This is a genomic window from Sphaerothrix gracilis Ecp01, assembly GCF_030405905.1.
GTDB lineage: Bacteria > Cyanobacteriota > Cyanobacteriia > Phormidesmidales > Phormidesmidaceae > Sphaerothrix > Sphaerothrix gracilis.
On record NZ_JASATW010000007.1, the window covers coordinates 1 to 114399 of the forward strand.

Annotated in this window: 102 protein-coding genes, 2 tRNA genes and 3 pseudogenes (1 of these 107 only partly in view); 59 read left to right on the plus strand and 48 right to left on the minus strand. The window is 53.7% G+C overall.

Annotation, left to right across the window (positions count from 1 at the left end; all coding sequences use genetic code 11):
• Positions 1-1403 (plus strand): COR domain-containing protein (locus QJQ48_RS09105; RefSeq protein ID WP_346290913.1); only part of this gene is annotated, 1403 nt, incomplete at its 5' end.
• 151 nt (positions 1404-1554) lie between these two features.
• On the opposite strand, the gene QJQ48_RS09110 is transcribed toward QJQ48_RS09105, so the two are convergent.
• From QJQ48_RS09110 to QJQ48_RS09125, 4 genes are all read right to left on the minus strand, one after another.
• Entirely contained in the window at positions 1555-2805 is a 1251-nt protein-coding gene (locus QJQ48_RS09110) for a class I SAM-dependent methyltransferase (protein WP_346290914.1), read from the minus strand.
• Positions 2806-2885: 80 nt separating this feature from the next.
• Positions 2886-3740, minus strand: coding sequence for a formyltetrahydrofolate deformylase (gene purU / locus QJQ48_RS09115; protein ID WP_346290915.1), 855 nt, complete (start codon positions 3738-3740; stop codon positions 2886-2888).
• 78 nt (positions 3741-3818) lie between these two features.
• Complete coding sequence (locus QJQ48_RS09120) at positions 3819-4901, minus strand: hypothetical protein (protein WP_346290916.1); 1083 nt, start codon at positions 4899-4901, stop codon at positions 3819-3821.
• Between the two features lie 198 nt (positions 4902-5099).
• Complete coding sequence (locus QJQ48_RS09125; RefSeq protein WP_346290917.1) at positions 5100-6017, minus strand: LysR family transcriptional regulator; 918 nt, start codon at positions 6015-6017, stop codon at positions 5100-5102.
• Positions 6018-6159: 142 nt separating this feature from the next.
• Between QJQ48_RS09125 and QJQ48_RS09130 the strand changes: the two genes are divergently transcribed.
• The 3 genes from QJQ48_RS09130 to QJQ48_RS09140 are packed head-to-tail and all read left to right on the plus strand — an operon-like array spanning position 6160 to position 8142.
• Entirely contained in the window at positions 6160-6864 is a 705-nt protein-coding gene (locus QJQ48_RS09130) for a pirin family protein (RefSeq protein WP_346290918.1), read from the plus strand.
• A 41-nt stretch (positions 6865-6905) separates the two neighbouring features.
• Complete coding sequence (locus tag QJQ48_RS09135; RefSeq protein ID WP_346290919.1) at positions 6906-7499, plus strand: NAD(P)H-dependent oxidoreductase; 594 nt, start codon at positions 6906-6908, stop codon at positions 7497-7499.
• Between the two features lies 1 nt (position 7500).
• Positions 7501-8142: an antibiotic biosynthesis monooxygenase family protein gene (locus tag QJQ48_RS09140; protein ID WP_346290920.1), complete on the plus strand. Its 642-nt coding sequence runs from the start codon at positions 7501-7503 to the stop codon at positions 8140-8142.
• A gap of 18 nt (positions 8143-8160) precedes the next feature.
• On the opposite strand, the gene recJ is transcribed toward QJQ48_RS09140, so the two are convergent.
• Positions 8161-11241 carry a single-stranded-DNA-specific exonuclease RecJ gene (gene recJ / locus QJQ48_RS09145; protein WP_346291129.1) on the minus strand — a complete coding sequence of 1027 codons (3081 nt, stop codon included), beginning with the start codon at positions 11239-11241 and terminating at the stop codon, positions 8161-8163.
• A gap of 168 nt (positions 11242-11409) precedes the next feature.
• Complete coding sequence (locus tag QJQ48_RS09150; protein WP_346290921.1) at positions 11410-11829, minus strand: hypothetical protein; 420 nt, start codon at positions 11827-11829, stop codon at positions 11410-11412.
• A 682-nt stretch (positions 11830-12511) separates the two neighbouring features.
• On the opposite strand from QJQ48_RS09150, the gene QJQ48_RS09155 reads away from it, so the two are divergent.
• Entirely contained in the window at positions 12512-12784 is a 273-nt protein-coding gene (locus QJQ48_RS09155) for a DUF2281 domain-containing protein (RefSeq protein ID WP_346290922.1), read from the plus strand.
• 429 nt (positions 12785-13213) lie between these two features.
• Here QJQ48_RS09155 and QJQ48_RS09160 read toward each other — a convergent pair whose 3' ends face one another.
• The 5 genes and pseudogenes from QJQ48_RS09160 to tsaA form a co-directional block, all read right to left on the minus strand.
• Positions 13214-14887 (minus strand): caspase, EACC1-associated type, encoded by a 1674-nt coding sequence (locus QJQ48_RS09160; protein WP_346290923.1) that lies wholly within the window; start codon positions 14885-14887, stop codon positions 13214-13216.
• Positions 14887-15288 (minus strand): hypothetical protein, encoded by a 402-nt coding sequence (locus tag QJQ48_RS09165; protein ID WP_346290924.1) that lies wholly within the window; start codon positions 15286-15288, stop codon positions 14887-14889. The genes QJQ48_RS09160 and QJQ48_RS09165 overlap by 1 nt, the downstream gene beginning before the upstream one ends.
• A gap of 270 nt (positions 15289-15558) precedes the next feature.
• Positions 15559-15735 (minus strand): annotated as a pseudogene (locus tag QJQ48_RS09170) (PIN domain-containing protein); the annotation flags it as partial.
• Positions 15732-15977 (minus strand): UPF0175 family protein, encoded by a 246-nt coding sequence (locus QJQ48_RS09175; RefSeq protein ID WP_346290925.1) that lies wholly within the window; start codon positions 15975-15977, stop codon positions 15732-15734. The gene QJQ48_RS09175 and the pseudogene QJQ48_RS09170, both read right to left, overlap by 4 nt.
• Positions 15978-16036: 59 nt before the next feature.
• Positions 16037-16609 (minus strand): tRNA (N6-threonylcarbamoyladenosine(37)-N6)-methyltransferase TrmO, encoded by a 573-nt coding sequence (gene tsaA / locus QJQ48_RS09180; protein ID WP_346290926.1) that lies wholly within the window; start codon positions 16607-16609, stop codon positions 16037-16039.
• Between the two features lie 140 nt (positions 16610-16749).
• Here tsaA and QJQ48_RS09185 point away from each other — a divergent pair, with 140 nt between their 5' ends.
• Entirely contained in the window at positions 16750-17715 is a 966-nt protein-coding gene (locus QJQ48_RS09185; protein ID WP_346290927.1) for an aldo/keto reductase, read from the plus strand.
• A 63-nt stretch (positions 17716-17778) separates the two neighbouring features.
• Here the strand turns inward: QJQ48_RS09185 and QJQ48_RS09190 are convergent, their stop codons facing one another.
• Entirely contained in the window at positions 17779-18879 is a 1101-nt protein-coding gene (locus QJQ48_RS09190) for a VWD domain-containing protein (RefSeq protein ID WP_346290928.1), read from the minus strand.
• Between the two features lie 463 nt (positions 18880-19342).
• On the opposite strand from QJQ48_RS09190, the gene QJQ48_RS09195 reads away from it, so the two are divergent.
• Positions 19343-19630: a hypothetical protein gene (locus QJQ48_RS09195; protein ID WP_346290929.1), complete on the plus strand. Its 288-nt coding sequence runs from the start codon at positions 19343-19345 to the stop codon at positions 19628-19630.
• A gap of 180 nt (positions 19631-19810) precedes the next feature.
• On the opposite strand, the gene QJQ48_RS09200 is transcribed toward QJQ48_RS09195, so the two are convergent.
• A complete protein-coding gene (locus QJQ48_RS09200) occupies positions 19811-20062 on the minus strand; it encodes a hypothetical protein (RefSeq protein ID WP_346290930.1) in 252 nt (83 codons plus the stop codon).
• A 189-nt stretch (positions 20063-20251) separates the two neighbouring features.
• On the opposite strand from QJQ48_RS09200, the gene QJQ48_RS09205 reads away from it, so the two are divergent.
• From QJQ48_RS09205 to QJQ48_RS09215, 3 genes are all read left to right on the plus strand, one after another.
• Positions 20252-20626, plus strand: coding sequence for a hypothetical protein (locus QJQ48_RS09205; RefSeq protein ID WP_346290931.1), 375 nt, complete (start codon positions 20252-20254; stop codon positions 20624-20626).
• Positions 20627-20692: 66 nt separating this feature from the next.
• Positions 20693-20845: a hypothetical protein gene (locus tag QJQ48_RS09210; RefSeq protein WP_346290932.1), complete on the plus strand. Its 153-nt coding sequence runs from the start codon at positions 20693-20695 to the stop codon at positions 20843-20845.
• Between the two features lie 71 nt (positions 20846-20916).
• A complete protein-coding gene (locus QJQ48_RS09215; protein ID WP_346290933.1) occupies positions 20917-21342 on the plus strand; it encodes a VOC family protein in 426 nt (141 codons plus the stop codon).
• A 13-nt stretch (positions 21343-21355) separates the two neighbouring features.
• On the opposite strand, the gene QJQ48_RS09220 is transcribed toward QJQ48_RS09215, so the two are convergent.
• The gene (locus QJQ48_RS09220; RefSeq protein ID WP_346290934.1) at positions 21356-22087 is read right to left on the minus strand and encodes a class I SAM-dependent methyltransferase; all 732 of its coding nucleotides are present in this window, start codon (positions 22085-22087) and stop codon (positions 21356-21358) included.
• Positions 22088-22256: 169 nt separating this feature from the next.
• Here QJQ48_RS09220 and QJQ48_RS09225 point away from each other — a divergent pair, with 169 nt between their 5' ends.
• Together QJQ48_RS09225 and QJQ48_RS09230 are read left to right on the plus strand one after the other, a co-directional pair.
• Positions 22257-22424 carry a hypothetical protein gene (locus QJQ48_RS09225; protein ID WP_346290935.1) on the plus strand — a complete coding sequence of 56 codons (168 nt, stop codon included), beginning with the start codon at positions 22257-22259 and terminating at the stop codon, positions 22422-22424.
• Positions 22425-22548: 124 nt separating this feature from the next.
• On the plus strand, positions 22549-23601 hold the full coding sequence (locus tag QJQ48_RS09230) for a P63C domain-containing protein (RefSeq protein ID WP_346290936.1): 1053 nt from the start codon (positions 22549-22551) through the stop codon (positions 23599-23601).
• 299 nt (positions 23602-23900) lie between these two features.
• Here the strand turns inward: QJQ48_RS09230 and cax are convergent, their stop codons facing one another.
• Positions 23901-25010, minus strand: a complete 1110-nt coding sequence (cax, locus tag QJQ48_RS09235) for a calcium/proton exchanger (RefSeq protein ID WP_346290937.1) — start codon at positions 25008-25010, stop codon at positions 23901-23903.
• Between the two features lie 94 nt (positions 25011-25104).
• Here cax and QJQ48_RS09240 point away from each other — a divergent pair, with 94 nt between their 5' ends.
• From QJQ48_RS09240 to QJQ48_RS09255, 4 genes are all read left to right on the plus strand, one after another.
• Positions 25105-26100, plus strand: coding sequence for an endonuclease/exonuclease/phosphatase family protein (locus tag QJQ48_RS09240; protein WP_346290938.1), 996 nt, complete (start codon positions 25105-25107; stop codon positions 26098-26100).
• A 154-nt stretch (positions 26101-26254) separates the two neighbouring features.
• Positions 26255-27349, plus strand: coding sequence for an AAA family ATPase (locus tag QJQ48_RS09245; protein ID WP_346290939.1), 1095 nt, complete (start codon positions 26255-26257; stop codon positions 27347-27349).
• Entirely contained in the window at positions 27350-28039 is a 690-nt protein-coding gene (locus QJQ48_RS09250; RefSeq protein WP_346290940.1) for a DUF4276 family protein, read from the plus strand.
• A gap of 122 nt (positions 28040-28161) precedes the next feature.
• On the plus strand, positions 28162-30318 hold the full coding sequence (locus QJQ48_RS09255; RefSeq protein ID WP_346290941.1) for a hypothetical protein: 2157 nt from the start codon (positions 28162-28164) through the stop codon (positions 30316-30318).
• A gap of 18 nt (positions 30319-30336) precedes the next feature.
• On the opposite strand, the gene rph is transcribed toward QJQ48_RS09255, so the two are convergent.
• Positions 30337-31056 carry a ribonuclease PH gene (gene rph, locus QJQ48_RS09260; RefSeq protein WP_346290942.1) on the minus strand — a complete coding sequence of 240 codons (720 nt, stop codon included), beginning with the start codon at positions 31054-31056 and terminating at the stop codon, positions 30337-30339.
• A gap of 194 nt (positions 31057-31250) precedes the next feature.
• Between rph and QJQ48_RS09265 the strand changes: the two genes are divergently transcribed.
• The 4 genes and pseudogenes from QJQ48_RS09265 to QJQ48_RS09280 all read left to right on the plus strand — a co-directional run bounded on the left by QJQ48_RS09265 (position 31251) and on the right by QJQ48_RS09280 (position 36021).
• On the plus strand, positions 31251-31796 hold the full coding sequence (locus QJQ48_RS09265; protein ID WP_346290943.1) for a P-loop NTPase family protein: 546 nt from the start codon (positions 31251-31253) through the stop codon (positions 31794-31796).
• Between the two features lie 136 nt (positions 31797-31932).
• Positions 31933-35223, plus strand: coding sequence for a ribonucleoside-triphosphate reductase, adenosylcobalamin-dependent (gene nrdJ, locus QJQ48_RS09270; RefSeq protein ID WP_346290944.1), 3291 nt, complete (start codon positions 31933-31935; stop codon positions 35221-35223).
• A 235-nt stretch (positions 35224-35458) separates the two neighbouring features.
• Positions 35459-35753: pseudogene (locus tag QJQ48_RS09275) on the plus strand (BrnT family toxin).
• Positions 35743-36021, plus strand: a complete 279-nt coding sequence (locus QJQ48_RS09280; protein WP_346290945.1) for a hypothetical protein — start codon at positions 35743-35745, stop codon at positions 36019-36021. The pseudogene QJQ48_RS09275 and the gene QJQ48_RS09280 overlap by 11 nt, the downstream one beginning before the upstream one ends.
• 134 nt (positions 36022-36155) lie before the next feature.
• Here QJQ48_RS09280 and QJQ48_RS09285 read toward each other — a convergent pair whose 3' ends face one another.
• The 3 genes from QJQ48_RS09285 to QJQ48_RS09295 all read right to left on the minus strand — a co-directional run bounded on the left by QJQ48_RS09285 (position 36156) and on the right by QJQ48_RS09295 (position 39125).
• Positions 36156-37565, minus strand: coding sequence for an aromatic ring-hydroxylating dioxygenase subunit alpha (locus tag QJQ48_RS09285; RefSeq protein ID WP_346290946.1), 1410 nt, complete (start codon positions 37563-37565; stop codon positions 36156-36158).
• 136 nt (positions 37566-37701) lie between these two features.
• Positions 37702-38151 carry a nucleoside deaminase gene (locus tag QJQ48_RS09290; RefSeq protein ID WP_346290947.1) on the minus strand — a complete coding sequence of 150 codons (450 nt, stop codon included), beginning with the start codon at positions 38149-38151 and terminating at the stop codon, positions 37702-37704.
• A gap of 47 nt (positions 38152-38198) precedes the next feature.
• Complete coding sequence (locus QJQ48_RS09295) at positions 38199-39125, minus strand: FTR1 family iron permease (RefSeq protein WP_346290948.1); 927 nt, start codon at positions 39123-39125, stop codon at positions 38199-38201.
• A gap of 208 nt (positions 39126-39333) precedes the next feature.
• Here QJQ48_RS09295 and glgP point away from each other — a divergent pair, with 208 nt between their 5' ends.
• Positions 39334-41979, plus strand: coding sequence for an alpha-glucan family phosphorylase (glgP, locus tag QJQ48_RS09300; RefSeq protein ID WP_346290949.1), 2646 nt, complete (start codon positions 39334-39336; stop codon positions 41977-41979).
• A gap of 80 nt (positions 41980-42059) precedes the next feature.
• Here glgP and QJQ48_RS09305 read toward each other — a convergent pair.
• A tRNA-His gene (locus tag QJQ48_RS09305) sits at positions 42060-42132 on the minus strand.
• A 162-nt stretch (positions 42133-42294) separates the two neighbouring features.
• Here QJQ48_RS09305 and QJQ48_RS09310 point away from each other — a divergent pair.
• The 5 genes from QJQ48_RS09310 (at position 42295) to QJQ48_RS09330 (ending at position 46480) form a co-directional block, all read left to right on the plus strand.
• Positions 42295-42690, plus strand: coding sequence for a DUF4359 domain-containing protein (locus QJQ48_RS09310; RefSeq protein ID WP_346290950.1), 396 nt, complete (start codon positions 42295-42297; stop codon positions 42688-42690).
• A gap of 139 nt (positions 42691-42829) precedes the next feature.
• Positions 42830-43726 carry a sirohydrochlorin chelatase gene (locus QJQ48_RS09315; RefSeq protein WP_346290951.1) on the plus strand — a complete coding sequence of 299 codons (897 nt, stop codon included), beginning with the start codon at positions 42830-42832 and terminating at the stop codon, positions 43724-43726.
• 58 nt (positions 43727-43784) lie between these two features.
• Positions 43785-44558: a uroporphyrinogen-III C-methyltransferase gene (cobA, locus tag QJQ48_RS09320; protein WP_346290952.1), complete on the plus strand. Its 774-nt coding sequence runs from the start codon at positions 43785-43787 to the stop codon at positions 44556-44558.
• Between the two features lie 24 nt (positions 44559-44582).
• On the plus strand, positions 44583-45524 hold the full coding sequence (locus QJQ48_RS09325) for an RluA family pseudouridine synthase (protein WP_346291130.1): 942 nt from the start codon (positions 44583-44585) through the stop codon (positions 45522-45524).
• 50 nt (positions 45525-45574) lie between these two features.
• Positions 45575-46480 carry a Uma2 family endonuclease gene (locus tag QJQ48_RS09330; RefSeq protein WP_346290953.1) on the plus strand — a complete coding sequence of 302 codons (906 nt, stop codon included), beginning with the start codon at positions 45575-45577 and terminating at the stop codon, positions 46478-46480.
• A gap of 118 nt (positions 46481-46598) precedes the next feature.
• Here QJQ48_RS09330 and QJQ48_RS09335 read toward each other — a convergent pair whose 3' ends face one another.
• From QJQ48_RS09335 to pdhA, 5 genes are all read right to left on the minus strand, one after another.
• Positions 46599-46988 (minus strand): hypothetical protein, encoded by a 390-nt coding sequence (locus QJQ48_RS09335; protein WP_346290954.1) that lies wholly within the window; start codon positions 46986-46988, stop codon positions 46599-46601.
• Between the two features lie 6 nt (positions 46989-46994).
• Positions 46995-47966: a protein translocase subunit SecF gene (gene secF / locus QJQ48_RS09340; RefSeq protein WP_346290955.1), complete on the minus strand. Its 972-nt coding sequence runs from the start codon at positions 47964-47966 to the stop codon at positions 46995-46997.
• Entirely contained in the window at positions 47963-49378 is a 1416-nt protein-coding gene (gene secD, locus QJQ48_RS09345) for a protein translocase subunit SecD (RefSeq protein WP_346290956.1), read from the minus strand. The genes secF and secD overlap by 4 nt, the downstream gene beginning before the upstream one ends.
• A gap of 2 nt (positions 49379-49380) precedes the next feature.
• Entirely contained in the window at positions 49381-50364 is a 984-nt protein-coding gene (locus tag QJQ48_RS09350; RefSeq protein ID WP_346290957.1) for an alpha-ketoacid dehydrogenase subunit beta, read from the minus strand.
• 155 nt (positions 50365-50519) lie between these two features.
• Positions 50520-51548: a pyruvate dehydrogenase (acetyl-transferring) E1 component subunit alpha gene (gene pdhA, locus QJQ48_RS09355; protein WP_346290958.1), complete on the minus strand. Its 1029-nt coding sequence runs from the start codon at positions 51546-51548 to the stop codon at positions 50520-50522.
• A 578-nt stretch (positions 51549-52126) separates the two neighbouring features.
• Between pdhA and QJQ48_RS09360 the strand changes: the two genes are divergently transcribed.
• Both QJQ48_RS09360 and QJQ48_RS09365 read left to right on the plus strand, forming a co-directional pair.
• Positions 52127-54388, plus strand: coding sequence for an IMS domain-containing protein (locus QJQ48_RS09360; RefSeq protein ID WP_346290959.1), 2262 nt, complete (start codon positions 52127-52129; stop codon positions 54386-54388).
• A gap of 117 nt (positions 54389-54505) precedes the next feature.
• Positions 54506-55204 (plus strand): annotated as a pseudogene (locus tag QJQ48_RS09365) (amino acid ABC transporter permease); the annotation flags it as partial.
• A gap of 228 nt (positions 55205-55432) precedes the next feature.
• Here the strand turns inward: QJQ48_RS09365 and QJQ48_RS09370 are convergent.
• A complete protein-coding gene (locus QJQ48_RS09370; protein ID WP_346290960.1) occupies positions 55433-55675 on the minus strand; it encodes a hypothetical protein in 243 nt (80 codons plus the stop codon).
• A 136-nt stretch (positions 55676-55811) separates the two neighbouring features.
• Positions 55812-56744, minus strand: a complete 933-nt coding sequence (locus QJQ48_RS09375; protein WP_428843036.1) for a formylglycine-generating enzyme family protein — start codon at positions 56742-56744, stop codon at positions 55812-55814.
• A gap of 250 nt (positions 56745-56994) precedes the next feature.
• Between QJQ48_RS09375 and QJQ48_RS09380 the strand changes: the two genes are divergently transcribed.
• Complete coding sequence (locus tag QJQ48_RS09380) at positions 56995-57600, plus strand: cysteine dioxygenase family protein (RefSeq protein ID WP_346290961.1); 606 nt, start codon at positions 56995-56997, stop codon at positions 57598-57600.
• Between the two features lie 156 nt (positions 57601-57756).
• On the opposite strand, the gene QJQ48_RS09385 is transcribed toward QJQ48_RS09380, so the two are convergent.
• The 4 genes from QJQ48_RS09385 to QJQ48_RS09400 form a co-directional block, all read right to left on the minus strand.
• Positions 57757-57951, minus strand: a complete 195-nt coding sequence (locus tag QJQ48_RS09385) for a CsbD family protein (protein WP_346290962.1) — start codon at positions 57949-57951, stop codon at positions 57757-57759.
• A 141-nt stretch (positions 57952-58092) separates the two neighbouring features.
• Entirely contained in the window at positions 58093-59436 is a 1344-nt protein-coding gene (locus QJQ48_RS09390) for a helix-hairpin-helix domain-containing protein (RefSeq protein ID WP_346290963.1), read from the minus strand.
• A gap of 18 nt (positions 59437-59454) precedes the next feature.
• Positions 59455-60129: a hypothetical protein gene (locus tag QJQ48_RS09395; RefSeq protein WP_346290964.1), complete on the minus strand. Its 675-nt coding sequence runs from the start codon at positions 60127-60129 to the stop codon at positions 59455-59457.
• 22 nt (positions 60130-60151) lie between these two features.
• Positions 60152-62737 (minus strand): DNA polymerase III subunit alpha, encoded by a 2586-nt coding sequence (locus QJQ48_RS09400; RefSeq protein ID WP_346290965.1) that lies wholly within the window; start codon positions 62735-62737, stop codon positions 60152-60154.
• A gap of 413 nt (positions 62738-63150) precedes the next feature.
• Between QJQ48_RS09400 and QJQ48_RS09405 the strand changes: the two genes are divergently transcribed.
• The 3 genes from QJQ48_RS09405 (at position 63151) to QJQ48_RS09415 (ending at position 65930) form a co-directional block, all read left to right on the plus strand.
• Complete coding sequence (locus QJQ48_RS09405; RefSeq protein ID WP_346290966.1) at positions 63151-64569, plus strand: hypothetical protein; 1419 nt, start codon at positions 63151-63153, stop codon at positions 64567-64569.
• Positions 64570-64969: 400 nt separating this feature from the next.
• Positions 64970-65467 (plus strand): hypothetical protein, encoded by a 498-nt coding sequence (locus tag QJQ48_RS09410; protein WP_346290967.1) that lies wholly within the window; start codon positions 64970-64972, stop codon positions 65465-65467.
• Positions 65468-65645: 178 nt separating this feature from the next.
• The gene (locus QJQ48_RS09415) at positions 65646-65930 is read left to right on the plus strand and encodes a hypothetical protein (RefSeq protein WP_346290968.1); all 285 of its coding nucleotides are present in this window, start codon (positions 65646-65648) and stop codon (positions 65928-65930) included.
• A gap of 140 nt (positions 65931-66070) precedes the next feature.
• On the opposite strand, the gene QJQ48_RS09420 is transcribed toward QJQ48_RS09415, so the two are convergent.
• Entirely contained in the window at positions 66071-67720 is a 1650-nt protein-coding gene (locus tag QJQ48_RS09420; protein WP_346290969.1) for an alpha-amylase family glycosyl hydrolase, read from the minus strand.
• A 387-nt stretch (positions 67721-68107) separates the two neighbouring features.
• Here QJQ48_RS09420 and QJQ48_RS09425 point away from each other — a divergent pair, with 387 nt between their 5' ends.
• From QJQ48_RS09425 to QJQ48_RS09445, 5 genes are all read left to right on the plus strand, one after another.
• The gene (locus QJQ48_RS09425; protein WP_346290970.1) at positions 68108-69748 is read left to right on the plus strand and encodes a mechanosensitive ion channel family protein; all 1641 of its coding nucleotides are present in this window, start codon (positions 68108-68110) and stop codon (positions 69746-69748) included.
• A gap of 70 nt (positions 69749-69818) precedes the next feature.
• On the plus strand, positions 69819-70568 hold the full coding sequence (locus tag QJQ48_RS09430) for a DUF1449 domain-containing protein (RefSeq protein ID WP_346290971.1): 750 nt from the start codon (positions 69819-69821) through the stop codon (positions 70566-70568).
• Positions 70569-70604: 36 nt separating this feature from the next.
• Positions 70605-72554, plus strand: a complete 1950-nt coding sequence (locus QJQ48_RS09435) for an SPFH domain-containing protein (RefSeq protein ID WP_428843037.1) — start codon at positions 70605-70607, stop codon at positions 72552-72554.
• A gap of 145 nt (positions 72555-72699) precedes the next feature.
• Positions 72700-73044 carry a DUF4870 domain-containing protein gene (locus QJQ48_RS09440; RefSeq protein WP_346290972.1) on the plus strand — a complete coding sequence of 115 codons (345 nt, stop codon included), beginning with the start codon at positions 72700-72702 and terminating at the stop codon, positions 73042-73044.
• A 219-nt stretch (positions 73045-73263) separates the two neighbouring features.
• Positions 73264-75603: a tetratricopeptide repeat protein gene (locus QJQ48_RS09445; RefSeq protein ID WP_346290973.1), complete on the plus strand. Its 2340-nt coding sequence runs from the start codon at positions 73264-73266 to the stop codon at positions 75601-75603.
• Between the two features lie 19 nt (positions 75604-75622).
• On the opposite strand, the gene QJQ48_RS09450 is transcribed toward QJQ48_RS09445, so the two are convergent.
• Positions 75623-76369, minus strand: a complete 747-nt coding sequence (locus tag QJQ48_RS09450; protein ID WP_346290974.1) for an LmeA family phospholipid-binding protein — start codon at positions 76367-76369, stop codon at positions 75623-75625.
• 254 nt (positions 76370-76623) lie between these two features.
• Here QJQ48_RS09450 and QJQ48_RS09455 point away from each other — a divergent pair, with 254 nt between their 5' ends.
• Positions 76624-76995: a hypothetical protein gene (locus QJQ48_RS09455; protein WP_346290975.1), complete on the plus strand. Its 372-nt coding sequence runs from the start codon at positions 76624-76626 to the stop codon at positions 76993-76995.
• Between the two features lie 82 nt (positions 76996-77077).
• On the opposite strand, the gene QJQ48_RS09460 is transcribed toward QJQ48_RS09455, so the two are convergent.
• The 3 genes from QJQ48_RS09460 to QJQ48_RS09470 are packed head-to-tail and all read right to left on the minus strand — an operon-like array spanning position 77078 to position 80293.
• Positions 77078-78040: an alpha-L-glutamate ligase-like protein gene (locus tag QJQ48_RS09460; RefSeq protein WP_346290976.1), complete on the minus strand. Its 963-nt coding sequence runs from the start codon at positions 78038-78040 to the stop codon at positions 77078-77080.
• A 7-nt stretch (positions 78041-78047) separates the two neighbouring features.
• On the minus strand, positions 78048-79691 hold the full coding sequence (locus tag QJQ48_RS09465) for a UUP1 family membrane protein (protein ID WP_346290977.1): 1644 nt from the start codon (positions 79689-79691) through the stop codon (positions 78048-78050).
• Positions 79688-80293: an ATP-dependent zinc protease family protein gene (locus tag QJQ48_RS09470; RefSeq protein ID WP_346290978.1), complete on the minus strand. Its 606-nt coding sequence runs from the start codon at positions 80291-80293 to the stop codon at positions 79688-79690. The genes QJQ48_RS09465 and QJQ48_RS09470 overlap by 4 nt, the downstream gene beginning before the upstream one ends.
• A gap of 514 nt (positions 80294-80807) precedes the next feature.
• On the opposite strand from QJQ48_RS09470, the gene QJQ48_RS09475 reads away from it, so the two are divergent.
• Positions 80808-82142 (plus strand): amylo-alpha-1,6-glucosidase, encoded by a 1335-nt coding sequence (locus QJQ48_RS09475; RefSeq protein WP_346290979.1) that lies wholly within the window; start codon positions 80808-80810, stop codon positions 82140-82142.
• On the opposite strand, the gene QJQ48_RS09480 is transcribed toward QJQ48_RS09475, so the two are convergent.
• Positions 82118-83431, minus strand: a complete 1314-nt coding sequence (locus tag QJQ48_RS09480; protein WP_346290980.1) for an extracellular solute-binding protein — start codon at positions 83429-83431, stop codon at positions 82118-82120. The genes QJQ48_RS09475 and QJQ48_RS09480 overlap by 25 nt on opposite strands.
• Positions 83432-83556: 125 nt before the next feature.
• On the opposite strand from QJQ48_RS09480, the gene QJQ48_RS09485 reads away from it, so the two are divergent.
• Entirely contained in the window at positions 83557-84456 is a 900-nt protein-coding gene (locus QJQ48_RS09485) for an ABC transporter permease (RefSeq protein WP_346291133.1), read from the plus strand.
• Between the two features lie 84 nt (positions 84457-84540).
• Positions 84541-85815 (plus strand): alkaline phosphatase family protein, encoded by a 1275-nt coding sequence (locus tag QJQ48_RS09490; RefSeq protein WP_346290981.1) that lies wholly within the window; start codon positions 84541-84543, stop codon positions 85813-85815.
• Positions 85816-85819: 4 nt separating this feature from the next.
• Here the strand turns inward: QJQ48_RS09490 and gghA are convergent, their stop codons facing one another.
• From gghA to psbX, 3 genes are all read right to left on the minus strand, one after another.
• Positions 85820-88330 (minus strand): glucosylglycerol hydrolase, encoded by a 2511-nt coding sequence (gene gghA, locus QJQ48_RS09495; protein ID WP_346290982.1) that lies wholly within the window; start codon positions 88328-88330, stop codon positions 85820-85822.
• 289 nt (positions 88331-88619) lie between these two features.
• A complete protein-coding gene (locus tag QJQ48_RS09500; RefSeq protein WP_346290983.1) occupies positions 88620-89384 on the minus strand; it encodes a Ycf66 family protein in 765 nt (254 codons plus the stop codon).
• A 147-nt stretch (positions 89385-89531) separates the two neighbouring features.
• A complete protein-coding gene (gene psbX / locus QJQ48_RS09505) occupies positions 89532-89651 on the minus strand; it encodes a photosystem II reaction center protein PsbX (RefSeq protein WP_346290984.1) in 120 nt (39 codons plus the stop codon).
• A 250-nt stretch (positions 89652-89901) separates the two neighbouring features.
• Here psbX and QJQ48_RS09510 point away from each other — a divergent pair, with 250 nt between their 5' ends.
• Entirely contained in the window at positions 89902-90192 is a 291-nt protein-coding gene (locus QJQ48_RS09510) for a YggT family protein (RefSeq protein ID WP_346290985.1), read from the plus strand.
• Positions 90193-90211: 19 nt separating this feature from the next.
• Here QJQ48_RS09510 and accC read toward each other — a convergent pair whose 3' ends face one another.
• Positions 90212-91561: an acetyl-CoA carboxylase biotin carboxylase subunit gene (gene accC, locus QJQ48_RS09515; RefSeq protein ID WP_346290986.1), complete on the minus strand. Its 1350-nt coding sequence runs from the start codon at positions 91559-91561 to the stop codon at positions 90212-90214.
• Positions 91562-91790: 229 nt separating this feature from the next.
• Here accC and QJQ48_RS09520 point away from each other — a divergent pair.
• A tRNA-Leu gene (locus tag QJQ48_RS09520) sits at positions 91791-91872 on the plus strand.
• Positions 91873-92067: 195 nt separating this feature from the next.
• Positions 92068-92685 carry a chorismate lyase gene (locus tag QJQ48_RS09525; RefSeq protein ID WP_346290987.1) on the plus strand — a complete coding sequence of 206 codons (618 nt, stop codon included), beginning with the start codon at positions 92068-92070 and terminating at the stop codon, positions 92683-92685.
• Positions 92686-92713: 28 nt separating this feature from the next.
• Here QJQ48_RS09525 and QJQ48_RS09530 read toward each other — a convergent pair whose 3' ends face one another.
• A complete protein-coding gene (locus QJQ48_RS09530) occupies positions 92714-93760 on the minus strand; it encodes a c-type heme family protein (protein ID WP_346290988.1) in 1047 nt (348 codons plus the stop codon).
• 156 nt (positions 93761-93916) lie between these two features.
• Between QJQ48_RS09530 and QJQ48_RS09535 the strand changes: the two genes are divergently transcribed.
• From QJQ48_RS09535 to QJQ48_RS09545, 3 genes are read left to right on the plus strand one after another with little or no spacing between them, the layout of a single operon-like run.
• On the plus strand, positions 93917-94351 hold the full coding sequence (locus QJQ48_RS09535; RefSeq protein ID WP_346290989.1) for an RrF2 family transcriptional regulator: 435 nt from the start codon (positions 93917-93919) through the stop codon (positions 94349-94351).
• A gap of 5 nt (positions 94352-94356) precedes the next feature.
• Entirely contained in the window at positions 94357-95319 is a 963-nt protein-coding gene (cysK, locus tag QJQ48_RS09540) for a cysteine synthase A (protein ID WP_346290990.1), read from the plus strand.
• The gene (locus tag QJQ48_RS09545; RefSeq protein WP_346290991.1) at positions 95319-96032 is read left to right on the plus strand and encodes a J domain-containing protein; all 714 of its coding nucleotides are present in this window, start codon (positions 95319-95321) and stop codon (positions 96030-96032) included. Before cysK ends, QJQ48_RS09545 begins: the two co-directional genes overlap by 1 nt.
• A gap of 73 nt (positions 96033-96105) precedes the next feature.
• On the opposite strand, the gene QJQ48_RS09550 is transcribed toward QJQ48_RS09545, so the two are convergent.
• A complete protein-coding gene (locus QJQ48_RS09550) occupies positions 96106-97911 on the minus strand; it encodes an ArnT family glycosyltransferase (RefSeq protein ID WP_346290992.1) in 1806 nt (601 codons plus the stop codon).
• 104 nt (positions 97912-98015) lie between these two features.
• On the opposite strand from QJQ48_RS09550, the gene der reads away from it, so the two are divergent.
• From der to QJQ48_RS09595, 9 genes are all read left to right on the plus strand, one after another.
• Positions 98016-99377, plus strand: a complete 1362-nt coding sequence (gene der, locus QJQ48_RS09555) for a ribosome biogenesis GTPase Der (RefSeq protein ID WP_346290993.1) — start codon at positions 98016-98018, stop codon at positions 99375-99377.
• Positions 99378-99380: 3 nt separating this feature from the next.
• Positions 99381-100298 carry an energy-coupling factor transporter transmembrane component T family protein gene (locus QJQ48_RS09560; RefSeq protein ID WP_346290994.1) on the plus strand — a complete coding sequence of 306 codons (918 nt, stop codon included), beginning with the start codon at positions 99381-99383 and terminating at the stop codon, positions 100296-100298.
• Positions 100295-101722 (plus strand): anthranilate synthase component I, encoded by a 1428-nt coding sequence (locus QJQ48_RS09565; protein ID WP_346290995.1) that lies wholly within the window; start codon positions 100295-100297, stop codon positions 101720-101722. The genes QJQ48_RS09560 and QJQ48_RS09565 overlap by 4 nt, the downstream gene beginning before the upstream one ends.
• 245 nt (positions 101723-101967) lie before the next feature.
• A complete protein-coding gene (pipX, locus tag QJQ48_RS09570) occupies positions 101968-102240 on the plus strand; it encodes a transcriptional coactivator PipX (protein WP_346290996.1) in 273 nt (90 codons plus the stop codon).
• Positions 102237-102926: a YggS family pyridoxal phosphate-dependent enzyme gene (locus tag QJQ48_RS09575; RefSeq protein WP_346290997.1), complete on the plus strand. Its 690-nt coding sequence runs from the start codon at positions 102237-102239 to the stop codon at positions 102924-102926. The genes pipX and QJQ48_RS09575 overlap by 4 nt, the downstream gene beginning before the upstream one ends.
• Before the next feature lie 373 nt (positions 102927-103299).
• Entirely contained in the window at positions 103300-103932 is a 633-nt protein-coding gene (locus QJQ48_RS09580) for a cell division protein SepF (RefSeq protein ID WP_346290998.1), read from the plus strand.
• A gap of 131 nt (positions 103933-104063) precedes the next feature.
• Positions 104064-104834, plus strand: a complete 771-nt coding sequence (gene proC, locus QJQ48_RS09585; protein WP_428843039.1) for a pyrroline-5-carboxylate reductase — start codon at positions 104064-104066, stop codon at positions 104832-104834.
• 7 nt (positions 104835-104841) lie between these two features.
• Positions 104842-105144, plus strand: coding sequence for a GlsB/YeaQ/YmgE family stress response membrane protein (locus tag QJQ48_RS09590; protein ID WP_346291000.1), 303 nt, complete (start codon positions 104842-104844; stop codon positions 105142-105144).
• Between the two features lie 166 nt (positions 105145-105310).
• Positions 105311-106456 carry a peptidoglycan-binding protein gene (locus QJQ48_RS09595; RefSeq protein ID WP_346291001.1) on the plus strand — a complete coding sequence of 382 codons (1146 nt, stop codon included), beginning with the start codon at positions 105311-105313 and terminating at the stop codon, positions 106454-106456.
• Here the strand turns inward: QJQ48_RS09595 and QJQ48_RS09600 are convergent.
• Complete coding sequence (locus QJQ48_RS09600) at positions 106453-107328, minus strand: MBL fold metallo-hydrolase (protein WP_346291002.1); 876 nt, start codon at positions 107326-107328, stop codon at positions 106453-106455. The two genes, QJQ48_RS09595 and QJQ48_RS09600, sit on opposite strands and share 4 nt — an antisense overlap.
• A 141-nt stretch (positions 107329-107469) precedes the next feature.
• On the opposite strand from QJQ48_RS09600, the gene QJQ48_RS09605 reads away from it, so the two are divergent.
• Entirely contained in the window at positions 107470-107919 is a 450-nt protein-coding gene (locus QJQ48_RS09605; RefSeq protein ID WP_346291003.1) for a tellurite resistance TerB family protein, read from the plus strand.
• Here QJQ48_RS09605 and rsmG read toward each other — a convergent pair.
• Both rsmG and QJQ48_RS09615 read right to left on the minus strand, forming a co-directional pair.
• Positions 107916-108680 carry a 16S rRNA (guanine(527)-N(7))-methyltransferase RsmG gene (gene rsmG, locus QJQ48_RS09610; RefSeq protein WP_346291004.1) on the minus strand — a complete coding sequence of 255 codons (765 nt, stop codon included), beginning with the start codon at positions 108678-108680 and terminating at the stop codon, positions 107916-107918. The two genes, QJQ48_RS09605 and rsmG, sit on opposite strands and share 4 nt — an antisense overlap.
• Positions 108681-108684: 4 nt before the next feature.
• Entirely contained in the window at positions 108685-109353 is a 669-nt protein-coding gene (locus tag QJQ48_RS09615) for an ABC transporter ATP-binding protein (RefSeq protein WP_346291005.1), read from the minus strand.
• Positions 109354-109499: 146 nt separating this feature from the next.
• Here QJQ48_RS09615 and QJQ48_RS09620 point away from each other — a divergent pair, with 146 nt between their 5' ends.
• Positions 109500-110741, plus strand: a complete 1242-nt coding sequence (locus QJQ48_RS09620; RefSeq protein WP_346291006.1) for a lipid-A-disaccharide synthase-related protein — start codon at positions 109500-109502, stop codon at positions 110739-110741.
• Positions 110738-112465 carry an ABC transporter ATP-binding protein gene (locus QJQ48_RS09625; protein ID WP_346291007.1) on the plus strand — a complete coding sequence of 576 codons (1728 nt, stop codon included), beginning with the start codon at positions 110738-110740 and terminating at the stop codon, positions 112463-112465. The genes QJQ48_RS09620 and QJQ48_RS09625 overlap by 4 nt, the downstream gene beginning before the upstream one ends.
• Before the next feature lie 2 nt (positions 112466-112467).
• Here QJQ48_RS09625 and QJQ48_RS09630 read toward each other — a convergent pair whose 3' ends face one another.
• Positions 112468-113577, minus strand: a complete 1110-nt coding sequence (locus tag QJQ48_RS09630; protein ID WP_346291134.1) for an aromatic ring-hydroxylating dioxygenase subunit alpha — start codon at positions 113575-113577, stop codon at positions 112468-112470.
• Positions 113578-113596: 19 nt separating this feature from the next.
• Positions 113597-114399 carry the 3' end of an FAD-dependent oxidoreductase gene (locus tag QJQ48_RS09635; RefSeq protein WP_346291008.1) on the minus strand. Its footprint extends 1153 nt past the window's final position, so the window shows 803 of its 1956 coding nt (coding positions 1154-1956); its start codon lies beyond the right edge, outside the window — the gene reads right to left on this strand; it ends in the stop codon at positions 113597-113599.

Genomic DNA, 114399 nt, shown 5'->3' on the forward strand with positions numbered 1-114399 from the left:
AGGCTCAAAACATCACCGATCGTCAAGACATCGACACTCTACTCGGCTACTTCCACGATTTGGGCGTTGTTCTCCACTTTGCCGACAATCCCCTCCTGCGCGATCGGGTGATTCTGAAGCCAGCCTGGGCCACCAACGCTGTCTACCGCATTTTCGACGACGACAGCATCAAAGCCAAAGCGGGCCGCTTCAGCCGTCAGGACTGCGCCGACATCTGGAACGATCCGCGCTATCACCACATGCACGATGTCCTAATCGAGCTGATGAAAAACTTTCGGCTGGTGTATGAAATTGGCAACACCGGCGAACTGGTCGCCCCCCAACTGCTACCCTTCAACACCCCCACCTACGACTGGGACGAAAGCCAAAATAGCCACATGCAGCTCCGCTACGACGCCTTTATGCCCAAGGGCATTTTCTGGCAGTTTGCCGTTACCCTGTATCGCTACATTTATAATCACGACTGGGTCTGGCGCAGCGGCATGGTGATCCGCCGGGGCCATACCTGGGCCGAAGTCAAAGAAGATTTAGATCAGCGCCTCATTTCTCTACGGTTTTCTGGGCCGAGCATTCCTGAGTTTCGGGCCGTCATCATTGATCAGCTAGACCAAATTAGCCAGTCTTACCATCAACTGCACTACGACAAAATGATTCCCTGTCAGTGCCATCAGTGTCAAAACAGCAACCCGCCCCACTTCTTCAAATACTCCCGCCTCAAGCAGCGCCAAGAAACGGGGAAAAAGTCCACCATCGAGTGCGAAATCAGCGAAGCAGATGTTCCTCTCCGCCTGTTGCTCGAAGGTTTTGCAGTCCGCGACATTGTTGAAAGACTGCCCGACCAAAAAGGTGACGAACCCGCTCCACCACCGCTGTCCGAACCAGACAACCCCGCCGCTCCCAAACCTCAACCCAAAATGAGAACTATCCAGATCTTTCTAGCGTCCTCCTCCGAGCTGAAAGCCGATCGCGAGCAGTTTGAGATTTTCATCAGCCGCAAGAACAAAGAATACATCAAAGACGGCCTCTTTCTAGAGCTGGTGATTTGGGAAGATTTCCTCAATGCTATGTCCAAGACGCGATCGCAGGACGAATACAACAAAGCGATCGCCAGCTGTGACGTGTTTGTACTCCTTGCCTACACAAAAGTTGGTCAGTATACCGAAGAAGAATTTCTCATCGCGTTGGAAACCTTTAAGGACAGCGATAAGCCCTTAATTTTTACCTACTTCAAAGATGCTGCCATCAACATGAGCAGCATCACACCTGAAATTATGACCCTGCTCAACTTCAAACAGACGCTCTCTGATATGGGCCATTTCTATCAAGACTATAAGGATGCCAGCGACCTCAAGCACCAGTTTGGCGAGCAACTGATCAAGCTGCTCCCCCGACTAACCGATTGATTGCCTTTGTTCATGCACTTACTGAGTAAGTAGGCAGCCATAATTTCATGTAGGCATGCGTTAGCGTCAGCGTAACGCATCGAAGCCTTACAGAACGGTGCGTTACGGCTTTGCCTAACAGCACCCTACGGCGTTGTTTACTTATGGCCATCTACTTGCTCACAGGCTGCAACGAACTTAGAGAGAAATTGAGCGCTTTGGGTAAACGCCACTGCTTATCTTTATAGAAAAGGAGTTGATATACGTGCAGGCTACCATCTCTAAAAGCCGCTTCAAACGACTGCAGGTAGAGATACCACATGCGCAAAAAGCGCTCGTCATAGGCAGGAGATAGAGCCGCGACGCGATCGCGGTTTTGGCTAAAGTTTTCGGCCCATTTTTTCAGCGTCTCGGCATAGTGGGGTTTCAGGTTCTCGCAGTGGGCCACCGATAGCTTCGCCGCTAGCATCTCCTGGGTTAGCTCATGCAGCTGCGGCGCGTAGCCGCCGGGGAAAATGTACTTATCTACCCAGGGGCCAATCCGCTCTGAACTTTCCGTCCCGATCGTGTGCAGCAGGCCTGTGCCGTGGGGCTTGAGCAGCTTTTTCGCCTGCTGCATAAAGGTGGCAAAACTGCCTTTACCCACATGCTCAAACATGCCAATACTGACAAATTTATCGTGCGGCTCTGCAAACTCGCGGTAGTCAGCGACGGCAATTTTAAGGCGATCACTCAGCCCTTTCGCCTCAATCCGCTCACGGGCTAGCTTAGCCTGCTCCTGGCTCAGCGTGAGTCCGGTACCGCTGATGCCGTAATGCTCCGCCGCGTACAGCAGCATACCGCCCCAACCGCAGCCAATATCTACCAGAGACTCTCCCGGCTGCAGCCCCAGCTTGCGGCAGATCAGCTCATATTTTTGCAACTGCATCTGTTCTAGCGAATCATCAGAACGAAGCTGATAACCACAGGAGTAGGTCAGCGTCGGATCTAAGAAACATTGGTAAAAGTCATTGCCCAGATCGTAGTGATGCTGCACGTTTTTGCGACTGTTTTGAATAGACGTGGGCAGCGTCAGCAAGCGCTGGGTAATCACCTTGAAAATCAGCGGCAGCGTTACATGCTGACTGGCTTTGGAATACACCCGGTTGCGATAGAGCAGGCTAATAAATTCAGCCACCCGATTATTTTCCTCATCCCACCAGCCGTCCATATAGGCTTCGCAAAAGCCCAGCGCTCCAAAGCTAATGAGGCGATCGTAGGTGCGGCGATCGCGAATAATCAGGTGCAGCGATTCGGCGGCAGCTTCGCCAAATTGAAAACTTTGACCTGCGGGATTAGTAACGGTCAGATGCCCTTGCTCAATCTGGCTTAAAAGCTGATATAAATAGCGTTCGCCGCTGGGTAAGTGGTTGAGAGACTGCATAGAAGTTTAGCTAGAGAGTTTGTGTAAATGCTCTTAGCTTAAGCCAAGAGGGTGAATCTGAAACTCCTATGCTTTGCGGCTCAGGCAAAGACCACGGTGCGATTGCCATAGACCAAGATTCGGTTTTGCAGGTGCAGGCGCACTGCCCGCGCCAGCACCATCCGCTCTAAATCCTTCCCTTTGCGGATCAGATCGCTAACTTCGTCGCGGTGACTAATATGCACCACGTCCTGCTCAATGATCGGGCCGGCGTCCAAATCGGAGGTGACATAGTGCGCTGTGGCACCAATAATTTTGACGCCGCGCTCGTAGGCGCGGTGATAAGGATTAGCGCCGACAAAAGCAGGCAAGAAGGAGTGATGGATATTGATGACGCTGGGAAACTGCTGAATAAATGCGGGGCTGAGGATCTGCATATACTTAGCCAGCACGACCAAATCAATGTCGTATTTTTGCAATAGCGCTAGCTGGGCAGCTTCTTGGGCCTGCTTAGTCTCTTGGGTGATGGGCAGGTAATGATAGTCAATGCCAAACTGTTCGGCGATCGCCCTCAGGTCTGGATGATTGCTAACAATTAGCGCAATTTCACCCAAAAATTCTCCAGCCTGTTGCCGCCAAAGTAGATCCAGCAGGCAGTGGTTTTGACGACTGACCCAAACGGCGATACGCGGTACCGCGTCTGAGAAGCGCAGCTCCCAGCTTGCCTTCAGCGGCTGGGCGATCGCGTTAAAAGCTGGCCCAATCAGATCGCGTGGCAGATTAAATCCCTCTAGCTGCCACTCAATCCGCGAAAGAAACAGTCCGGCAGCTTCGTCTCGATGCTGATCGGCATGGACGATATTGCCGCCGTTGGCGTAAATGAAGTTGGCAATTTTAGCCACCAGTCCTTGCTGATCCGGACAAGAAATCAGCAGCGTAGCAGTCGGAGAACCCATAAAGCTAATAAAAAGGGAAAAGCCTTTGATACTATCGCTTATAACAAGCAGCTTGCAAGCCGATTTGAAGATAAGCCCCTACTCGTAGATGCTACTGAGTCCAAACCCACCCAGAACTATTGCTACTATCAAGATTGTGAGAATCAAAGTCAGATTAGGATTGGAACTTGATTTTTGGGCTAACTGTTTACCTTTTGGCAGTAAACGATCTTTTTCCTGCTTCAGAGGAACCTCTTCTTCCTTTTGAGACTCCTGTAACTTTAAAGCTTCTTCCTCTTTTGATTTTTCTCTAACTCTTTCAGCTTCTGCATTTAGTGCGAATAAAATTTCATCAAACTTTTCTTTAAGTAGCTGCTGATCGACATCAATAATTCTGTCATCTCTTAGCTTTGTGCTGATCTGGCCTATAACTTTGAAAGTCTGCGGCTTTTTCCAATCAAGTTCTTGGCCTTTGTATTCAGAAGCTACTTCAAGCACTACTTTTTCAATCTTTTCTCTCTGTTCTTTGTCTTGTTTTTCTGCTGCTAGATCCCATGTATTCTGCTGCTCTAACGCTTCTTCATCGGTATAAGATTTAATCTTTGAAATTTCTTTTATAAAGGCAAGTGCTAGCTCGTCATGTCCGGAGATCTTACCTTTATCTTCGCCGATTGGCTTTCCGGTATCAATGTCATAAAATCGACGTCCAAATTTGCCCGGATTGTGATTGGTCACATGAAACTCGGACACCCATCGGTTGCTGACAAATTTAAATCCGTGCGGCTCAACAAAGTTCTTATCATCAGGAAAAATAGTAACGTGGAAATTAGGATCGCCTTGATGCCACTGGCCTGCGTTACCGCTTCCTAGTCCTTTGAGATCGCTACGCAGATATTTAGGCTGCAGAATATTGTCTTCACAAGTTTGAAGGGCTATAGGAGCCTGCGGTTGACTGGTTTCGTCTTGAGGAAAGACGGAAATTTTATTGGGATCAAATTGGCTGTGCCGAGTTGCTGCTGGCTTTGCTTGCCTCGTGGTCGTCTGAGAAGAAAATGGTCTAGATATTGAAGGGTCTACGGCTGCCTTACTCGAAGCCAAAGATTTTTGCTGAAGCTGATGCGATGCAGGTTGATAGATAGACGCTTGATTTCGCTGGTGAGACTTGATCTGGTCAGTAGCCATAAGCAACCTTGTGAAACAGAGTTAGCGAATCCCTCTGTCTAATCTAGCCTGAACTAAAGTATTTTTAATAGCCTTCAAGTTTCTTTCCTATTGCAACTGCTTTAGTTGAATCAGTTCTCTATAAGCACAAGAGTAAATCTTTTTTCAACTGATAAGTCAGAGAGTTGTCTGGTGTCAAACTCTTAGGCTGACTGTCTTTTACGATAGCGTAGCGTCATCCCAGTAAGGGCGATCGCCCAGCCGCGCTTTAAGAAACTCGGTTAAAAGCTGCACTTTAGTCGAAAGGTGGCGGTTTACCGGATATAGCACGTAGGCTGCAATTTCACGGGGAGAATAGTCAGTGAGTATCTGATGCAGCCTACCCTGCTGGAGGTCGCCGCCGACAATAAAGGTGGGCAGCAGCGCAATGCCCAGTCCCCTCAAAGCGGCTGCTCGCAAAACTTCGCCGTTGTTAGAACACAGGACGCCCTTGACGGTAACGGTGTGAGTTTCAGCGTCACGGGTGAGCGTCCACTGATTGCTGGTGGCAAAGTGGCCGTAGTGCAGACAAGAGTGATTTTTCAAATCGGCAGGCGTTTGGGGAATACCGTGCTGAGTGAGATAGCTGGGGGCGGCGCAGACAGCGCGGCGGGCCACTACTAGCTTATGCACAATTAGGCTAGCAGATTCGGGCGGCTGGGCAATACGCAGGGTAACGTCGAAGCCTTCTTCGACTGGGTCAATGAAGCGATCGCTCAGGGTCAGCTCAATATGGAGATCAGGGTATTGCTGCAAAAAATCTGTCAGGGCCGGGGCGAGGTGCAGCGTGCCAAAGGACATGGGCGCGTTGATGCGCAAGCGGCCTTTGGGTTCCTGCTGCATTTGCGAAACGGCCAGTTCTGCCTCTTTGAGATCGGCGAGGATGGCGATGCAGCGATCGTAAAAAGCCAGTCCCGTGGCGGTGGGGGTGACTTTGCGGGTGGTGCGGTGTAAGAGCTGTGCTTTGAGATTGTCTTCCAGGTTCATCACCAGCTTGTTAACTGCCGATCGCGATAGCCCGATCTCCCTTGCTGCCGCGGCGAAACCGCCGGCTTCTACCACCTGCACAAAAGCTCTAAGGCTTTCAAACTTGTCCATATACTTTAGCTGTCAGCGCCAACTGTAGCAAAATGAGCGACAATCTGTTTATTAGATTGCTTATTGTTATTTTATTTGATTCAATTCATAATGAAATTGTCTTCGATGGGCACTCCACATTACTTAACCCGGAGGTAAGACAATGATTAAAATTCGTCCCGCAGGCGATCGCGGCGCGGCTAACTTTGGCTGGCTCGACACCCGGCATACGTTTTCCTTTGCCAACTACTACGATCCGGCTCACATGGGCTTTGCGGCCCTGCGCGTCATCAACGAAGATAAGGTAGAACCCCGGCGCGGCTTTGGCACACACGGCCACCGCGATATGGAAATTGTGACTTACGTGTTAGAGGGTGCGCTGGAACACAAGGACAACATTGGCAATGGTTCTATAATCCGTCCCGGCGACGTGCAGCGGATGTCAGCGGGGACAGGAATTATGCACAGCGAGTTTAACCACTCCGACAGCGATCCGGTGCATCTGCTGCAAATCTGGATGCTGCCTGAGCAAAATGGCATCGACCCCAGCTATGAGCAAATTCACTTCGAGCCGGAAGAGATGCAGGGGCGGCTGCGACTAGTGGGTTCCCGCGATGGCCGTGATGGCTCGGTCACGATTCATCAGGACGTCAACCTCTATGCGGCTAAGCTGCAAGAAGCTGAAGCGGTAAACTACAGCTTCACGGGCGATCGCGCCGCTTGGCTACACGTCGCGCGGGGGGCAGTCAACCTCAACGGTTACGATCTGATGGCGGGAGATGGCGCAGCGATCGCTGATGTTGAAACGCTAACCATTCAAGGTCAGTCTGACGATGCCGAAGTGCTGCTATTTGACATGGCGGCCTAGTGTTTCTACGTTGACGTTACTAAGGTTGTTGAGGAACCACGATGAGTAAGCTATTTGTGATTTATCACAGTGGGTACGGTCACACCCAGCGGCAGGCGGAGGCTGTCTATGAGGGGGCGGCAGGGGTCGCCGGAATTGAGGCGGAAATTGTTACGGCTGAGGAGGCGATCGCCCGTTTGGACGATTTTGACGAAGCAGACGCGATGATTTTTGGCAGTCCGACTTACATGGGTAGCATGTCTGCCGATATGAAGCAGTTTTTGGAAGTAGCGGCGAAAAAGTGGTTTTCGCTGGCCTGGAAAGATAAGATTGCGGGCGCTTTCACCAATTCCAGCTCTTTTTCGGGCGACAAGCTAAATACCCTGGTAGGGCTGATGATCAATGCTATGCAACACGGCATGATCTATGTCGGAACGGCCATGATGCCTGCGGCATCCGATCCAGACTCGATGAACAGCGTCGAAGGACCGGGGCCGGAGGTGATGAACCGAGTGGGGTCTTTTGCTGGGGCAATGGCAACCAGCTTTCAGGTTGATCCGCCGGGAGCGCCTCCCCAGGGCGATCTAGATATGGCGAAGGCATACGGTCAGCGGGTAGCGGAAATTACGCTGCAGTTTGTGCGAGGACGCCAGTAAGATGCCAACTCTTTCTCTAGATAATCAGGCGATCGCCGTCATTTCTCTTTACCCGGTTTTAGCGGCGCAGCAGTCGCTGGTAATCGACACCCTGCGCGAGGCGGTGAGCGATTATCAGCAGGCGCCTGGCTATGTTTCAACCAGCTTGCATAAAAGCCTCGATGGGGTGAAGGTGGCCGAGTATGCCCAGTGGCAGTCTCAGGCGGATTTTGAGCACTTTATGCTGAGCGGAGCCGGACAAATGCTGACAGGCAAGCTGGCAGCAGTCTCAGAACCGGATCAGCATGTCTACGAAATTGTGGTGTCTGAGTCTAGAGTCGGCCCTCCAGCTATACGGGCCGGGGAATATATTGTTCACTTTGCCGAATTCCGCATGGTGCCAGACAACCAGCCCCGCATGGTGGCGCTAGCCAAAGAGCATGTTGGCCCAGCCATGCAGTTTGACGGCCTGATTTCAGCCAATTTTCACCGCAGCTTAGACGGTCTACGGGTGATTAATTACGGTCAGTGGCGCGATCGCGACACCATTGAAGAACTGCGTAAGCAGCCGGGCTTCAGTTCAGAACAGCCTTACTGGGAAGGGTTGGCGGAAAACCAGTATCACCTCTACGAAGTGGTTTTCACCGATCCGGCAGAATCGTGAGGTTGTGAGTTGAGGCAATCAGGCCGCGTAAATGAGCTGAAACAGTCCTGGCTTGTCTTCTGCGCCGAGTACCAAACCCTGCAGTAGGTCGTAGTGCCACTGATGCAGGTAGCTTTCAGCATGGGCCGCTAGGTTGCGCAGCTTGGCAACCTGATCGATGTGGGCGGCGGCAGCGGCGGGCTGCTCCTGTAGCCATTCACTCATGGGGTGATCCCACTGGTTCAGAAACTGCTGCAGGCGATCGCGATCGGTACCGCTCATGGGAGAACTGGCCGTACCTTTGCCATATAAAGCGGCTTCAGACACCTGGGACGAACTTTTGAGAGCTGCACTTTTGAGCGATCGCCACTGATCTGCCAGCAGCGAGGGCAGCGTCCCTAAGGTATGTTTCTTTTGCGGCCTCAACAGTAAACCGCCAATTTCTGGCCCACCTTCCGTCAGCAAAAACTCGTACAAATCGCTAAAAAAGGGCTGAATCACCTCTCGCTCTACGGCAAAGCTGAGCCGCAGTCCCGCTTCAGAATAGTCGGCTGGGCCTGTGGCGCTTTTTTCAGCGTGTAAGAGAGCTTGATGCTTATAGGCTACATAGAGATCTTTTTGACTCTTAGGCTGCAGGCAAAACCAAACCGTATCCCCCACAGCAGAGCGCACTTCCTGCCGCAGCGCTTTGGGATCCAGCGGCATCGACCCCTGACCAAGCTGAGACTGCAGCTTAGCAATGTGAGCCTCTTGGTCTTGAATGGCGGCTTCCTGCTGCTGTAGTTCTCCCTGCAGGGACTGAAACTGTTGCTGCTGTTCGGTGGAGAGCTGGCTAATCTTCTCTTCTAGCAAAGAGATCTGAGAGGTCAGCGTTTCAATCTGGCTGTTTTTATCCGTGAGCAGTTCATCCTTTTCCAGCAGGAGCTGAGTCTTTTGCTTCACTTCCAGGGCACTGAGTCCGGCCCGTACCAGATTAAAGTAGTGAGGCTCAGATAAATCGACGGGCTGCGGTGGCTGACTGGGCGCTGCTAAAAAGCCCTGTCTTTCAGGGAGCTGCACAATCAGTAAGTGACCATCGGGGTTGTGAATAGTCAGTTCCCGCGATCGCCCGGAGGTGATAATGCGGCTGGTGTAGCGGCGCTTGCTGTAGTAAAACTCGGCGGTGGTTTGGGCAGGGGCAGGAGATGGGGGAGGTGAGGGGGATGAGGCAGATGAGGGAGATGGGGCAGGTGAGGGGGATGAGGGAGAGAAGTGGGAGAGCTGACTGTGAGCAGGGGCAAGTGGGGTAGAAGGCTGGCTGTCGTCAGCCTCAAGCGGTAATGACCCGCCGTCGATCGGAGATGGTACGGGGGGAACGGGCAGCTTTTGGCGGTTGGGCAGGCGGACGCCGATAAGTTCAAGTTCAACGGTGCGATCGCCTTTCCATTCGTTCAGCTTGAGCTTGTAAGCAATGTCGAGGCGGTTGGGCAAGGGTAGGTAGTCGCCCCAGCGCCAAGCGATCGCCTTGATGGTGGCAGCCAGTGAGCCGCCGCCGTGAGCTTCTTGCCCAACGGTGAGCTTTAGGTGGGCGCGGCTGCGACCTACGGTTTGCTGCTCTAGCACCCGTACATTGGGTGTCCAAAACACGGGGTCAGGGTTTTGAATGCCGCAGGGATGGATCTGGTCGATTTGCTGGTAGAGAGCAAGGGTGACTTGAGCCAGATTGGCCTGAACGTCTGCAACCACTAACGGTTTTAGGTGTTCAATCTCAAGCTGCTGGCAGGCAAAGTTGCTGAGGCGCGACCTGACCTGACGTAAGTTCTTGGTCGGAAAAGAGAAGCCGCCAGCCGCCTTATGACCACCGTATTTGTGCATTAGGTCGTGGCAGCTCTGCAGGGCTTCAAAGACGTTGAATTCTGGAATGCCACGGGCCGAACCGCGAATTTCTTTTTGCGCTTCGTCTTCATAGGTGCAGATAAAAACCGGGACGCCGTAGCGCTCCACCAGCCGCGAGGCGACAATGCCAATGACGCCGTGATGCCATTCCGGCTGCACGATTACCAGCACCCGCTCTTCCTGCAAATTCAGCTTGCCTTCGGCCTGCTGCGCCTCACACCAGGCGATCGCTTGTTCTTCAATTAGCTCACAAAGGCGCTGCCGTAGCTGGTTGGCCTCTTCGCACTGCATGGCCCGCTGCAGGGCAATGCCGACATCGTCAGTGGTGAGCATATCAATAACGATTTGCGGATCGGCAATTCGCCCCACCGCATTAATCCGGGGTCCCAGCCGAAAACCAATCGCCTCTGGCTTCAGCCCCCCTTTTTGGTCACCTAGTCCCGCCACCTGAATTAGCGCTTGAATGCCAGGAATGCGCGATCGCGGCAGCAGCTTTAGCCCTCGCCGCACCCAGCGCCGGTTTACTCCCGTCAGCGGCGCTAGGTCGGCAATCGTCCCTAGGGTGAACAGCTCCAGCAGGGGCACTGTCAGATCCTGGGTTTTACCTAAGCACTGGGCTAGACAAATCGCCAAGATGTAGGCCACGCCTACGCCCGCCACACCCCAGTAGGGAGAGGTTTGCGGCAGCAGTTTAGGGTTCAAGATGGCGTTGGCGCAGGGCAGCTCCGGCGGCAGGTCGTGGTGATCGGTGATGATGACGGCTATGCCCAGTTCGCGGGCGCGGGCAACCGGGGCGTGAGCGGCAATACCGTTATCCACCGTCAAAATTAGCCCGACCCCTTCAGCGTGAAAGTCTTCCACAATGCGGGTATTGATGCCATAGCCTTCCTGCATCCGACTGGGAATGGCATAGTTGGCATTGGCACCCAAAAAACGCAGTGCCCGCATCAGCAGGGCGGTACTGGTCATACCGTCGGCATCATAGTCACCGCAGATGGCAATCTTTTGGTGCTGCTGAATTGCGGTGACTAGCAGTTCCAGACTGAGGGGCAGATCGGTAAATTCCTCAATCGGATCGGGCAGGTTCTGCAGCTCTGGGTTGATGAATTCGGCAGCGGCCTCTGCGGTATCAATCCCCCGGTTGAGCAATACCTGGGTCAATAGCGGCGAAAGCTGAGTGGCGCGGGCTAGAGACTGAGCGGCCTCAGGCTGCGGTGGCAAGATCTGCCAGCGCTGCTGGGGCATCTGAGATGACTGGACAGCAGGCGATCGCTCCGCCGCAGGTAGCGACTCGGCGGCGACCTGATTTTCAGTTTCTCCAGCAGAGAGATCCAAAATAAAACTTGTGGTTACTAGATCGCTTGAACTACATCATAGGGCGGATTGCCAAAATCGAGAAGCGGCTGCGGTGCCTTAGTAAATCATCACTCTGCCGTCGTTGAACACGTACACGGAGCGATCGCTGGGTTCAAACGGAAAGGGAAAAATCTCAATCCTTAAAGTGTTGCGCTCCGGGCGAGAAAGAGACGTGCGCAGTGGCTGATCGTTGCTGTTCCAAAAAACAACGGACACATTGTTAAGAGTGCCGTCCTTAAAATCGAAGTCAACTGACTGAGTTGGACGTAGCCGATAGGGTGAAACTCTGACCACCTGCTCAATTTCAACTAGAGCGGGTGAGCGATTGATCACCTGTACCTTAATTGGCTCGCCTACCGGAAACTGAATCTGATCGGAGCGGCAGTTTTCCGTACAGTTCTGAGCGATCGCAGGCCGATACCCCGCAGCCAGCCACAGCACCGAGGCCGTTAGCGCCGCAGAAAACACCTTATACATAGCGCCTCCGCGTGATTTTCTAGCATTTTTGGAGGGAGCGAAAACCCTCAGTCCACAACACTCCAACCTCAGCCTATCCGTCAACACTAAGCTGACAGACAAATTGGTTGATAGCTGCTATAGCGTAGCGGTTTAAGTGCCTGTTAGCAACGCGAATTTATACCCAAGCTGACCTAAAAATTGTCAAAAAAAACTGCCCTGATCAAATCGAGGACAGAGAGAGGAGAGACTGAAATGATGCAGGTGAAGCCCAATCGCTTTACCTATGTAAATAAATGTAACAGTAATCTTAAAAAACGTCAAATGAGCTTGACACGGCTCTTGGCATCAGCTCATCCTCGGCTTTCAGCAGACCATTAGCCTGCTGGCCTTTCTTGACTGCTTGAAGGCGATCGCGCTGCAAGCCTGTTTGGGTGGAGTCGATTAGTATTGACGTATGGTGTGTTACGTACAGCCCAGCGCATCACCTGTAAAAGCTTTGATGTGTCGCTTTGCGTAATGCACCCTATGCAATTCACTGTAGAAATTCTTTCTTATCCTCTTGAAGGCGATCGCTTTGATTCCGTTAGCCTATAGGTTGGATAGAGCGCCAGCGGAACCTAACGCAGACACTTGTCGCTGCCGAGTGAAAATTCTTAGTAAAATTCAGCACACGAACCGATAAAAAATTGGATGAACTTTCATGATGACGACTGAAGAATTACTGATTAAACAATGGCGTAATTTACCTTTAGATAAACAGCAGGAAGTCTTGGATTTTGTTGAATTTCTCTGCCAGCGTCAGCCTGCCGCTGAATCAGTATCTTCTGAAGTCTCTCCAGTATCTTTGGGCGATCGCCTCAAACAGCTACGGCAACACGTTGTAGATTCTGGTGTCCCTTTACTAAATGAAGCAGAACTTGAAGCTGAAGTTGCTGATCGACGCGGTGGGATTGAGTGCCTGTCGGTTGAGTAGATCGCCAGCGAAACCCAACGCGGAAACTTATCAGGTATTGCTGATTTTGGGTATGAATTAAGGCGTGAGCAAGATGCTCACACTATCCCACCTGGTGGTAAAGACGAGAAGTGTGAGCGTCTCGCTCACGACCGTCAAACACCCAATTTATCTCTAGATTCAGCAACGTCACCAATCACGGCTGGGCGAAAATTACGCAAGGCGGGCATTGCTCGCCCTACCCCTATGGGAAGACTGGCAGCTACCCGCAAGCGAAATTCAGGATGTTGCCAAAAGATTTGTGTTGGCGAATTGTTTTAATCCAGACGTGGCCGTTACGCAATTTGCAGACACAACGTAATGCTCGGTGCCAGGTAACAGATTCTCGAAATGCTTAATTTTCTGTATTGAGAAGCTCTGAAACAAAACTTTCAGATCGGTCTGAAGTAATTATTTGCTGGAGTTTACAAGTCTCGATGCGAGAAGAGAGAAAGACCAAAAACTCATGAAACACACAAATGAACCAAACCAAACCTCAAAACCCAAAACGGGTAAATGACCCTCTTTAGCTGAGGTATTAAAAGTAACGTTGGAGTAAGAAACATGCAAGCGGTTCATTCTCCAGCCGACGCGATCGCAAAACTCTTTCCAAATTTTATCATCTGGATATTCGCCGTCTAGATTGCCTCCGCAATCCACATAGATTTTCTTCTGGACGCTGAAGCCAAACTTTCCCTTGCTATAGTGCGTCCACAGGCAATCGATCGTCTTAAGGTCTTGACAGGGAAACGCTAACAAATCGTCCTTCTCAACATCCAACCACCCATCCTTGCCCATCGCCTTGAGCATCTGGTCTGCCGCTTCCTGGTCTGCCGCTTTCCAGTCCTGAGCCTTCAGCAGATCACGTAGTTTGCTGTAGTCAATGTCCTTTTCTGACTTCAGCGAAATTTCTTCAGGTGCCTGCGATGACGTTTCAGTTACCTGTTTTGCTGCAGGTTCCGCCTGTTTAAGTGCTTGAGCAACGTCTGGTTCTTGTTTTTTAGAGTCTGATGTGAGGTGAATCTGATAAATCTTCAGTACCGGCGCAATATCCTCATCCCGCAGCTTCAGCACCCGCTGAAAATATTGCAAATCATCCACGCTGCTCTCGCTGAGCTGCGGATCATATTCCAGCGTTTCCTTCACCGCTTGCTCAAACTCGTCTAGCTTTTCCCAGAAGATGTCATAGGGCTGCAAGACCTCCTGAATGATTTTCTCGGCTTCTTGAGCCGATAAGCCTAACTCGTGCGAACGAAACCGAAAGGCTCGCTCGTCAATTGGCGAAAACCTACCCCGCTTCAGCTTCGCTCGCTCGTTCACCGCCTTACGAAAAACCAGCTTCGGATCGCCCTGAGGCGCACGAGCCAGCAAAATCTTATAGCCCTCCCGCACCGCGTAGATTTCTGGCTGCATTGTCGGGGCGGCTTCCTGCAACTTTTCTCGCGCATACTCATGCAGCTCATCCACCGTCACCTGCCCGTCCTCATTGCGATCCGCCGCCCCCGTTTTCAGCCCCTCTACCAGGTAGTGCGTGTAAATGCTCGCCCCCTCTTTCTCATAGGACACCTGCGTCGCCGTTGAAGAGGTCAGCACCGCCCGCCCCTCAGCTCCAAGCTGCGCCTTGACATCGATCTCCTCATCCGACTTGGCCCGCATGTCATTGGCAAACGCGCCGCTAAAGCAGCAGTCCAGAATTAGCACCTGCCGCTTAGAACGGCTCTGGCTCATATAGTGCTGCAGCGCCACTGAGCTAACGGCGGTACTGGTGAGAATGCGACCTTGAGCGTTTTTCTCCGTGATGCAGTTGGCAAAATAGAGCAGGCCGCTCTCATCGCGCACCCCATGCCCGGAAAAGTAGAGCAAAATCAGGTCATCGCGGCTGCGGTTCTCGCTGAACAGTCCCTCAATCGCCCGCTCCATCTGGGTACGATTGGGATTTGACAACAGCTCCACCGCGTCAAAGCCGCCAATGTCAGGACTTTCCAATACCCGCTGCATCGCCTGAATGTCTGCCTGCGTGCCGGGTAAGTTCGTCAATCCCTCTCCGTATTCACTCACCCCAATCAGCAGCGCAATCTTCGCCATCAGTCCTTGCGGGTCTCGCTTTTTACCACTCTAACCGTCAGGTGCGAAATAGTCTCTAGGGCCTGAAGCTGCTGCTCTAGCTGCTCCGGTGTGCGATACTCCAGCCTCACATCGCCATACTCAAGACTCAGCGTCGCCCCTGCAATCCGATTTCGCAGCCATGTCAGCACCGCCAGGATATTTTTTAGATTCACCTCGGCCTTGAGAATGCCCAGGTCGAATCCGGCGTTGCCTGACTTAGCCCCTTCCGGCACCTCCGCTGCGCGGGCTAGTCCCGCTTCTTCCACCAGTCCATCTTCTAGATCCGCCGCCAACCGCCTGGAATAGGCTTCCAATTCTTCCGGCTCCAAGTCAAGCTCAGCCTCGTTCAGGTCGATAAAGAGATTAACGGTGTTAGCCATCGTCCGTAGCGCTTGAAGCAAAAGTTACTCAAATTCTATCTCTAGATAAAAGTTGCATAACGGTAGATGCAGGCCCGGTAGGGTGCTGTTAGCGAAGCGTAACGCACCGGATACAAGAGTTTCAGCCCTTTAAAGATTTGCACTGTTTTAGACGTGTCAGTCTAGTAGGGGGCTGTGTAGCCCGAAGGACATCAAAGAAAAGACGGAGCCGTAACGCACCGTTCTGCAAGGCTTTGATGCGTTACGCTAGCGCTAACGCATCCTACACAACTGAATCCAAGCTAAAGTTTGAACTTCAACTGCACCAGGAACTTCTTTCCCGGCAGCTACCATTTCGGCATAGACTGCAACAGGAATAATGATGGTTTTGTAAAGCTGCCTAAGTAAGTCTAACTGATTGATAGCTGCAAGATTGGTAATAGGCGAGGTATCGCTGATAACAATCACAACAGATCCATTGACTGTAGCGTTCTGATATCCGACTCAAAATCATCAACACCGTAGTTGAGACACAATCCTCTTTTTGCCAGTTCATGCTGAAACTCAAGCACCGTTAACCCAGTCCAAGTACGAACCTTGCCACTGCTAATTTTTTCTTGTCCATACAGCATAATGGCAATTTCAAGCTTGAGTTCATCCTCGGTCATTTTAGCGGCCTGGAGGATATCATCTGGGACTACAACACTCATGGGCTTCACCGCAGGATAGGAACTGTTCTATTTCAAGAATAGGCGATGCTGGAAAAACTTCAGCTCACCCCCGGATGGCCCTCCGAGCCAAACACATCCACCTCATGTACCTGCACCTGCTCCATCTCGCTCACATAGCCGCAGTGGGCCTCTGGAAAGGCATCGCAGTAAGCCACATAGGGCTTGATATCCAGCACCGGTGTCTGATCCAGCAGGTCAATGCCTTCGACAGACAGCATTAAACCGTCTACTTTTAACAGCTTGGGTGCGCTCAGGCCAATCGGATTCGGGCGATGGGGGGCGCGGGTGGCTAGGGTGCCCCGCCGGACACGGGGGCCACGGGGCGGCATGACGGTGGGGTTCCAGTGGTGGTTGAGGTGCAGCCAGGAAATCACCCAGATGCGCTCGAATCCGGCCAGATCGTTGAGGGCGATCGCGGGCAGGACATCGGCAAATAGCTCAATTTGGGCGATCGCGGGCTGATAGTCCCCTGGGGCTGACTGCAACGCTGCCTGTCGGGGGGTGCCGTGGCGCTCGGTGTAGGGAGAATGCACCACCCCGATAGGACGCAGCGTGATTTGATCGGGAAACGACACCGACTGGATATAGTCTTTGGGCGGTAGCTTGGGCATGAGGTTGCAGTGGACGGGGCTTTATTACTGAGATTTTAAGCTGGCACACAGCCCCGCATTTGAGGGCATGGCGGGTCATGACTGCCGCAAACAGCAAGTGCGCTAGGTTAAAGCTAGCAGCACTTAGCGGGGACAGACTTATGCAGCAGCGAACTTTGGGCAACTCGGATGTCCAGATTACACCGATCATTATGGGTACCTGGCAGGCCGGGAAAAAAGGCTGGGTGGGGGTGGAAGATCAGGCGGTGATTGACGCCATGAAGGCGGCTTTGGAGGCAGGCGTTACCACATTTGATACGGCTGAGGTCTATGGCGATGGCTACTCGGAGCAGCTTGTGGGTCAGGCGCTAGCTGGCCAGCGCGATCGCGTGGTGATTGCTACTAAGGTATTTGCTAATCACCTCAAGTTTGATCAGGTAATTGAGGCTTGCGAGCGATCGCTGCAAAATCTGCAAACCGACTATATCGATCTTTACCAGATTCACTGGCCTGCCGGGGCGTTTAATAGCGAAGTGGTGCCTGTAGCTGAAACCTTGCGGGCGATGAATCAGCTCAAAGAGCAGGGCAAAATCCGGGCGATTGGCGTCTCTAACTTTTCTAGAGAGCAGCTAGCCGAGGCGATGGAATACGCTCAGATTGATAGCCTGCAGCCCCCTTATTCTCTGTTTTGGCGGCAGGTAGAGCAGGATGCCATGCCTCTGTGCATTGAGCAGAATATTTCCATCATTGCCTATTCGGCCCTGGCTCAGGGGTTGCTGACGGGTAAGTTTGGCCCGGACCATACCTTTGAAGAAGGAGATATTCGGGCTAAGAATAAGCTGTTTCAGCCACCGCTTTACCAAAAGGCGCAGCAGGCGTTAGATCAGCTCCGCCCGATCGCCGAGAAATACGAAACCAGCTTGGGTAATTTAGCGATCGCCTGGCTAATTGCCCAGCCCCACTCTAACGCCATTGTGGGGGCACGCAATGCACAGCAGGCGGTGGAGAATGCCAAGGCGGGTAGCTTAGCGATCGCCCAGGCAGATTTAAAGCAAATGGATCAAATTAGTCGCTTAGTCACCGATCACTTGGACGCAGATCCGGTGATGTGGCAGTTTGCGGCATAGAGTGGGCTGCTGCCTGCTGAACGAAAAGTGTAGGGCGGGCAGCAGCCCACCCTACAGGGGAATTTAGAACGGGAAGCGCGGAATTGGCAGGGCGTCGCGGATTTCGTCGATGGCCCGATCGCGCAGCTCTTGCACTACGGCGTTGCCGATCGCATTCAGCGCCGCATTGGCAAAGCTGTTGTTGCCTGTTGCTGCCACGTCGAAGACGCAGCCGTCTAGCAGTGCCTCGTCTACGCCTGCATCGCGGCAGGTATTGAGGGCTGACTCAATTCGGGCAGGGGCAACGCCGGTGAGGCTGAAAAACTGACTGGGAAAGCTGCGATCGCTAAAACTGACCGTAGACTCACCAGGGGCATAGTCAAACAGGGATTCGGTCTGGGTGATGCGCCAGCTATCGCCAAAGCGACGGTAGAGATCGCTGAAGTAGGCGTCTTCGACCTGCCGCACCGGAATGACAGCAGGCAGAACGCTGTCTAGGGCACGGGTGGCGACGCTATAGGTGGAGCGACCGGGCAGGACGCTGCCGTCGCGGCTCATCAGGTCGTCGTTGGCGTTGCCGTTGTAGTTGCCCAATAGGCCAATCATCGTATTGCGCCGATCGCGGCTGATAGTCGGCATGATGTTCATGAAGCGATCGCCGCCGATATTAATAAAGTGCACGAGCACCTGATCGCCGCTGGGCCAAATCACCGCATAGTCTGAACGGCCCACTTCCTGCACTTCGCCGCCGTTGGGTAGGGCTTCTGCATCCCGAATGCGAGTGCGATCGCCGTCAATCCAAACGGTTTCCCGATCGCCTTCTGGGTCTTCTACATAGATGGCAACCCGGTGGCCGCAGACGTTCATCGCCACGGCGGTATTGAGCGACAGGTTGTTGCGATCGCCGACGCGCCCCTGACGGGCCTGCACTTCAAAGCTGCCATCGCGGGATTTGCTGAGGATATATTCGCCGATGGTTTGAAAGCTGTAGTGGAAGCCGTCATAGGTTTGGATGTGGGGGTCGCCGTAGCTGCGGCCCTGCACAGGGTTCTCTAGCGGGTCAGCAGCAGCGCAGAAAGCCCCGGTGGTGTTTTGGGCGGGAGCGGGGGTGATGGCAAAGGCCAGGGTGGTGAAGAGTCCGGCCAAGAATAGCCCCAACCCGCGAACGATTTTCATCTGTGGCATAAAGACATGCACTCTCACGCGAACTTCTCTAGCAGTTTCACCCGCGATCGCCCAAATTCCGCGAATTTTGCATTTTTTTCGGGCGATCGCGGAACTGTGTAAAGCTTTTGGCTAGATCGATCGCTACAGGGAACAACTGTTACGTCCTACATAAACTGTTGTTAAACAGCGATCGATATATGTCCATCAACCCCCCGCGCTTTCTAGTTTCTGCTTGCTTGTCGGGGCCAGATACGGTAGATTCTTGACTTATAGCTGTGTGTGCGCAGCTTGACGTTCACCCAAAAATTTGGTCGAACGGTGCCGGAAGTTGTAACCAGCAACATTCCGACACCTGACCCCTTCGACAGGTCCAAGCTGTCTCGGAGGCTGACGCTATTATTGCGCAGGCCGTCCCGAACTGCTATGTCTTGGGTCGGCCTTATTTTTGGGCTTCCTTACCCCATTCAGGAGGAATCCCAAAATGCTGTTTTATATCCCCCCGAATCTCCCGGATTTGACTAATCTGGGAGACACAGAACCCGTACGCCTCAATATTCCCCGCGCCCAACCGGAGCGGGAGCGCCTGCGCCATTTGATCATGGGGTCGGCAGACGGAGTGCGATCGGCCATTAATACGCTGCATCTGCTGCACTATGCGGATCAGGGCCAGTGGAGTCCAATCTTGACAATTCCAGCCTCTGGTATTCTGCTGACGCCAGAGCAGGGAGAAGTGTTCAGCTATCTGCTGCGCTATCGATCGCTGAGCTAGGTTGAGACTTCTAGGGACTGTTTTTTGCTTTAAAGGCGAAGTCATTTCGTTAACACCGGGCAAAAACGGTCCCTACATGGCCTAAACCATACCCAGAGCTGCTTCAAAAGCCTGCAGCAGTGATTCCTCCGTTTCCTGCGGCCAGCGTACCTTCATATCCTGTATGAACAACAATCGTCCTTACAAAATGGCTGAAAGCTGCTCAATTAGATCATCTAGCCGTTCTTCGCAAAACTGCTCCGCCGCTTCCAGCGCCATGCCTCGCTCCCGTACATACGTCTCGAAGGCGTTGTAAATCATGGCGATCGCCGTTTCTTTCTCCTCCGGTCCCAGCGCCCAGCGCAGTTCAAGGCAGCCGCGAATCATCAGATTGACCAAGTGGTTTTCCCGGTGCAGATCGGCTATGAGCTGGTCAGCGAGATTAAAGGACATAGGCAGACAAGTGGGGGGTTGGCCTAGTGTGATCATAACCTGGGTTGTTTGTTCGTATTGGCTGAGACAGAGGAGCTAAGTCAGCCCTGGGAGTGAAGCCAGTTGGAGGGCCGAGCGCCTACGGTAAAAGTCAGAATTGTGACAAATGAGCCGCAATTTTTGATGATTTTTGAGTTGAAGTTGAAGCATATGTTGAGTATTTTGTCGGGTCTGAGTTTTTGGCGGCGGACCGCTCTGCTGGGGCTGCTAGCAGTAGCGCTGTGGTTCGGAACGGCGGTCTATGCGCCTGTGACCTGGGCCGCCGATACGCCTGAAGCCGAAGCGTATGAAAATGGGCCAGTGCGTCCTTCTTACAATCCCCTGAGTAATGAAAATTTTCAGGGCGGCGTCGATGCTGAAACCGCTGCCAAAGCTACTGCTGATGGGCCTGACTCGCAGGCCGGTAAAGGACTGGTTGATAGCGTTAAAGACTTCTTCAGCGACCAGCCCCAGTCTGATGCCCTGACCGACAAGCAAGTAGAAGAGAATCCCACTCTGAAGCGCTACAATACAGGGCCGCAGTAAGCCTGTAGTTAAAAGATTTCAGGGCGATCGCTCTAGAAGGTGGCCCGTTTATGCAAGGATTGTGGCATGTCCAACTTTGACTGGTTTCGCAAACCGATTGTGCGCGGGCTGCTGTTGGTGCTGCTGCCGCTCATTGCAGGCGGCCTCTTCCTCGTGACTACGCGCCTAGCCACCACGCGATCGCCCACATCTCCGACTAGCCCAGAGGCTCAAAACTGAAAATTCAGCTTAAGTTCTGTACATCCTTTCTATCTATTTTGAGCCCCGGCCCCGCTTGCAATCTTCAATCCATGAGCCTGCGTCCCTTTCATTTAGCTTTTCCCGTCCACGACTTAGCCACTACCCAGCACTTTTATCAAACGGTGCTGGGCTGTGCCCTCGGACGGCGCACCGACACCTGGATCGACTTTGACTTTTTCGGCCATCAGCTCACCGCTCATCTAGAACCAGCAGCGACTACAGCAGTCAACACCAATACCGTCGATAATCACGCTGTTCCTATTCGTCACTGGGGCGTAATTCTGGCAATGGCGGACTGGCAGGCATTGGCCGATCGCTTACAGCACCACGGGGTTAAATTTGTGATTGAGCCGTATATTCGCTTTCAGGGGGAAGTGGGCGAGCAGGCCACCATGTTTTTTCTCGATCCCAGCGGCAACGCACTGGAATTCAAAGCCTTTCAGCAGGATGCCAGCATTTTTGCTACAGGCGATTAGCTATTCAGCTTGTTCAAGCCCCTTTGTCAGTCAAGCGCCACAAGCCTAGGGATAGATTGTTTTTTGCCACTGTTTGAATACGACTGTCTAGCCCAAAATAGAGCCAGCCTAGGGCATTATCGACTCGCTTCAACTGCGGTTTATTTAGATAGGTATAGAGCGGATAGATATCGATCAGTTCAAACCCTTTTGGGGTTAAAAATTGCTGATAGCTTGCTAGACAACGAGCCTGAACATGACTAGCAATTTGGCGATCGCTATCTGCCCCAAACCAGTCTGTAAATAGCAGCAAACCGCCTGGTTTAAGACTGCTAGTAATATTTATAAAAGCTTGCTCAAAGCGCTGGGGTTCAACAATGTGATAAATCACATCCCACATATTGACAATGTCAAAGGTTCTATCTGCCAGCACATAGTCTGCTGCAGTAATGTCCTGAGTATAAAATTCGCCAGAATAGGCTTGCTGCAGCCGTTCTACGCTGATAGAAGTGATGTCTATGCCGCAAACATTAGCGCCCCGCCGTAAATACCAGTCAACAAAAAAGCCTGTCCCACAGCCAATATCTAAAACAGACTGACCGCTCAGATCTACCTGTGCCAAACAAGCTGCAATACAGCGTTGCTTTCTTTGGTATAGCCAGTAGTTATAGGCTTCGCTAAAGCCAATATGGCCCACACTCTGCAGCGAAAAGCGATCGCTCAGGCGCTGCTCCCAAAACTGTTTTGGTTGATAAACCTTACGCATGCTGTTGGCGGATAACTTATCCTTTTTATGACCGAGCCAGCGGTCTTGGCGTTAGGATCTCCCCTGTCCCCCTTGATAAGGTATTAATATACTTGACGCATCAGCGGTTAACGCCTGAACAGATGGGAGCTTTGGCGCTGCAGTAGTTGTAAAAGCAACGGTGAGCGCTATGGCAGATCCGAAGAAACAAGATAAACCTAAGGATATCGAAGCTACAGAGTCTTGGGACGACTTTAGGAAGTTTGCATCGAACTTGATGCAGGCAACGCCGGATGACCTGAAAGATGCTGAGGGCAGGCAAGAACTCAAAGATAAGTACAAACAAACCAAAGCCTAAAAGCTCTATAGGAAAGGGATTTTGGTTGGTAGCAAGCATCATAAGCAATGCTTGCTATTTTTTATGCTTGCGCATTTATTTTTTAAAGGCTATCCTTGCTGCAATAGTAAGCATAGGCAAGCATATGAAGGATTCGCAGCCAAAAGATGGGGAAAGTTCAAGCGCCTCTAGAGGCGGTAAAGCTAGAGCCAAGAATCTTTCTGCCGCTCGGCGAAAAGAAATAGCAAGAAAAGCTGCTATGGCTAGGTGGGACAACGATGGCCAATCAGCAAAAAAGCTAAGTAGGGCTACTCATCAAGGAAACCTTCAAATCGGCGATCTCAACCTTCGTTGCTTCGTTCTTGAAAATGGCAAAAGAGTAATATCTGGCCGGACTATGACCACTGCCATCGGGATGAAAGGTCGTGGTCAAGGGACGGCTAGAATCACTACCCATAAAACGCTGAATCCTTTTATTGACAGTGATTTAACCCTGGCCATCCAAAACCCTATTTCTTTCATTGGTGCGGGGTCAATTAAAACTAATCCGACATCTGGATATGAAGCCTCTACCTTAGTGGAAATCTGCGAGGCAATACTAAATGCCAGGGATGCTGGTGTTCTCAAGACTGAGCAAGAAGTGAGATACGCGCATCATTGCGACATTCTAATGCGCGGCTTTGCCCGTGTTGGACTCATTGCCTTAATTGATGAGGTGACTGGTTATCAGGCTGAAAGAGCCAGGAATGCCCTACATCAAATCCTTGAGAATTACATTGCTAAAGAACTACTGCCTTGGAGCAAGCGTTTTCCGGATGAGTTTTATCAAGAGATTTTTAGGCTGCGGGGATGGCAGTACGACCCAATGAGCGTTAAACGCCCTGTTCTTGTAGGCAAATTGACCGAAAAAATTGTTTACGAAAGACTTCCGTATGGGGTGCTTGAAGAACTAAAGGCCAAAAACCCGTCCGTTAAAGGGAAACGTCGGCACAAGCACCATCAATTTTTGACGAGTGACATTGGCCATCCTCATTTAGATAAGCATTTGGCATCAGTTACCGCTTTGATGAGAGTGTCAACAACATGGAAAGGCTTTGAGAAATTGCTGAGCAAAGCTTTCCCTATACCTGGGAAGCCAAATCAGCCTGGAATACCAGGCATGGAAACTTATCTTGAAGATGCTGAAGATAGCGAATAAAGTTTTGCCTCTAGCGATCGCTGCCACAATTGGGGCAAGTCTGCTTACCATCAGGTCAACGAACCGAGGTGAAAAATTCAAAGGCGCGATCGGCATCGGAGAAATATAGAACAGCCTCTTGAAGTGTCTTTGGAGTATTCATTCAAAAATCCTTGAAACGCTTTCCCCGTGAATGTTTCAGCTATATTCGATGTGGTTTTGATGCGTCAAGTATATTAATGCCCTTGATAAGGGGGGTGGCGACAGCCGGGGGTCTCGCGAGCAGTTAGAACCTCGTCAAGTGCGTAAGTCCTGAGTTTTTAACCAATGCCCGTCACTACCGGGTGAAAATAAAACGCCAAGCTCAACACCGCATAGGCTGCTAGCAGCAATGTCCCTTCCAGCCAGTTCGATCGCCCATCAGAGCTAATTGAGTTAGCAATCAAGACCGCTACCGCCACCGCCACCAGCTCAAAGGGATTGAAGCTGAGGTTCATCGGCTGGCCCATGAAGTATCCGGCAATGACCAGCACCGGCGCTACAAACAGAGCAATTTGCAAACTAGAGCCAACCGCCACCGAAACTGACAAATCCATCTTGTCTTTCATCGCCACCGTCACAGCCGTCGCGTGTTCCGCCGCGTTGCCAATCACCGGCAGCAAAATCACCCCGGTAAACAGCTTAGTCAGGCCCAACTGCTCCGTCGCCACTTCCAGCGCATCCACCAGCAGCTCAGACTCCAGCGCCACTAGCAGCGTCGCCCCCAGCAATACGGTTACCCACAGCTTTAGATTGGGTCTGTGCTCATGATGCGAATTGTCTTCGGCGTTTTCAGATTTTTCAGCCGCTTCCATCCCCACATCGAATAGGTAAGCATGGGTTTTCATGGAAAACAGCAGCGTCAACCCATACACCACAATCAAGACGACGGCCACCGTCAGAGATAGGGTCTGCTCCACTGAAAAGTCGATGCCCTCAGAGGTATAATCCACTGCGGTAGGCAGCAGCAGGGCAATTACCGCCAGATTCATCGAAGACGCATTCACCCGCGCCACGACGGGCTGAAACTCCTGCTCTTTGCGGTTGATGCCCCCCAGCAGCATGGACAGGCCCATCACCAGCAGCAGGTTGCCGATAATAGAGCCGGTAATGCTGGCCTTGACTACATTCACCAGCCCTTCATTCAGGGCAATTAGGGCAATAATTAGCTCAGTAGCGTTGCCAAAGGTGGCATTCATCAAACCGCCCAAAGACGGCCCCGCGACTACTGCAATTTCTTCGGTGGCCGCCCCCATCCAGCCTGCCAGCGGCACAATCGCCATCGCTGCCGTAATGAAAACCGCCAGTTCGCCCCATTCCAACAGGTGAGCTGCTATCGAAATCGGCACAAAAACTAAAAGCCCGATAAAGATTATGTTCTTAATGCTCATTCAGGTGTTTACTCCCTAACAGGGGCGTAGCGAAGAAATCCGTCCCAACTATTGTTTAGGGAGACGGCTTGAATAGCAAGCGTAGTGAGAGATTATGAGAGGATTTTTGCGAATTTTAGCGATCGCCGTTGCCATTCCTGCCCTAGCCGTAGTGGCTTTCTTTCTGTGGGCCAGTGCAGGCAGCTATCCCAGGAACCGTTACGCTGAAATTCTCCAGTTCAACAATGCCACGCCGCCCGAGAAAGAGACGTTCACGCTGGTGTCTTACAACATTGGTTATCTTTCGGGGCTAACAAATCAGGTTGCCGTTGAGCGCGATCGCGATCTGTTTGACCGTAATCAAGCAACCGCTATTGCTGCCCTAGATAATTTGGATGCAGATTTTGTCGCCCTGCAGGAAGTCGATCTCGACGCCAAGCGCTCTTTCAACATTAATCAGGTAGAGGCGATCGCCAGTGCGCTCCAGCTACGGTACGGGGCGATCGCCGTTAACTGGGACAAAAACTACGTCCCTTTCCCCGGCTGGTCGCCGGTTGCCCACTTTGGCCGCGTCCTCTCAAGCCAGGCTATCCTCAGCCGCTATGCCATCACCGAGCAGGAACGGCTCGTCCTCGACAAAGTCGCCAGCAATCCGGCTTACTACAACGCCCTCTACCTCGATCGCCTAGCGCAAATAGGCTTTATCAACGTCAATCGCCAGCGCCTCGTCATTATCAATGTTCACCTCGAAGCCTTCGACACCGCCACCCGCCTGCAGCAAACTAGCTATGTGCTGGAACTCGCCGAAGAATACGCCGCTACCGGCCCGGTGCTGCTGCTGGGCGACTTCAACAGCGCCCTCAACCGCGAAGAAGAAGGCGAGCGCTCGATTCAGCAAATCTTGAAAAGCGATCGCTTCCGCCCCGCCTTTGCCGCCGAGCAGTTTGAAGACACGGCGATCGCTACTTTCCCCTCCGACCAGCCCCAGTTCAAGCTCGACTATATTTTCTATAATCCAGACAAGATCGAAGTTTTAGAGGCCAGCGTCGTGAGCGAAGCGGCCCAGGCGTCGGATCACTTGCCGATTTCAGTGCGGTTCCGGCTGAGGTGACGTGGGGAGATGAGGGAGGTGAGGAAGGCGGAGGAGATAGGGGGATGCGGAGACGTGGGGCGAAGAAAGCATAGAAGGCTCGCGAGCGAAGTCGAACGGGGAAGGGCGAGCGGGATGAGGCTACGGTGTCGAACTTTGGGAATGCGGGTTAACTATGCTCAAGCGGATTGTGCTTTCCGGGTTTAAGTCAGTTAAAACAATGGAACTTGAGCTGCGGCCTCTCAATGTTCTAATTGGAGCGAATGGGGCGGGTAAGAGCAATCTGATTGCGTTTTTCAAGATGCTGAATGAGATGATGGCTGACCGCTTTCAGCAATATGTGGGCGTATCCGGGCGAGCCAGCTCTCTTTTGCATTTCGGGCCTAAAATAACGCCTCAAATAGAAGCCACATTGAAGTTTGAAGTTGAAAATGGGCTAGATACGTACTACGTGCGATTGTTTCATGCTGCTGGGGATACGCTGATTTTTGCTGAGGAAAGGCTGAGTTTTTTGCAAACAGGCTATGACTCTCCTAGAACAGATCGTTTAGGGGCAGGGTATGAAGAAACCCGCATCAGGAAAGCTGCCGACGACGATATTACAACAGCAAAGACGCTTCAATACCTACTTAACCGCTGCCGGGTATACCATTTTCACGATACGTCGCCAACTGCAGGCGTGCGCCAGTCTAGCTATCTAGGCGATACGCGGTGGTTGATGCCGAATGCTGACAACTTAGCGGCGCTGCTGCTTAGATTTCGAGCAGAAAATCCTTCAACTTACCAAAGCATTGTCAGAACTATTCGCTTAATTGCGCCGTTCTTTGACGATTTTGACTTGGTGCCAGATGTCTCTAACCGCGTCATTCTAAACTGGCGAGAAAAAGGGGCTGATCAGGTATTCGGGCCGCATCAATTTTCGGATGGAACGTTACGCGCCATCTGCCTGACTACTTTGCTTTTGCAACCCGTAGATGAGCTACCAGAGCTGATCATCGTAGATGAGCCAGAACTTGGATTGCACCCTTATGCGCTCAATATTGTGGCCGCTTTATTCAGCAAAGCTGCTCATTATACGCAAGTTCTTATTAGCACTCAATCCAGCACATTTCTAGACAGCTTTGAGCCTGAAGACATTATCACAGTCAACCGCGTAGACCAGGAATCACAGTTCCAGCGACTCAATTCTTCAGAGCTGGATGCTTGGCTTGATGAGTATAGCTTGGGGGAAGTATGGGAGAAAAACGTCATTGGCGGAGGACCGCATTAGATGGCGCGGCTTTACCTCTTTGCCGAAGGCCAGACTGAACAGACATTTGCTGACACTCTCATAAAACCTCACTTAGCTCAGTATGGTGTGTTCATGAATCGACCTCGGTTGATTGCTCATGCTCGAAGACATGGCAAGGTACATCGAGGTGGCGGACAGAGCTACATTCCGATGAGAGACGATATTTTACGATCGCTCAGGGAAGACAGTAATTCTGGCGCATTTTTCACTACTATGATTGACCTATATGCTATCCATCCTGACTTTCCAGGATTAGCAAAGTCTGACAGCTTTCGCCAAAATCCCAATCAGCGAGTCGAGTTCTTAGAGCAGCAATTTGCAGAAGATATTGGCGACAATCGCTTTATTCCCTATATTCAGCTCCACGAATATGAAGCGTACCTTTTTGCCGATCCAACCTGTTTTGAGTATGTAGATAACCTGTCCGACAATGGGATTGAAGCGCTACAAGCGATCGCGGCTCAATACGCAACGCCTGAACTAATCAACGATGGTCGAGACACGGCCCCCAGCAAACGCATTCTTGCCCAATTTTCAGCTTACAAAAAGGTGAGCGATGGCACCCAGCTTGCCGAAATTATCGGTCTACAAACAATTCGTGAAAAATGCCACCACTTCAATACCTGGCTGATTAAACTAGAATCCCTTGGCAGAAATCATTCCAATTAGTCACTCCCTTCTCGTTCAACTTCGCTCACGGCAAGCCATCTCTGCCTCTTTTCCTCCCCCAAATCCTTCCCTATCTCTCTAACCTTCCTCACCTCCTCCACCTCCCCACCTCCCCCATCCTCATGCCCCCCTCCCTCTGGATTTCCGGCCCTACCCGCAGCGGCAAAACCACGCGCCTGATTGAACAACTAGCTCAATGGGGCGAGGCGTTAGAGGCTGAATTCACGCCGACGGCGAATCCAGCCCAGCCAGGAGCCTCGCTGCTGGTGTTTGCCTCGATTGGCGATAATCGCTTGGCCCTGAGTGAGCAGATTGCCGCTATAACTCAGGGGCGCTATGCGGTGACGACGACGACCCCTGCCGGATTTATTCAAGACGAGGTGATTTTGTTTTGGCCGCTGTTAGTGGAGCGGTTAGAGATAACAGCCCAGTTTCCGCTGAAGCTGCGGCCTGAAAATGAGCAGGAACTGGCCACGCGGCTGTGGCAAGAACAGATAGAGCAGGGGCCATTGCAGGCAGAGGGCTGGCGCGAGTATGACCTAGTACGGCGATCGCTCGACTTTTTGCAGCTAGCCGCGCTTGGCGGGATTCCGGCAGAAGAGATCACCCCGATTCTGCAAGACGGTATGATGCCGGGAATGGCCTTAGTAGAGCTGTGGGCCGCAATCGGCGCGGCGCTGCTACAGTGGCGTAACTGGTGCCTGGAGCGGGGATTGCTGCCCTACGGGGTCATGACAGAGCTGTACTGGCGATACTTGCTGCCCCATCCTGCCTATCAGGCCCAGCTACGACAGCGCTTCTGCGCCGTACTGGCCGATGACGTGGACGATTATCCAGCGATCGCGCGGGACTGGTTTGAGCAGTTTTTAGACTTGGACATTCCGGGGCTGTTTACATTTAATCCTCACGGGAAGACACGCTTAGGACTGGGGGCTGACCCGGCGTATATGGTGGGGCTGAGCGATCGCTGCCAGGTCGAAAGCTTAACTCCGCTGCCAGAGAACCGCTTAGCGGCAGAACTAGGCGAATCGCTGGTGTACTGGGTGCAAGAGCCGCTGGCGGTACCAGATTTGCCAGAGAAAATTCAGTCAATTCAGGCCGTCTCGCGGGGACAGCTTTTGCGGCAGACGGCGGAGACGATTGCCGAGCTGATTGCACAAGGCCAGGTCGTGCCAGCGGACATTGCGGTAGTGGGGCCAGGTTTAGATGCGATCGCCCGCTATACGCTGACTGACATTCTCACCCAGCGGGGCATCCCTGTCGAATCGTTGGGAGATCAGCGGCCTCCAGTGAGTTCGCCGCTGGTGCGCGCTTTGCTAACGCTGATGGCGCTGGTGTATTCCGGTCTGGGTCGGCTCATCAGCCGGGAGGATGTGGCAGAAATGCTAGTGGTGCTGAGCCAAGCCCCTAGCCAAGAGGCCGGTCAGCCCTGGTTTGACCTGGTACGCATTGATCCAGTGCGGGCCGAACTACTGGCTGATCACTGCTTTGCCCCCGATCCTGATCACCCTCAGCTGCTTCCGGTTGAGCGTTTCCCCCGCTGGGATCGCTTGGGCTATCAGGCTACCCAAGCCTATAACGAGATTTTGCAGTGGATTAGCGACCAGCAGCAACAGCAGCGAGAACGGATTCTGCGCAGCGCGATCGCCCTGATTGACCGAGCCGTGCAGCGGTTTCTCTGGCGCGGCAACCATTTGTCTTATGACCAGCTAGCGGTGCTGCGGGAGCTAATTGAGACAGCGCAGTATTACTGGGAAGTAGAAGGACGGCTACAGCAGTATGAGAAAGCTAGAGCGATCGCCACCTTCCCGGCTCAACTCCCCAACCAAGACATTGGACGGTTTATTCAGCTTTTACGCAGCGGCACCGTGACGGCGAATCCGCATCCGGTCAGGTCTTTGGGGGCAGCGCGACAGGGCCTCACGCTGACAACCGTTTACCAATATCGGGTGCAGCATCTCAGCCACCGCTGGCACTTTTGGCTAGATGCTGGATCTCCCCGCTGGCTGACAGGCACAGCCACACTGCTGGGGGCGCCCCTGTTCTTGCAAGGCTGGTCGGGGCGTCCCTGGACGGTGGCAGACACAGAGCAGTTCAACGATGCCAGCCTAGCCCAACTGCTGCGAGATCTGGCGGGCCGAGTGACTGAACGAATTTACCTTTGTCACAGTGATTTAGCCATCAGCGGTCAGGAACAGGTGGGGCCGCTGCTGACGCTGGTGCAAGCCAGTCAGACCGTAGCGGACTTGAATAGCCAAGTAGCTGCCGCTCAGAGCTAGGCCGAATGTTTACGGATATTACTTGGCAAACGCCCGTGTTTGTAGCTCAATAATTTCTGCAATTCCCTTTTCGGCCACTTCCAGCATTTGGTTTAGCTGAGCGCGGCTGAAGCTGCCTTCCTCAGCGGTTCCCTGAACCTCAATAATTTCCTTGGCCTCATTGAGCACTACGTTGAGATCTACTGCCGCCGCCACATCTTCGGGGTAGTTGAGGTCTAAAAAGGCTTCTTCTTCGATCAGTCCGACTGAGATGGCGGCGACCTGATGAACTAGGGGCGATCGCTCAAGCCGCCCTTGCTCGATTAGGGTATGGAGGGCATCTTGCAGGGCTACATAGGCCCCTGAAATGGAGGTGGTACGAGTGCCGCCGTCGGCCTGTAGCACGTCGGCATCGATCGTCAGCGTCATCTCCCCCAAAATGCTGAGATCTAGGCTAGCTCGCAGACTACGACCAATGAGTCGCTGAATCTCCTGGGTGCGACCAGAGAGCTTTAAAAACTCGCGCTGCTTGCGCTCAGGCGTAGAACCCGGCAGCATGCGATACTCAGCGGTGAGCCAGCCCTGGCCGGAATTCTCCAAAAAGCGGGGCACTCCCGGCTGCACTGATACCGTACAAAGTACCTGCGTATCGCCGCAGTGAGCCAGCACTGAACCTGCTGCAAAGCGGGTAAACTGGCGCTCAAAGTGAATTGGACGGAGCTGATCGGGTCGCCGACCGTCTGGACGTTGCCAAGCCATAAGAGTTGCTGCTGAAAATCCTCACTCAGGATACCGTAGGGCCGTCAACAGATGTTATGCAGATTGCGTCTGCTGTCAGCAGGAATTACCATTAAACATGTAGACAGACTATTTACACATATATAGCGTAATCATCTGGGTGCCTCGACAAAAGTACGCTATATTTAGCCCATTGAAAAATTTAGTTATCCCTTATGGTTTCGCAGCTAAGGGTTTCTGCCCAGCCACAAACGGGCGATCGCGTACATCCCCTTTTCCAGAGTATTGAAGGCACGATTCAGGTTTTCACCTCAGCTCACCGCAACTTCTTTACCAACGTCATGGTGCAGGCCCTTAGAACCGCAGGCCAGGGCACTCCTGTACTCGTCGTCCAGTTTCTCAAAGGCGGGATTCAGCAGGGACCCGATCATCCTGTTCATCTGGGACAGAACCTAGACTGGATTCGCTGTGGGCTAGCTGGCTGTGTACACCAGGAAGTTGACGCCGCCACGGCAGAAGCCGTGAGTGGATTGTGGACATATACCCAGTCTTTAGTAATGCAGCGTCGCTATAGCTTGGTGGTTTTAGATGAGCTGAGCTTGGCTATTAAGTTTGGCCTGATTGCTGAATCAGCGGTGCTAAAGTTTTTGCGCGATCGCCCCGTTCAGGTGGATGTGGTGCTAACTGGCCCAGACATGCCCGCTGCGGTGCTGGAGATGGCCGATCAGGTGACGCAGCTACGACGGAATTTTCTCATCTAGATGTAGCGTCAAGCTTTTAATATTTAGATTTATAACGCTAGATATGATTTAGAATCGTCACTCATGGCCGTATTGTTTAGCGACTGTGACTGGCCGCAGTCCCTGCTTATTTCTGCTCACTTTCAAAGGCTCCCTCATGGTTCAAGAACTTTCCCGCACTCGTTCTGAAGGCTCCTTACCAGAAGCGTCTCCGACTGCTTACCCGGTGTTTTACCGCACCTACAGCCGTAAGCGTGAGGATAGCGTGGGTAGCCGGGAAACGTGGGAGCAGGTCTGCGATCGCACCCTTAAAGGTTTAGTTGAGCTAGGCCAACTCAATCAGGCAGAAGCTGAGCTAATCGGCAAGATGCAGCGTCAGCTCAAGGCATTGCCGTCTGGGCGCTGGCTCTGGGTAGGCGGTACCGAGTGGAGCAAACAGCCGGAAAATTTCTCCGGTGCTTATAACTGCACCAGCACCAACGTCACGGACTGGCGAGCCTTTGGTCTGATGATGGACTTGGCCATGATGGGCTGCGGTACGGGGGCAGTCCTAGAACCGAAATATATTGACCAACTGCCGCCTATACGCAATCGTCTCAGCGTCACCCTGCAGGGCGAAATTGGCACTACCTCAGTTGAGCAGCGCCGCGAAGTGACAGAGGTGACCATTGACGGTAACCAGGTCAACATTCGCGTAGGGGACAGCCGCCGGGGCTGGGTCAAGTCCTATCAGGCAATTCTAGAACTTTCAACCGATGAGCGCTTTACGGGTGAGGTCGAAATCGGGGTCGATCTCAGCGATGTGCGGCCAGCTGGAGAAAAGCTCAAGGGCTTTGGCGGCGTCGCCAATCCGGTGCGCTTGCCGGGTCTCTATAACCGCTGCGCCAATATTTTGAACAAGGCACAGGGACGGCAGCTTAACTCAGTGGAGTGCTGCATGCTAATTGACGAGGCGGCTGCCTGCGTCGTAGCAGGAAATATCCGGCGCAGTGCGGGAATTCGTCAGTTTGACAGTGAAGATGAGCTGGCAGCAAGCGCCAAAGACAATCTCTGGCAGCAAGATGAAAACGGCAACTGGCGCATTGATCCAGAACGCGATGCGCTGCGGATGGCAAATCATACCCGCGTTTATCATCACAAGCCGACGCAAGCGGAAGTTACTGCTGCCGTTCGCAAACAGTTCTATTCAGGCGAGGGAGCAATTCAGTGGGCCGGCGAAGCTGAGCGTCGAGCGCAGGGCAAAAATCGATACGGTCTGAATCCCTGCGTAACTGCAGATACTTGGGTGCACACCGGAGAGGGACCGCGTCAAGTCAAAGACCTCATTGGCCAGCAGCATAGCACCTATGTCAATGGTGAGCTGTTTAGCACTACGGCAGCAGGCTTCTTTTTTTCGGGTGAAAAGCCTGTAATAAAGCTGCAAACCAAAGAAGGCTATTCGCTAAGGCTGACCGAAAATCATCGCGTTCTCAAAGTGACCGCGCAAACGCAGAAAAAGCAGTATACCGAGTGGGTAGAAGCTGCAGAACTGCAACCGGGAGACTTTGTCCTGCTGCATGACCACCGCGATTTACAGCCCTGGGATGGACGAGGTAGCTATGAAGAGGGTTGGCTATTAGGCAATTTAGTTGGCGATGGCAGCCTTGCCAAAACGCAGTGGAACGATACTGCTCTGCTGCGCTACTGGGAATCGTCTCAGGATGAAATGAGCCAATATGCAGTTCAGCTTTTAGAAACGGCTGTGGGCTATAGCCGTCGCAGCGAAACTGTTCACTATCATCCTCAGCTCAAGCATCGAGTGATCAACTCGACCGGACTCGCTAAGCTAGCAGCTGCTTTTGATATCACTTGTTCTCATAAAGTTGTTACGCAGGCGATTGAGCAGGCAAGCTATGACTTTTACCGAGGCTTTTTACGAGGTCTGTTTGATGCGGATGGCAGCGTTCAGGGAAGCCACCTCAAAGGGGTAAGCGTGCGGCTAGCGCAAAGCAACCTGTCTAATCTACAGGCCATCCAAAGAATGCTGGCTCGTTTAGGCATTATCTCTACGCTCTATCAGGAGCGGCGGCCAGAGGGTTACCGGATGCTACCAGATACAGAGCGCAATCCGGCTTCCTATTTTTGTCAGGCACAGCATGAATTGGTTGTTAGCAAAGACAATTTGTATCGCTTTCAGCAAGTCGTCGGGTTTCAGGAGCCGCACAAGGCCGCTAAGTTGGATGAACTCCTGTCAGGCTATAAGCGCAAGCTGAATCGTGAGCGCTTTGCGGTCATGGTTAAAGCGATCGCAGCAGACGGAATTGAAAAAGTTTATGACTGTACCGTTCCAGGACCGTCCTGTTTTGACGCGAACGGTCTGGTAGCTCATAACTGTGGCGAAATCATTGGCCAAAATTTTCACTGCAACTTAGCAGAAATTCACCTCAATCAGCTTGATCCTGAAAATTTACAAGGGCAGGAAGAAGCTTTCAAGGCCGGTGCCCTAGCAGTCGCAGTCCTGCTGAATCACCAGTTTGAGGAGCCGCGCTATCAGCAGTCGCGGTTAGAAGACCCGATTGTGGGGGTTTCCTTCACCGGGCTGTTTGACTTTTTCGTTCAGGCTTTTGGGGTAGACTGGCTGCGCTGGTGGGAGGCCGGACGTCCGGATACGGTACAGGGGCTTGCCTTCAAGCAGAAAGAGGCTGAGTATCTTAGCCGCTGGAAAGCGGTCGTACACCAGACGGTATGGGACTACTGCGATCGCCATCAGATCAAGCGTCCCAATCGCTGCACTACGGTGCAGCCTGCAGGCACCAAATCGTTGCTGACAGGCGCTTCCCCCGGCTGGCACCCGCCCAAAGCCCAGCGCTTCATTCGCCGCATCACCTTCCGCAAAAATGATCCGGTGGCGATGGCCTGTATTGACTACGGCTATTCCGTCGTGCCATCCCAGTCCGACAAAGACGAAAACGGCAATTTGCTCAACGATCCCTTTGATCCACGCTGCACAGAATGGCTGGTGGAACTGCCCGTAGAGGTTTCTTGGGCTAACTTACCGGGCGCTGACGAAATTGCGATCGAGCGATTTTCTGCCCTAGCTCAGTTTGATTTCTACATGCAGGTGCAGACGCACTATACAGCTCATAACACCTCGGCCACGATTGAGCTGCGGGAGGCGGAGATTGAGCCGCTGGCCCAGCGCATCCATCAGGCAATTCAGAATGATGAGGGCTATGTTTCCGCCGCTTTGCTGGCTCGCTTCGACGATTTGCAAACCTTCCCTCGTCTACCGTTTGAGCCAATTAGCAAAGACGAGTACGAGGCAATGGTGCAGCAGGTAGGCGATCGCCGGGGAACTGATAACTTCCATCAGGCACTCTCTCGCTATGACCTGGGCGATTTGATTGAAGCGGGGCCTGCTGGGTGCGACTCGGACAAGTGTATGCTGCCGGAGGAAAAACCAGAGTAGGTGGAGCTTGTTGACTGCCGTTGCGCTGCGCTAACGGCACTTGACTGCTCTAAACTGCTCGGAACTAGCCAATCTAGAATTTGACTAATTCTTCAGCGCTCTCTTTATTTTCATTTTCTAGATTGCCTAGATTATATTTTTCAATTTTTCACTGGGGTGAAGATTAGGTAGCGCTTTTGTTTCTGCCGAGAAAGCGTATTGACATTGTAAATACACTTTAGGTAGCTTACAGAGTATGGACGTTCATCTTGTACTCAATGGAGTTACCTTCGTTTGGAACGATGAGAAAGCTCGAACAAATCCTCAAAAGCATGATGGTGTAACGTTTCAGCAATCTGCAGATGCTTTCTTCGATCCATTTCTAGTTGTGGTCGATGCTAGTCGCAATGATGAAGCGCGAAACGCCATCATTGGTTTAGATAGGCGATGGCATCTTGTACGTCGTGTATATTGAGTGCGAAAACGACAGCATTCGGATTATTTCAGCGCGTTACGCGACACGTAAGGAGCGCGAATACTATGAAAATTGAAGCATTGAAAAAGCGGTTAGATAGAAATCGTCCAATGACAACGGTCACCATTCGGATGCCGGAAGATGTGATTGAAGACTTGAAGCGCATAGCTCCACTACTTGGATTTTCTGGATATCAACCCTTAGCACGTGCATATATTGGACAAGGGCTTCGTACCGATTTAGAACACTTAGAAGGAGATACTGTCTCTGCGCTAATTGCCAGTTTGAAGCGTCAGGGAGTGAGTGATGAAATTCTTCAAAAAGCCCTCAGCGAAGCTACTTAGTTAGTTGAAATGACCCATACGAACTAGCTACACGCAGTTGACAACGTTGCTCCCGCGTCAGCGTCATAGCTAGCTTTAGACCTAAGACAGTATTTATGCTTAATGGCCCATAGTGCCGCTCAGCTTCAAACAGTCTATTTGCTGGGGAAGTTGCGGGGTGGGACGGGACGGCCTTCGTAGAAACGGCGCTCTAGACGGCCCAAGCCGTACCAGGTGCCGCCAGCAACTAGGGTCAGCCCTGTGAGCCAGCCGCTAGCCCAGGTATTGAGGGCGATCGCTCCCAGCGGTGTCAAAGCCAAACTTACAAAAGCAATCAGCGCCGCTAGCTGCCGCAGTCGTTGAATATTCGCTAGGGCCGGAGCGCAGCTACCGCAGTGCTGGGTATGAGAATGATAGCGATCGAGCAGTTCAGCCTTAGTCGCGGCAGGGGGTAGGGACTGTCCCGGAAACGGATCGGCCTCAAAGTCGCTTACCCACTTGCGGAAAGCCAACACATAGCGATCGGCCTGGGTCGGCAAGTAGCAGGCTTGGGCGTAGCGCTTGTTAGCCGCTTTCTCCAGTTCTCGCTCTTGAAGGTGGAGAAAAATTTGGTCGTCTTCCAACACGCCATTATTACCAATGTGGCTATACCAGCGCGGCGTCAGCTTGATGAATAACCCCGGTAGCTTAGCGGAAAACTTGAAGGGAAAGCGGGCAAACAGCCGACATTCTCCTTTGCGCGTGGGAACGGCGTATACCACCGTCATCGTGCGGCCAAACTGCTGGGAAGTCAGGTCGTGATACATCAAGGACGGCGCGATGAAATGGGTATGCTGCGTGCCTAGCTTGCCCTTGCGGGGGCCTTCCGGCCAGATGCCGCGAAACCCTTGTTTGCTAGATTCCAACACTTCCATCTCCATCGGCGCGGCATTCTCACGCTTGCCCACAGTTTTGTGGTGGGTGTAGGGAATGTGGCTGGCGTCTAGGACGTTTTCTAGCAGGGTGAGGGCGTCGTAGGGTAAATCGCGGAAGGTATTGAGCATCACCCAGCCCTCAGAGTCCTCTTCTAACGGCTCAATGACGGGTACGGGCACTTGGGGCGCATTCTCCGCTTTGCCAGGGTAGACAAACAGCAGGTCTTGGCAAATCGCGATTGGGAGCGCCGTCGCACAGGCCCGCGCTGAACCATTGGCCTGCCCGGTTGTGGGCTGCTGCGGAATCTGCTCGCAAGCGCCCGCGCCCGAAAAGGCCCAGCCGTGATAAGGACATTCCAGCTGACCTGCCTCATTGACCCGACCTTCGGAAAGCGGTGCCAGGCGGTGCGGGCACTTGTCTACGAAAACTCGCCAAGCAGCAGCCGTCGGTTCCCACCAGATCACCAGCGGCGTCTCCAGCAGGACAAAGCGTGTCAGCTTAGTTTTATCAAGGTCAGCCACGTAGGCAATGGGATACCAGGCTTCCTGCCAGTCAAAGCGACTGGGATCGGCACCTCCCGCTGGTAGCGGATTTTTGGCTGTCTGAGAGAGAACCAGATTCGGGTTGTTAGCGGCTGGAGTCTGAACCATAGCGGAGAAAGCGATCGCCTAAAAGTTTGTCTGGAATACGGAGCTTGGCGCTGATGCGGTAACGCGAGTTATCTACACAGCAGGAATACTCTCTATATTGTAAACAAATATTAAGCGCAGCGTGGGCACCGCCCAGCTACAGGTCTCCCAGTGGGTAGTCTGCATGGAGCTGTTTGCACTCGGCCTTGAGAATGCCGCCGCGAATTTTGATTTCGCTGGGGGCGCGATCGATCACGGTCTGACAGCGCAGATCAATTAGGTTAGGGTTGCCGTCTGGAAAGTCATCGGCCCCTGCCCCATAGACAATCTCAGACAGGCCCGCCCAGATGCAGGTTGCAGCGCACATGGGGCAGGGTTCACAGGTGGTGTAAAGCGTATAGCCCGGTTCAAACGAGGCATTGCCCAGCTTTTGGGTCAGTTGGCGAATCACATTGACTTCGGCATGGGCTGTTGGATCGCTGTCAGGCTGAACCGTGTTACCCGCCTGGGCCACGATTTCACCCTCTTTGGCAATCACCGCCCCAAACGGCGTCTTGCTTTGCCGGGCCTCAGCGATCGCCACCTGCATAATTTCTTCTGGACTCATTGCACGCCTCAGTGGGAGTAGATATTTTTCAAGACTTAGAATACGGCTTACTTAGCGGTTGCTTCCTGGGTTTTACTGGCCGAGGGCTGATCGTTGAGGCTGCGAAAATAGCGGTTGCCTACCAGGCCCAGAAAACCGACATAGGCGATGAGCTGAATTAAATAGATATGGTCGCGGTAGCCCAGCAGCGTTTTCAGCAGGATGCCGGGGAACTGCTTGTCTGGTAAAACACCGCTAGCATCCCACAGCAGCGGCCCCAAAATGCAGGACTGCGTAGAAAAGCACAGATCTCCCGCCTGCACGTTAAGCTGACTGACTGCCGTAAAAACAGCATCTAGCCCTTTGCAGGCCGAAACCACCAAACCCGCCACAATCAGCAGCAGCAGCGTCCCCATCACCTGAAAGAAGCGCCGCAGATCAATTTGCAGCCCCCACCGAAACAGCGCCAGGCCAATGGCGATCGCGCCCAGACCACCCGCCACAGCCCCTAGAATAGGCACCGTTCCTGGCTGCAGACTGGTAAAGAGAAAAATCACCGTTTCAAACCCTTCCCGCAGCACCGCCACGCAGACCAGGCTGAAGATGCTGACGCCTGCGACTGAGGAGTTCGTCAAAGCCGACTGCACGTTGCCCTGAATTTCTGTCTTCAGCGATCGCGCCTGCTGGGTCATCCAGATTAGCATCCAGCTCAGCATGATAATGGCGATCGCGCAGAGCAGAGTTTTAAGCAGGGGTTCAATCAGCGTGTCTAGCGCAGGCAGCAGGTCACGCACTTCAGCCACCCCCACGCTCAGCAAAATCCCCATCAGAACGCTACCTGCTAGACCAGCGGCGATACCGCTATAGACCCAGATATTGAGCTGGCTCTGCTTGGCCTTACTGAGGCAGGCCAGGACAATACCGACCACGAGAGCGGCTTCAACCCCTTCTCGCAGCGTAATCACAAAAGGAGCTAGAGCCGAAGTGATATCCATAGGTTTAATCTGCAAGTTCTCCCACACAGTCTAGTGTAACGAGTTGTTAACTCTTTTAATCAGGCGAGGCGATCGCTAAAAAATGTCACAATTTATGTCGTTTGGTTCATGATTCATCCCCAAAGACAGTGTTAAGAGAGGCTTGGTTACTGCCGTTCACAGGCAGAATGACCTTAGCTCAGAATTTAATCATCAACAACTTATCAATATGCGTCCTATCCGCACCTTTAACGTTACGCCTTCGCTGCCTGCTCGCTTAGAGCCTTTGCGCAAGCTGGCTTATAACCTACAGTGGGACTGGGATTTTGGTACAACCGATTTGTTTCGTCGGCTAGATCCTGACCTGTGGGAATCTAGTCGCTATAACCCGGTGCTGCTGCTCGGCACTATTAGCCAGCAGCGCCTACAGGAGGCGGCTGAAGATGAAGGGTTTTTAGCTCAAATGGAGCGAGCTGCTCAAAGACTAGAAGACTATCTCAAAGAGCGTACCTGGTACAAAAAGCATCGCAAAGAAGCCACGCCAGATGAGCGCTATGCTTACTTCTCTATGGAGTTTGGCCTCACCTCCTGTATGCCCGTCTATTCTGGCGGTTTGGGGGTGCTCGCAGGTGATCATCTCAAGTCCGCTAGCGACTTGGGTCTGCCCCTAGTGGCGGTGGGCCTACTGTACCAGGAGGGCTACTTTGCCCAGTACCTCAACGCCGACGGCTGGCAGCAAGAACGCTACCCCATCAATGATTTCTACAACATGCCACTGCACTTAGAACGGCATCCTGACGGTTCAGAAATTCGTATTGGCGTAGATTATCCCGATCGCACCGTCTATGCCCGGATTTGGCGGGTACAGGTGGGGACGGTGCCGCTCTACCTGTTAGACACCAACATTGAGGAAAACAGCCAGTATGACCAAGACATCTGCGATCGCCTCTATGGAGGTGACATTGATATGCGGATTCACCAGGAGATCATGCTGGGCATCGGCGGCGTACGCATGTTGGCAGCGCTAGGACTGAAGCCGACGGTCTATCACATGAACGAAGGTCACTCGGCTTTTCTAGCCCTAGAACGAATGCGGATGCTGATGGATGAAACCGATCTATCCTTTGCGGAAGCTTTCTATCTGGCTCAGGCCGGACAAATGTTTACGACCCATACTCCCGTTCCCGCCGGTATCGATCTGTTCCCGCCAGACAAAGTACTTTACTATCTCAGCCGTTATGCCCAGCGTTTTGGCCTGTCAAACGAAGAATTCCTAGCCTTAGGGCGCGAAAATACCGGGGATCTGTCAGCCCCTTTCAGCATGGCAGTCTTGGCGATTAAGACCGCCTCTTTCGTCAACGGGGTCAGCGCGCTGCATGGTGAAGTTTCGCGGCAGATGTTCTCTGGACTTTGGCCTCAACTCCCTCTCAGTGAAGTACCGATTACTTCTATTACCAATGGCGTTCATGCCCGTAGCTGCGTCGCTAAGCCTGTCCAAGAACTCTACGATCGCTACTTAGGGCCGAGCTGGTCCCAGGCCAGTCCCGCTAATCCGCTATGGAACAGAGTAGACGCCATTCCCGATGAAGAACTTTGGCGCACCCATGAGCTATGCCGCTCCCAGATGATTGTGTCTGTGCGCGATCGCCTAGAGAAAAGCCTGCTGGAGCGGGCTGCCTCGCCGATGGAACTGGCAAAAGCCAGGGAAGTACTTGATCCGAAAGTCCTGAGTATTGGCTTTGCCCGTCGTTTTGCTACCTACAAGCGAGCCACCCTGTTCCTGCGCGATATTGCCCGGATTCACAAGATCATTGAAGGCGACGGTTCCGGCCGCCGGGTACAGTTTGTCATTGCTGGCAAAGCCCACCCCAAGGACTCACCGGGCAAAGAGCTGATTCGCAAAATTATCCACTTTACCCGCGATGAAGGGCTAGATCGGGCCATTGTGTTTGTGCCCAACTACGACATTCACGTGGCGCGGGCGATGGTGGCTGGCTGCGACGTCTGGATGAATACGCCTCGTCGTCCCCGGGAAGCCTCCGGTACCAGCGGCATGAAAGCAGCCATGAACGGCTTGCCCAACCTCAGCATTCTCGATGGCTGGTGGGGCGAAGCAGACTACGTTGCCACCGGTTGGCCCATTGGCTCCGGCGAAGACTATGACGATCCGGAATATCAGGACGAAGTGGAGGCCAATGCCCTCTACGACCTGTTAGAGAAAGAGGTGGTGCCGCTATTTTACAACCGCGATCAGGAAGAGATTCCCAGGGGCTGGGTCGCCAAAATGAAGGACGCCATCCGCTTCAATACCCCCATGTTCAACACGGCGCGGATGCTCAAGGAATATGCCACGCGGGCTTACTTTAGCTGCAGCGATCGCGCCCATCGGTTGACCCAGAGCAGCTTCGCGCCAGCCAAGACGCTAGCCCACTGGGAAGATCACCTGGCAGAACACTGGTATGAAATGAAAATTGAAGAGGTGCAGATTTCAGAACCCGCAAATCTGCAGGTCAATCAGCCCTTTAAGGTTGAGGCTCTGGTGCGGCTGGGGGCGCTGCAGCCGTCGGACGTACAGGTAGAGCTATACCAGGGCAAAGTAGATACAGATGGTGAGATTCACGTCGGTATTCCCAGCGTCATGACCCACCAGGGCACTGACAACCAGGGGCGCAGCCGCTATGAGGTGGAGGTCACCTACACGGCTAGCGGCCTGCAGGGGCTGTCGCTGCGCATTTTGCCCAAGCATGAGAACCTCAGCAGTCCCTATGCGCCCAGGCTGATTCTCTGGGCTGAGCCAGAAGAGGTGCAAATCGATGTCGGTGCCGATGTACCGGATAAGGCTCCCGCCGCTGAGGCGATCGCCCTGATGTCTTAGCGCAAACAGGGGAACGGAAAACTCAAGGGCGGTCCATAGACCGCCCCTGTTCTGAGTTACATTGCATTTGTAAATTAAAGGGCGAACGACGGGATTCGAACCCGCGAGTGGTGGAACCACAATCCACTGCCTTAACCCCTTGGCTACGCTCGCCATCGCGCGTTGTTGATTCTAGCATTTTGCCGCAGGAGTTAGCCACCCAATCTAGAGATTTTTGCTAAGCTCAAGTCTCGGTTTTAGAGACTCTCGGCTAGAGTTAAGGTATGAGAGCGATCGCTGGGGACAACGGCTCCAATCTGCGGAGGCACAATAGCTGTGAGCTTCTTAAAAACATCAACAATTGTGGGCAGTGTCGTGCTGATTGGCGTTGGCGGAGCCTTAGCCCTCACAAATCCTAGCCCAGCAGACTATGAGCTTTATGCCACAGATGAGCTGATCGCCTATTTGCAACAAGATATTTGCCCCAAAGCCCCCGCCGCTCTACCGGGCTTAGCCGACCTGCTGCAAGAGCAATGCGTCAGCCTGCTAGAGAACAATCAGGCCGCTATCCAGCAGCTAGTTGCCAGAAATACGGCTCGCCACAACTATGTCTTCTTCAGTATTTATCAAACTCAGCTAGCGGTGCCAGAAATTGCTCAGCTGCCGGCTTATGAATTTGGTACGCTGGGAGTTCTCCAAAAGTTTTATACCTTCAAGGCAGAAGCGTCTTAGAAGCGGTCCGACTTTGCCAACCCCACAAGCTAGCCTAAATGCCGCGCTCGATACAGACCGTTTAGTTAAAACTTCGATAAAGTAAATTAGCTGGCTGTTGCCAACGGCTTTAACTTGTGTTGTTTGCGTTTATCTACCCGTGACTAAAGCACCTACTCCAAGCTATCTGCTAGTATCACACGGCAGTCGAGATCCGCGCTCTCAGGCAATGATGAAGCGGCTGGCTCATTTGGTGCAGCAGCGTCTAGGCTGGCTGGCGATCGCTCAGCAAGCCTACTCAGCCACAGCAGAGCCAGCGCTGGCTCTGTCCGCCGCCGCCGCCAAGCCGTTAGCCAGTAATTGGCAGCCGAGTCAATCGTCTGAAATTGTGACGACTGGAAGGCTGCGCCGACAGCGGGCCGCCCAAATTACTCAGGTGCCGCTGGTAGAAACCGCCTGTTTAGAATTAGGCCCGACGGCCCTGCGTACGCAAGTCTGTCAGTTTGCCCAGAAAACGCAGGCAGCGGGTAAAGCCGAGATGCGGATTGTGCCCCTGTTTCTGCTACAGGGAGTGCACGTGATGGAAGACCTACCGGCTGAGGTTGCCGCCGCCCGTCAACAGATGACCGAGGCTGTATCCTTGACCCTGTGCCCACATCTGGGCAGTCATTCCGGGCTGACCCATCTGCTGTCTGAAAAAGCAGGACAAACCGCCTCGCGGGCCTTTTTGCTGGTGGCTCATGGCAGCCGCCGGGCTGGGAGCAACAAGCAGGTAGAGGCGATCGCCAAGCAGATGGGAGCCACTGTGGCCTACTGGTCAACGCCGCCCAGCTTAGAGGCGCAGGTAGTTGACCTAATGCAGCAGGGCTATCAGCGCATTGTCATCCTGCCTTATTTCCTGTTTGCAGGCACCCTAATCGATGCCATCATGCAGCGCACAGAAGAACTGGCCGAGCGCTTTCCCAAAGTGGCTTTTCGGTTATTGCCGCCGCTGGGGGCAACCCGTGAACTTGCGGGTCTGGTGGCCGATTTGGCTAGCCGTCCTTTTGAGATCTGATAAACCTATGCGCGATCGCGATTCTGCTGAGCTATCTCCCCCGATCACAAAGCCAGGTATGGTTTACCTCGTTGGGGCTGGCCCCGGCGATCCGGGCCTATTTACCCTCAAGGGCAAGAACCTGCTAGAATGCGCCGATGTAGTCGTCTATGACGCGCTCGTCAGTCCGCAGATTCTGGCGATGGTGAATTCCCAGGCGGAGCAGATCAACGCTGGTAAGCGGCGGGGTGCCCACTCGATGCTACAGCCGGAGATTACCCAACTGCTGATTGACAAAGCTCAGACAGCCGCTATTGTGGTGCGGCTCAAAGGGGGCGATCCTTTTGTGTTTGGCCGGGGTGGGGAGGAAATGGCTGGACTCATTGAGGCCGGTGTGCCGGTGGAGGTAGTACCCGGCATCACCGCCGGGGTCGCCGTCCCGGCCTATGCCGGTATTCCCATCACTCACCGCGACTGCAGTTCCTCAGTCACCTTTGTGACCGGCCACGAAGCGGCAGGCAAGTATAAGCCAGAGGTGAACTGGCAGGCGATCGCCCACGGCTCTAAAACCATTGTCATTTACATGGGCATCCACAATATGAGCCATATTGTGCAGGAGCTATTAGCGGCAGGACTCAGTCCTCAAACTCCGGTCGCGCTGATTCGCTGGGGTACCCGGCCTGAACAGGAAGAACTGATTAGCAGCTTGGGAAGTGTTGTCGCCGATATGACAGCGGCGAGTTTTCAGCCCCCCGCGATCGCGGTTATTGGCGCTGTGGTCAATATGCACTCTCTGCTGTCAGCCGCCTGCCCCCGACCGCTAGCCATCTTGACAGATCAGCCCTCACAATAGAGGTATCGCATTCAGCTTACCCCTATCTCCGAACAAGCTTTTGAGTTAACGGTTGAATCTGACCGGCCAGAGCGCCTCGATCGCTGGCTGGCCACTCAGCTTGGTAATCTTTCTCGCAGCCGGATTCAAAAGCTGATTGAGCAAGACTGCGTGATGGTCAACGGTCAGCCCTGTCCGACAAAGAAAACAACGTTACAAGCTGGGGACTGGGTACAGGTCAAACTGCCAGAAACACGGCCGCTGGAGCTGGTGCCAGAGGCGATGCCCCTAGATATTCTGTACGAAGACGCATATCTGCTGATTCTGAATAAGCCTGCTGACAGAGTGGTGCATCCCGCCCCTGGCCACACAAGCGGCACCCTAGTCAATGGGATTTTGGCCTACTGCGGCGATACTTTGGCGGGTATTGGCGGCGTGCAGCGCCCTGGCATTGTCCATCGCCTCGATAAAGACACGACCGGGGCAATTATGATTGCTAAAACCGATCTAGCCCATCAGCGGTTACAGGCCCAGCTCAAAGACAAAACGGCGGGTCGGGAATATTTGGCGATTGTTTATGGATCGCCGTCAACCGAGGCCGGTACGGTTGATTTACCGATTGGCCGCCACCCGGTTGATCGCAAAAAGCAGGCTATTCTGCCTGAAGACAAAGGCGGGCGCGCGGCAGTCACTCACTGGCAGGTGCAAGAACGGTTGGGCAACTACAGCCTGCTTCAGTTTCGCCTCGAAACCGGACGCACTCACCAAATTCGCGTCCACAGTGCCCATATCGGTCATCCTATCGTTGGCGATCCGCTCTACGGTTCTGGGCGCTCGGTGGGGGTGAATCTGCCAGGGCAGGCGCTCCATGCCTGGAAGCTGCGGCTGCAGCATCCGGTTTCAGGGCAACTCATAGAGGCGATCGCGCCGCTGCCGCCTACCTTCATCAAGCTGCTGGCCGTGCTGCGACGACGGGCAACGGGATAAGCTACCCGTGGCAAGATAAAAACAGAGAGAATAGCTAAGTCAGGTGAGCTATGGTTCCCATCACGCGTAAACCGATTCTGGAACAGGTGGATCCGCCGCGATCGCCCCGCGAAACGCTGCCAACCATGTACGATCTGCCAAGTGAGTATCCGGAGGAACCGGGATTACCTGACGAATTTCACGACTTGCAGCCCCAACTGCTCAGTCGCACGCTGCGGCTAGACAACTACGCTCGTGATCGTTATTTCACCGCTTCCGATCTCAACCTTTACTACGATGTCAACCAGCCGCTATGGCATAAGCGGCCTGACTGGTTTTTAGCGGTTGACGTGCCGCGTCTGTACGATGGCTCCGACCTGCGGCGCAGCTATGTGGTCTGGCAGGAGGGCAAAAATCCCTATGTGGTGGTTGAGTTTTTGTCTCCCGGAACAGCAGCTGAAGATTTAGGTCGTTTTTCTGACAAGAACACTGCGCGAAATGAAACAGCAGGGGCCGCCCTCAGCTCTATATCTAACGGTTCAGATACAACAACCGCAAATCAGCCGCCTGCCAAGCTAGAAGTCTACGAGCAGTATCTCCGAATTCCTCACTACCTAGTCTACAGCCGCTACACCCAGCAGTTACGCTACTTTCAGCTTGCAGGCGGTCGCTATCAGGAGCAAATTCTGCAGCCAGAAAATCCGCTGGTCTGGCTGGCGGATTTGGAAATTGGGCTAGGCCTTTGGTCAGGTGAGTTTGAGGGCATTCCCGGAGCCTGGCTGCGGTGGTGCGATCGCGCAGGCAACTGGTTTTTAACTGATACAGAACAGGCACAGCAGGCCCAAGCAGAGGCCCAGGCCCAGCTATTGCAGGCCGCCCAAAACTTATTGGCAACCGGGATGACGAGGGAGCAGGTAGTTCAGCTTTTGAACCTGTCAGCCGAGCAGGCGCGATCGCTGCCATCAGGAAAAAGTTAGGATCTGCAATCTGTTGCAAGCCAAATGTTTGGTATCAATCCCGCAGCGTAACTGTGCTGGCAGCGATTATGTGAACTATCGTGAATTCCACCTTAGCGATGGAAAGGATACTTTAACTCTATTCGCGATCGCCCTTGTTTGTGTCTATCCAGCGCCAAAAGGGATGGGCTGGCCCCTGCTGCCGAATCCGGAGCAGCAGCTTTTCCAAGCGCTGACGCTCTCCTACCGACAGCCCAAAGACTATATGACGGCTATGACTGATCAAAAGTCCCACTGTCAGTCCTACACACAGCCCCAATCCTGCCGCTGACAGCGGATTGTAAGCTAAGCCGTAGCGAATTTGCGTCCAGGTGAAAAATTCAAACAGGCGCTCAATCTCAAATCGTAAGCGCCACAGGCTCAGCAGGCCGACCGTCAGCCAAAGCCCACCGCAGAGTAGCCACCAGCTCGCCATCACGATTCGGTTCAGCTGTTCTAACTGACGCTCAAATTCCGTCGGCGTATTCACAGCAGGCTATACGACGTTCTCAGAGGACTCAGTTGTTTCCTCAACGCCTGCGATCGCCTGTCCTGAACGTTCCCGCCACCAGGCCAGCAGCGTGCTGGCGACAAAGATACTGGAGTACGCCCCAGTGATGAAGCCAATAATCAGTGCTAAGGCAAAGAACTTGAGCGTCTCACCGCCGAACAGAAAGATTGCGGTCAGGGTCAGAACGGTGGTCAGCGTGGTATTGATCGATCGCGCTAGGGTTTGATTGACCGAATCATCCACAATTTGATCAATATGGCGCTGGGGATTGTATTTGATCGTTTCTCGAATGCGATCGTAGATTACCACCGTGTCGTTAACAGAGAAACCGACAATCGTTAGCAAGGCCACAACGAACAAGCTGTCTACTTCAGTGCCTAGCATCAGACCCAAAGCGGCAAAGATGCCCAACGTCACGAGTAAGTCGTGGAGCAGCGCCACAATCGAAAAAACGGCGTAATCGAACTGAAAGCGCAGGCTGAGATAAGCCGTAATCCCCGCAAAAGCCACCAGCAGCGCTAACAAACCGGCAGCAAAAAGCTGACGCCCAATCACCGGGCCGACCACATCAATCTGAGTGGAGTCGGGGTCAAGCTGGCCCAGAGCAGCTTCCAAGGACTGTTGCAGCCGTGTTCGAGCTTCCACATCTAGAGTAGAGGTGCGAATAGAAACGGCCTGACGATTCTCACCGAGAACCTGCAGGCTGCTGTTCTCCAAGCCCTGTTCCGTCAGCACATCTCGCACAACGGCTAAATCGATGGGGTCGCTGCAGTTTTCTGGCGCGACCTCGCAGTCCCGCTCTAGCTGTAGGCGCGTTCCGCCAACGAAATCTAAGCCCGGACGCAGCGGCGCGCCAAACTGATTCCAGGAGATAGCCATCGCAATCAGTCCGGCCAAAATTACAGCGCCAGAGATAGTCCACCAGAGCGATCGCTGTTCGATTACATTGAGTTTCATGACTGGGACGGAGCCTGAGAGTTACGGGCATTGGTAAGCCCAGGGCAAAAAAGCTCAGGCTTACGAAACTGGGCAAAACCGAGAATGAACAGAAGTAGAGTACGGCTACAGGTCAGGGCGGTAAACATGCTGATGGCAACCCCAATTGCTAGGGTGAGAGCAAAGCCCTTTACCAGACCCGCTCCAAACCAAAATAGCGCCGCACAGGCAATTAAAGTAGTGACGTTGCTGTCTAAGATGCTGGAGAAAGCCCGGTAAAATCCCGACTCGACTGAGCGATAGGGCGTCTTACCTGCCCGCAGTTCCTCGCGGGTACGCTCAAAAATGAGGACGTTGGCGTCTACGGCCATCCCAATGCTCAAGATAAACCCGGCAATACCAGGTAGGGTCAGCGTGACGCCAAAGATATTGAAAGCAGCCCAGGTCAGCAGGGCATAAACCACGAGGGCAATATCGGCCAGAACACCAGGTAGGCGATAGTAAACCGCCATGAAAATCAAAACCAGAATCAGTCCGGCCAGCCCAGCGTAGAGACTGCGCTCAATGCTGTCTCGGCCCAGGGTCGCCCCCACGGTTCTATTTTCCACCACCTCGACCGGCACGGGCAAGGCACCTCCTCGGAGCTGAATTGCCAAATCCTGTGCCCCCTGAGCGTCAAAATTACCCGAAATGACGGCGCTGCCGCCGGTAATGCCCGTTTCGGCGTACTGAACGTCTACAGTCGGGGCGCTGATTAAGTTGTCGTCTAGCAGAATGCCAATGCTGCGTCCTGTTCCGGCAATTCGCTTGGTCAAGTCAGCAAACAGCGCCGCCCCCTCGCGGTTGAACTGAATTACCACTTCCCAGTTGTTTCCAGCCCCAATCGGTCGGGCAAAGGCGTCGGTCAGCTTATCGCCCGTCAGCCCCGTTGATTCAAACAGGTCGGTGATGGCCTGATAGCTGCGATCGAGCGCGGCCTGATTGTCGGCGATCGCTTCTGCATCTCCGCCCGCTTCCAAAGCCGCCTGCTGAATCAGCCGCTCCTGCAAAATTTGCTGCTCTGCCTGCAGTTGGCCCTCAGTTCCCGGCTTTTGGGTTTCAAACTCAAGCTGAGCCGTGCCGCCCAAAACTCGCTCTGCCTGCTCCGGATCGCTCACCCCCGGTAGCTGTACGAGGAGCTGATCTTCGCCAACGGTCTGCACAACCGCCTCAGACACTCCCAGGCCATTGACCCGATTTTCGATCACCCGCTGTACCGCTTCCAAGTCGGTCTCGGTAATTTCGGGAACCTGCTCAGTGGGCCGTACCAGCAGCGTTAACTGGGAACCCCCGCGCAAATCTAAGCCTAGGCGAGTCGGCACCTGCACAATTACAACAATGGCAGCAATTGTTAGGGCCAGAATAACCGCTAGCAATAATCTTTGACGTGCCATAGTTAAACCTGCAGGGCCATCATTTTTTCTACTGCCTCAACGATCTGCTTTGGCTGCACGATGGTTAGACTCTCTAGCTTGCCGTTGTAGGGAGTTGGAATATCCTGAGACGACAACCGCAGCACCGGGGCATCTAATTCATCAAAAAAGCGATCGCTGATCGAGGCAATAATTTCAGCGGCCACACCGGCAGTCCGCATACATTCTTCTACAACAATAACGCGGTGAGTCTTGCGAATTGAAGCGCCAATCGTCTCGAAGTCAATGGGCTTCAGGGAAATCAGGTCAATTACTTCCGGATCAAAACCATCTTTTTCCAGGGTCTTAACGGCCTGCATGACATGGTGACGCATCCGGGAATAGGTCAAGATGGTAACGTCTTTGCCCGATCGCACCACTTCAGCTTTATCCAGTGGTACCAGGTATTCGTGATTAGGCAAGTCTTCTTTTAGGTTGTAGAGCAGCACATGCTCAAAGAACAGCACCGGGTTGTCATCGCGGATAGCTGACTTGAGGAGTCCTTTAGCGTTGTAAGGGGTGGAACAAGCCACAATCTTTAGCCCTGGTACCGCTTGAAAATAAGCTTCTAGTCGCTGTGAGTGCTCTGCGCCAAGCTGACGGCCAACCCCCCCAGGCCCGCGAATCACCATTGGAATTTTATAGTTGCCGCCAGAGGTATAGCGCAGCATCCCGGCATTGTTGGCAATTTGGTTAAAGGCCAGCAGCAGAAATCCCATATTCATGCCTTCAATGATAGGCCGTAGCCCCGTCATTGCCGCGCCCACAGCCATTCCCGTAAAACTATTTTCAGCGATCGGGGTATCTAAAACCCGCAGTTCGCCATACTTCTTATAAAGATCCTTGGTGACTTTATAAGAGCCACCATAGTGACCGACATCTTCTCCTAGAACGAAAACAGACTCATTTCGTCCCATCTCTTCGTCAATTGCTTCCCGCAGGGCATTAAATAGAAAAGTTTCCGCCATTGGTTTCGAGTCGTCTAAAAAGTGGGTGTAGCTGCTGTTAGAGCACTGGAAGGAGGTAGCTTAGTCAGGCGCTTTTCGAGGAAGGCTCAACACAGGTCTGACTAAAACTGACAATACTTAATCTGAAACCCAGATCTCCCTAGATTTCTAGTCATTTAGTCTTCGGCAAAGACATAGCGATACAGCTCATCAGGATTTGGCTCAGGGCTCTCTTCAGCAAATTGAACAGCCTCGTCAATAGTGTCCTGAATTCTCTGCTTAATCGCCTTTAGCTCTTGCTCATCGGCTATATTTTGCTCTAATAAGTAAGCCTCAAACTTGCTCAGAGGATCGCGGGCCTGCCAGGCTTGCTTTTCCTCTTTGCTGCGCATCTCATCGGGGTCGGCTAGGGAATGGCCCCGAAAACGATAGGTCAGACACTCAATTAGGGTGGGACCTTCCCCAGCTCTAGCCCGCTCAATTGCGGTTTGGGCCGCTGCATGAACTGCTAAAACATCCATGCCGTCTACCTCAACTCCCGGCATGCCAAAAACGCTGGCTTTGCGGTAGATCTCCGGCTGAGAGGTGGCTCGCTCATGGGCCATCCCGATTGCCCACTTGTTGTTCTCAACCACGAATAGAATTGGTAGCTTCCACAGCGCTGCCATATTCAGGCATTCAAAGAACTGACCGTTATTGGTCGTGCCATCGCCAAAAAAGCAGGCAGTCACCTGGTCGGCCTCAGCCTGCCCCAGGGCATCCCGGCGGTACTTGCTTTGGAAGGCAGCTCCTAGCGCGACTGGAATACCCTCCCCGATGAAGGCAAACCCGCCCAGGAGGTTGTGTTCAGCCGAGAAGAGGTGCATGGAACCGCCGCGCCCTTGGCTGCATCCTGTTGCTTTGCCAAAAAGCTCGGCCATGACGTTGCGGGCCGGCACACCAGCGCTGAGAGCGTGGACGTGATCCCGGTAGGTACTGCAAACGTAGTCATCCGATCGCAGAGATTTGATAACGCCGGTTGAAACGGCTTCTTGTCCGTTGTAGAGATGGACAAAGCCGAACATCTTGCCGCGATAGTACATTTCGGCGCAGCGGTCCTCAAAATAGCGCCCAAGTACCATGTCCTCAAAAAGCGTCAGCCCCTCTTCGCGGGAGATCTGGGCTGAGGCAGCTTGAAACACCGGTAAAGTCCGTTCCTGAACCATGAATTTGCAGTATCCTCTCAGCCTTGTCTAGTACGTTTTGAACGATATTCCCACAATAGCCTGCCTTAAAGGGTAGGATGCCGTGAAAGATTCGCTAGAATCCTGATCACCAAGCTTTAGCAGCCATTGTCTATCACATCATCTAATCTTAGTCACTTGACTGCGGCTATTGCCGTTTCTAACGTTACCGTCTTGAGGCTGGCTAAGGCAATCATCTCGAATGATTTCAGCAAATCTGAGTGGCAGCCAGATGAAACTATCCCACTGCAGCTACAAATTTGCGAAAAGATTGGAACATCTACGACCATATCTAAGTACCTAACAGTTGCAATTAACTGACCTACCGTAAAGGCAAGCAGGTTGGCTTTACTAAACTTAATACTGGAAGGAGAGCGGACTAATAAATAAGTTCGTACACATTATTAAAGTAAAAGGGGCGCTCTACTTTCAATCGGGGTTGTGCAGGCTATTATGATGGCATTTTCAGACAGAGGCCCGCTTGTTGTTGTGGCTGTCTGCGTTCAATGACTTAGATGTCGTCAGAGATCACGTTGATATCGCTGCTGGGGATGTAGACCGTGCGAATTCCGCTAGATTACTATCGAATCTTAGGTTTGCCGATTCAGGCAACAGAAGAACAGCTAAAGCAGGCTCACCGCGATCGCACGCTACAGTTGCCGCGTCGTGAGTATTCGGCTAGGGCGATTGAAGCCCGTAAGCAGCTAATTGACGAAGCTTATAGCGTCCTGAGCGATCCTGAACAGCGGCAGTCATACGATACGCATTTTCTCAGCAAATCGTACGCGCTGGAGGTGTCAGCCGCTGATCCAGAAGTGGCTCAGGCCAGTGATGAAGTGAGCGTTGACTTGGGTGAAGAAGCGCTGCGATCGCTGGCCTCTGAGTCTGCCAGCGATGCCTATACGCCCACAGTTGAAATCAATGACGCTCAGTTTCTGGGAGCGCTCCTAATTTTGCTGGAGCTGGGTGAGTATGAGCTAGTAATTCGGCTAGGGCGGCCCTATCTCAGCAGCGGCAGCAGCAGCTTAGCAGATGAACGCTTTGGCGAACCTAAGACAGCGCTGGCTGACATTGTGCTGTCTTTATCTCTGGCCTGCTTGGAGCTAGGTCGGGAACAGTGGCAGCAGCGGCAGTATGAGAGTGCGGCGGAGTCTCTAGAAACAGGTAACGAGCTGCTGCTGCGCGAAGAACTGTATCCGGCAATTCGCAACGAGATCCAGTCTGAGCTGTACAAGCTGCGGCCCTATCGCATTTTAGAGCTGGTAGCGCTGCCGCTCAACCACAACCGAGAACGGCGTCAGGGGATTCAACTGCTTAAGGCCATGCTGCAGGATCGAGGCGGCATTGACGGCACTGAAGACGATCTTTCCGGTCTGACGATTGACGATTTCCTGCGCTTTACTCAGCAGCTACGAGGCTATCTGACCTCAGCCGAGCAGCAGGAAATTTTTGAGGCGGAAGCGCGTCGTCCTTCCTCTGTAGCCACTTATTTGGCTATTTACGCTCTTCTGGCTAGAGGATTTGTCTATCATCAGCCTGCGCTGGTTCGACGGGCCAAGAAGATGCTGGTGCGCTTAGGTAACCGCCAAGACGTGCATCTAGAGCAGGCCGTCTGTGCGCTGCTGCTAGGTCAAACTGAGGAAGCCAGCCGCGCCCTAGAACTCAGCCAAGAGTATGAGCCGCTGGCCTTCATTCGTGAACAGTCCCAGGGAGCACCGGATCTCTTGCCGGGGCTTTGCCTCTATGCCGAGCGGTGGCTCAAACAAGAGGTTTTTCCCCATTTTCGCGATCTGACCCAGCAGCAGACCTCGCTGAAGGACTACTTCGCTAACGAGCATGTACAGGCTTATTTAGAAGCGATGCCAATTGAGGCAGAGGCTTTTCAGGCACAGAATGGAACCCAGGCTTGGTCTAGGCTAGCGGCTGAGCCGACAGCGGCGACAGCTTCAGTGCCCGCCTCGCAGGCAGCTGAACTGGTCGGCGTTGCCGCTGATTCTGCCACGTTTGCCCCTTCTCACCTGCCGTCCGCTCAGGTAGCTGTTAAAGCCAAAGCGCCTGAAGCTGCTCCGGTCAGCGTTGCTGAACAGATTGCCCAGCTTTCTCCAGAAGGTCGCCTACAGCCAGCAGGCTCGGCAGCGGTCAATGGGGCCGCTCAGGAAATGTCTCTCTCCGATGCTAAAAATGTAGCGATCGCAGAAGGTGCTTCCCCTAAACGGCGATCGCCGCGCCAGCGATCGCCCCACTGGGGCCGGCTGGTCTTGGTCTTCTTGCTGGGCATTTTGGGCATGGGCATTTTAGGCTTTGGTACTATGCAGGTTTTGGGCTGGATAGCGGGTCTATTCTCCGGGCCGAAGCTGCGGGGTGAGCCTTTAGCGATTCAGCTAGATCAACCCCCGATCGCGATTCCCGATGCCAGTGCGATCGCTGAGCAGACGCCTGGTGTGCAAGAAGAAGCCGCTCAGGCTATTAGCGAATGGCTGACCGCCAAACAAGCGGCTCTAGGCCCCAATCACCAAATTGAGCAGCTTGCAGGTGCTTTGAGTGAACCGTTACTGACTCAGTGGCGGCAGCGAGCTGTGGATGCTCAAAGCCAGAACTGGCACTGGCAGTATGAACACTCGGTTGAAGTGCAGTCTGTGACGCCAGAAGATCCAGATGCCACTGAGCTGACGGTCGAAGCTCAGGTTGCCGAAAAAGGCGAGCTTTACGAGCAGGGTGAGCTGAATACCAACTCTTCTTACGATGAAACTCTAAATATGCGCTACGACCTGGTTGTAGAGGAAGGAGAATGGCGAGTCAAAGAGATGACTAAGCTCAACTAACGGCATTCAGTTCAGCGGTAGCAATGCAGGTCGCCCCATCCCTGATATGATGGCCAAATCTTAGGCGGGAGAACGATTGTGGATTGGATTTCAACTGTTCTAGAAGCCTTGCCATGGATTGCGACTATCCTAGAAGCCCTACCGAATTTGTTGCAAGGGGCTTTGGTGACTTTGCAGCTCACCATCATGTCGGTGTTTCTAGGGCTAATTGGCGGCACGCTCTTGGGCATTGCCCGGCTGTCATCCGTAAAGCCGGTTAGCTGGGCCGCTCGTGCCTATATTGAATTCTTTCGCGGTACGCCGCTGCTGGTGCAAATTTTTTGGATTTATTTTGGTTTCCCCAGCCTAATTCAGGGTTTGGGCTTTTCGTTCACTTTCAATCGGCTAGCGGCGGCAGTGCTAGCCCTCAGCCTTAATTCGTCGGCTTATCTAGCTGAGATTGTGAGAGCCGGAATTCAGTCAATTGAACTGGGTCAGCGAGAAGCCTCTGAATCTCTGGGGCTAGATCCGATTCAGACTATGCGCTACATCATTTTTCCGCAGGCTTTTCGCCGCATGATTCCCCCCTTTGGCAATGAATTTATCACGCTGCTGAAAGACACCAGCCTCGTAGCCGTGATTGGCTATGAGGATCTTTTTCGGCGAGGGCAGCTTATTTATTCCCGCAACTATCAAATATTTCAAATCCTGACCGCTGTTGCCTTGGTTTATCTAGTGCTCAACCTGCTGTCGTCGCAGTTTTTTAGCTGGCTAGAGCAGCGAATGGATCCCAAGCAGAGATCGGTTAAACAGCAGCCTATGAAATCTGAAGCTTAGCCATAATAGCCAGGAGTTGTCGGTTTAGGACATAGGGTCGCAGCGAATATCTACCCGGCAGTCTAGCGTTTGACTATGAGACAGAATAGGCAAAGGAAGATGCCCTTTGCCTAGGAGTTAGAAAACATAGATTTTGTTCAAAGCGGCCAATCAGCTCCGATTCTACGGGGGCGTTTCAGCTACTAGAGACAGAAATCTCATGCTACAAACTGGACGCGCTGAGATGGCCTAGGTACCCGCACAAGGGTCAGCCGCGCAGGGATCGGCAGCGCAAGGGTCAGCCGCGCAGGGATCAGCCGCACAGGGGTCAGCCGACTTAGCCGCGCAGGGATCGGCAGCACAGGGATCAGCCTGCTCGGTAGCCGCACCGTCATCGGTTGGGGCAGAAGACTGAGAACCACAGCCGCTAGCTACTAGGCTAAGGCTCAAAATAGAGGCCATTGCAATGGCAGACAGATAGTTGACGCGCATATGTTTTCTTTTCCGTAGGTTATGAAGTCGTGCGGGGAGGAACTCAATCAGGCTGGATGAAGCCTATTGGGTTGCAGAACGCCTCTATCTTGGTTGGTAATTATGAGATCTGGCTGAGAAAATCTGGGATGACAGATTAAATCTGATCGAGGATGAGTCGGAAGCCAAAGAGAATATGCCGGGAGCTGGCCGGACGGCCGTGACGATAGGCGGCGCGGCAAAAACCGGGTAGATCATCCCAAGAGCAGCCTTTCATGACTATTTGCTGGCGATCGCTTTGCAGTTCAGTAAATTCAAACACGTTGCCCGCCATATCTTCTACCCCATAGACGCTGCGACTCAGCGGATAGGCACCGACAGGGCTGGTGTGGAGGTTGCCCTGCTGGGCCCAATTCGTTGCGGCAGGCTGCCACTCGCTGCCCCAAGGAAAATAGCGTCCCTCTTCCCCCCTAGCCGCTTTTTCCCACTCTAAAGCTGTCGGTAAACGATAAGTATGGCCATCTTGCTGACCTTTCCACTCGGCATAGGCGATCGCATCTGCGTAAGACACCAGCACCACCGGATGCTGGGCTTCTCCCGCTGGATAGTCAGCTCCTTGCCAGAGATAGGGCTGCACCTCGCTGTAAGAATGAACCAGAAAGCCTTGGGCCTGGTAGTCAGCCTCAGCAATACCGGGGGGGCGATGTCCGGTTGCCTGGACGAACTGCTGGTAGTCGGCATTGGTGACAAGCTGCTGGCTGATGCAAAAGGCGGCTTGCTCAGTCGTTTGGCGCTCTGGTTCGTGGTCGAACCAGCCTCGCTGCCGCAGCCGTTGCTCAGCCGCTGCTCTACCTGAAGGATCAGAGGCGATCGCGGCAGCGGAAATCTCATAGGCATAGTCGCGCTCGGCCTGGTTGCTGCCTGCGATGAACTGACCTGCTGGCACAAAGACAAATCCTGGCTGAGCTTCGCAGCGATCGCGGCTGATATTGCCACTCAGAAAAGGGGCTGTGCAGCTTAGCAGCAGGCTGACTAAAAGTAGTCCTATCCAGCCAGTTCCCTTTCTTCCTGCCCTGAGATGAGCATCCACAGAGCGCCAATATACTGAATAATTCCGCCGATCCGCTAATGCCACTGTCTCCCTGTAGCCGCTTAGATAGAAGAGTGTGTTCCCTATAGATGCCGTATTGTCAATATTTGGTGGATGATACGGCCGAGTCCAAACAGCCAGGTGCCGTCAGGTGCCTGGCTGTGTCAATGCTAGTCGAGACAGGCGCTTTTCAGCTAAAGCTCAGGTTCATCGCTTATGATAGCTACCTGGAGTCGGTAGGCGGTCAGCAATGGAAAATCAGGTCTGGATTGCGCTCGAAGATGGACACTGCGAGCCTCTAAATGTCTCTATATTTGAGGAACCGCAGCAAGTTTATCGGCTCTATCGGTTTTTGACTGATTTAGAGGATGTTTTGGCGACGACAGCAGATGATTTTGCCAGACTGCAGGCGATCGCGCCGCTGGTACAAAAGCTGCTGATTAGTTCTTACTGGCTGCAAATGGAGTACCGAGAGCCTGCAGAGCAGGGCTGGGCGGTCAACTTTCTCTACCGCGAACACCAGTTTCCGCTGACGGTGCAAATGGTCACGTGGGCACCAAGGCAAAAATCAACCATCCACAATCACGCCACTTGGGGCGTAGTGGCGCTAATCGGCGGTCAGGAAAAAAATACGCTGTGGCGACGCGATCCGAGTCCTGAGCAGCCCCATCGGATTCAGAAAACTGAGGAGAAAGTTCTTCAGCCTGGAGATATTATGACGTTTATGCCAGGAGCGATTCACCGCGTTGAACCCGTTGGTGATGAGATGACGGTTTCTTTCAATCTGTACGGCGTGACTGACTATTCGCAGCGCTATCAGTTCGACACGGTTGGACAGACGGCTCAGAAATTTTGAGAACCATGGCTCACGCCCCAGCAGCATTGGAGAGAGGAGGCAAAGCTGGGCAAAACTGAAAATTATTAAAGCCCCAGCCTCCAAATCTCAAGTCTTGAATTAGAGCTAGAAGCCAGGGCGAGCTGTCAATTATCGTATCAGCAGTCACTTTAAGCGCTAGCTCATCTTTTGATCAACAGCGTTATCAATTTCTTCTTTGATATTCTCTTTCTCGTGCTCAGCAGCAGCTTGTACCTGCTTGGCTTTACCTTCGGCTTGATCCTTCGGATCGCCCGTAAATTCGCCAACTGCCTCTTGCACTTTACCCTCTACGTTCTTGAGGGTAGCGTCAACTCTATCTTCAATTCCCATACTGTATCTCCTTGCTTAGAAAAAGCCGTACTGCGTATACGACATCTATCTTACGGATAAGATTTAGATCACACCTCTGCTAAGAGTAGGAAATTGACAAATCTAGCTGAGGGATGATGGCTTAAAAAGCAGGTATCTTGTCTAAGCGCTAATCAAAGGAGTCGATCGCGCCTTGAAGTCAGCTTTGGTCAGCGCTGCCACAGTCGCCTCCGGATCTTTCACCCGAAACTGAGCGCCCAAGCGGACAAACTGCCGCTGCTGATTGGCTTCAATAATGGCAACAACGGGCACTTTAGCCTCGCGGTCTTCCCCCTGCTGCTGTTGTAGCACCGTTCTGAGGCGATGCTGATAGGTGATGTCAGCAGCGATTCGCGGCTCTAGCTCTACCATCACCAGCCGCACCGTTTCAATTGGCTCAGCGTCTTCAATAATGAGCTGGTTGCGGTCGTCGCGCCGATCCACCTTGCCCCAAATCATTAGCCGCGCATCCGCCTCAATATGCTGACCGATGCGCTCAAACGAACGGGGAAAGACAACCCCTTCAGCCTGTCCGGTTAGATCTTCAACCTGGACAATTGCCATGCGATCGCCTTTCTTGGTCACCACGGGCTTGACGCTCGACAGCATCACAATGGCGCTAACGGTGATTTTCTCCGGTTGTTCAGCTAGCTCTGAAAGGCTGATGGGGGCTAGCACCCGCGCCGATCGCTGCACGGACTTGAGTGGATGATCGGAAATATAGAATCCCAGTAGTTCTTTCTCCAAACGCAGCTTTTCCTGCGGTTCAAAATCAGCCACAGGCGGAGCTTTAGGCGCAATTTCAAAACTGTCGCTGGAGCTAGCCTCACTGCTGCTGTCGCCCATCATGTCAAAGATGCTGCCCTGGCCGATGGCCCGGTCTTTAGCTCGACCCTGGGCCCACTCAATCACAAACTCTAGATCGTGCATGAGCTGATTGCGGTTGGCCTCCATCAGGTCAAAGGCACCGCACTGAATCAGCGCTTCTAAGGCGCGGCGGTTGACGGCACGCAAATCAACGCGATCGCAGAGGTCGGCCAAGGACTGAAACAGCCCCTCCTCGGCGCGCGACTCTAAAATGCACTCGATCGCTCCCTGTCCCACGTTCCGCACCGCTGACAGACCAAACAAAATGCTGCGCTGCTCCGGCGTGAAGTCAATACCAGAGCGATTAATGTCCGGCGGCAGCACCTCAATGCCCATACTGATGCAGTTGGCGATGTGCATCTGCACCTTATCCTGATCGCCGCTGTGGGCCGTTAGCAGCGCCGCCATGTACTCAACCGGATAGTTGGCCTTGAGATAAGCGGTTTGATACGTCACAAACCCATAGGCCATTGAGTGAGACTTGTTAAAGCAGTTGGAAGCTATCTGACCGTTCGCCAACAAAAAATTGTGGTCTTTTACAACCCCAATGTCGTAAACAGGCTGAACGCCTAAAGATTTTCGGCTAACAATTTTGACCACTTTTTAACTCCTTTTGAATTAGGCAGCCGCACTTAAATAAGCCAATCTTTGAGTGACTATTTGCTTCAAAATTTTCAAGATAGTCTCGGCTTCGAGTTTTTCGCTGTATTCCCGTGAAGGTTCTAGCCGCAGCAGCGGGCGATCGCTCTCCATACCTGCTACCTCGGCTTTCACAAAAGTCCAGATATCCGCAACGGTGTAGCAGCCAAACATGATTTGCGGATCCTGGCGATCGAGTTCCCAGTTCATTTTGGCGGCAGCTAAAATCTCGGCATAGAGCTGATACTGAGGATTTTGAGCTTCGATACCTCGCTTAGCTTCAACGATCACCAGATAAGGGGCTTCGATTTCTCCGGAGAGCCCCTTTCCTAACACGCCGTCCACAATGCCCGATAGTTCAAAGGTGGAATAGCGCCCCCGCAAGGCCACCTCTGCCCAAGCTTGAATAGAGTCCTGTTCTGCCAGTACCAGCAGCGGATAGATGGCTCGCGCCCAAACGGTGGCCTCATTCATGAGCTGGGTGCGATAGTTGACCAGCCGCGATCGCACATCCTGAACCTGCCGCTGTTCATCCCGAGTCAGCAGAATTTGATCAGCCTGCACCCAATCGTGACTCATCACCCCGCACTCTTCAATCTCAACTAGAGACTTTAGATCGGCTAGCGTAACGTTTGAAAACAAAAACTGTTTCATGACGGCCTGCTGAGAGAAAACGTTAGGCGATCGCAACTGCCGGAACCTGGATCTGCTTCAACTCTAACCCCTGCTCAAAAATGTCGTCGATGGTGTGCATTTTTCCCTCTGCCGTCATGAATTTATGGTCGGGTGTCGCTCGAATTATTTCTCCGTTCTCCAATTGGTATTCAAAAACTTCCTGATCGCCGCGCTGATGCCACTGCGCTACGGGCTGGCTGTAGACAAAGCCGTTGCGATCGACGCTGTAAATGCTGCACGCTAGCTCTCGTTCAACAATTTCACCGATCGCTAGCGGCCCGTATTCTACAGTGAGGACTTCCGTGTCATAGCTGAGACAATATTGAGCAAAGTTGACCATTTGCTCCCACAGCTCCTCGACCACCTTTTTCGGCACGCCGTTGTCCATCGCGCCCTTAATAAAGATGTCGCGGTGCTTGTCCATTTCGGACTGCTTTTTTTTACCCATGGCTCGCCGCAGCAGGTCGGCTTGTCCCAGGGAGTAGCCCGCCATGTCCTGAGCAATCCGCATGATCTGCTCTTGAAAGACCATGATGCCGTAGGTTTCATTCAGGATGGGCTGCAGAATGTCGTGGTCATACTGGATTCTTTCGCGCCCGTGTTTGCGGTTGATGAATTTGGGAATCAGGCCTGCGTCTAAGGGGCCGGGGCGGTAGAGAGCCAGCACTGAGGAAATATCTTCGAGGCCAGAGGGTTTCAGGTCGCGGACAATCTGCCGCATCCCGGAGGACTCTAGCTGAAAAATGCCGCCCAAATCGCCGCTTTCTAGGAGCTTGTAGGTTTTTGGATCGTCTTGAGGCAGATGGTCGAGATCGATGGGGATGTTGTGGTGCTGGGCCACTAAATCCACCGTTTTTTGGATCATGGTCAGGTTGCGCAGACCCAAAAAGTCCATCTTCAGCAGACCCAGGGCTTCCACATCCTCCATGTAGTACTGGGTAATCACCTGACCGTCGTTGTTGCGCTGTAGGGGCACAATCTCGTCGAGCGGATCTTTAGAAATCACCACCCCCGCCGCGTGCATACCAAAGGTTTTGTTGGTGCCTTCGATTCGCATCGCCATGTCTACCCAGCGATGCACTTGAGGATCGTTTTCGTATTTCTCTTTAAATTCAGGGGCTGGCGTTTCGTCCGAAATCATGACCTTCAGCTTGGCAGGCTTGCCCCGCGCCACCGGAATCAGCTTCGCCATCCGGTCGGACTCGCCGTAGGGAATATCCAGTACCCGCGCCACGTCCTTGAGCACCGCCTTGGAGGTCATGCGGTTGAAGGTGATGATCTGTGCTACCCGCTCCTCTCCATAGCGGCGAGTGACATACTTGATCACCTCATCTCGCCGCTCAATGCAGAAGTCGGTGTCAATATCGGGCATTGACTTCCGTTCTGGGTTCAAAAAGCGCTCAAATAGCAGGCCGTGGTGAACTGGGTCAATATTGGTAATGCCCATAGCGTAGGCCACCAGCGATCCGGCTGCGCTGCCGCGCCCTGGCCCGACCGGAATACCGTTATCACGGGCGAACTTGATGTAGTCCCACACCACCAGAAAGTAGGTGGCAAAGCCCATCTGGATCATCATCTGGATTTCGTATTCCAGGCGATCGCGGTAAATCTGCTCTACCTCAGCATATTTTGCACAGTTAAATCGCTGAGCCAGTCCGGCCCTAGCCACTTCGGCCATGTAGGTTTCGCCCGTGTGCTCTTCGGGCACCGGAAAGTCGGGAATGCGGGGCTGGCCTAGAATGCCGGTGTATTCTTCAATTTTGTCGGCAACTTCTAAAGTAGTGGCGATCGCCTCTTCGATCACCGCCTCGCTGAGGTGATCGCGAAATAGCAGCCGCATTTCGTCTGCCGACTTGAGATATTCAGTGCCGCTGTAGCGTAAGCGCTTGTCTTCAGTGATCAGCTTGCCAGTTTGGATGCACAGGAGAGCGTCGTGAGCTTCGACATCGTTACAGGAAATGTAGTGAGAATCGTTGGTGCAGATGATTTTGATGTCGAGTTCGCGAGCAATTTTGACAATCTCGACGTTGACAATGCGGTCTTCCGGGGAGCCGTGATCCTGAATTTCTAGGTAGTAGTCCTCGCCAAACAGGTTTTTATACCACTGGGCCACCCGCCGCGCCACGTCCGGGCGTCCCTGCATAATGGCCTGGGGTACTTCACCGCCCAGACAGGCACTGGTGACAATTAGCCCTGCGTGATACTGCTCCAGCAGCTCTTTATTAATGCAGGGACGCGAAAAAATTCCTTTCCCTTGGACGCCCTGCAGGTGAGAAATTGTCGTCAGCTTGACCAGATTTTTGTAGCCCTGAGTATTTTTCGCCAGAACAACCTGGTGATAGCGGGGACGGCGCTGCTGCTGGGTGATGTCCCCATTGATGACGTACATCTCATTGCCGATAATCGGCTTGATGCCTTTACCTTTACAGACCTTGATTAGCTCAATCGCGCCGTACATGACGCCGTGATCGGTGAGGGCGATCGCGCTCATCCCTAACTCTGCAGCCCGATCGACTAGCGCCGGGAGCTGACTGGCTCCATCTAAAAGGCTGTAGTTGCTGTGAATATGGAGGCCAATAAAGGACATAGCTGACTCACCTGCGCGCTACCTTAGTACAAATCTACTGCCAATTTCGCCTTTCTTCCAACCGGCTTGCAGAGCCAGGCTGTTCTTAAGATTAACGAATTTATCACGCTACATCTAGGTATCGATGTAATTCGTTAACGCCAAATGTAGCACCTTAGCGAATGTACGGCTGGTCAATCCTTTTTCCTTAGGCGGCTAAAATTACTGACTATTTTGTTATCTTGTTGGTCAATTCGGGTACATTCTTAAAAATAGGCTGATTAAGCAGCTTTTAGCTCAGGGGCATGACTACTGTTCGCAGGAATCAACCGCTGTTTAAGAATCGACTTTAGCTATCACTGCCCTTATGACACCTCGTATTGCAAATAGACTTTATACAAGCCGCTTCGTGGATTTCAGGAGACGCTGAATCTGTGGCACGACCTCCCATTGTCAAGGTAACTGAGCCTCTTAAACCGTGGATTCCCGCTGAAAGATCCCATCAGTCTTCATCACAGCTGGGCGAGCGATACTGCCTGCTGTATTTGGAGTGGGCTTTTCAACAGCTCAAGGTCAGTATTTCGGCTGCAGAACTGCAGGCTTTAGCAGAGCTAATTGTAGAGGCCATGACTCAGCCTAGTCGCTGCTTTCATAGCCTCGAACATTGCTTCGATGTAGCCCAGGCAGGAGATAGTCTAGAAGTACTGGCGGCCCTCTTTCACGATGTTGTCTATGTTCAAATTGATGGCGGCATCAGCCCTCAGTTCGAGGCGATCTTGGCTCCCTTCATTAAAACTGTCCGGGAGCGACTGGTCGTTAGTGAAAATCCGGCCAATCTCAGCGATCGCTGCTTTGCCCTGGTCATGGCTATTTTTGATATTCAGCCTGGGCATCACTTGGCGCTGGAGCAAAACGAATTTCTTAGCGCTCTAGTGGCAGCCAAGCAGCTCAAGCCGTTTCTCAACTGGGCTCAACTGGCTAAAGTGATTGCCTGCATTGAGGCCACTATCCCTTTTCGGCCACCCACCTCGGCAGGACTGCAGCCCAGTGATGTGCTGTATCACAAGCTCTCAACTGTGAATGCTCGCTTCAAACTGGGTCTGAGCGAAGCAGAACTGGTAGCAACCGTTCAGCGAGCAGTGCGAGTGGCTAACCGGGATGTGGAAAATTTTTCCGATCTGCAGGCGGCTGATTTTCTGAGCAATACCTGGAATCTACTGCCTGAATCGAACCCTTCTCTTAGGGATGTAGAGAGTTACACCGTACAGGAGTATCGTCACGCCCTAGAGAAAACGACGAGCTTTATGTACTATCTCAATGCGCCTCTGGTGTTTCGCCAGTTTCGCGAGGATCCCAGTACAGATGAATACTGTCAGCTGCTGCAACGGGCCAATAAAAATCTTGTCGTGGCTCGCCTCTACTTAAACACTAAGCTATTGGCGATCGCTATCCTAGAAGCCCTCTCTCAGCGTTCCGAAATTACGATTCCTCTGGAGCGTCTAGGTCAGGTCAGTTTCTCAGAAATTGCCGGTCGGGTCATGCGGCAGCAGTCGCTGTTGGCAACTGGCGAGCCCTACCAGCCGCGCAACTCGATTGAGCAAGAGGTATGGGATCTGCTGGAGATGGGGCGTGCCCAGGAGTCCAGCTTTGATATCAAGAATTCGCCGTTGGCCGCTTTTCTGCTAAAGCATTTAGGCATAGACCAGGTCGTTGTTTTGGTCGATCGAGCCAAGGCATTTTTCCAAGGCCAGACTACGTCTGAAGCTTTCTTAGCGGAATGTGATGACTGGATAATCGAACTGGTGCAGGCTGTCCTTTCGCGGGCGACTCAGGCTAAAGAAAACAGCCAGTAATCACAAGACCTGACCGGCAGGGATAGGGCTTTCTCGACCCAAAGCGGTGGCAAGTTCAAACCTGAGCTACATTGCCTAAAAATGCCAGTTTTGGCTCTATCTATCGCCTATTCCCTGGGGCGGATAAATTTTATACAGAGTTCTATAAATTGAAGGATTAACTTTTCGATAATCTTCGCAATGATAGGAGATACGTCGCGAGCTTGGCTACTGACCTGCAGTTCTTGACGACTATAGAGCTTATACCTACCTCTATACGCTAGATCTGAGCTACTGGCTCTGTCATGTTTTAGCTCAGCTAAGCAGCTACGGCTTCAAGCCGCGTTTTTAGGCTGCTTTGAGGTGAGTCAGCTTTAGTAGATTTGCCGACGTTATTTTGCAAATATTGGAGATTTTTTGTATGAAACGCTTAACTTTAAGTTTATTGTCAGCTTTATTCGCCACTGCTGCCGTTGCCCCTGCCGTCAAGGCCGAAATTGACGAATCCAACACTCAGCCCGTCAACCTCGAAACCTACGACGACGAGAGCCGGGGCGGCACCCAGGACTTTGAGCAGAATGGCCGCTTCCCTGACACTAATTTAGACGAGTCCAACACTCAGCCCGTCAATCTCGAAACCTATAACGACGAGAGCCGGGGCGGCAGTGAGATGGCAGGAGTCGTCAACCCGTTTGAACTTACATATATTGCTTATTCTGGTGGTCTCAGACAGTATGGCGTACCGGCTGCCCTCACTTTAATCAGTGAGTATCAGCTCGGAGATGTCACGGCTGAGCAAGTAGTAGAAGCCGCCATTCGCGATCGCCTAGTGGATGCTTCTGTGATGGAAGATGAGCGGTATATCGATCGCGTTGATTACTATCTGCAAGTCTTAGAGCAGGGCGAAATTGAAGGGTAGTTCTGTCTCCCCGTTCACTCATTGGTGAGATGAGCCGCTTACAAGGCCTCTCACTGACTGATTAAGGCTTAAAGCCCAGAGATATTCAATTTTTGAGTTGAGTATCTTTGGGCTTCACGTTTTGCTCTCGATTGCTCGATAAGGTTTGAGTCAGTTTCGCGCTGGAAATTGATTCACCGTGATTACGACAATCGTTCAGTTTCGATTTAGTCAGCCCCTAGCGCAGCGGCAAATACCCTATCTATTTAGCGAAGTTACGGCTCATCTTGAGCAGGCAGAGGGGCTGTTGTGTCGGTCTTTTACCAAACCTACAGCGGTAACTGTCGGCGGTACCTTACTGTGGCGATCGCGCTCAGCCGCCGAAAATTTCTTTGCCGATTTGGATCTGTCGGCATTGGAGCAATACTATGGTGCTACTTTGGCCGTAAGCTACTTGGAGATGCTGATCTTGCTTGATAAGTAGGCTGTTAAGAAAGACACTTTCTTGCAGTTCCCAGCTTTGGCGGAGTGGCTGAGCAGCCCCAGGGTAGGGTCAGCCGAGGGTTTAAGGCTCAGTTTGTTTAAGGCGAGTTAGTTGTCGGCTGGGTTTATCAGGACAACGGCCTAGCGAACGTAAACCTTGGCCTCAAATTCAGCTAAATCGGTCACGAGCTGACCGCTATTCACCTCTACGTCATAGTTACCAGTCCATTCGTGCCAGGTGCCGTCTGCCGGGAAGTTGGGAAACGGGTAGTCAGACAAGAAGCTGTCAGAGAAGTTGACGGTGACCACAATTTGCGCCCCTTCATTATTCCAGCGAGTGAAGGCAAAAACGCGGCTTTCCGGATCTTCGTGGAAAAACTCGATATTTTCTCCGTAGAGAGCGTGGTTTTGCTTGCGCAGATCGATTAGCCCCCTGTAATACTCAAGTAAATCGCGGTTGGCGTCGTTTTTGAGCAGTGTCCAGTCAATCTTGTTTGGCTCGATGGTTTTGTACTTATATTCGCCAAACTCTTCGCCCATCCAGAGCATGGGGATGCCTACAGCCGTCATGAGTAGAGCGATGCCTAAGCGAGCCCGCTTGAAGGCGGCATCGTCTAAAATGCCGCGATCGCCCAAGGCTCCCATGAGCTGATCGTGGTCATGATTGTTCAAGAAATTGACCACATTGACAGCGCCTGCATAGCCCTGACGGCGGCAGTCCAAAGCGTCTTTGAGCTTTTCTAAGTCAAACTGATCGTCGCAGAGATGTTCCCGCAGCGTGAAGTAAAAACTGTAGTGCCACAGGCTGTCCATAGGGCCTTCTAACCCTGCGACGCCGGCATCTTCTGGCACGTATTCAGCCACATTGAAGAAAGGTTTGGGCCCAGACCAGTCTTCTGCCTCGGCCGTAACCCAGCCCAAAAAGTCGAAATTATCAATTTGGCGAGCGGCATCGTAGCGAATGCCGTCGATATGATATTCCTCAATCCAAAAGCGAATTACCTCTCCGGCAAACTGACGAGCCGGAAAGCGATCGTATTTTTCGTCATAGAACTCGTAGTTAAACTCTGGCCCCCAATTGTATTCCTCATCCTGAGGTGAATGGTGATACCAGTAGTCGTGATCAATTTGAGTCAGCGGGCATTCATCATCGGAGTGGTTATAAATACAGTCCATAAAGACCCGAATGCCGCGCCCGTGACACTGATCAATTAACCGCTTCAAATCTTCTGTGCTGCCATAGCTAGACTCTGAAGCGAAGTAGTAGCGAGGGTTATAGCCCCAGCTATAGTCGCCTGGATACTCCTTAATAGGCATCAGCTCAATGGCGTTAATCCCCAGCTCGCAGAGGTAGTCTAGCTTTTCGATAACGTGCTCATAGTCGCCTCTGGGATAGGGATCATCTTCACCACCCGAAAAATCGCTAACGTGCATCTCATAGATAACTAGCTGGTGATCTGGAGGAAGCGGTTTGTCATCGTGCTGCCAAACGTAAGTATCGACAACGGCTTTGCCGTCCTTGATGCGAATAATGCCGTTCTGGCTGGCATCGTCAATATTAGTGGCACAAGGATCGGTGATAGTCACCCACTCGTCAGGATCGAAAAACCAGCTTTTGGTCTGGACGCGAAAGCGATACTGATAGATGCCGTCTTCTAGGTCAACCTGCGTCCGAAAGTAGCCGTCGTCCCCTTTTTCGAGGGGAATATCTTCCCAGTTGGAGAAAGAACCAATCAGGGCTGCGGCTTTGTTGTAAGGCGCTAGCAGCTTAAATTCAATTGGACTAGTCACAGTTTGCTTTCTCCAAGGATGAGAATTTATCTAGCGATCGCACAAACCATAAACGCTTTTATAGCTTTGCAGTCAAAGCGGATGGCGGCGCTAAGACTGAAAATTTAAATAATTGGGGTATTGCTGATTTCGGGTATGAACTGAAGTAGCACTGCTCTGCGGTGGGTGTATTAAACACCGCTGAAAGTGATTGAGCAATCAGCAGTTTAGGGCAAAAATAGCTCAAACTTAGTATCAAAAAAATGCAGCCGGGGCACATCTGACTCCTGACAGAGAACAGCAGATCTCGACCTAGGCGTGAATGGGCAAGCCTGCCGTCTAATAAATTAGGTCGCGGCCTCTGCAAACACTGAATAATAGAAAAAACGCGATCGCCCCCTGCTCCGTATGAAACGCCGATGTCTCTGGATCCTGTTAGTCAGCCTGAGCCTGCTGTTTTGCAGCCTGCCAGGACTGGCCCAAGATACGCTAATCGATATTAATTTGCCTACTCTCAACCAGAGCGTGGATGATCCGGCAGTGCAGATTGAAGTAGCCTGCGTGCGGTTAGATGGCTACTGTCCCTTCCGAGTGGCCGCGCCGCGCTCAGACCTGAGTGAGCGAGTCAATGCTATTGCAGTGGTTTTACGGGAGCTGCGCGATCGCTATATGCAGGCTCCCAATCCCCAGTTGCAGAGTGAAATTCGGGTGCAGCCTGTGGAGCTTAGTTCAGAGGAGGCAAACCAGTCTGCGGAAACAACGCTGCGCAAAGCCCCTGAAATTTATTTGGGTATCAGTCCTGAGCCGCTGACCCGGTTGATGAGCGTTACTCGCCTAGACGCCGAACTGCGGGGAGTAGACGTAGAAACAGCCGCCGATATGATCGTGCAGCGCGTGAGGGAGAGCTTGGCGCGATCGCGGCGGGAGCGGCAGCCCGTTTATCTGGTTCAACAGGCGATTTTAGCAGTGCTGGTAGGGCTGAGCTTGTTCATCTTCAACTGGGTGCTGGGCCGCTGGGAAAAGCAGCTGCGCCATCAGAAGGTAGAACTGGCCGGAACTCGCCTTCCCCTTTCAATCCCGTTACTCACCTGGCTCAATCAGCGGCAGCAGTGGAACTTTACTGAAGCCCAGCTCCGCTTTTTTCAGCTTATACAGGTCGGTTTGTGGATTGGTGGCATCCTGCTGATTCTCAGTCGCTTTCCCCAAACTCGCATTCTGCAGGTGCGCATTGTCGAAGGGTTAGAAAATCCGGTCAAAATTGGCATTGTGGCCTTAATAACCTACATGGGCATTCGCCTCAGCTATGCCCTAATCAGTCGGCTCAGCTCCGCGATCGCCAGTGAAGATGACCTGACCGCTGAAGTAAATCGCCGCCTGCGATTGCGCATCAATACTATCTCCAGAGTGATTCGCGGCGTAGTCACCCTAAGCTGCATCGCTGTGGGCAGCCTGTTTGCCCTAGCGGCGGTGGGCATCAATACGGTGCCGCTAATTGCCGGGGCCAGTATTGTGGGCGTAGCGCTGTCGCTGGCAGCTCAAGACTTAATTAAAGATACCTTCAACGGTTTCTTCATCATCCTGGAAGACCAGTACGCCGTTGGAGATGTGGTGACGATTCAGGGGATTCGGGGGCTGGTGGAAAATATGAATCTGCGGATTACCCAGCTCCGGGATGATGAAGGCCGCTTAGTCTCTATTCCCAACAGCGAAATTCGCCTAATTGCCAATCATTCTAGCCACTGGTCGCGGGCGGACTTGTTTATTCCCATCGGCTACCACACCGATGTCGATCAGGTTTTAGACATCATTCAAACCGTTGCCTGCACCATGAGCCAGGATCCGCAGTGGCAGGAGGCGATTCTGGCCCAGCCAGAGGTGCTAGGGGTTGAAGAATTTGATGAGCGAGGACTGATGATTCGCGTCTGGATTAAGACCCAGCCTCTGAAGCAGTGGGTAGTGGCGCGGGAGTTTCGGCGGCGGCTGAAGGGAGCTTTGGATCAGGTGGGTATTGCTATCCCCGCCCACATTGACTTCAAAACGAATCGTTAAAAAAGCTATCCGCTTCCCCCTACAGGCATAATTTGCGGCTATCTTGGGCGTGATTGTGGTCTGACCCAATATGCTTTTTGATCTGGCTAATCTGCCTTACTGGATATTTTTAGGCACCGGCGTGCTGCTGTTCCTGCTCGTGATTTTCTCAGGCGGCGGCGACGATGACCTGGAAGTAGATACGGATGTTGATTTTGATGCTGATTTGGATGTCGATGCCGATCTGGATGTCGACGCTGATCTAGACGCAGAAACTCAGCCGCTTGATTTCGACGCCGATAGCGATGGCGAACTCAGTTTTGGGCAGGTTTTAGCCTGGTTTGGCATTGGTCGGGCACCGCTGATTTTGCTGCTTGCTTTGGACTTTAGCGTGTGGGGACTGAGTGGCTGGATTTTGAACGTGGCGATCGCGGAGGTGATCGGTCAAATTCCGGCTGGATTTTTAGCCGGGGTGGTGCTGGTATTATCCCTGGCGATCGCGCTGCTTGTGGGTGGTTTAGTCGCTCGCCCCGTAGGCAAAGTCTTTGCCGCTTTCAGCGAAGATGCTAGCGAAGATCGGCTGATTGGCTGCGTGGGCCGGGTGGTATCGGCAGCCCTGCCCTTTGAAAGCTCTGGCAAAATTGGTCAGGTTGACGTGCTTGATGCGGCCCGCAACTTAGTCACCGTCAGTGCTGTCATGCCCGACTGGGCCGAAATTACCGTGCGGCGGGGAGCCGATGTCATTGTGATTGAGCGATCGCCCCGCAGCTATATCGTCATTGCCAAAGACAGCATCGATCAGGAAAACTGGCTCTCTGATAATGGGCCGCCGAAGTCCTAATTTTTATTATCTTTACCCTAAATTTGAGTACTCATCATGTTTTGGCTGACTCTGCTTCAAACTCTGCCGACCCTGCCCGCAGTTGAACTGTCCGAAACCGAATTTTCTGAGGATCTGGCGACCCTGCCCGCTGAAGCGTCGGTGGCCTCAGTGGGTACTCCCACGCTGGGACAGTTTAGCGGGCTGGGGGCGCTGGCCTCTGGCGGTGTTGTCACCATCGTAGTGTTGCTGCTGCTGGCGGTGTGGGCCTACACGCGGGTATACGTAATCACGCCGACCAATGAAGCCTTTGTCAAAACCGGCGGCGTGATCCGCAAGCAGAAGCGGGTCATTCTCAACGGCGGCTGCGTGGTGCTGCCTGGTTTCCATGAGCTGACACGGGTACCCCTGCGAGAAATATCTATCGACGTTGAGCGTACGGGCAAGCTGGCGGTGCGCACCCAGGACTATCTGCGGGCGGATATGCGCGTTACCCTCTATGTCTGCATCAGCCCCTCAGAACAGGACGTGCTGATGGCGGCGGCGCGGCTGTCTAACCAGGGCAAAATTACGCCCACCGACATCAAAAACGCTTTAGAGAAACGGGCTGATGACGGCATTCGCGCCGCGGCCAAAACCAAAACCCTGGCCGAAATTGATTCAGACAAGCTGGGCTTTGCTCAAGAGGTACTGAATCTGATTGAGCCAGATTTAAAAAAAGTGGGCCTGACGCTCAACAACATTGCTATCTCTGAAATTGAGGAAAGTGACACTTACGACACCAATAACTTTTTTGACGCTCAGGGAGTGCGGCTGCGGACAGAAACGATTCAGCGCTCGATTCAGCAAAAGCGGGAAGTAGAGCTGGCAACCCAGGTGACGATTGAGCAAAAAGAGCTGGATGCCGAAAAGCGATCGCTGCAAATTGCTCAGGAAAAAGAAGACGCCAACCTGGCCCAACAGCTAGAGGTAGAATCGCTCAAAGCCCAGCGGCAGCGAGAAATTCAGGAGTCTAAAGATCGCGAAGCTGCCGCTACCCAGCGCACCAAAATCCTGCAGGAAAAGTCGGTTGAGGAAGAGGAAATCAAGCGTAAGCTGAGCGTGCAGCAAAGCCAGATTGAGGCCGATATTGAGCTAGAGGAGCGGCAAAAGCAGCTCAAAGTGGCTCAAGCGTTGCAGAAGCAAGAAGCTGAAGTGGCTGAGGTCAACCGGAAGAAAGCGGTTGATGCTTCTAACTTTAAGGCGCAGGTGGATTTAGCAGAAGCCGAACGCGAATCTAAGGTGGCCCAGCAGGAAGCGGCGATCGCCATTGCGGAGCGAGAACGCGATCGCTTCAGCGCTGAAGCTGAACGGGCCCAAGCCCAAGAAGCCGTAGGGACAGCTACAGCAGTCGAGCAGGCCCAGCGGCAGCAGCAGCTAGCGGTGATCGCGGCGGAGCGAGAGGCCCAAGAGCGCCGCATCGCTGATCAAAACGTGGTGGAAATTGACGTGTTCCGGCGGCGGCGGCAGGCCGAAATCGCCCGGCAGGCAGCAGAATTGGAAGCCGAAGCGATTCGGACTTTAGCCGATGCTGAGCGGGATAAAGCGCTGGCGGAAGCAGCCGGGATTGAGGCCCGCATCACGGCTAAAAATGCCATCAGCAATCCCAACCTCACGGCTGAAGTGATTGCCCAAATTTGGCCCCAACTGGCCGAAAAACTGCCGGAAGTACTGCAGGCCCTTGCACCTCAGCCCGGCGTAATTGGCGATGCCAAAATTTATGCTTTTCCCGGCGCCAACGGCAACGGCAACGGCAACGGCATGCAGGATATTAATAAGCTGCTGCTCTCCACCAGCGGCCTAGCCCTGATTAATTCTCTGCTGGAAGACGGCAAACTCTCCACTCTGATTGGTAAGGCCGGGCAGATGATTCAGGGAGCCGCCGCGCCGCCCGCCCCCCAACCCAGTGCAGCTCCGGCTGAGCCAATAACCGAAGGGCGATCGCCCGCTCCAGCCGAAGAAGCATAACCCTTACAAAGGCATCAGCTAGAACAGTTTTGGACGAGCTGTTTTAACAAAATTAGCAAGGGGGAATTTTACGGCTTTTAACAGAGTTTCAGCTTTTAGCAGTAGCGCTAGGATAGGAAAAAATTATTCAAAGGGAATTTATAGAATGCAAGGTACCTACGATAGTGATAAACGTAAGCTCCTAGTGGGTCTGAGCCACGGCTCTATTTTCTTCAGTGCCCTGTTGCTCTCAGCCGGAATCCCGCTGGCTATTTGGTTCGTCTCAACCGATCCGGTGGTTAAAGAGAGCGCCCAGGAAGCACTGAACTTTCACTTCAACGTTTGGCTGTACGGCCTTATCTTTGGCGTTCTAACGTTAGTTCTCATTGGCTGGCCGCTGTTGGGGATTCTCTTCATTGCGCAGATTGCCCTACCGATTTTGGCGATCGTCAAAGCCTTACGGGCTCCCGATACCGTTTATCGCTACCCCTTTATTTTCCGGATTCTCTAAGCAGTCCTACGGATCAATTAAAAGCTCTACGGCAGGTTGTGGCAAACATGACCTGCTTTTGCACGGAAAACTACCGAAGTTGCGATCGCTATCCTGATGTCAGCCCAATTGATCTGAAAGCATGAATCAGAGTGGTTAATACCGCTGCTGAAATCCGCGCCTGCCTGAGCAGTACGGATTTCCTAACCTTTGGCAACTCTGTATTCAGGTCGAGGCGCTGTGAGAACACCCGATTGGCTCAACTTTTCTGAGAACGCTCTGCTCCTAGGCACCGGGGCAGGCATCGTGGCTTCAGCGGCAACGCAGCAGCTTTTGTATGCGTCAGCCCCTTTGTCCGTTCTAGTTGCTCTAGGGCTGGTCAGTCGGCGTCGGCTAGAGCGCCGGGTCGAAGAGCTAACTGAGGTTTCTGACAATACCAGTCAGGTGCTTTCAGGGGCGGTGCATCAGCTCCAGGATCAGGTGGCGACGGTGCCAACGCCTGAAGAATTTATGACCCTGCAGCGTACGGTGATGGCCCATAACGATCGCGCCATTGTCCGGTTTTCTCAACGGCTAGAGGAAACCCAACAGCAGCTAGAGCAGCGCCTCCACGCTATCGAAGCGCCCGATTTGAGTCCCATCTACAAAGACATCAGCGAGCTGCAGGATCAATATGCGTACCTCTGCTCAACGGTAGAGCGCCTGAGCGGCCAGATGCAGCGGTTATCCAGTATTCCGCGAGTAGAGGCCACTGAAGCGGAGATTGCCTATCTCAAAACTGAGCTAATGCAGCTGCGAGTGACGCTAGATACTTTGGGCTTGGAAAGTAAAAGCCAGCTTTCCTCTCTTTCCCATAGCCTCAGCTACTTCGATCGCCGTCTGCGAGAGGGGACTGCTACTAACGACTCGACGGTTTTACAAGAAGAAGTGCGAGAGCTGATCAAAGCGATCTCAGACTTGGTGCCGCGACAGGACTTTGCGCGGTTGGCTCAGCAGCTCAAGCAGCTCACTGAGCAGCATCAAACTCTAGTCAAGGCTTTACCCGCTGGCGGCGGCGTGGCAGTAGAAGCACCTGCGGCTGCTCAGCCCCAGATTGAGCAGCTTCAAGCGGCGATCGCGCAGATTTCGGCTCGCCTTGACAATAACTATGAGTCAGCAGATGCTCCTACGCGGCAGGCTATTGGTCATCTACAGGAGAAATTTGAGCAGCTTCAGGAGTTTACTCAAACTTTAGAGCAGGCTCAGCAGCAGCTTTCCCACCAGGTAGCGACTTTGCCGCAGGCGGCTGATACCCATCAGCTACAAACTCAGCTGCGGGCCTTAGGGGTGCGAGTCGAAGATACCGAGCAGTATTTGCGAGACGTGCAGGACACACTGCTGACACGGCTGGAGCTAGGCACTTCTTCTCCGCAGCTGCCCGCTCAGCACCGCTGGATTGTCGATTTTCAAGGGTCGCAGGGACTCTCTGAGCTAGCCAACACGACGCCTTCTGACAGTCGCTTAGCCCTAGAGGCCGCGATCGCGCGGACTCAAGAGCGTTTGGTTTTAGTATGGCCCTGGGCTGACGCTTGTGAGTTAGATACAGCGATGGTGGGTCAGTTTGAAGCGCTATTGGCCCGTCAGTGTCGCTTAGAAATTGGCTGGTGTCACGTTGGTGATCGCCGGGAAGGCCGTTTACTGCATACGGTGAGTCAGCGCTGGCAGCTTGAGTCGGCCCAAAAACAGCAAATTACCGAAGCGCTCAACAAGCTGTTGCCCTTGAAACAGCGCTACCCCGATCGCTTTACCTTCAAAATCTTGGGGACAGATGAAAACTTCTTGGTCTGCGATCGCAGCTTTGCCATTCTAGGCGTACAGCCAATCAAAACGGCCAATACGGTGTTTAATCAGCTCGGCCTGAAGCTGCACACCACTGACCCGCAGGTGGTGCAGTGTCTCAGCGATCGCTTTAGCGACCCCACCATTGCGGCTGAAGATGCCGTGGCCTACTTCAACCGGGCGACCACTCGCTATGATCTCGGCGATCAGGAAGCGGCCCTAATGGACTACCACCAGGTCCTCAAGATTACGCCCCACGATCCGTCCGCCTACAACAATCGCGGCCTGATCTATGCCAACTTAGGTCAGCTAGAAGCCGCGATCGCGGACTTCAGCCAGGCAGTGCGCTACGATGGCCAGCACTTTAGTGCTTACTGCAATCGCGGCATCACCTTCCTAGAAAATGACCAGCTTGAAAGCGCCCTGTTTGACCTCACCCAGGCCAGCCAGATCCGCCCAGACTCACCGTTGCCCTATTTCTATCGCGGCGTCGCCTACCAGAAGCTAGGACACCTGACGGCGGCGATCGCGGACTTTACCGCCGCCGTAGAGCGCAATTCAGCCCAGATCGCCCTGCCCCTGTGCTACCGGGCGGCAGTCTACCAAAAAGTAGGCGACTTTCAAAAGGCGATCGCGGACTTAGAAGCCGCTTCTGAACGGCTCAAAGCCCAAAAAGATGCCCGCAATCTGGTGACGGTGCAGAAAACGCTAGAGAAGCTCAAAGGCTTGGTGGTCAAGCAAACGGCCTCAGTCTCTGGCTGAGAGCCGCTACGCCCTTGCCTTACATGCCCGGCAGGTCATCTATGGTCGCCTTGGCCTGCAGCTTAATCTGACCGGGCTGTACGGTGAGGCGATCGAAGCGCAGAGCCATGCCGTCTAACTCAAAGTTGCGGAGATCTAACAGTTCTCCGGCGACCTGGATGAGCGCCTGCGTCAGCTGGGGATCGTTTGCAGCACCCGCTAGCGGTTCAACCTGATTTAACTGGACTTGGTGCCCTGATTTTGTCATTTCAGGCTGAGCCTGAAAGGCCACCTGCCGTATTTCCTGAGACTTGACCAGCTTAACTTCAGCCTTTAGACAAACCGTATCCGCCTGGGGAATTGAAAAGCTGATCTGGCGCGGTTCGATTTGAGTTTTGTCCCCGTCAACCTCGACTTCTAACGCCTGTAGCTTGGCGCGAACGTAGTCAGAATTGAAGGCATTTTCTATATCGGTTTCGGTCAAAACCACAAAGGTCTTGGCGTCAACCGCTTTTTCCAGCTCAATTTCTCCGACGGCGGCCTGGAGCGGATTAATGGAGATATTGTCAGTGGCTAGCTGCAGCTTTTCGGTGCGCAAGCCTTTTTCCATCACTAAGCCTTCCCCGTCAATCTCAACGTAGTCTACGTCTCCCTGCATCAGCTTGACAGGATCGGTCTTGACATCGACATCTAAGTTTTCGGCCTCGTCCAACTGGCTATCTAGGCCGACTTCGACCGCCTTACTGATGGCCTGTTCTCCTAAATCAGCCTCTTTTCGCTTTGACATATGGAATAGCTCAACACAGTTAATTAAGTGTTTTCCATCCTAGAGAGCAGTTCGTCTCGGAAAAACCCATCGTGCGAAATATTCGTTCAGGAAAGAGAGCCCGCGATCGCCCGCCGCCGTTATAAAACTATCCAACGATACAGGTTGCCTGAAACTAAAGGCAGACCCTGCTCAGCTCAGCTCTGTACTTAGGGCAGAAGCTAAGACGCCTAAAAATGTCTACATTTCAAGACAATATGTTTTGGATTCAAGCTATGAAAACACTTCTAAACGCAAATTCTATTCGCCGGGCGATCGCGGGTCTGATGGGTCTTTGTCTCTGCGTTGGCCTAGTTTTAGGCTGGGCGGGCACAGCTCAAGCCGCAGGTGGCTATCAGAAAAACGATCGCGGTCAAATACAAAATTATGAGCCTTACGACACCGTGCAGCCTAAGGTGGGCGGCATGAATCGCTACGAGGACACCGATCCACGGCGGGACACCTCTGCGGCTGAATCTCGAATCAGAGATCTCGATCGCAAGTCAACCTCTCAGCAGGCATCGCCCCAGCCGCTAGAATCGGCTGGCAAGTCTCTGAAGAACTTGGGCCAGCAGGTCAAAGACAACGTCAAAGATGCCGTCAACTAGTCTGAGCTAAACGATCAACTCAAAACTCCGGCCCCGCCTGAAGTTTCAAGCTCAGACGGGGCTGATTTTTAAACAACTCACGCTAGCAGCTAGCTAGCGGCTGCTCTAAACGGGGAGCATTGACGCCAAACTCTGCCTGGGCAAACTCTATTTTGTCTTGCAGTGTGGTTAGTTTGGGCAAAGCGGCTGCGATCGCCTCTAGCCGTGGAATCAGGCCGTCCCGATTGGCAATTTGAATAGACAGTCCTGGCCGGGCGTTCATTTCTAGCAACAGCGGCCCTTTCGTTTCGTCTAGGACAAAATCAACTCCCAAATAGCCAAACTCAGTTTTGTCACTCAGCCTGGCCGACATCTCTAAAATTGACTGCCAGTGAGGAATCTGCAATCCGGCCAAGGCCGCTCCCGTTTCCGGATGCGTATCGATATAGCGATTGTGCTGAATCCCTGCCAAAGTGCGGCCCGTTGCCAAATCAATCCCTACGCCAACGCCGCCGCGATGCAGATTGGCTTTACCGTCAGAAGCTTTGGTCGGCAGTCGCAGCATCGCCATCACCGGCACGCCGTAGTAAATAATGGCTCGAACGTCGGGCACGCCCTGATAGGCAATCTCTGCAAATATGGGGTCGAACTGCACCGCGTATTCAATAATGGCCGTGTCAGAATGGCCAGAAAGGGCAAACATACCGCTGAGGGTATTGTGGATGTGATATTGCAGGTCAGATAGCTTTAGGCACTGACCGCTGGGCTTATAGTAGCCCTCCTCTGTGACCCGGCTGATGACGACGATGCCATCACCGCCGCTGCCATGACCAGGCTTGACCACAAAGGCGGCGCGATTCTTCACCATACTGGCGAGCTGGTTGACCTCGTTTTGAAATTGGATGACGCCGTAGGTTTCAGGTACGGCGACGCCGATCTTTTCAGCAATCTTTTTAGTTTCTAGCTTGCTGTCAGCATAGCGATAGAGATGGCGGGGATTGCTGGGAAATAAATAATCTAAGTTGCGGGCGTTGATGCCCAAAATTCCTGAGTTTCGCAAATTCATCTGGCACCTATCCCTGCGGCTGATTGATTTGTCTCTGTAGCGATCGGAAGCGGAAATATTCAACGATCTTGTAGCCGTTGTAGCGACCGACCATGATATTGACGGCTAAGACCAGCAGCAGCAGTTCCGGAAAGACAAAGGCAATATGCTGCACGTAGTTGTTGATCATGCAGAAATAGCCCACCACTGCAACTGCCAGGCTGCCACATCCGGCCACCAGGACTTCCTTGGCCCCCTCTTCTTCCCACATGACGGCAGCTCGCTCAATTGTCATCGCCAAAATCACAATTGGAAACAGAGAGATAGACAGGCCCAGATTGATTTGAAACCGATCCATGACAACCGCTAAAACGGCCATAATCAAAACCGTTGCCGTCAAAATGGCGGCCAATCTTGGCACAATCAGCAACTGCAGGCGGTTGAGATAGGCTCGAATCAGCAGTCCAATTACCACCACCAAGATGAATAGGGGAATGCCCACAGCCAGTCCCGTCTCTCTAAACGAAAGCGCAATCAAAATGGGGGTAAAGGTGCCGAAAGTTTGCAGCCCCACCATCTGATGCAGCACTGAAATAATCAAAGCGCCAATGGGAACCAGCACTAAGACCTGAAACACCCGCTGCGTTGTCAACGGTAGGCCCAGGAGCGAGTAATCTAAAAAGGGACTATTTAGCCGCTCTCCCTGCAAAACTGTCTGGGTCAGGCCGCCATCTACGTTGGGACGTACAATCACCTCAAAGGTGATATCCCCCGATCCGGTCGCGCTGACAACCTCTCCGGTGCCATACCACCAGGGCAGGTAGCGCGTCTGTTCGCCGAAGCTGAGGTCAATGGTGTCGTAGGCTAACCACTCGCCTGCCTCAGTCTGTACCTCCAACCACTGCACAAAGCTGGTGGAATAGGCTTCTTCTGCCGTCAGTAGAATACCGTTGCCTACCCGTGCCGGAATGTTGGCCTGCTGCAGGAGAAAAGCAGCGATTTCAGGCGTGGAAGCATTGGCTCCTAGCACCTTTTGTAGGGACTGGACGCGCACGTCATCGGGAACTAGGGCGAGCTGATAAATTGCTTTGGCTAAAGAGAGGCGATCGCTCGATTCAACCTGCGCTTCTGCCAGCAGTGACTCAATTTCTGCAGTGGGCGGATTTTCCTGCAGATTATCTTGAACATTGCCCGATGGCTCAAACTGGCTAATCTGCTGTTTGACCAACCGCTGCCCTGAGAGGGAACCGTCTGCAGATCTAGACGTTTCTGGGCCAAGCGACAGGTTAGGATCTTCGTCTACAACGGCCCGGTAGAACAAGGTCGTCTGTCCGGTAGCCGACTGATTCTGGAAAATAGCGGTGCGCTCAAAGCTGTTAGCTGCCGTTTCAATTTCGCGGCTGTAGCCATCATTGACAAAAGCCTCATCGACAATGGCGTAGCGAGGTGACTGCTGGGGCAGCGGCAGGCGAATATTGGTGGGTAATCCCTCTTCTGATGACAGCAGCGACTGCTCTGAGGTGAGGGAAAGCTTGGCCTCAATGTACCAGCCCTTATTAGTTTGATCGGGCAGTAAGGGAATATCTGAAACGACCAGTTTATGAATAAAAATAGTGAGTCCAATTGCTGCTAGAAACAGGGCCAGCAGGGCTGCTCTAAAAGTTCGGTTCATGCCTCAGTCTCCTCGGTGGGACAAGCTGGCTCAGTTGTAAAAGTTTCAGCCGAGTTAACCAGAAGTCCCCCCGTTTTCAGCATGTTGCGACCAATCAAAACCGAATAGTTGAACTGATCGCGATCGGCTAAATTCACCTCTTCTTCAAGCCATTGACCGCCCACGCAAAACTTCATGCGGACCACCGGGCGGCGAAAAAAGCCCCCTTCACCATCTTTAATTCGCACCCAGCGCGTTACTGGACGTTCAAAAACTTGGCTGCGGCCATCCGTATCCACAAAGCGGAACTTAATCAGGCCGCCCGCTTCGGTTTGAGTTGCTGGCTGCTCTAAAATTTCGGCATTGATGGAAGATGTTTCCGCACCCGTATCAAGTTTGACCTTGATTTCTGACTCAACACCTAAAATCTTGCCATTCTCTACCCAGCCAACCGTCTGACCAGCAGACGGCAGCAGGTCGTTGGCCCGTGTCTGAGGTAGAGAGCAGCCAGCACTGAGCCAACCCAAACAGATGGCTAAAGCCCCCAGCTTAATTTGAATGGGTGGCCGATGAGAGCCGAACAAATGCATCATGGCTAAAGCTAGCTTTTGTAACAATTTCAACAAAACTCTTCCTTAGAGTAAGGGGTTACACCCGTAGTCAGATCGGTCAGGCGATAGAATTTTTACCAGGAGAAGGGCCTAGACACTGAAATTAGACATTTTGCTTTGAAGCTTATTTTAAGAATTGTCCAGTCTGTCCTGCAGCAGCGCCACTCAGATTTTTTCAGTTCCCTAATTTCGTCCAATAGCTGATTGAAATCTCTAATCAAATCTTTATTTGACTATGTAAAAACTGTTAACCCCTTGCCATTTATCAAATGCAGTTTCTAAGATCAGCGATTAAGTAGTATGGTTTCAGCGGGTGGCAGTGGGGCGGTAATAGCAGCTCTAAATGACTTGGCTTTTGCTTGAAAAGGCTAAGATCTTGGGATTTTGAAAACTGCATAAGGGGCTATTCAATTAGCGCAAACTTGGCGCAGACCAGGCGGGTTTGCGTTGATTTTTATAGCCGAAAAATAGATTTGATTGACCGTTTCTATTCTCTGTAAAACTCTATAACAGGAGACTTTTAACGATGAAGATTGAAGATATTGCTTTAGCTGAGCAGGCCAAAAATATTTTGCATCAGAACTGGTTGGGAACGGCTACAAAACCTGCTCCTAGGCTTTACCCGCACCAGTGGAGCTGGGATTCCGCCTTTATTGCGATGGGCTATGCCCATTACGATCAGGCGAAGGCAATGCAGGAACTGCGATCGCTGTTTCGCGGTCAGTGGAGCAACGGCTTTTTGCCGCACATCGTCTTTCGTCAGCGGGAGGTGAAAGACTATTTTCCGGGGCCAGACTACTGGCAAACTGAGCGATCGCCGGAAGGCCCCAAGCCTCACCAGGCGGCCACCTCTGGCATTATTCAGCCGCCGGTTCATGCCACTGCCGCCCGCCATATTTACCGCCATGCCAGCGACAAAAAGGCGGCCAAGCATTTTTTGGCCGAGCTATTCCCCCGGCTGAAAGCCTGGCACTGGTATCTCTACCGCGATCGCGACATTGACAACAACGGCCTCATCTATATTCGCCATCCTTGGGAATCGGGGCAGGATAATTCGCCCATGTGGGATGCCGTTTTGCAGCGTATCAAAGTCAACCGCGAAACCCTGCCGCCCTATCGCCGCGTTGATCTCAACGAAATTGACAGCAGCCATCGCCCCAGCGATCGCGATTACGATCGCTACGTCTATCTGATGGTACAGGCTAGAGAAAATCAGTACGCGGAAACCCATATCCAGAAGAACTTTCCCTTTCTGATTCAGGATGTCTTGTTCAATGCGCTGCTGGTTAAGGCTAATCGTGACTTGGCCGCGATCGCAGAGCTGATCGACCAGGACGCTCAGCCTTTTCATGCCTGGGCGGATAAGACTGCTCGTGGCATGAACTCCAGACTTTGGAATGGCAAAAAATGCATTTATCAAAGCTACGACCGGGCCGCCCAGCAGCCTATTGATATCTCAGTTGCCGCTGGCTTTTCGCCGCTCTACGCTCAGATTCCCACCCATGCCCAAGCGGTGCAGATGCTGAAAACTTTTTACAACAGCAACTTCTGCGGCAGCGGTAGCTGGACGGTGCCCAGCTGCAGCCGCCAAGAAGCCGTGTTTGATCCTGCCCGCTACTGGCGCGGCCCCATTTGGATTAACCTCAACTGGCTGCTCATTCAAGGGTTTGAGAACTACGGCTTTTACCACGAAGCCGAACAGCTCCGCCAAAATAGTCTAGAGCTGCCTCGGCGCTCAGGCTTCTACGAGTATTTCAACCCCGATACGGGAGCCGGACTCGGCTCGGCTGACTTTTCCTGGACGGCTTCCCTGGTGCTGGATTTGCTGCTCAAAGATCAGCCTGCCGCTGAGGCCGCCTGACCGCCCTCTTTCAGCAGCGATCGCGTTTGCTCTGCCGCCTGCTGCATGGCGGCAGATGCAGTGGCCTCACCGACTAAAACCTGCCAGAGATGAGTTTGTAAAATCTGAGAAGCCTGCTCATATTCCGGAATTTGAGGCCGAAAAACCGAGCGAGTCTGCAACTGCTCTAGCAGTTGAGCAAAGTGGGGATAGGTGGCTAAAAGCTGCGGCTCGGTAAATAGAGCTTTGCGGCTGGGCAGATAGCCAGAAGCTAGGCTGAACTGGCGCTGGGCCGCAGTGCTAGTAAAGAACTCAACGGCTCGCCAAGCGGCTTCGGGGTGGGCCGCATTCTGCGCGATCGCTAAGCCCCATCCTCCTCGACAGCCCCGGCGAACGCGGCCCGGCAGGGCTAGGGTCGTCGATAAGCCCACTCGGTCGTGTAGGGGAGAATCGACCGCATTGGCCCGCTGCCAAAACTGAGGCCAAATCCGCAAAAAAGCCGTATTGCCGGTCTGAAACTGCTCAAACGAAGCCTGCTCAGCGTAGCCCAGCACTGTTCGCGGTGAGAGGCTGCGCGTCAGCGTATCCTGCAAAAACTGAACCGCTCGAACGGCTTCCGGCTGGTTGAGGCCCACTGACTGAGTCGCCGGATCAATCCAAAACCCACCGTAGCCGTCAAGAACTTCGACGAAATTAGCCACTAAGCTCTCGCCAGCTTGCCCCTGCCAGAGGTAGCTCCACTGTTCTGGTGGCTGTAGCGATCGCGCCACGTCAAACAAAGCATTGAACGTAGTAGGCAGCCCCACCGGATTCACTAGGGCCTGATTCACCAGCATCACGCCAATATCGGCGTAGAAGGGCAGCCGATAGAGCTGTTTTTGGTAGCGCCCCAGGTCAACTTCGCTGCTGACAAATTCAGAGAGCGCTGCTGATGACACCTGGGCTGTCAAGTCTTGCAGCCATCCCTGACTGGCGAATCCCGGTAGCCAAACAGCGTCCATGTAGACCAGGTCATAGCGAGGCTGGTCGGTCTGTAAGTCCGCCTTATAAATAGTCTGAATCTGCTCAGGCGTATAGGCTCCTGCCGCCAGCTCAATTTGAATGTCTTTGTTTTCAGCTTCAAAGACCTCAATTAACGGCTCCCAATAAAGCACTTCTGCCTGAGGCACCATCAGCGAAAGCGTCACGCCAGCGGACTGGCCTGGCCAGGTCAGCCAGAGTCCCATCAGACTCAAAACTTGCACCAGCAATAACCCTAGCAGCAGCCAGATAGCAGTTTTTCCCCAGGTCACGCACCGAAACCGCGCCATTTTCTTCTACAGGTTTGAAAATGTGAGCTGTTACTTTAATTTTTTGCTTTTCTCACTGTACCGACTTTAGGTGCTAAATCTCCGGGGCAATGGTAGGGTGTTGGTCAATGTTTCGAGCAACTGAGATGCCCAATCGCCAGAAGTTGGCGATCGCCAGCGGTCAATTATCCTGGCTGTGGCAGCGCCTACGCCGCGATCGCCCAGCTTTGATCAGCGCTTTAGTGCTGTTGCTAATTGGCTTAGCCGTTCTGGTGGGGCCTCTCGTGTATACAACGCCTATTGCCCAGATTGATTTTGGTCAGGCGACGCTGCCGCCTAGCTGGGAACATCCTTTTGGTACCAACGATTTGGGTCAAGATCAGCTCGCTCGCATCCTCTATGGCGGTCGGATTTCTCTAGCCGTGGGCATTGTGGCAATGCTGATTGCGATGACGCTGGGGGTTTTAGTCGGCGCGATCGCCGGTTTTTATGGCTCCCTGGTAGACGGCGGGCTGATGCGGCTGACGGATATGTTTCTCTCGCTGCCTCAGCTTCCCTTAGCGCTGATGGTGATCTATCTATTTGGCGATCAGGCCAGAGCCAGTTTCGGGCCAGAGCTGGGAATTTTTGTGCTGATTGTGCTGGTGATTGGCGGACTCAACTGGATGGCCGTGGCGCGGCTGGTGCGGGCGGGTTTCCTCAGCGTTAAGGAACGCACTTTTGTCCAAGCGGCGATCGCCCTGGGAGCATCACCGCGCCGTCTAATCTGGAGCCATATTTTGCCGAACGTGATTGGCCCGGTGATTGTGGCAGCGACGCTGGCGGTAGGCAACGCTATCATTGCCGAATCGACCCTCAGCTTTTTAGGACTGGGATTTCCGCCGGACGTGCCTACCTGGGGCCGGATGCTCTACGATGCTCAGAACTACATTGAGTCAGCGCCTCACATGGTGCTATTTCCAGGGTTAGCCATATTTCTAACGGTTTTGAGCATTAACTACCTGGGGGATGGCCTGCGGGATGCCCTAGATCCAAAAACCCGCTAGCGATGGCTGGATCGATTTAAGCTCTATATATGAACGCGGTTCCCATCTGCGCCCGACTGCTGCTCTCTTGAAACTGCGACTTCTATGCTGAACCTAGATTCTCTCCGGGCTGTGGAAGCGGCCCGCCTGGATGACAATGTTGGTAAGCCCCTCTACGAGTCTTACTGCTTCGCCCAAATTCCGCAGCTCGTGCGCTATCTGCTGACGGCGGAGACTGAGGCTGGCCTGCCGCTGACGGTTTTAGCAGGACTGCCGCAGCAGTACGAAAAGGTGATTTTAATTCTGGTGGATGGTTTTGGCTGGCGCTTTTTTGAGCGCTTTGGCGATCGCCTACCTCTGCTCCAGCGGTTTATGACGGCTGGGGTGGCTTCTAAGCTGACCACCCAGTTCCCGTCTACCACTTCAGCCCATGTGACGACGCTGCATACGGGGCTGCCTGTGGGCGAGAGCGGCGTCTACGAATGGTTTTACTACGAGCCGCTGCTAGACGCCATTTTTGCGCCGCTGCTGTTTTCCCTCGCCGGAGATAGGGAGCGAGAAACGGTCAGTCAAACGGGTATATCCCCAGCAGCTCTATTTCCCACGCAGACTCTCTATCAGCAACTCGCCCAGCAGGGAGTTAGGTCTTACTGCTATCAGCATCAAAGCTATGCTTACTCGCCTTTTTCTCAAACGGTCTGCGATGGGGCGGAAATGATAGGCTTTCGCACCCTGCCGGAGGCAATGACGAACTTGGCTGAGGCGGTCCTCACCCAGCCGGGTAAAGCCTATCACTGCCTTTATATTGACGTAATTGACGCGATCGCCCATAAGTATGGCCCCAGTTCGCCGCAGTTTGAGGCCGAGGTCAGAGCGCTGTGGCTGCTGCTAGAGCAGCTTTTACACCAGTCCCTCGCGGGTCAGCTACACGATACGCTGCTGCTGATTACGGCAGATCACGGTCAAACGGCGATCTCCCCAGAGCAAACAATCTATCTAAATCAGCTCAGTCCCTCGATTGAACCTTGGCTGCAGCGCAACGCTCAGGGGCAGCTCCTAGTGCCCGCCGGTGGCTCCCGCGATCTGTTTCTCTATATTCAGCCAGACTTTTTAGAGAAAGCCCATAGCTTACTGACCCAGCAGCTTGCTGGCAAAGCCACCGTGTATTACACACAAACGCTGGTGGAGTCAGGCTTCTTTGGCCCTCAGCCCTTACCCCGGCTGCTCAAGCGATTGGGCAACCTAGTAGTTTTGCCCCATCAGCACAAGCTGGTTTGGTGGTATGAAAAAGATCGCTTTGAAGAACACCATAAGGGGCATCATGGCGGCCTGTGCCGCGATGAAATGGAGACAATACTGCTGGCCCTGCCTTATCTCTAGCGACCTACAGCTTCTGCAGCAAGACTGCCTGACTGTCCTGCAGCTCAAAGACGCTGAGATCGTCTATGGCTAAATGCGGCGAGGCGATCGCCACCTGCCACTGTTTCAGATCAATTTCCAGCAGGTCACTCAGCTTGACCGTCAGCGGTTCCCCGCCCATGTGCGCTGCTATGACAATAGATTCGTCACCTGCGGGAGCCTGGCGTAAACCGTAGAACAGGGTTTGCTGGGCGTTGCTGACGCGATCGAAGCGATCGCCCGCTGTTAGGTTTTCTTTCAGCCAAGGCCGCGCATGGCGAAAGCGGCGCAGAGCCAGATTGAAAGCCGTTTGATCAGCCTCAATCACGTCCTGCTGCAGCCAGACATTACAGATCTCGTGGGCGTCCTCCATGAAGGCTTTAGCAAACTGCTTCAGCTTGCCCACATCTAGCTCCGTCAGGACTTTAGATTTACCAGGAACGTTGAGCTTTTGCAGCTCAGCGGCTGACTTACGGACTTGTGCTTCCTGCTTGACGGCTTCGGCATCTGCTTCTGTTCCTAGCCAGCACTGGCAAAGGTGTGCGACCTCATCAAGGTCATAGTGCGTTTCTTCAATGGCGTCATAAAGCCCCCGGACAAACTGACGTAGCTCGGCTAGCCGGGTAAAGCCCATCGCCTTGACACGCGGAAATAAGTCTGGGTAGTCGTAGGTCTCGGGAATGATTTGCCAGTCGAGAAAGCCGCCCGCCTCTTCGGCCACCACCTTGACCCCGTAGCGATCGTCCGTATTGCGCAAGAAGCCCCAGGGCGCCCGCATCGTGCAGTTAATGAAATCCATCGGCAGTCCGGGGCTGAAGCCATAGGTCAGCAGCGTAATGGCCGGGTTGTCGTAGGCGTTATGCAGCACTTCCGGCAGGATTTGACCTAAATTCCAGTTGATATCTAGGCCCGGATCCACCTGGGTACCGCGCCGCAGCGTGTCATGGTTGCCGCAGCCCGTAATCCAGTTAGCGCCAAGCTGCATAACTTCGTTAACGCGCCGCCACTTTTTGTCCCAAAAGCCTTTGAGACTAGGGGTGTTGTGGGCAAAAATCAGCGGCCCCCACTGAAACGCCTCCGGCTTAAATTCAATGATGCTGCGATAGGTCGAGACTTCTTCCCAGCCTTCAGCAGGCCAGGGCCGACCGTCTTCAAAGATGGCAAACAGCCGCCGCTGATGGCCTTCAATCTGCTGCCTAATCTCGGCCATATCGCTGAGATACTGGTCGTCGTATTCCACTTCGCCGGAGAGGGGATTGAAGAACTTAAAGTCTTGTGCCCCGTCCACGCGAATGCCGTCCACACCCGTATCGTTTTTGCGTCGCTGCATTTCCAGCAAAATTGCTCGGACGGTAGGGTTCTGATGGTTTACGTCTTGGCCGTACATGTTGGGGCCTTTGAGAAAGCGCCCGTTGAGCAGGTTGAGCGCCTGATTGTCGGCATGACCGTAGACGATGTCGTAAATAATTTGGATTGGCCCGGTGGGAAAATTGTGCAGCGTCTCAATAAATTCCACCAGTTCGTGGGGTCTGAGGGTGCGCAGAACGGAGGGATTGGTGGCCGAACAGCCAAAAATAACGATGTCATAGCCCCAGTTCTGAGTATCTGGCTTTTTCAGCGTAATTTTAAGGTTGCCTGCCTCGTGCTCAATCCCTTCGGTTTCCGGGTCCATCTCGGCTTCGTCAGCTTCGTTGAAGATAAAAAAGCCGTGTCCCAGTTCGTGTTTGCCCAAATACTCAACCGTGGGTTCAATCGGCAGGGGCTGGATGGCATCATAGCCAATAAAGTTTTGCTCAGTTGGGGTCAGCGGTTCTTGCTGCCTAATTTTTTGGGCGATCTGCTGGTAAACCTCGGTCAGCCCGGCGAGGCTGCCATCGGGGGAGGCGGTATTGACGTGGAGCTGCAAAATACTGCTGGGAGGCTGCACCTGAATAACGCCGTCTGACGCCGCTTCCCCTTGGGCAAAGTAAGTCAAGTCGGCGCGATCGCGCTGCAGGCTTGCCATGTCGTAGACTTCAGCCGGAGCATAGACGCCATAGGGCAAAGAGTAAGCAAGGCAGTCCCCGATCACCTTCACCTCGTTGGTATTCATGTCGAGGTAGCGCAGCCAATAAAACGAGCCAAAGCTGTCTTTAGTTCCGGCTTTAACCCCAGAGAGGACTCCCCAAAAAAACTCCCCCTGCTTCTCTAGCTGCACTGAACTGCGGCGAAAGGCAACCTGCTGTAAAGGCCGGAGCGGATCAATTGCCTGCTTGGGGGTAAAAATTTCCAAATAGATGTTTTTAGGCTGCACCATATCTGCGCCTAGCTCAGGTGCCCAAAAGCCAATTTCAGTCAGGCCATCTTCAGGGCGATAGTGAGCGCCTAAGCGCGTAGCTAAAAGCTGAGCCTTTTCAAACAGGGAGCGATCGCAGTGATGGATCTGATCTGCCCAGTCAAGCAGCTTTTGAGTTTCGTCGGCAATCAGTTGAATTTGAGCCGGAGCGGTAGCAACCATAGAGTTTTCAAGATATGTAGTCTGCACTGGCAAAGCCGTCAGCGAATAGCTTAACAAACGTTCACTCGCGGTCATAAGATAACGGCTACATTGAGGCAATGCTGTTTGGCATGAGCATCTTGACCGTCTCTGCAGAGTGCAGATCGATTATGGGCAGGTTTGGGCCGTCCTCAAACCCTCTATCGGGAGATATGGCGGCGAGCCGATTTAAAGCCAAAAGTAGCTGAGGGACTTGATCATCCTTCAGCTACTTTTAGCTAAATTCTGCGGTAAAAGCGATCGCGGGTAGCTAAATGCCTGGGTAGGGATAGTCTGACTGCCCTTCCGGCTGCCCTTCTGGATAGCTGACAGGGCGATAGTTAACGTAATCAGCATCGGGGCTTTCATCGCGGGGCGGCTGATTTCTGGGGCCGCTGCGACGAGGGGGGACGCGATCGCCCGGTAGGGGGCGTCCGCTGTCGCGGCTGGCGGGAGGAACGCTGCGGCTAGGCCGGCGAACAGGTCCTTCTCCCCAAGCGGCTTCATCCCGAATATCGGCATCGGGACGAGGCGGACGGCGACGGCGAATCCGATCGCTGCTAGGATTCAGGCGGCCAATCGATTCGCTACGCTCAGGGCGGCGATAGTCATCGTCATAGTCATCCCGGTAGCGGCTGCGGGAGGCCGGAATGCGACGGTTGCGCGGGGCGCGATCGCCAAGCTGGTCTAAATCATCTAGCTCAGCCCGGTACACCCGGCTCACAGGTCGATCATCGTCTACCACAGGCGTGCGCTGCTTGGCCTGCTCTGTGGCGACTCCGCGCAGTCGAATGCTCTCAACCGCAAAGAAAATAGCCGAACCGCCCAGCATTAACTGACCAAACTGCAGAATCGGATCGAGCCGCCAGCCGTTAAAGAAAAGAATGCCGCCAGCCCCTAACGCCACCGCCGCAAAAAAGACGTCGTGGTCGCGGGCGAGATTGGGGCGAAACGATCTTAAAAAGTACAGGGCCGCGCCTGACACTGCCAGCGCAATGCCAATAAGACTGGCAAAGGATAGACCGACATTAACCATTGATTTCTCCGGGATTGAGCCTAGATTTTAGCGGGTCTCTCGCTAGGGGCTTAATTTCTTAAGACCTTCCTATAGTTTAAAGGGGGTCACTCAAATGTGCCCCCTCCAATCTGCAGAACTCATACAGCACTCATACAGTCGTTAAACTTAAGAGCGCTGAATTTTGTCCCGCTGGCTGATGAATACAAGCCCCACCACAACGGGGACAACTACGATAGCAGCCCCTGCAGCCAGGCTCAACAGAAAATTCGCTAGAGAGGGTGTCATGAATTTTTACCTGCTTGACGAAAGATGGAAAAATATTATTTCTGTAACTTATCTTATCTGGCTGTCTCAGCCTTGGGAAGCTGATAGTCTGACAAATACGCTTTTTGAACCAAAATATTGCCTCAGCTAGGCTGGTTAATCGAAGCTATTGAGCGATGTCTAAAGTAAAGCAAGCTGTCAGTTAAGATGAGAGGAGCTAGGTTTACAAAGCTTAAACATCTAGCGCTGCGGTATTGGAATGATCACGACTATGAGCCTATCTGAGATTGCTAGCGTGACTGGCTGGATTGTTGGCCCCCTGCTAGGGCTGATGACGCTGCTATTTATTTTTCGGATTGTTTTGACCTGGTATCCCCAGGTTGATCTCAATCGTCTGCCCTACAACCTAGTCGCCTGGCCGACCGAACCTTTTTTGATTCCGGTGCGTAAGCTGGTTCCTCCCATTGGCGGCGTGGATATTTCGCCGGTAATTTGGGTGGCCATTACGAGCCTGCTGCGAGAGCTGCTAGTGGGCCAGCAGGGCCTGCTGAAAATGTTTTAGCCCGTTCAAGCGACTAGAATCACTGTGGCATCATCACCTGATTGACAAAGTTAGTGTAGACCTCGCCCTCTAGAAATTCTGGGCGCTCCAAGACCTTTTGGTGAAAGCTGATGGTGGTGGGCAAGCCAGTAATGGCGCATTCTCGCAAAGCCCGCTTCATGCGGCGGATCGCCGTCAGCCGATCGGGTCCCCAGACAATTAGCTTGCCAATCAGGGAATCATAGTAGGGCGGAATCTCATAGTCCGTATAAACATGGGAATCCATTCTGACCCCCAGTCCGCCCGGTGCTAAGTAGCCGCTGATGCGTCCGGGATTGGGCCGGAAGTTGTGATCAGGATCTTCAGCATTGATCCGACACTCAATGGCGTGGCCCCGCAGCTTGATATCTGCCTGCGTGAGAGAAAGCGGCTCTCCTTGGGCAATGCGAATTTGCTCGGCGATCAGATCTAGCCCCGTTACCATCTCGGTGACAGGATGTTCCACCTGGATGCGGGTGTTCATTTCCATGAAGTAAAACTCGCCGGAGCGATCGAGCAGAAACTCTACCGTCCCAGCCCCGACGTAGTTGATTGACTGGGCCGCTCGGACAGCAGCTTCCCCCATAACCTGACGCAGTTCGGGTGACAGGGCCGGACTGGGCGCTTCTTCTAAGAGCTTTTGGTGGCGGCGCTGAATTGAGCAGTCTCGTTCACCCAAATGAATCACATTGCCGTGGCTATCTGCCAAAATTTGAAACTCAATGTGGCGCGGCTGTTCGACAAATTTTTCTAAATAGACCCCCGGATTGCCAAAGGCTGCTTCTGCTTCTCCCTGGGCCGCAAAAAAGGCTTTGCTTAGCTCCTCTGGATTCCGTACCAGGCGCATCCCCCGACCGCCGCCGCCAGCAGTGGCTTTGATGATGATGGGATAGCCAATTTCTTTAGCGATCGCGGCTGCTTCCTGTTCGTCGGTCAGCAGGCCATCACTGCCCGGCACCGTGGGTACCCCCACGCGCTGCATGGTTTCCTTCGCGGTAGATTTGTCTCCCATAGCCAGCATGGCGGCTGGCGTAGGGCCAATGAAGGCAATTTGATGGTCAGCGCAGATCTCAGCAAACCGGGCATTTTCGGCTAAAAACCCATAGCCGGGATGAATTGCGGTGGCATTGCGCGTCAGGGCAGCGGCAATAATGTTGGGAATGTTGAGATAGCTTTTGCCGCTAGAGGCTTCTCCAATACAAACGGCTTCATCGGCAAGCTGCACGTGCAAAGCCTGACGATCAACCGTCGAATGAACCGCCACCGTCGCAATGCCCATTTCTTCACAGGTGCGAAGAATGCGTAGAGCGATTTCTCCCCGGTTGGCAATCAGAATTTTGGAAAAGCGCATCTGCTAGCTCAGTTGAAGTGAAAATAAGGGGGCAGGCCGACCTGTTGGCCCCTGGCGATCGCGGCTAATCGCTAGTCAAACTCCTGGCGATCGCGCGGCTGACGATATTTCTGCATCATATGACGGAAGCTGATTTTATCACGCAGCCGAGGCCGCAATTATTTTGACAGCCCGTGTTTCCAATGCTGACAATGCGATCTATAATCAGTCTCTGTGGTTACGTTTCCCTGCGGATGTGGTGGAATTGGTAGACACGCACGCTTGAGGGGCGTGTGGCGTATGCCTTGCGAGTTCGATTCTCGCCATCCGCATTAACTTTAGACCCGTTTTTGAGGGGGCCGAACATCATGCTCGGCCCCCTTGAACGTAGCTTCTCCAGCAGGGTAGAGAACACTGCCCCCAAGCTGAGCCGTTCGCCCACAGCAAGGAGATTGGCGGCCCTGCTGCGGCAAGGAGAAAATCAACGTATTATGATGGTTGTAATTGAAGTTTTGTAACAATTCGTTTTGACTTCGGCCTATCAGCAACTAGAAGATGCAGCCCTGCCCTCAACCTGGCTTGCCCTCGACCCGATCTGGCAGGGGAGTGAAACTGTTGTCCAAAAAGGACTACCCCATCACCAGCTAGCCCCCGCTTGGCAGATTCTCCTGTTGGGTGACGGCTCTCCTACCCGTCATCTCCAACTGCTGACGCGAGAGCGCACCGAGGTTGATGTGATCGATATGTCTCCGGTGGGGATGCACCTAGACGGTGCCCCAGCGCTGATTCGCATGGTACCGGGGCCGCGCCTGCGCCGCCAGGTTTGGTTGCGCACGGCCTCAGGGCAGCGCCTAGCCTACGCCACATCCTGGTGGGAGGCCAGTCACGTAGACGAATATTTGCAGAATCGTTCGCTGCCAATCTGGGCCAGTCTGGCCCGCCTACGCACCGAGCTTTACCGGGACATCCAAGGGATTCACTACGGCGAATCAGCTCATTTGGAGGCCGCCTTTGAGCAGGAGGGACCGTTCTGGGGCCGTCACTATTTGTTTTGGCACGATGGTAATCCGCTGACGCTAATTTATGAGGTCTTTTCCCCCTATCTAACCCGCTATCTGGGGCCGACCCATGTAGAGAACAGATAGCGTGGGCAATGCCCACCTGACAAAAGGGTTATTGGTTACGAGCTTGGCGCGATCGCTCAATCAGTTGCCTGCAGTTGATCTCGCCGGTCATTTGCTGCAGCAGATCAAGCTGTTTGCGCTCGTCAGTTTCGTAGTGCAGCTTTTGCAAGGTCTGCCGCCAGCTCCGTTCACGGCTGCAAACCGACTGCACCATATCCTGAAACAGGCGCGCTAGCTGGCCGATCTCGTCTTGCCGCTGGGTGATTTTACCAAGCTGTGCGATCTCTAGAGCCTCATCAGCTTCGCTATCAATCTGTTCATTCGAGAGCCGCTGGGCCGCCCGCGCCATCGGCACAATCGGCTGAATCACGCTGCGCCGTAGCAGCCAGTTGATCAGCAGAATCACCAGTAAAAAACTGCCGACAAACACCCCCATCATCAGGGCGAACTGCCGACGATAGCTGCTAAAGACCGCTGTGGCAGGTACGTACATAATTTGGGCCGCCACCAGCTCATTGAGATGCCAGCCAAAGCCGTTTTCATCGCCGTAGGCTTCAATCAGGCTCTGGGGAGCGCGATCGGGGGTGCTGTGGCAGACGAGGCAGCTTTCTTTGGCCACGCGCATGGGCCGGGCGACATAGAACAGGGAATTTTCCCCCACACCGCGAAAGCCTTCTGTCTCAGTCAGGTCGTCTTGCTGGCGAAATCTCTCTAGGACGCCCAGTTCAAAGCGATCGGCGCGATCGCGCAGGTTGGTGGGATTGAACGAGGCTTCTTTATACAAGAAATTCTGGTAGTTCTTTTCGGTGCGAACGCTCTCAAAAATTTCTCTAGCTGAAAAAGTAGGCAGCGATTCGGGGATGAAATCTTGTTCGGTGTCGTACTTAGCGGTGAGCAGCGGGTTGATGCGGCTATTGGTATAGTCCCGAATGGAGTTCATGGTTTCCATCATCAGCATGGCCTGATCGGCTACCTGATGCTGGGCGCTGAGATTGGCTGTCCGCGAGAGCAGCAAACCGCTCAGCAGTGAGCTAACCACAAAGACAGCTCCCAAGATCAAAGAGAATTTCAGCCCTAGCCGTAACCGTTTAATCATGGCGCTCTCCCGCTGGCAGTGCATTCACCCTAGTGAGGGAAAGGGGAGAAGCCGGGAAGATAAAGTTTGAGCCTTGATCCCCAATACTCCCAAACCCCAGTGGGGAACCGGAGTATACTAGAGCTATGTCTGAATATCCTCATCACTCCTGGGCTTGTGGAACTTACCTGTAAAAGCGAATATGCTCTGATGGCGCTGTTAGAACTGAGCGCGCATTACAGCAGCGGAGAGCCGCTGCAAATTCGCCAAATTGCCAATCAGCAGAATATTCCCGATCGCTACCTGGAACAGCTTCTAGCAACGCTGAGACGGGCCGGACTGGTTCGCAGCCAGCGGGGAGCCAAGGGAGGCTATTTGCTAACGCGGGAGCCTTGGCAAATTACGCTGCACGAGGTGATTTGCTGTATTGAGGGGTTAGATGCCCAAGCAGAACCGGAGACAACGCCTAAAACCGCAGAGGGCGCTGTTGTCTGCGAGGTGTGGCAGGAGGCCCGACAGGCAGCAGAGGCGATTCTGCAAAAGTATACGCTGCAGGACTTGGTAGATAAGCGCAACGCCAAACGACAGCTAGACCTGATGTATTACATTTAATCACTATGAATATCGCGCAGGACGTGACTCAACTGATTGGCCGCACGCCGCTGGTGCGGCTTAATCGTATTCCCCAGGCAGAGGGCTGTGTAGCCGAGATTGTGATCAAGCTAGAGGGGATGAATCCTTCGGCTTCGGTGAAAGATCGCATTGGCATCAACATGATCGAAGCGGCAGAGCGAGCCGGGGATATCACGCCGGGAAAAACGACGCTGGTCGAACCCACCTCTGGCAACACGGGAATTGCCCTAGCAATGGCGGCAGCCGCTAAAGGCTATCGCCTAATTCTGACCATGCCGGAAACCATGAGTTCGGAGCGACGCGCCATGCTGCGGGCCTATGGGGCCGAGCTAGAGCTGACGCCGGGAATTGAGGGGATGGGCGGCTGCATCCACCGGGCCCAGGCAATTGTCAATTCCACGCCGGATGCCTACATGCTGCAGCAGTTTCGCAATCCGGCTAATCCTGAAATTCACCGCCGTACTACAGCCGAAGAAATCTGGCAGGATACCGACGGCCAGGTGGATATCTTCATTGCCGGGGTCGGTACGGGCGGGACGATTACTGGGGTGGCTGAGGTAATCAAGGCGCGTAAGCCTGAGTTTCAGGTCATTGCTGTGGAGCCATTGACCAGTTCGGTGCTTTCCGGCGGACAGCCCGGTTCCCACAAGATTCAGGGCATTGGCGCGGGCTTTGTGCCGGAGGTGCTGCGACAGGATCTCATTGACGACGTAGTGACGGTGACGGACGAGGAGGCGATCGCCTATGGGCGGCGCTTAGCGAAGGAGGAAGGGCTACTCTCTGGCATTTCCACTGGTGCCATTCTGTGTGCAGCTATCAAGGTTGGGCAGCGACCGGAAAATCAGGATAAGCTGATTGTGATTGTGCAGCCCAGCTTTGGGGAGCGCTATCTGAGTACACCATTGTTCCAGGATGTCGAGCTAATGGCGCCTGCTACGCTGGGTTAATGATTTACCCAAATCACTATCAAACTCTAGAAATTACTGAAGCTGCCACCCAGAGTGAGGTGAAGCGGGCCTATCGTCGCTTAGCCAAGCGCTATCACCCCGATCGCAACTCCGTAGAATCCAGCCACGAGCAGATTACCTCGCTCAATGCGGCCTATGAAGTTTTAGGCGATCCGCAGCGCCGCTCGCAGTACGACCGCGATCGCCAGCAGGCACGGGCATGGGGCGGCAGAAGCAGCACTTCAGTGCGCGATCGCCAGCAGCGCACCGCCGACTTGCAAAACCTCTATCGCCAGCAGCGTCAGCAGGCTAGGGCCGCAGATACCCACATTGAAACCTGGCTGCGTCAGGTCTACGGCCCGGTGGATCGGCTAATTGCTAAAATTCTTAAACCGCTGCGATCGCAGATTAAAGAACTCTCTGCTGACCCCTTTGACGACGAGCTAATGGAGGCTTTTCAGGCTTACTTAGAAGAATGTCGTGACTGGTTAGAGCAGGCCAGAGCTAAATTTGCCTCCATGCCCAACCCGGCCAACGCGGCAGGGGTCGCGGCCAATCTCTATTACTGCCTCAACCAGCTAGAGGACGGCATCGAGGAAATGGAGCGCTTCACCTACACCTACGAAGAAAACTACCTACACACCGGGCAGGAGCTGTTTCGCATTTCCAACCAGCTCAAACGGGAGGCTAAGTCGGGGACCAGCGCCATGTAAGCCAGTCCGGTAGGACGTGTTAGGCAAAGCCGTAACGCCTCGTTCTGCAAGGTTTTGATGCATTCCGCTAAATTCAAAATTCAGAACTGTTACGAGGCCCAAGCCGCACGAGCTGATAGGGAGCTGGATCTGTCAGTACCGTCGCTGAGCGATCGCCCCAGTCAACTTTTTCAATCTCCGGCGATCGCCCCACCAGCAGCACCGAGTCGGTCGCGGCTTCAGCAGCCAGATAGGCCTCAACCGAGTCAGCACTTTGCAAATAGTTCACCGGACGCTGGGTGTAGAATACCAGGCTCGGTTTCTTAAAGCCCGTCATCACAATGGGTTCTCCCGGCTGCTGCTGCGCCACGAGGGTGGCGGCAATCTGGCGTAGGGGGAACTGCCGTTCAACATCGGCAATCTCTAGGGCAGGCACCATCGTCAGGCAGACAAAAGCAGTAAAAGCGACCAAATTGACGCTCCAGAGCCAGCGCGTCTGCCGAATCCCTACCAGCAACAGACCGATTGCGGCGGCTAAAATCCAGATGATCGCGCCGTGTAGCATAATGCCGGATTCACGCACCAGCTGGGGCAGATCAGGCATAGCCGGATCGTCTCCCATCCAGTTGGGGCTATAAAGGGCTGCTCCTGCCAGAGCCGCTAGCAGCAGTAAATTAGCGGCCACGCTGAGCCAAAAGCCCCAGCTAATGCGGTTGGGTTTTAGCGCAATCATGCGATCGCTCCACAGCAGCCCCACTAGAATCGCCGCAGCGGGCATTAGCGGCAGGACGTAGCTGGGCAGCTTAGTGACGGCAACGCTGAAAAAGATGAAGATGCCCAAAAACCAGGCCAGAGCAAACAGGCCCAGATGGGCCGATCGGGGCTGAGCCCGCCAGTAGTTTACCTGCCAGAATTTCAGACGGGCGATCGCCTGGGGTAGAAAGACTGACCAGGGAATAAAGCCCACCAGCACCACTAAAAAGTAAAAATACCAGGGGGCCGAGTGACCATTGACCACGCTGGTAAAGCGATCGACGTTGTGATAGCCGAAAAAGGAATCAATGTACGTCTGTCCATTTTCTAGAATCACCAGCACATACCAGGGCACCGTAATCACTAAAAAAATCAGCAGTCCCCCCAGCAGCCGCATTTCTCCCAGCACCGCCCGCAGCCGCCCTAGATAGAGCAAAAAGCCGATGACGATCAGGCTGGGTAGCACTACCCCCACTGGCCCCTTCGTCAAAACCGCCAGCCCCATTAATATATAAAAGCTGAAATACCAAAGGGTTTGCCGCTGAGGCCGATCCGGCTGAGCGTAGCCCAGAAAAAATGACAGCAGCGCCGTTCCCATGCAGCCGTTCAGCAACATATCTGAGACGCCGATCCGCGCCCACACCATCGTTTCCGGATTGAGGGCCATGATGGCAGAGCCGATCAGCGCCGACAGCCATAGAGCATTCTGGCTGTGATGGCTGAGCTGAGTACCCGCAGTGTCCGTAGTCGCCTGAACCAAACCCGGTTGGGGAAAGCCAAAGCGCCGCAGAACGTAAAAGCCTGAACAGGTGAGGGCGATCGCCGCCAGGGCTGAAGGCAGCCGCACCGTCCACTCGCTGACCCCTCCTAGCTGAAAGGCGATCGCCATCAGCCAGTAGACCAGCGGCGGCTTGTCAAAGCGGGTTTCCCCGTTGAAGTAGGGCGTCACCCAGTTGCCAGTCTCATACATCTGGCGAGAAGCTTCGGCAAATAAGGGTTCGGTTTCATCTATTAGGCCAACATTTCCTAACTTCCAAAGAAAGGCTATACCGCAGGCGATCGCCAGCCATAGCAGGGAAAAAGCAGCGGCAAAGCGCGGATCAGTGCGGAGCAGCTTGAGCAACGGGCGACGGACAGATCGTTTCATGCTGTGAGAAAAGGAAACCCGCTCGATCGTATCAGGCGACGGTGCCTCGCTGAGCTTCTACAATGGGTGAATGGGTTTTTGTAAAAAGAAGAGTCGCCCGATCTATGCCGCTGCCAATTGTTGCTATTGTGGGACGCCCCAACGTGGGCAAGTCAACCCTAGTGAATCGCCTCACTGGCGAGCGGGAGGCGATTGTACACGATCAGCCCGGCGTCACCCGCGATCGCACCTATCGTCCTGCTTTCTGGGGCGATCGCGAGTTTATGGTCGTCGATACCGGTGGGCTAGTGTTTGACGATGACAGCGAGTTTTTGCCCCACATTCGCGAACAGGCGGCTATGGCTATGAGCGAGGCTAGCGCCGCTGTTATGGTCGTGGACGGGCAGCAGGGGCCAACCGATGCCGACACTGAGATTGCTGACTGGCTGCGGCAGCAAAATGTGCCGGTGCTGCTGGCGGTCAATAAGTGTGAGTCCCCGGAGCAGGGCCTGATCCAGGCCGCTCAGTTTTGGGAGTTAGGCATTGGTGAACCCTATCCGGTTTCCGGTATTCATGGCAATGGCACTGGCGAGCTGCTAGAGCAGCTAGTGGAATATCTGCCGCCGGTGATTGCAGATGAAACCGATGACGAAATTCGCGTGGCGATTATTGGTCGGCCCAATGTGGGTAAGTCCAGCCTGCTAAATGCTTTTGTCGGCAATACGCGATCGATTGTGAGTCCGGTATCAGGAACCACCCGCGACGCCATTGATACCGTCGTGACCCGGGGAGAGCAAACCTACCGGCTGGTGGACACCGCTGGAATTCGCCGGAAGAAGCAGGTGGAATATGGCACTGAATTTTTCAGCGTCAACCGGGCCTTCAAGGCAATTCGCCGCTCTGATGTAGTGCTGCTGGTGATTGACGCCATTGACGGCGTGACGGAGCAAGATCAAAAGCTGGCAGGCCGCATTGAAGAAGACGGTAGAGCCTGCATCATTGTGGTAAACAAGTGGGACGCGATTGAAAAAGATTCCCATACCATTTACGACCACAAGCGCGATATCAGCGCCAAGCTCTACTTTATGGACTGGGCCGAGGTGATTTTTACCAGCGCTCTCACCGGCCAGCGAGTGACCAAAATTTTAGATTTAGTGGATTTAGCCGTGGCCCAGCACCGCCGCCGCGTCACCACTGCGGTTGTCAATGAAGTTTTAGAAGAAGCAACCCGCTGGCACACCCCCCCCACCACGCGCCAAGGCCGACAGGGCCGGATTTACTATGGCACCCAGGTGACGGCCCAGCCGCCTTCTTTCACCCTGTTTGTCAATGATCCCAAGCTGATCACCGAGAACTATCGTCGCTATGTGGAGCGACAGTTTAGAGAAAATTTGGGCTTTGAAGGGACGCCTATTCGCCTGTTTTGGCGGGGCAAGAAAATGCGCGAGCTAGAGCGCGGCAGCGCTAACCGAGCAACTAAGGTCTAGGGCATGGATTTACTGCGATCGCTGCCTTTAGGACTCTACCTAGAGCAGCCGGTTACCTGGCTGCACCACCTCGATCCCCGAGTCAAAATGGTCTGGCTGATGAGCTTTTTAGCCGCGCCGATTCTGGCCAATGACCTGTGGCGCTGCATTTTGGTAGCTGTTCTCATAATGCTCACCCTCAGCGCTCGCATCCCGCTGCGGGTTTGGCGACAGCAAATGGGCTGGCTGCTGCTGTTGGGGACGCTGGTGTTTTTGCTGACCATGATTACCCCCGATGGCTTGGCCATTGATCAGCAGCCCCGCTTGCCCACGCCCGCAACAATCGCAGAACTCGATTCTCCCCCGGAAACGTGGCCTACTTTTCCCCAGCCGACAGGCTACAACTATATTTTGTTTGAGCAGGGGCCAATTACCGTCAGCCAGCAGTCTTTTGCCCTAGCGATTCGGGTCAGTACGCTGCTATTCACGCTGATCTATGCCACCAATCTGTTTTTACTGACCACGGCCCCGGAAGAAATTACGGCGGCCCTAGAAGATCTGATACAGCCCCTCAAATATATTGGTCTGCCAGTAACTGAAGTGGCCTTAACCGTGACGCTAGCGCTGCGCTTTATTCCCCTGGTGTTAGAAGAGGTGCAAAACCTGGTTCGCTCGGTGCGGACACGGGCGATTAACTGGAAAAAGCTGGGGCTGAGGCGAGCGGTGCAGATCTGGCTGATGGTGGCAGAGCGGCTGCTGGAGAACTTACTGCTGCGGGCTGAGCAAATTGCCTCAGCGATGCAGGTGCGGGGATTTACTAGCCCTAATAAGCATCAGGTGGCTTGGCACCAACTGCGGCTGCGCTTTTGGGACTGGATCGCCTTTGCGGTTCTGCTTGGCTTTTGGTGGATGCGCCTATTTTGGGGTGGAGAAGCAATTTGACTGCACTGCCGCCTTGGCACTGGCGATCGCTGCCCCTTCTAAATCGAACTGGCTCAGATGTCTTTGCCGCCTTGTTTTGGCCTGCGGCCAGCTCAGCTACCGGATTGAGCCAGATAGCTACCCTGCTGGAAAGCCCTGCTGCTGCCAGTCCGCTCAGCCGCTATTCTCTCTGCGCCGGATCGCCTCGCTGGGTTGAGGGTCAGCCTCAGGTGTGGACACCCTCGATCGGGCATATTCTGCCGCTGCTGCGATCGCGCCTAAGTCAGTCCCGCCAAAATCCCCACCCCGATCTGCCGGTAGATTTACCGTTTCAAGGGGGCTGGCTGGGCTGGCTGGGCTATGACCTAGCCTGGGAAATTGAGCAGTTGCCCTGGCTCAAACCGGATGGCCTGCCGTTTCCGGTCGCCTTTTGGTATGAACCGGCTGAGTTTGCCATCCTCGATCAGCAGCAGCAAACTTTGTGGCTAGCAGCGACTGAAAAAGAACGCTTGACAACGCTAGCCCTGCAGCTTGAAAACTACGATCCCCACGCGATCGCTACCCGTTCCCCGCTCAGCTCTGAGCCGCAAAAGCTCAGCCTGGAATCGACTCAGGCCCAGTATGAGGCCGCTGTACGTCAAGCTCAGCAGCATATTCAAGCCGGAGATATTTTTCAGGCCAATCTCTCGCTGCGGTTCTCCACTCAGATTTGCCAGCATCCCTGGCAGGTTTACTGTCAGCTCCAGGCGATTAACCCTTCCCCCTTCGCTAGCTACTGGCATACGCCTTGGGGAGCCGTTGTGAGCTGCTCGCCAGAGCGCTTAGTGCAGCTAGAAGGGCGTCAAGCTCAGACCCGCCCGATTGCGGGAACGCGATCGCGTGGCAGCAGCCCGCAGCAAGACCAGGAACGCGCCGCTGATCTGCTGAGCAATGAAAAAGAGATTGCTGAGCATATCATGCTGGTGGATCTGGAGCGCAACGATCTCGGTCGGGTTTGTCAGTGGGGATCAGTGACCGTAGACGAACTGTTGAGCATTGAGCGCTACAGCCACGTCATGCATTTAGTCAGCAACGTCACGGGCAGGCTTAGCCCCAACCAGGACGCTGTCTCCCTGATTCAGGCACTCTTTCCGGGCGGCACCATCACGGGCTGTCCTAAAGTACGCTGCATGGAAATTATTGAGCAGTTAGAACCCGTGCGCCGCAGCCTGTTTTATGGCTCCTGCGGCTATTTAGACTGGCGGGGACATCTCGATCTCAATATTTTAATCCGGACACTGCTGCTGGCACCGCAGCCAGACTCACTCAGCTATCAGGTTTGGGGGCAGGTTGGCGCTGGTATTGTGGCCGATAGCAATCCTACCCGTGAGTGGCTAGAGTCTTTGCAAAAAGCCAAGGCGCAGCTGCTTTCACTGGGATCGCTAGAAACATTTCCTCTAAGATAGTTTTGAGCTGCCAGGAAAACTAGCCAGCCGCGTCAGGCAGTCAAGGCATTTGCAGACACAATACCTAAATTTTTGCCTTTACAAAAATAAAAGCGACTTTTTATGAGTTAATACTGCTAAATAGCAAAAATATTCTGTAAACGCTCATATCTGCAGCCTCAAAGCTCTAGGCTTGATAGTCTTTTGTGACCAGTTTGACATAAAGTATTGAGATGATTTGGCCTTTCTACAGTGACTGCGTCTGAATGAGCTCTGAAAACTACCTTAATCACCCCACCTTCGGTCTGCTCTTCAGAGTTTGCTTGGTAGACGGCTCGAAGGAGCTGTTTGCCACGCTCTATGCCCAGCGGCTGTTTTTCCTAGTTACCACTAGCAGCACCAACGGCCTGATTTTTGAACCCATTGGGCGCGGCGATGCCCGCATGTTGCTAGAAAATCGCCTGCGGATTCTGCGGCGGGCCGGTCAATATTCGGAGTACGATCAGCTGCAGAAGACATACCAGCAGACGTTTCAATGACTTCTCCGGCTACCGCTAGCGATATTGCCGCTCGCATTCATCAGGTCCAAAAGGAATTGCCCCCGACTGTTCGCCTGGTGGCCGTCACCAAAAAGTTTCCGGCGGCGGTCATTCGAGTGGCCTATGAGGCAGGCATCCGCGACTTTGGCGAAAGTCAGGTGCAGGAGGCTGAGCAAAAACAGGCCGAGCTGGCGGATTTAACCGATATCACCTGGCACCTGATTGGGCATCTGCAAAGCAACAAGGCCCGCAAAGCGATCGCCTCATTTCAGTGGATCCATTCAGTTGATAGCTTAAAGCTAGCCCAACGCCTCGATCAGATTGCGGCGGAACTAGAGCGATCGCCCCGGTGTTGTCTCCAGGTTAAAGTCGCCTCTGATCCCAACAAGTATGGCTTCACTGTTGCCGAACTGACCCAGGTTTTGCCCCGCTTAAACCGACTACGGCATCTAAAAATTGTGGGGCTGATGACAATTCCGCCCTATGGTTTGGCCGCTGACGCCACCCAGGCCATTTTCAATCAGCTGCGTCAGCTCCAGGCCGAGATCAACCAGCAGGCGCTACCCAACATTCAAGTCAAGCAGCTCTCTATGGGAATGTCGGGCGACTATCCGATTGCGATCGCCGCTGGCTCTACCATGATTCGACTCGGCACCCAGCTTTTTGGTTCCCGTCCTAGCCCATAGAAAGCTGCTCGCAAATCCCCGCTGTCACCCTCGCAACTGCTTGCAAAACCTTACTTTTTAACTAAATATTAATTACTCACCATCCCAAAGATTTTCATGTATACTGTGGACTCAATGTTCCGCGATCGCAGGGGCAAGGGTAGAGCAAGCTGGCCAACGTCGTGTAAGTTCTACATTTAAAATTTTGATTTCAACGCTGATTCGGAGACAATTTTGTTCAATTTAAAGCGCCATTTGTTTTTTTCGGATCTATAGTATGGAACGGGAAGGATGGCTGCAGTTGAACGTTAAAGTCTCTCAAATCTTTTGATAGCCGCTGTGCGTCAGAAGATGAGTTTGCCAAGTTGAATCTATTTATGATGGAGTGTAAGCCGTGAGTAATCTGTTTTCTAAATTGCGGGACTTTGTTGGACTAAACGATCCAGCAGATTACGAATATGAGTACGACGAAATGGACGGAGGCGAGTATCAGAGCCTCTATCAGGAAGAGAACCCAGCCCCCAGTCCTGAAGTGGCTCCTCAGCCCATGCCACAAGCTATGCCGACCGAAGAGTCTCGTGCTCGTCGTCGCCCCGTCCGAGAGCGCATCATGTCTACTGAGCCTGGAATGGTTTCTATGAATAATGTGATTGGTATGCCTGGAGCAATGAACGGTGTTTCCGAAGTGGTGGTCATGGAGCCTCGCTCCTTTGAAGAAATGCCACAAGCGATCCAAGCGCTGCGAGAGCGTAAGTCAGTTGTGCTCAACCTGACAATTATGGATCCCGATCAGGCTCAGCGAGCCGTTGACTTTGTAGCCGGTGGCACCTATGCCATGGACGGTCATCAAGAGCGCATTGGGGAGAGCATCTTCCTGTTTACGCCCAACTGCGTCCAGGTAAGCACGCCTTCTGAGATTGAAGACGATATGCCCATGACCATGCCCCAGGTTCCGCAATCTCCTGCTCCTCGTCAGGCTCCCCCAACTCCCGCCTGGGCTTCTGAGCAGCAGGCTCGCATGGCCTAAAGGCCAGGTGGCAGCTCATTGTGAATTGATCCAGGCATTCTAGGAAAGTTGCCTCAGTTTAAGTTTGACGCATTGGTCAGGAGGCAGAGAGCCAGTTGCCTGAAAAACTTGGCATAATCGGTGGCGGGGTAATGGGGGAAGCCCTTTTATCCCGCCTTATTGCAGAGGAACTCTATCAGCCCAGTGAGGTTCTCGTCAGCGATCCGGCAGGTGAGCGGCGACAACAGCTGATAGATCGCTATGGAATTAACGCTACATCGAACAACCATCAGGCTCTCAGCACTACTGAAGCGGTGCTGCTAGCTGTCAAACCGCAAATTTTTTCGGCGATCGCAGCCGAGGCCGCTGAGACAGCGGCAACTGCCCAACCGCTACTCATTTCTATTATGGCTGGGGTGACTCTGTCTCGCTTAGAAGCCGCTTTCCCTGGCTGGCCTATCGTTCGCGCTATGCCCAACACCCCCGCTACCGTGGGCGCAGGAATGACGGCGATCGCGGCGGGGAAAAAGGTCACGTCTGAGCAGCAGCAGCTCACCCAGCAGATCTTTCAGTCCGTAGGCCAGGTTGTGAGCGTTTCTGAGTCCCTGATGGACGCGGTGACGGGCCTTTCCGGCTCTGGTCCCGGCTATGTCGCCATCATGATTGAGGCGCTGGCGGATGGGGGAGTAGCTGCTGGACTGCCCAGGGCGATCGCCCTGCAGCTTGCTATTCAAACCGTCAAGGGAACCGCCGAGCTCCTGCAGTCAACAGAACTCCACCCGGCTGTGCTGAAAGATCGGGTAACAAGTCCGGGGGGCACTACCATTGCTGGCATTGCTCGTTTAGAATCTTTGGGTCTACGGACAGCCTTGATCGAAGCCGTCCGAACAGCCTGCCAGCGCTCCCAAGAACTCGGAGAGTAGTTAGCCTGTGGACATCACTCAATTTTTAGTTCAGGTTATTATTGCCATCGTCTGTGCCGGCATCGCCAATATCCTGGTGCCGCGCCGCATCCCTGGCAAGCTAGTTGGGCTGATTTTGATTGGTCTGGCGGGCGTCTGGGTCGGGCGCTGGGTGGCCGACTATCTCAGGCAGCAGTTTGGCATTCGCTGGGAGTTTTTGCAGTGGCAGATTCAGGGCGTTGAAATTGTTCCGGCCATCATCGGCTGTGCCATCGTACTTTATTTAGTCACTGCCTTTCTCAGCTGGGGGCGCTACGGCGGTCGGGGCTAGTCGTGTTTGCGCTAAAGCGATAACGAAGGCCGTCGCTGGTCAGGCAGGCGGATGAACGCCATTCGCTCAAAAATTACTTTTCTCAAAAAATCGGCGCTTGCAGACGAAAAGCCGATCAATATTGAGGTATCCATCAGCAACCATTAAGTAAGCAGGACAAATCGTAATGGCAAGGGTACCGTTGGCTGGCGTTGAGCTGATCAAACAGTTTGAAGGGCTGCACCTGACGGCCTATCCCGATCCGCTCAGCGGCGGCAGACCCTATACGGTGGGCTGGGGCAGCACCCGGCGCAAAGACGGCAGCCCGTTCTACCTGGGCCAGCGGATTTCGCGGCAGGAAGCTGACGATTTACTGGTCTATCAGCTTGAAACCGAGTTTTTACCAGCGCTAGAGCGAATTCCAGTTTGGCCGGAACTCAATGACAATCAGCGGGGGGCTTTGCTCAGCTTTGCCTACAACCTGGGGGCTGGCTTCTATGGGGCATCTGGCTTTGAAACTATCAGCCGGGTACTGCGTAACCGCCAGTGGGACAAGATTGAGTCGGCACTACTGCTCTACCGCAACCCCGGCACCAATGTCGAAGAAGGGCTGCGCCGCCGCCGTCAGGCAGAAGCCGACTTATTTCTCACACCCTCCGGGCAGACGCCCCCCAAGGTATCTCCGACCACGCCCAGCGTTACCGAGGGTTCAGGCGATCGCCTGCTCTATCTCACCCAGCCCTACCTGTTTGGCGAGGATGTCAAAGCGCTGCAAAACGATCTGGCTCGGACTGGTGCTGGGGTGCTGGTAGACGGCGTGTTTGGTCCGGCGACTGAGCTAGCCGTCAAGCGCTTTCAAACGGTGAATGGGTTAAAAGCTGATGGTGTGGTCGGGCCACAAACCCTGACGCTGCTGCGGACGCGACCGCTCTATCTGCGCACGCCTTATCTGCAGGGCAGCGATGTTCTGGCGGTTCAGCGATGGTTACAGGAGGCAGGCTACGTCACCACGGCAGATGGCGTTTTTGGCCCGGCAACTAAGCGCACCGTCGAGCAGTTTCAGCAGGAGCACGGGCTAGTGGTAGACGGCATTGTCGGGCCGAAAACCCTAAAAATTCTCAGAGCCAAGCCGCTGTTTCTCAGCGATCCCTACTTGAGAGGACCTGAAGTCGTCGCGCTGCAGCAAGCTTTACAGCAGCAGGGATTTAATCTGATCGCCGACGGCATCTATGGCCCCGGAACTGCAATGGCGGTTGAAGCCTTTCAGCGTCGTCACGGCCTGATAACTGACGGCATTGCCGGACGCCAAACCTGGGCCAAGCTCTGGGGCTAAGCGACAGACTGCATCCAGTCCAGGCATTTCTGCATCTGGGTTTGCATAGTGGCGCGATCGCTGTGGAAGCGGCGACCGTGTCCTGGCAGCACCCACTCAAACGGGTATTGAGCCAGCCGCTCCATTGACTTAATCAGCTCTGACCAGGAATACCAGCAGGCCCGCCGAAAGGCATGAAGCTGCTGTAGCTGGGACGACCAGGCTAAATGATCGCCGCTGAAAAGAAACTTCTCCTGGTAGAGCAGGACCGTGTGGCCGCGGGTGTGTCCGGGTACGGGAATAATCAGCAGGTCGGGGGCAAGCTGCACCGGGTCGAGTCCGGCAAGCTGCATTTCAACCCCCCGCGTTTGAGGGCTAATATCAGCCTCATGCAAAATGCGATCGCAGCCAAAATGTTCGCGAAATTTTTGGTGGTCGGCTACGTCGTCGCGGTGGGTGAGATAGAGGTAGCGAATGCCGCCCATCGCCTCTAGCTGCTTCACCAGCGGCGGCGCAAAGCGGGGAGAATCCACTAGCACGTTGCCGTCCGGTCGCTGAATAAAATAGCTGGCCGCTCCGAATGAGCTTTCAGCATGGTAGCCGCAGTGATAGACATGAGCGGCAATCGGGCTGGGAAAGCTCTGCTGCACCTGCTTGATCTCAGCCGGAGGCGCTAGCGTGCCAATTGAAGCGGTGGGACAGGCCAAAAGCGCCTGCAGCGCCGCCCATCTTTCTGCGGCCTCCTCTGGCTGATGGTGGACTGCCGACTGACCATCACTGCGGGAAAACACGTTTGGAACCATCCAGCGGCAGGTATCGCAGTCGATACAGGTGCTATCTACATAGAAGTCACCGGCTACATTTTGGGGACGACGCTGTTTGAGGTGAGCCATAACTTTGACCAGTTTGCTATCTCTAGGCTAGCGATCGCTTTAGCAGTTTGTGGGTATCGCGGCTGTAACAATCGTCAAAAAAGAGAGGAAGCTATCTAAAAACTGCGGCAATATGTAAAAGCAGCCAGAGGAAAAGGGGATATGGGCTTATTTGACGGCGTTTTTAAAACGGAGCAAGATGTCGCGAATATCATGCTGAGTCCGGCTGAGGCATTTGCGGCAGTAGCGCTGGTGGCGATCGCGGCGGATGGCTACCTGTCTGAACAAGAAGGCCGGGAAATGACAATGGTGCTGGCGCGGATGCAGCTCTTTCGCAGCTTCTCCACAGACGTGATGCACCGCCTGTTTGACAAGCTGCTGGGACTGTTGAAACAGCAGGGGCCAGGCAAACTCATCAATTTGGCTAAGGCCTCGCTGCCGGAAGAACTGCGCCAAACCGCTTTCGCCATTGCCACTGACCTCGTGCTAGCGGATGGCACCGTAACGCCTCAGGAGCAGGCTTTCCTAGACGATCTCTATCGCATCCTGGAAATTCCGGGGGATACGGCCCTGCAGATTGTGCAGGTTATGACGATTAAAAATCGGGGCTAGAGCGGCAGCTTGGCCGGAATGCCTACCGGGCGGGGCAGATCTAACGGGGTTGGCTCAGTTTTTTGCAGATATAGGCAGTGGCGCTGACCCTGGGTTAGGGGTGTCGTGCCAGGCTGAATGTGGGCGATCGCGCCCCCCATTAGCTCCAGGGCAGGCGCTAGCGCCTCAGTGTCAGCCGCCGACCACTGCCCCCGATAGAGAACGGCGACTCCCCCCACCTGCAGCAGGGGCAGGGCATATTCGGCGCAGGTAGAGGCCGACCCCACCGCTCGCACCAGCGCTACGTGAAACTTTTGGCGCTGATGCCGCTGATGTCCCACCGTTTCGGCCCGGCTGGCTAAGCCCTTCACGTTGTTTAGCTGCAGCGACTCGGCCAGGGTTTTGAGAAAGCGAATTTTCTTTTGGGTGGAGTCTAGCAGCGTTACCTGCCAGTCAGGCCGCGCGATCGCCGCTGGCAGCCCCGGAAAGCCGGCCCCGGTGCCAATGTCGATGACTCGTAGCTGCGGCGATCGCAGCAGTTCCGGCAGCGGCCAGGAAAAATCCGGCGTCAGCCAGGGGGCCAGACCGCTGAGCGAGTCCCACAGATGCTTTTCCCAAAAGTCGCTCGGCTCAGTAATGCGCGTGAGATTAAACTGCTGGTTGGCCGCTAGCACCTCAGCATAGAGCTGCTGAAAGACAGCCTGCTGTGACGGGGCGGGCTGCCAGTTTAGGGTTTCCTGCCAGCGATCGCCATAGGCTGGGAGTTCAGTAGATGCCGTCATAGGGTTAGGAAATCGCCGGGGCTGAGGAATTGGCTAGCCGCTGAGCACTGGCAGCGTGCAGTTCACCATGCTGCAGCGTCCAGCAGCGATCGGCTAGCCCCACTAGCTCCTCGGCGTCGTGGGTCACTACCAGTAAGCTCCAATCTTTTTTGAGCTGGGCCAGCAGGTTAATGAGCTGCTGCCGCATTGACCAGTCTAAGCCCGCCGTTGGCTCATCTAGCAAAAGCAGATGGGGCTGGCGAATGAGCTGCACCGCTAAGGCCAAACGCCGCTGCTGGCCGCCGCTGAGGGCGTGCGGGCCTGCTTCTAGCCCTAACTGATCTAGTCCTACAGCACTGAGAGCCTGCTTCATCCGCTCAGCTGTCAGCTCAGGATGGCCCAGCCGCAGTTCTTCTAAAACGGTGTGCCCGCAGAAGTGGCGCTCTGGAAACTGAAAGACCAGCCCCCCTAGCTGCCGCAGCAGCTCTGGATTGAGTTCCTGACTGCGCCAAAAAATTTCACCAACTGAGGGAGCCGCCAGCCCCGCTAAGATCTCCAGCAGCGTGCTTTTACCGGAACCGCTAGGCCCAATAATCAGGCCCATCTGCTGGGGAGGTAGCTCAAAGCTGATGGACTTGAGAATGGGCACCGCGCTGGCGGCTGGGTGATAGGTCAGATTTTTGATACGGAGCATTCAGGTTTTAGACAGGCGCGATCGGGCACATAAACAGGATAAGTGTCTCTAGCATAGGCCAAGATACCCGACCTCGGCTCCGGTGTCTCACCGCTAGCCAGACCGCTGCGCAGTATACTGCTAATGCTTTCCTGATTCATGCCGCTATGCCTAAGCGAATACTGTTTCTCAGCAATGGTCACGGCGAGGATAATCATTCCTCCCACATTATTCGCTCACTGCAAGAGCTGTGCCCTGAGATTGAAATTGCCGCTATGCCCATTGTCGGTCAGGGCTCTGCCTATCGCCGCTTGAATATCCCCATCATCGGCCCCACCCAGACGTTACCCTCTGGCGGCTTCACCTACATGAACCGGCTGCTGCTGCTAAAAGATATGCAGTCGGGGCTGATTGGCTTAACCTGGCGGCAGCTCAGAGCCGTGCAAAAATACGCCCCTACCTGTGATTTAGTCCACGCCACGGGCGATCAGGTGGGGCAAGCCTTTGCCTATATGAGTGGTCGGCCCTATGTCTCTTTTATTTCACCCCTCTCAGCGCTGTACGAAGATCGTCTTTATCTAGGACCACTGATTTCCCGGCTGCTGAAGTCACCCCGCTGCCTAACGGTATTTACCCGCGACCCCTTCACGGCAGAAAATCTGCGGCAGCAAGGACTCGAAAAAGTGCGCTTTGGCGGCATCCCCTCGCTCGATCGCCTAGTGCCTACCGGCAAAGACCTACAGCTTCAGCCTGGTAAGCCAATAGTGTCGCTGCTACCGGGTTCACGTTTGCCGGAAGCAGTACGCAACTTCCACCTGCAGCTGCAACTGGTGCAGGAAATTTTTCAGCGCACTGAAGAGATCCAGTTCCGGGCGGCGCTGGTGCCAGATCTGATGCAGCAGCTACCGGCGATCGCGGCAGCGGCTGGCTGGCAGCAGGACGGGAACAGACTCTTTCTGTCGCAGCAGCCGGGGGCTGAGATTCTCTGTTACTCAGACGCCTTCAATGACATTGTTTGTCAGACTACTCTGGTGCTGGGCATGGCGGGGCTGGCGGTCGATCAGGCTGTGGCTCTGGGTAAACCCGTGATTCAGGTACCGGGGGCAGGGCCGCAGTTCACCTACGCTTTTGCCGAAGCCCAAACGCGGCTCCTGGGCCTTTCAGCTCAGACCGTGGGCAAAGGCCCCGCCACCGCCGCAACGCTGCGACTGGCGGCTGAGCGAGTAGTGGAAACGCTAGCTGATCCGGCTTATCTAGAAGCCTGTAAAACTAATGGCCGCCAGCGTTTGGGGCCGCCGGGTGCTTCTTACCGCATTGCCCAGCGGCTGCTGGCTTACCTGGGCGAATCGGCTGCTGCCGCTGCCGCAGAGGCTGCTAAAGCGAAAGAGGGAGAAATTAGGCCCGCATGAAAACTCGCGCTAGCTACTGGCAGCTACTGCCGTTTCTCAGACCCCACTGGGCGCTATTTCTCAAAGGAGGAGTCTGCATCATTGGCTATGTGCTGATGACTTTGCTGCTCCCCTATTTGGCGGGTCAGGCAGCTCTTTATATTGGTCAGGGAAACGTCACACAAATTGCCCGCTGGCTGGGGCTGGCAACGGTTGTTTTTCTAGTCCGCAGCGTTTTCCAGTATTGGGAAAATATCTGGATGATCAGCGCTTCGCTGGAGGTGGCTCTGAGTCTGCGTCAGCGGGTATATGCCCACCTGCACAAGCTGGGGCTGTCATATTTTGAGCGATCGCAGACTGGAGATTTGGCCTATCGCCTGACGGAAGATATCGATCGCGTGGGCGAGATTGTCCACAAAATGTCCCAGCAGTTTGTCTCATCGGGGCTGCAGCTCGTTGCCATTCCCATCTACATGCTGTACCTCAACTGGCCGCTGACGCTGGCCGGGCTGCTGCTAGCGCCGCTGATGGGCTGGCTCATCGGCAAGTTTGGCCGCCAGATGCTCATTCTGTCGCGCCGCAGTCAAACCCAAGTGTCTAACCTGTCGGCGCTGCTGACGGAGGTATTTGGCAGCATTCGAGTGGTGCAGGCATTTGCGGCGCAGGACTATGAAGTGGAGCGCTTCAACCGGGAGGCGGAGTATAACCGCACGGCTCGCTACCGGGCTGAGCGACTGAAGGCGGTGCAGTACCCGGTGGTGGGCTTTCTAGAAGCCATCAGCATCATGCTGCTGTTTTTTCTGGGAGGCTGGCAGATTGCTCAGGGCAATTTGGAGCCACAGGAGTTTGTCAGCTTTCTGACGGCGGTGGCGCTGCTGCTGCACCCCATCGACCTCGTGACGCAGCACTACAACGAGTTTAAGCAGGCTGAAGCCTCAGTGGAGCGAATTTTTGAGCTGACGGCGATCGCCCCTACCTCCCAAGACAAACCCGATGCGATCGCGCTGCCTACCGTCACGGGCAAGGTGGAGTTTCAACAGGTTAGCTTTGCCTATGCAAACGATCAGCCCGTCATTCAGGATCTGAGTTTGCGCACCTATCCAGGAGAAGTTGTGGCCCTAGTGGGAGCTTCTGGGGCGGGTAAAACGACGCTGATGAATTTGCTGCTGCGCTTCTATCAGCCCCAAGACGGCCAGATTCTCATAGACGGCATTGATATTCGCGATGTCAAAATTACCAGCTTGCGGCATCAGATCGGCGTGGTGCCCCAGGACACGACCCTATTTTCGGGCACCATCGCTCAAAATATTGCCTATGGCCGTCCAGCCCTGAGCCAGGAAGCGATCGAAGCTGCTGCCAAAACGGCCAACGCCCACGACTTTATCAGCCAGTTTAGCCAGGGCTATCAGACCTGGGTGGGAGAGCGGGGCGCAACCCTGTCTGGAGGGCAGCGACAGCGAGTGGCGATCGCCCGCGCCGTCGTGTCTAACCCGCGAATATTAATCCTAGATGAGGCTACCTCCGCGCTCGACTCAGAATCAGAAGCGCTGGTGCAAGAAGCCCTAGAGCGAGCCATGAGAGATCGCACCGTTTTTATCATTGCCCACCGCCTCAGCACGGTGCGCCGAGCCGACACGATTTTGTTTTTAGAAAAAGGCCGAATTGTAGAGTCGGGAACGCACACAGAGCTACTGGAAAAAGGTGGGCGTTACGCCAGCTTTTACGCTCAGCAGTTTGAGGGCTGACTTCAAGCTTCGGTAGTATTGCCTGAAGCAACCTGTTCCATCCGTCCTCGCTGCGCCTGCTGCTGAATTAAGCGCTGCACGCTGATCAAGGCCCGGTTCAGCTCTGGCCCCCGCCGCCGCGGATTCTGCAAGTAAGCCTGCTGTTCCTCCTCAATCATCACCACGTCCTGCTCCACTAGGCCGTCCAGCAGCTTCTGAGCTGAGCCAAAGAGACTGTCTCGCACCCAGCGGCGGAACCACACAGGCAGCTTATGCAGCCGGTGAAAAGCATTGAGCGAGGTGAAGTGAATCAAAAAAGCGCGGGTGCGGGTCGGTCCCTGGGGGCAAAAGAGGCAGCAAATGACGAAATCCTGGCCCAGGGTTGAGCGCCAGTTGGGATAGAGGTAGCTGACATCGAGCGGTTCGGGATGCAGCCGCCGCAGGGCTGGAAAAAAGAGCTGAGACACCGACCAGATTTTGTCAATTTTGTAATAGCTCTGGGCTTCGTAGTGGGCGTGAACCGCCTCATCTGTCTCTTCCAAGCCTTGCAAAACCGGATCGGCCCATGCCTGATAGCTGTCGTGCAGGTGGCCGTGGTACATGTCCATCAGGTTCTCAATCAGGAAAGAATAGTGGGCCTCAGCCTCAATGATGGAAACGGTGGCGATGTAGTTGAGATGCTCCCACTCCGGCAGGGATAGAGGAACTTTCGTGTTCTGGGCTGCGGCCTCACCGGGGAATATCCAAATAAAGCCGTTCTCTTCTCGCACCGGATAAGTGCGAATCTGACAGGTAGGCAGCTTTTGATTCTCGGCTAGATAGGGCACATGAGTGCAGGTGCCCGCATTGCCGAAGCGCCAGCCATGATAGGCACATTCCAAATCGCCATCAACCACCTGCCCGTGACTCAGCTTTACCTGGCGGTGGGGGCAGCGATCTTCGAGGGCCTGCACCTGCCCGGTGGCATCACGGTAGAGCACAACTGCCTGCTGCCAGAGGGTGACGGCTAGGGGCTGATCTTTTAGCTCACTGCTGCGGGCGACGGCATACCAGTGATTGAGGTTGATGCCGAGCTGGCGAATCTCAGCGATCGCGCTCTGGCCGTTTTCTGAGGTTTGGGGGGCTAACTGCATGGCGTCCATCGGCTCGACCTTAGATTTTCAACATGCCTTCGGGGTTGACAGACATCAGCGGGCGGCGCTGGAGTCCTTCTTTTTGACAGACCGCATTAGCCGCCAGTAGACCGCTGCTGACAGCCCGCTCCATCAAACCGCAGGGGAAAGGCATTTTCACCCAGTCGCCTGCAAACAGCAGATTGCCTGCGGCGGTAGCAGTTTCAGGGCGATTGGGATAGCTGCCGGGGGGGAATCCGGCAAAATTCTTTTGGTTGACGAGCTGGCGGTGCAGCATTTTAGCCTCTTTCAGCACCGGCACGATTTCAAACAGTTCGGCCTGGAAGGTGTTGAGCAGCTCTTGCTGGGTAGGAAACTCTTTTTCTTTGTAGCAGTAGGCGTGCAGCTCCACGACGCTGCCGCCGGTTTTGTTAGCCCAAGCGATGTAGTCTTCCTGAATGCGGTGGTAGAGGGTGATGCTGTCGGTGAGGCGGTAGCCGGAGAGGGAGGTGAACCAGCTATGCTCCCAGTCAAAATCGCGATCGAACCAGAAGCGACCCACAGCAAAGGGATCGGCTACTGCCAGTTCCGCGACCTGAGCCGTGACTGTGCTGTGGGGCGTACCCTCAGACAGAGAAAAGAGCTGCTTAATCCCCGGCACGTCCGCTGCCAAAATATAATAGTCAGCCTCTAGGGCCTCTTCCGTCAGCGTGTCAGGATCCTGGGCGATCGCCACCAACTGCACCTGCTCGTCTGCGCTTTCCAGCACCCGAAACTGAGCTAGATGCCGCTGGGCTGGGCCATTAACCACTTCGCCATCACTGTCATAAGCGGCGCCGTGAC

What these genes read in the sequence shown, in the direction of transcription:
- QJQ48_RS09110 (WP_346290914.1), bottom strand. Translation starts at nt 2,805, where the DNA reads ATGCAGTCTCTCAACCACTTACCCAGCGGCGAACGCTATTTATATCAG.
- purU (WP_346290915.1), bottom strand. Translation starts at nt 3,740, where the DNA reads ATGGGTTCTCCGACTGCTACGCTGCTGATTTCTTGTCCGGATCAGCAA.
- QJQ48_RS09120 (WP_346290916.1), bottom strand. Translation starts at nt 4,901, where the DNA reads ATGGCTACTGACCAGATCAAGTCTCACCAGCGAAATCAAGCGTCTATC.
- QJQ48_RS09125 (WP_346290917.1), bottom strand. Translation starts at nt 6,017, where the DNA reads ATGGACAAGTTTGAAAGCCTTAGAGCTTTTGTGCAGGTGGTAGAAGCC.
- QJQ48_RS09130 (WP_346290918.1), top strand. Translation starts at nt 6,160, where the DNA reads ATGATTAAAATTCGTCCCGCAGGCGATCGCGGCGCGGCTAACTTTGGC.
- QJQ48_RS09135 (WP_346290919.1), top strand. Translation starts at nt 6,906, where the DNA reads ATGAGTAAGCTATTTGTGATTTATCACAGTGGGTACGGTCACACCCAG.
- QJQ48_RS09140 (WP_346290920.1), top strand. Translation starts at nt 7,501, where the DNA reads ATGCCAACTCTTTCTCTAGATAATCAGGCGATCGCCGTCATTTCTCTT.
- recJ (WP_346291129.1), bottom strand. Translation starts at nt 11,241, where the DNA reads ATGCCCCAGCAGCGCTGGCAGATCTTGCCACCGCAGCCTGAGGCCGCT.
- QJQ48_RS09150 (WP_346290921.1), bottom strand. Translation starts at nt 11,829, where the DNA reads ATGTATAAGGTGTTTTCTGCGGCGCTAACGGCCTCGGTGCTGTGGCTG.
- QJQ48_RS09155 (WP_346290922.1), top strand. Translation starts at nt 12,512, where the DNA reads ATGATGACGACTGAAGAATTACTGATTAAACAATGGCGTAATTTACCT.
- QJQ48_RS09160 (WP_346290923.1), bottom strand. Translation starts at nt 14,887, where the DNA reads ATGGCGAAGATTGCGCTGCTGATTGGGGTGAGTGAATACGGAGAGGGA.
- QJQ48_RS09165 (WP_346290924.1), bottom strand. Translation starts at nt 15,288, where the DNA reads ATGGCTAACACCGTTAATCTCTTTATCGACCTGAACGAGGCTGAGCTT.
- QJQ48_RS09175 (WP_346290925.1), bottom strand. Translation starts at nt 15,977, where the DNA reads ATGAGTGTTGTAGTCCCAGATGATATCCTCCAGGCCGCTAAAATGACC.
- tsaA (WP_346290926.1), bottom strand. Translation starts at nt 16,609, where the DNA reads ATGCCCAAGCTACCGCCCAAAGACTATATCCAGTCGGTGTCGTTTCCC.
- QJQ48_RS09185 (WP_346290927.1), top strand. Translation starts at nt 16,750, where the DNA reads ATGCAGCAGCGAACTTTGGGCAACTCGGATGTCCAGATTACACCGATC.
- QJQ48_RS09190 (WP_346290928.1), bottom strand. Translation starts at nt 18,879, where the DNA reads ATGCCACAGATGAAAATCGTTCGCGGGTTGGGGCTATTCTTGGCCGGA.
- QJQ48_RS09195 (WP_346290929.1), top strand. Translation starts at nt 19,343, where the DNA reads ATGCTGTTTTATATCCCCCCGAATCTCCCGGATTTGACTAATCTGGGA.
- QJQ48_RS09200 (WP_346290930.1), bottom strand. Translation starts at nt 20,062, where the DNA reads ATGTCCTTTAATCTCGCTGACCAGCTCATAGCCGATCTGCACCGGGAA.
- QJQ48_RS09205 (WP_346290931.1), top strand. Translation starts at nt 20,252, where the DNA reads ATGTTGAGTATTTTGTCGGGTCTGAGTTTTTGGCGGCGGACCGCTCTG.
- QJQ48_RS09210 (WP_346290932.1), top strand. Translation starts at nt 20,693, where the DNA reads ATGTCCAACTTTGACTGGTTTCGCAAACCGATTGTGCGCGGGCTGCTG.
- QJQ48_RS09215 (WP_346290933.1), top strand. Translation starts at nt 20,917, where the DNA reads ATGAGCCTGCGTCCCTTTCATTTAGCTTTTCCCGTCCACGACTTAGCC.
- QJQ48_RS09220 (WP_346290934.1), bottom strand. Translation starts at nt 22,087, where the DNA reads ATGCGTAAGGTTTATCAACCAAAACAGTTTTGGGAGCAGCGCCTGAGC.
- QJQ48_RS09225 (WP_346290935.1), top strand. Translation starts at nt 22,257, where the DNA reads ATGGCAGATCCGAAGAAACAAGATAAACCTAAGGATATCGAAGCTACA.
- QJQ48_RS09230 (WP_346290936.1), top strand. Translation starts at nt 22,549, where the DNA reads ATGAAGGATTCGCAGCCAAAAGATGGGGAAAGTTCAAGCGCCTCTAGA.
- cax (WP_346290937.1), bottom strand. Translation starts at nt 25,010, where the DNA reads ATGAGCATTAAGAACATAATCTTTATCGGGCTTTTAGTTTTTGTGCCG.
- QJQ48_RS09240 (WP_346290938.1), top strand. Translation starts at nt 25,105, where the DNA reads ATGAGAGGATTTTTGCGAATTTTAGCGATCGCCGTTGCCATTCCTGCC.
- QJQ48_RS09245 (WP_346290939.1), top strand. Translation starts at nt 26,255, where the DNA reads ATGCTCAAGCGGATTGTGCTTTCCGGGTTTAAGTCAGTTAAAACAATG.
- QJQ48_RS09250 (WP_346290940.1), top strand. Translation starts at nt 27,350, where the DNA reads ATGGCGCGGCTTTACCTCTTTGCCGAAGGCCAGACTGAACAGACATTT.
- QJQ48_RS09255 (WP_346290941.1), top strand. Translation starts at nt 28,162, where the DNA reads ATGCCCCCCTCCCTCTGGATTTCCGGCCCTACCCGCAGCGGCAAAACC.
- rph (WP_346290942.1), bottom strand. Translation starts at nt 31,056, where the DNA reads ATGGCTTGGCAACGTCCAGACGGTCGGCGACCCGATCAGCTCCGTCCA.
- QJQ48_RS09265 (WP_346290943.1), top strand. Translation starts at nt 31,251, where the DNA reads ATGGTTTCGCAGCTAAGGGTTTCTGCCCAGCCACAAACGGGCGATCGC.
- nrdJ (WP_346290944.1), top strand. Translation starts at nt 31,933, where the DNA reads ATGGTTCAAGAACTTTCCCGCACTCGTTCTGAAGGCTCCTTACCAGAA.
- QJQ48_RS09280 (WP_346290945.1), top strand. Translation starts at nt 35,743, where the DNA reads ATGAAAATTGAAGCATTGAAAAAGCGGTTAGATAGAAATCGTCCAATG.
- QJQ48_RS09285 (WP_346290946.1), bottom strand. Translation starts at nt 37,565, where the DNA reads ATGGTTCAGACTCCAGCCGCTAACAACCCGAATCTGGTTCTCTCTCAG.
- QJQ48_RS09290 (WP_346290947.1), bottom strand. Translation starts at nt 38,151, where the DNA reads ATGAGTCCAGAAGAAATTATGCAGGTGGCGATCGCTGAGGCCCGGCAA.
- QJQ48_RS09295 (WP_346290948.1), bottom strand. Translation starts at nt 39,125, where the DNA reads ATGGATATCACTTCGGCTCTAGCTCCTTTTGTGATTACGCTGCGAGAA.
- glgP (WP_346290949.1), top strand. Translation starts at nt 39,334, where the DNA reads ATGCGTCCTATCCGCACCTTTAACGTTACGCCTTCGCTGCCTGCTCGC.
- cobA (WP_346290952.1), top strand. Translation starts at nt 43,785, where the DNA reads ATGGTTTACCTCGTTGGGGCTGGCCCCGGCGATCCGGGCCTATTTACC.
- QJQ48_RS09330 (WP_346290953.1), top strand. Translation starts at nt 45,575, where the DNA reads ATGGTTCCCATCACGCGTAAACCGATTCTGGAACAGGTGGATCCGCCG.
- secF (WP_346290955.1), bottom strand. Translation starts at nt 47,966, where the DNA reads ATGAAACTCAATGTAATCGAACAGCGATCGCTCTGGTGGACTATCTCT.
- secD (WP_346290956.1), bottom strand. Translation starts at nt 49,378, where the DNA reads ATGGCACGTCAAAGATTATTGCTAGCGGTTATTCTGGCCCTAACAATT.
- QJQ48_RS09350 (WP_346290957.1), bottom strand. Translation starts at nt 50,364, where the DNA reads ATGGCGGAAACTTTTCTATTTAATGCCCTGCGGGAAGCAATTGACGAA.
- pdhA (WP_346290958.1), bottom strand. Translation starts at nt 51,548, where the DNA reads ATGGTTCAGGAACGGACTTTACCGGTGTTTCAAGCTGCCTCAGCCCAG.
- QJQ48_RS09370 (WP_346290960.1), bottom strand. Translation starts at nt 55,675, where the DNA reads ATGCGCGTCAACTATCTGTCTGCCATTGCAATGGCCTCTATTTTGAGC.
- QJQ48_RS09380 (WP_346290961.1), top strand. Translation starts at nt 56,995, where the DNA reads ATGGAAAATCAGGTCTGGATTGCGCTCGAAGATGGACACTGCGAGCCT.
- QJQ48_RS09385 (WP_346290962.1), bottom strand. Translation starts at nt 57,951, where the DNA reads ATGGGAATTGAAGATAGAGTTGACGCTACCCTCAAGAACGTAGAGGGT.
- QJQ48_RS09395 (WP_346290964.1), bottom strand. Translation starts at nt 60,129, where the DNA reads ATGAAACAGTTTTTGTTTTCAAACGTTACGCTAGCCGATCTAAAGTCT.
- QJQ48_RS09400 (WP_346290965.1), bottom strand. Translation starts at nt 62,737, where the DNA reads ATGTCCTTTATTGGCCTCCATATTCACAGCAACTACAGCCTTTTAGAT.
- QJQ48_RS09410 (WP_346290967.1), top strand. Translation starts at nt 64,970, where the DNA reads ATGAAACGCTTAACTTTAAGTTTATTGTCAGCTTTATTCGCCACTGCT.
- QJQ48_RS09425 (WP_346290970.1), top strand. Translation starts at nt 68,108, where the DNA reads ATGAAACGCCGATGTCTCTGGATCCTGTTAGTCAGCCTGAGCCTGCTG.
- QJQ48_RS09430 (WP_346290971.1), top strand. Translation starts at nt 69,819, where the DNA reads ATGCTTTTTGATCTGGCTAATCTGCCTTACTGGATATTTTTAGGCACC.
- QJQ48_RS09435 (WP_428843037.1), top strand. Translation starts at nt 70,605, where the DNA reads ATGTTTTGGCTGACTCTGCTTCAAACTCTGCCGACCCTGCCCGCAGTT.
- QJQ48_RS09440 (WP_346290972.1), top strand. Translation starts at nt 72,700, where the DNA reads ATGCAAGGTACCTACGATAGTGATAAACGTAAGCTCCTAGTGGGTCTG.
- QJQ48_RS09450 (WP_346290974.1), bottom strand. Translation starts at nt 76,369, where the DNA reads ATGTCAAAGCGAAAAGAGGCTGATTTAGGAGAACAGGCCATCAGTAAG.
- QJQ48_RS09455 (WP_346290975.1), top strand. Translation starts at nt 76,624, where the DNA reads ATGAAAACACTTCTAAACGCAAATTCTATTCGCCGGGCGATCGCGGGT.
- QJQ48_RS09460 (WP_346290976.1), bottom strand. Translation starts at nt 78,040, where the DNA reads ATGAATTTGCGAAACTCAGGAATTTTGGGCATCAACGCCCGCAACTTA.
- QJQ48_RS09465 (WP_346290977.1), bottom strand. Translation starts at nt 79,691, where the DNA reads ATGAACCGAACTTTTAGAGCAGCCCTGCTGGCCCTGTTTCTAGCAGCA.
- QJQ48_RS09475 (WP_346290979.1), top strand. Translation starts at nt 80,808, where the DNA reads ATGAAGATTGAAGATATTGCTTTAGCTGAGCAGGCCAAAAATATTTTG.
- QJQ48_RS09480 (WP_346290980.1), bottom strand. Translation starts at nt 83,431, where the DNA reads ATGGCGCGGTTTCGGTGCGTGACCTGGGGAAAAACTGCTATCTGGCTG.
- QJQ48_RS09485 (WP_346291133.1), top strand. Translation starts at nt 83,557, where the DNA reads ATGCCCAATCGCCAGAAGTTGGCGATCGCCAGCGGTCAATTATCCTGG.
- QJQ48_RS09490 (WP_346290981.1), top strand. Translation starts at nt 84,541, where the DNA reads ATGCTGAACCTAGATTCTCTCCGGGCTGTGGAAGCGGCCCGCCTGGAT.
- gghA (WP_346290982.1), bottom strand. Translation starts at nt 88,330, where the DNA reads ATGGTTGCTACCGCTCCGGCTCAAATTCAACTGATTGCCGACGAAACT.
- QJQ48_RS09500 (WP_346290983.1), bottom strand. Translation starts at nt 89,384, where the DNA reads ATGGTTAATGTCGGTCTATCCTTTGCCAGTCTTATTGGCATTGCGCTG.
- psbX (WP_346290984.1), bottom strand. Translation starts at nt 89,651, where the DNA reads ATGACACCCTCTCTAGCGAATTTTCTGTTGAGCCTGGCTGCAGGGGCT.
- QJQ48_RS09510 (WP_346290985.1), top strand. Translation starts at nt 89,902, where the DNA reads ATGAGCCTATCTGAGATTGCTAGCGTGACTGGCTGGATTGTTGGCCCC.
- accC (WP_346290986.1), bottom strand. Translation starts at nt 91,561, where the DNA reads ATGCGCTTTTCCAAAATTCTGATTGCCAACCGGGGAGAAATCGCTCTA.
- QJQ48_RS09530 (WP_346290988.1), bottom strand. Translation starts at nt 93,760, where the DNA reads ATGATTAAACGGTTACGGCTAGGGCTGAAATTCTCTTTGATCTTGGGA.
- cysK (WP_346290990.1), top strand. Translation starts at nt 94,357, where the DNA reads ATGAATATCGCGCAGGACGTGACTCAACTGATTGGCCGCACGCCGCTG.
- QJQ48_RS09545 (WP_346290991.1), top strand. Translation starts at nt 95,319, where the DNA reads ATGATTTACCCAAATCACTATCAAACTCTAGAAATTACTGAAGCTGCC.
- QJQ48_RS09550 (WP_346290992.1), bottom strand. Translation starts at nt 97,911, where the DNA reads ATGAAACGATCTGTCCGTCGCCCGTTGCTCAAGCTGCTCCGCACTGAT.
- der (WP_346290993.1), top strand. Translation starts at nt 98,016, where the DNA reads ATGCCGCTGCCAATTGTTGCTATTGTGGGACGCCCCAACGTGGGCAAG.
- QJQ48_RS09560 (WP_346290994.1), top strand. Translation starts at nt 99,381, where the DNA reads ATGGATTTACTGCGATCGCTGCCTTTAGGACTCTACCTAGAGCAGCCG.
- pipX (WP_346290996.1), top strand. Translation starts at nt 101,968, where the DNA reads ATGAGCTCTGAAAACTACCTTAATCACCCCACCTTCGGTCTGCTCTTC.
- QJQ48_RS09575 (WP_346290997.1), top strand. Translation starts at nt 102,237, where the DNA reads ATGACTTCTCCGGCTACCGCTAGCGATATTGCCGCTCGCATTCATCAG.
- proC (WP_428843039.1), top strand. Translation starts at nt 104,064, where the DNA reads ATGGGGGAAGCCCTTTTATCCCGCCTTATTGCAGAGGAACTCTATCAG.
- QJQ48_RS09595 (WP_346291001.1), top strand. Translation starts at nt 105,311, where the DNA reads ATGGCAAGGGTACCGTTGGCTGGCGTTGAGCTGATCAAACAGTTTGAA.
- QJQ48_RS09600 (WP_346291002.1), bottom strand. Translation starts at nt 107,328, where the DNA reads ATGGCTCACCTCAAACAGCGTCGTCCCCAAAATGTAGCCGGTGACTTC.
- QJQ48_RS09605 (WP_346291003.1), top strand. Translation starts at nt 107,470, where the DNA reads ATGGGCTTATTTGACGGCGTTTTTAAAACGGAGCAAGATGTCGCGAAT.
- rsmG (WP_346291004.1), bottom strand. Translation starts at nt 108,680, where the DNA reads ATGACGGCATCTACTGAACTCCCAGCCTATGGCGATCGCTGGCAGGAA.
- QJQ48_RS09615 (WP_346291005.1), bottom strand. Translation starts at nt 109,353, where the DNA reads ATGCTCCGTATCAAAAATCTGACCTATCACCCAGCCGCCAGCGCGGTG.
- QJQ48_RS09620 (WP_346291006.1), top strand. Translation starts at nt 109,500, where the DNA reads ATGCCTAAGCGAATACTGTTTCTCAGCAATGGTCACGGCGAGGATAAT.
- QJQ48_RS09625 (WP_346291007.1), top strand. Translation starts at nt 110,738, where the DNA reads ATGAAAACTCGCGCTAGCTACTGGCAGCTACTGCCGTTTCTCAGACCC.
- QJQ48_RS09630 (WP_346291134.1), bottom strand. Translation starts at nt 113,577, where the DNA reads ATGCAGTTAGCCCCCCAAACCTCAGAAAACGGCCAGAGCGCGATCGCT.